The organism is Acinetobacter sp. R933-2, from assembly GCF_030325485.1.
Taxonomy (GTDB): domain Bacteria; phylum Pseudomonadota; class Gammaproteobacteria; order Pseudomonadales; family Moraxellaceae; genus Acinetobacter; species Acinetobacter sichuanensis.
Map to the genome: position 1 here is coordinate 176627 of NZ_JACAIJ010000006.1, position 83634 is coordinate 260260.

At 36.6% G+C, this 83634-nt stretch carries 75 protein-coding genes and 1 pseudogene; 41 read left to right on the forward strand and 35 right to left on the reverse strand.

Annotated features, from left to right (window positions below; translation table 11 throughout):
* Positions 1–185 precede the first annotated feature (185 nt).
* The 4 genes from HX005_RS09165 to ahpF form a co-directional block, all read right to left on the reverse strand.
* The gene (locus HX005_RS09165; protein WP_286377170.1) at positions 186–1229 is read right to left on the reverse strand and encodes an NAD(P)H-dependent flavin oxidoreductase; all 1044 of its coding nucleotides are present in this window, start codon (positions 1227–1229) and stop codon (positions 186–188) included.
* Positions 1230–1536: 307 nt separating this feature from the next.
* A complete protein-coding gene (locus HX005_RS09170) occupies positions 1537–2748 on the reverse strand; it encodes a YeeE/YedE family protein (protein WP_286377112.1) in 1212 nt (403 codons plus the stop codon).
* A gap of 222 nt (positions 2749–2970) precedes the next feature.
* The gene (locus tag HX005_RS09175) at positions 2971–3315 is read right to left on the reverse strand and encodes a hypothetical protein (RefSeq protein WP_107009285.1); all 345 of its coding nucleotides are present in this window, start codon (positions 3313–3315) and stop codon (positions 2971–2973) included.
* A 175-nt stretch (positions 3316–3490) separates the two neighbouring features.
* Positions 3491–5056 carry an alkyl hydroperoxide reductase subunit F gene (gene ahpF / locus HX005_RS09180; protein ID WP_286377113.1) on the reverse strand — a complete coding sequence of 522 codons (1566 nt, stop codon included), beginning with the start codon at positions 5054–5056 and terminating at the stop codon, positions 3491–3493.
* Between the two features lie 405 nt (positions 5057–5461).
* Between ahpF and HX005_RS09185 the strand changes: the two genes are divergently transcribed.
* The 4 genes from HX005_RS09185 to HX005_RS09200 all read left to right on the forward strand — a co-directional run bounded on the left by HX005_RS09185 (position 5462) and on the right by HX005_RS09200 (position 7586).
* Complete coding sequence (locus tag HX005_RS09185; RefSeq protein ID WP_107009287.1) at positions 5462–5875, forward strand: roadblock/LC7 domain-containing protein; 414 nt, start codon at positions 5462–5464, stop codon at positions 5873–5875.
* 249 nt (positions 5876–6124) lie between these two features.
* Positions 6125–6481 (forward strand): roadblock/LC7 domain-containing protein, encoded by a 357-nt coding sequence (locus HX005_RS09190; protein ID WP_107009288.1) that lies wholly within the window; start codon positions 6125–6127, stop codon positions 6479–6481.
* Between the two features lie 109 nt (positions 6482–6590).
* A complete protein-coding gene (locus HX005_RS09195) occupies positions 6591–6806 on the forward strand; it encodes a DUF1653 domain-containing protein (RefSeq protein ID WP_286377114.1) in 216 nt (71 codons plus the stop codon).
* Positions 6807–6983: 177 nt separating this feature from the next.
* A complete protein-coding gene (locus HX005_RS09200; RefSeq protein ID WP_107009290.1) occupies positions 6984–7586 on the forward strand; it encodes an O-methyltransferase in 603 nt (200 codons plus the stop codon).
* 29 nt (positions 7587–7615) lie between these two features.
* On the opposite strand, the gene HX005_RS09205 is transcribed toward HX005_RS09200, so the two are convergent.
* Positions 7616–7822, reverse strand: a complete 207-nt coding sequence (locus HX005_RS09205) for a KTSC domain-containing protein (RefSeq protein ID WP_107009294.1) — start codon at positions 7820–7822, stop codon at positions 7616–7618.
* Between the two features lie 215 nt (positions 7823–8037).
* Positions 8038–9783: a hypothetical protein gene (locus HX005_RS09210; protein ID WP_286377115.1), complete on the reverse strand. Its 1746-nt coding sequence runs from the start codon at positions 9781–9783 to the stop codon at positions 8038–8040.
* A 303-nt stretch (positions 9784–10086) separates the two neighbouring features.
* Here HX005_RS09210 and HX005_RS09215 point away from each other — a divergent pair, with 303 nt between their 5' ends.
* The 4 genes from HX005_RS09215 (at position 10087) to HX005_RS09230 (ending at position 16217) form a co-directional block, all read left to right on the forward strand.
* Positions 10087–10440 carry a hypothetical protein gene (locus HX005_RS09215; protein ID WP_286377116.1) on the forward strand — a complete coding sequence of 118 codons (354 nt, stop codon included), beginning with the start codon at positions 10087–10089 and terminating at the stop codon, positions 10438–10440.
* Between the two features lie 146 nt (positions 10441–10586).
* The gene (gene mfd, locus HX005_RS09220; RefSeq protein ID WP_286377117.1) at positions 10587–14048 is read left to right on the forward strand and encodes a transcription-repair coupling factor; all 3462 of its coding nucleotides are present in this window, start codon (positions 10587–10589) and stop codon (positions 14046–14048) included.
* 236 nt (positions 14049–14284) lie between these two features.
* Positions 14285–14719 carry an HIT domain-containing protein gene (locus HX005_RS09225; RefSeq protein WP_004989091.1) on the forward strand — a complete coding sequence of 145 codons (435 nt, stop codon included), beginning with the start codon at positions 14285–14287 and terminating at the stop codon, positions 14717–14719.
* 52 nt (positions 14720–14771) lie between these two features.
* Entirely contained in the window at positions 14772–16217 is a 1446-nt protein-coding gene (locus tag HX005_RS09230) for an adenylate/guanylate cyclase domain-containing protein (RefSeq protein ID WP_286377118.1), read from the forward strand.
* Positions 16218–16294: 77 nt separating this feature from the next.
* Here HX005_RS09230 and fdx read toward each other — a convergent pair whose 3' ends face one another.
* From fdx to HX005_RS09270, 8 genes are all read right to left on the reverse strand, one after another.
* Positions 16295–16633, reverse strand: coding sequence for an ISC system 2Fe-2S type ferredoxin (fdx, locus tag HX005_RS09235; protein ID WP_107008768.1), 339 nt, complete (start codon positions 16631–16633; stop codon positions 16295–16297).
* A 16-nt stretch (positions 16634–16649) separates the two neighbouring features.
* Positions 16650–18509: a Fe-S protein assembly chaperone HscA gene (gene hscA, locus HX005_RS09240; protein WP_286377119.1), complete on the reverse strand. Its 1860-nt coding sequence runs from the start codon at positions 18507–18509 to the stop codon at positions 16650–16652.
* Positions 18510–18563: 54 nt separating this feature from the next.
* On the reverse strand, positions 18564–19079 hold the full coding sequence (hscB, locus tag HX005_RS09245) for a Fe-S protein assembly co-chaperone HscB (RefSeq protein WP_286377120.1): 516 nt from the start codon (positions 19077–19079) through the stop codon (positions 18564–18566).
* Between the two features lie 114 nt (positions 19080–19193).
* On the reverse strand, positions 19194–19514 hold the full coding sequence (iscA, locus tag HX005_RS09250; protein WP_107008765.1) for an iron-sulfur cluster assembly protein IscA: 321 nt from the start codon (positions 19512–19514) through the stop codon (positions 19194–19196).
* A gap of 44 nt (positions 19515–19558) precedes the next feature.
* Positions 19559–19945: a Fe-S cluster assembly scaffold IscU gene (iscU, locus tag HX005_RS09255; protein ID WP_107008764.1), complete on the reverse strand. Its 387-nt coding sequence runs from the start codon at positions 19943–19945 to the stop codon at positions 19559–19561.
* Positions 19946–20049: 104 nt separating this feature from the next.
* Positions 20050–21267, reverse strand: a complete 1218-nt coding sequence (locus tag HX005_RS09260; protein WP_107008763.1) for an IscS subfamily cysteine desulfurase — start codon at positions 21265–21267, stop codon at positions 20050–20052.
* Position 21268: 1 nt separating this feature from the next.
* On the reverse strand, positions 21269–21742 hold the full coding sequence (locus tag HX005_RS09265) for an Rrf2 family transcriptional regulator (protein WP_107008762.1): 474 nt from the start codon (positions 21740–21742) through the stop codon (positions 21269–21271).
* A 138-nt stretch (positions 21743–21880) separates the two neighbouring features.
* Positions 21881–22537, reverse strand: coding sequence for a hypothetical protein (locus HX005_RS09270; RefSeq protein WP_286377121.1), 657 nt, complete (start codon positions 22535–22537; stop codon positions 21881–21883).
* 198 nt (positions 22538–22735) lie between these two features.
* Here HX005_RS09270 and HX005_RS09275 point away from each other — a divergent pair, with 198 nt between their 5' ends.
* From HX005_RS09275 to HX005_RS09285, 3 genes are all read left to right on the forward strand, one after another.
* On the forward strand, positions 22736–23227 hold the full coding sequence (locus HX005_RS09275; protein WP_286377122.1) for a phasin family protein: 492 nt from the start codon (positions 22736–22738) through the stop codon (positions 23225–23227).
* A 148-nt stretch (positions 23228–23375) separates the two neighbouring features.
* Complete coding sequence (gene hbs, locus HX005_RS09280; RefSeq protein WP_065993948.1) at positions 23376–23648, forward strand: non-specific DNA-binding protein Hbs; 273 nt, start codon at positions 23376–23378, stop codon at positions 23646–23648.
* Positions 23649–23778: 130 nt separating this feature from the next.
* Complete coding sequence (locus HX005_RS09285; protein WP_286377123.1) at positions 23779–25647, forward strand: SurA N-terminal domain-containing protein; 1869 nt, start codon at positions 23779–23781, stop codon at positions 25645–25647.
* Positions 25648–25891: 244 nt separating this feature from the next.
* Here HX005_RS09285 and HX005_RS19685 read toward each other — a convergent pair.
* Both HX005_RS19685 and ychF read right to left on the reverse strand, forming a co-directional pair.
* Positions 25892–26024, reverse strand: a pseudogene (locus HX005_RS19685) (hypothetical protein); the annotation flags it as partial.
* Positions 26025–26230: 206 nt separating this feature from the next.
* On the reverse strand, positions 26231–27322 hold the full coding sequence (gene ychF / locus HX005_RS09295; RefSeq protein WP_286377125.1) for a redox-regulated ATPase YchF: 1092 nt from the start codon (positions 27320–27322) through the stop codon (positions 26231–26233).
* 434 nt (positions 27323–27756) lie between these two features.
* On the opposite strand from ychF, the gene HX005_RS09300 reads away from it, so the two are divergent.
* The 3 genes from HX005_RS09300 (at position 27757) to HX005_RS09310 (ending at position 29583) form a co-directional block, all read left to right on the forward strand.
* Positions 27757–28521: a glutathione S-transferase family protein gene (locus HX005_RS09300; protein ID WP_107008756.1), complete on the forward strand. Its 765-nt coding sequence runs from the start codon at positions 27757–27759 to the stop codon at positions 28519–28521.
* A gap of 3 nt (positions 28522–28524) precedes the next feature.
* Positions 28525–28911, forward strand: a complete 387-nt coding sequence (locus HX005_RS09305) for a hypothetical protein (protein ID WP_286377126.1) — start codon at positions 28525–28527, stop codon at positions 28909–28911.
* A 201-nt stretch (positions 28912–29112) separates the two neighbouring features.
* Complete coding sequence (locus HX005_RS09310; protein ID WP_107008754.1) at positions 29113–29583, forward strand: Lrp/AsnC family transcriptional regulator; 471 nt, start codon at positions 29113–29115, stop codon at positions 29581–29583.
* Between the two features lie 124 nt (positions 29584–29707).
* Here HX005_RS09310 and HX005_RS09315 read toward each other — a convergent pair whose 3' ends face one another.
* From HX005_RS09315 to purT, 5 genes are all read right to left on the reverse strand, one after another.
* The gene (locus HX005_RS09315; protein WP_286377127.1) at positions 29708–32824 is read right to left on the reverse strand and encodes an efflux RND transporter permease subunit; all 3117 of its coding nucleotides are present in this window, start codon (positions 32822–32824) and stop codon (positions 29708–29710) included.
* Position 32825: 1 nt separating this feature from the next.
* Positions 32826–34016: an efflux RND transporter periplasmic adaptor subunit gene (locus tag HX005_RS09320; protein WP_286377128.1), complete on the reverse strand. Its 1191-nt coding sequence runs from the start codon at positions 34014–34016 to the stop codon at positions 32826–32828.
* 198 nt (positions 34017–34214) lie between these two features.
* Positions 34215–35384: a succinyldiaminopimelate transaminase gene (dapC, locus tag HX005_RS09325; RefSeq protein WP_286377129.1), complete on the reverse strand. Its 1170-nt coding sequence runs from the start codon at positions 35382–35384 to the stop codon at positions 34215–34217.
* Positions 35385–35426: 42 nt separating this feature from the next.
* A complete protein-coding gene (gene glnD / locus HX005_RS09330; RefSeq protein ID WP_286377130.1) occupies positions 35427–38093 on the reverse strand; it encodes a [protein-PII] uridylyltransferase in 2667 nt (888 codons plus the stop codon).
* A gap of 26 nt (positions 38094–38119) precedes the next feature.
* Positions 38120–39337: a formate-dependent phosphoribosylglycinamide formyltransferase gene (gene purT / locus HX005_RS09335; protein WP_286377131.1), complete on the reverse strand. Its 1218-nt coding sequence runs from the start codon at positions 39335–39337 to the stop codon at positions 38120–38122.
* A 226-nt stretch (positions 39338–39563) separates the two neighbouring features.
* Between purT and HX005_RS09340 the strand changes: the two genes are divergently transcribed.
* Genes HX005_RS09340 through HX005_RS09350 form a run of 3 tightly spaced genes read left to right on the forward strand, consistent with a single transcriptional unit; the run spans position 39564 to position 40755 of the window.
* Complete coding sequence (locus HX005_RS09340; RefSeq protein WP_286377132.1) at positions 39564–39899, forward strand: hypothetical protein; 336 nt, start codon at positions 39564–39566, stop codon at positions 39897–39899.
* Positions 39892–40422, forward strand: a complete 531-nt coding sequence (locus HX005_RS09345; RefSeq protein ID WP_286377133.1) for a GNAT family N-acetyltransferase — start codon at positions 39892–39894, stop codon at positions 40420–40422. The genes HX005_RS09340 and HX005_RS09345 overlap by 8 nt, the downstream gene beginning before the upstream one ends.
* Before the next feature lie 9 nt (positions 40423–40431).
* Positions 40432–40755, forward strand: a complete 324-nt coding sequence (locus tag HX005_RS09350; RefSeq protein WP_286377134.1) for a hypothetical protein — start codon at positions 40432–40434, stop codon at positions 40753–40755.
* A 125-nt stretch (positions 40756–40880) separates the two neighbouring features.
* On the opposite strand, the gene HX005_RS09355 is transcribed toward HX005_RS09350, so the two are convergent.
* The 8 genes from HX005_RS09355 to HX005_RS09390 all read right to left on the reverse strand — a co-directional run bounded on the left by HX005_RS09355 (position 40881) and on the right by HX005_RS09390 (position 46836).
* The gene (locus HX005_RS09355) at positions 40881–41177 is read right to left on the reverse strand and encodes a cyd operon YbgE family protein (RefSeq protein WP_107008745.1); all 297 of its coding nucleotides are present in this window, start codon (positions 41175–41177) and stop codon (positions 40881–40883) included.
* Between the two features lie 4 nt (positions 41178–41181).
* On the reverse strand, positions 41182–41283 hold the full coding sequence (cydX, locus tag HX005_RS09360; protein ID WP_002120988.1) for a cytochrome bd-I oxidase subunit CydX: 102 nt from the start codon (positions 41281–41283) through the stop codon (positions 41182–41184).
* 30 nt (positions 41284–41313) lie between these two features.
* The gene (cydB, locus tag HX005_RS09365) at positions 41314–42459 is read right to left on the reverse strand and encodes a cytochrome d ubiquinol oxidase subunit II (RefSeq protein ID WP_286377135.1); all 1146 of its coding nucleotides are present in this window, start codon (positions 42457–42459) and stop codon (positions 41314–41316) included.
* Positions 42456–44042 carry a cytochrome ubiquinol oxidase subunit I gene (locus tag HX005_RS09370; protein ID WP_286377136.1) on the reverse strand — a complete coding sequence of 529 codons (1587 nt, stop codon included), beginning with the start codon at positions 44040–44042 and terminating at the stop codon, positions 42456–42458. Before HX005_RS09370 ends, cydB begins: the two co-directional genes overlap by 4 nt.
* Positions 44042–44233, reverse strand: coding sequence for a cytochrome oxidase putative small subunit CydP (gene cydP / locus HX005_RS09375; protein WP_107008742.1), 192 nt, complete (start codon positions 44231–44233; stop codon positions 44042–44044). Before cydP ends, HX005_RS09370 begins: the two co-directional genes overlap by 1 nt.
* Before the next feature lie 639 nt (positions 44234–44872).
* Positions 44873–45481, reverse strand: a complete 609-nt coding sequence (locus HX005_RS09380) for an OB-fold-containig protein (RefSeq protein WP_107008741.1) — start codon at positions 45479–45481, stop codon at positions 44873–44875.
* A gap of 19 nt (positions 45482–45500) precedes the next feature.
* Positions 45501–45812 (reverse strand): Rieske (2Fe-2S) protein, encoded by a 312-nt coding sequence (locus tag HX005_RS09385; RefSeq protein ID WP_107008776.1) that lies wholly within the window; start codon positions 45810–45812, stop codon positions 45501–45503.
* 19 nt (positions 45813–45831) lie between these two features.
* A complete protein-coding gene (locus HX005_RS09390) occupies positions 45832–46836 on the reverse strand; it encodes an adenosine kinase (protein ID WP_107008740.1) in 1005 nt (334 codons plus the stop codon).
* A 160-nt stretch (positions 46837–46996) separates the two neighbouring features.
* Between HX005_RS09390 and HX005_RS09395 the strand changes: the two genes are divergently transcribed.
* From HX005_RS09395 to HX005_RS09410, 4 genes are all read left to right on the forward strand, one after another.
* Positions 46997–47467: a nucleotide triphosphate diphosphatase NUDT15 gene (locus HX005_RS09395; RefSeq protein ID WP_286377137.1), complete on the forward strand. Its 471-nt coding sequence runs from the start codon at positions 46997–46999 to the stop codon at positions 47465–47467.
* A 109-nt stretch (positions 47468–47576) separates the two neighbouring features.
* The gene (locus HX005_RS09400) at positions 47577–48341 is read left to right on the forward strand and encodes a COG4705 family protein (protein WP_286377138.1); all 765 of its coding nucleotides are present in this window, start codon (positions 47577–47579) and stop codon (positions 48339–48341) included.
* Positions 48342–49319: 978 nt separating this feature from the next.
* Complete coding sequence (locus tag HX005_RS09405; RefSeq protein ID WP_286377139.1) at positions 49320–52259, forward strand: insulinase family protein; 2940 nt, start codon at positions 49320–49322, stop codon at positions 52257–52259.
* A gap of 25 nt (positions 52260–52284) precedes the next feature.
* Positions 52285–53442, forward strand: coding sequence for a phospholipase A (locus HX005_RS09410; protein WP_107008736.1), 1158 nt, complete (start codon positions 52285–52287; stop codon positions 53440–53442).
* Between the two features lie 50 nt (positions 53443–53492).
* Here the strand turns inward: HX005_RS09410 and HX005_RS09415 are convergent, their stop codons facing one another.
* Together HX005_RS09415 and HX005_RS09420 are read right to left on the reverse strand one after the other, a co-directional pair.
* A complete protein-coding gene (locus tag HX005_RS09415; protein WP_286377140.1) occupies positions 53493–54845 on the reverse strand; it encodes a TrkH family potassium uptake protein in 1353 nt (450 codons plus the stop codon).
* A 1-nt stretch (position 54846) separates the two neighbouring features.
* Positions 54847–55500, reverse strand: a complete 654-nt coding sequence (locus HX005_RS09420) for a potassium channel family protein (protein ID WP_107008734.1) — start codon at positions 55498–55500, stop codon at positions 54847–54849.
* Positions 55501–55889: 389 nt separating this feature from the next.
* On the opposite strand from HX005_RS09420, the gene HX005_RS09425 reads away from it, so the two are divergent.
* From HX005_RS09425 to HX005_RS09505, 17 genes are all read left to right on the forward strand, one after another.
* Complete coding sequence (locus HX005_RS09425; RefSeq protein ID WP_286377141.1) at positions 55890–56429, forward strand: hypothetical protein; 540 nt, start codon at positions 55890–55892, stop codon at positions 56427–56429.
* A gap of 98 nt (positions 56430–56527) precedes the next feature.
* Entirely contained in the window at positions 56528–57028 is a 501-nt protein-coding gene (locus tag HX005_RS09430) for a hypothetical protein (protein ID WP_286377142.1), read from the forward strand.
* Positions 57029–57131: 103 nt separating this feature from the next.
* Positions 57132–57869 carry a UTRA domain-containing protein gene (locus tag HX005_RS09435; protein ID WP_502872729.1) on the forward strand — a complete coding sequence of 246 codons (738 nt, stop codon included), beginning with the start codon at positions 57132–57134 and terminating at the stop codon, positions 57867–57869.
* A gap of 151 nt (positions 57870–58020) precedes the next feature.
* The gene (locus tag HX005_RS09440; protein ID WP_502872730.1) at positions 58021–59016 is read left to right on the forward strand and encodes a putative 2-aminoethylphosphonate ABC transporter substrate-binding protein; all 996 of its coding nucleotides are present in this window, start codon (positions 58021–58023) and stop codon (positions 59014–59016) included.
* Positions 59017–59060: 44 nt separating this feature from the next.
* Positions 59061–60272 carry an ABC transporter ATP-binding protein gene (locus HX005_RS09445; RefSeq protein WP_286377145.1) on the forward strand — a complete coding sequence of 404 codons (1212 nt, stop codon included), beginning with the start codon at positions 59061–59063 and terminating at the stop codon, positions 60270–60272.
* The gene (locus HX005_RS09450; protein ID WP_286377146.1) at positions 60266–61978 is read left to right on the forward strand and encodes a putative 2-aminoethylphosphonate ABC transporter permease subunit; all 1713 of its coding nucleotides are present in this window, start codon (positions 60266–60268) and stop codon (positions 61976–61978) included. Before HX005_RS09445 ends, HX005_RS09450 begins: the two co-directional genes overlap by 7 nt.
* A 150-nt stretch (positions 61979–62128) precedes the next feature.
* Positions 62129–63283 carry a TIGR03364 family FAD-dependent oxidoreductase gene (locus HX005_RS09455; protein ID WP_286377147.1) on the forward strand — a complete coding sequence of 385 codons (1155 nt, stop codon included), beginning with the start codon at positions 62129–62131 and terminating at the stop codon, positions 63281–63283.
* A gap of 56 nt (positions 63284–63339) precedes the next feature.
* A complete protein-coding gene (phnW, locus tag HX005_RS09460; protein WP_286377148.1) occupies positions 63340–64452 on the forward strand; it encodes a 2-aminoethylphosphonate--pyruvate transaminase in 1113 nt (370 codons plus the stop codon).
* Between the two features lie 57 nt (positions 64453–64509).
* The gene (gene phnX / locus HX005_RS09465; RefSeq protein ID WP_286377149.1) at positions 64510–65325 is read left to right on the forward strand and encodes a phosphonoacetaldehyde hydrolase; all 816 of its coding nucleotides are present in this window, start codon (positions 64510–64512) and stop codon (positions 65323–65325) included.
* Between the two features lie 266 nt (positions 65326–65591).
* The gene (locus HX005_RS09470) at positions 65592–66632 is read left to right on the forward strand and encodes a DUF6396 domain-containing protein (RefSeq protein WP_286377150.1); all 1041 of its coding nucleotides are present in this window, start codon (positions 65592–65594) and stop codon (positions 66630–66632) included.
* Positions 66633–66810: 178 nt separating this feature from the next.
* Entirely contained in the window at positions 66811–67218 is a 408-nt protein-coding gene (locus tag HX005_RS09475; RefSeq protein ID WP_286377151.1) for a cation efflux protein, CzcI-like, read from the forward strand.
* Positions 67219–67267: 49 nt separating this feature from the next.
* Complete coding sequence (locus tag HX005_RS09480) at positions 67268–68626, forward strand: TolC family protein (protein ID WP_286377152.1); 1359 nt, start codon at positions 67268–67270, stop codon at positions 68624–68626.
* A gap of 1 nt (position 68627) precedes the next feature.
* Positions 68628–69914: an efflux RND transporter periplasmic adaptor subunit gene (locus tag HX005_RS09485; protein WP_286377153.1), complete on the forward strand. Its 1287-nt coding sequence runs from the start codon at positions 68628–68630 to the stop codon at positions 69912–69914.
* Positions 69904–73062 (forward strand): efflux RND transporter permease subunit, encoded by a 3159-nt coding sequence (locus tag HX005_RS09490; protein ID WP_286377154.1) that lies wholly within the window; start codon positions 69904–69906, stop codon positions 73060–73062. Before HX005_RS09485 ends, HX005_RS09490 begins: the two co-directional genes overlap by 11 nt.
* 194 nt (positions 73063–73256) lie before the next feature.
* On the forward strand, positions 73257–75035 hold the full coding sequence (locus tag HX005_RS09495; protein ID WP_286377155.1) for an amidohydrolase: 1779 nt from the start codon (positions 73257–73259) through the stop codon (positions 75033–75035).
* A gap of 67 nt (positions 75036–75102) precedes the next feature.
* Entirely contained in the window at positions 75103–75834 is a 732-nt protein-coding gene (locus HX005_RS09500) for a hypothetical protein (protein ID WP_286377156.1), read from the forward strand.
* 111 nt (positions 75835–75945) lie between these two features.
* Positions 75946–76059 carry a hypothetical protein gene (locus HX005_RS09505; RefSeq protein WP_107008717.1) on the forward strand — a complete coding sequence of 38 codons (114 nt, stop codon included), beginning with the start codon at positions 75946–75948 and terminating at the stop codon, positions 76057–76059.
* A 170-nt stretch (positions 76060–76229) separates the two neighbouring features.
* Here the strand turns inward: HX005_RS09505 and ilvA are convergent, their stop codons facing one another.
* On the reverse strand, positions 76230–77768 hold the full coding sequence (gene ilvA / locus HX005_RS09510) for a threonine ammonia-lyase, biosynthetic (RefSeq protein ID WP_286377157.1): 1539 nt from the start codon (positions 77766–77768) through the stop codon (positions 76230–76232).
* Positions 77769–77883: 115 nt separating this feature from the next.
* Here ilvA and rpiA point away from each other — a divergent pair, with 115 nt between their 5' ends.
* The 3 genes from rpiA to HX005_RS09525 all read left to right on the forward strand — a co-directional run bounded on the left by rpiA (position 77884) and on the right by HX005_RS09525 (position 80877).
* Positions 77884–78555: a ribose-5-phosphate isomerase RpiA gene (rpiA, locus tag HX005_RS09515; protein WP_107008774.1), complete on the forward strand. Its 672-nt coding sequence runs from the start codon at positions 77884–77886 to the stop codon at positions 78553–78555.
* A gap of 181 nt (positions 78556–78736) precedes the next feature.
* Positions 78737–79417 carry a YgjP family zinc-dependent metalloprotease gene (locus HX005_RS09520; RefSeq protein ID WP_286377158.1) on the forward strand — a complete coding sequence of 227 codons (681 nt, stop codon included), beginning with the start codon at positions 78737–78739 and terminating at the stop codon, positions 79415–79417.
* A gap of 209 nt (positions 79418–79626) precedes the next feature.
* A complete protein-coding gene (locus HX005_RS09525) occupies positions 79627–80877 on the forward strand; it encodes a tetratricopeptide repeat protein (RefSeq protein WP_286377159.1) in 1251 nt (416 codons plus the stop codon).
* A 125-nt stretch (positions 80878–81002) separates the two neighbouring features.
* On the opposite strand, the gene HX005_RS09530 is transcribed toward HX005_RS09525, so the two are convergent.
* The 3 genes from HX005_RS09530 to HX005_RS09540 form a co-directional block, all read right to left on the reverse strand.
* A complete protein-coding gene (locus tag HX005_RS09530; RefSeq protein WP_286377160.1) occupies positions 81003–81473 on the reverse strand; it encodes a hypothetical protein in 471 nt (156 codons plus the stop codon).
* Positions 81474–81623: 150 nt separating this feature from the next.
* The gene (gene argF / locus HX005_RS09535; protein WP_286377161.1) at positions 81624–82544 is read right to left on the reverse strand and encodes an ornithine carbamoyltransferase; all 921 of its coding nucleotides are present in this window, start codon (positions 82542–82544) and stop codon (positions 81624–81626) included.
* 127 nt (positions 82545–82671) lie between these two features.
* On the reverse strand, positions 82672–83328 hold the full coding sequence (locus HX005_RS09540; RefSeq protein WP_286377162.1) for a TetR/AcrR family transcriptional regulator: 657 nt from the start codon (positions 83326–83328) through the stop codon (positions 82672–82674).
* Between the last annotated feature and the right edge of the window lie 306 nt (positions 83329–83634).

Here is an 83634-nt window from a genome sequence, read left to right on the forward strand (position 1 = left end):
TTGATTATTTTGCTTTAAAAAAAAGAGGAGGGAATAATTTTACATTGTAAAAAATGAAAATAAATTCCCTCCTGTGTAATGCTCAGAAGCACAAATGATTCAGGTAATGGCAGCGACATAATGAATCATTTTGTGTCGATTGATCGTGACAGATTCATTTAATATGATTAATTTTAGCCTAAGCATTAAGCGTGATTGATTTCCACGACTAACTGATTAATTAAATCCTGAGCTTCCAATGCACGGATTTGCGCAACATTTGTACCCGCCCAAAATGCCCCGTAACCAAAGTCACCTTGTTTACTTGCCAGTGCATTGAGTTGTTTGGCAAGATCATAAGCATAAGGATAGGGTGCAAGATCAACCCGATCAGGAACATCAATTTGCTCATGCCAATGATTAATTAAACCACGGGCAGGACGTCCTGAAATGGTGGCTGTAATTTGAGTCAAAGGCTGATTAAACAAGGCTTGACGATAAGCTGCATTGGCATTGGATGATTTACACTGTACAAATGCTGTGCCAAGTTGTACTGCGTCCGCACCGAGCGCCAGCATGGCTTTGGCTTGTTGACCATTCATGATGCCACCTGCTGCAATGATCGGTAGGCTACAATGCTTTTTAATCAACTGCACCAGATCCGAAGTTTTAATGGCAGCATCAATGGATGGGTTGAAAATACCACGATGCCCACCAGCTTCTACACCCTGAGCAATAATCACATCGATCCCTGCCGCTTCGATGGCTTGAGCCTCAACCAGATTGGTGGCTGAAACCATGGTCACAATACCTGCATCCTTAAGCTTTTGAATCTGATGTGGATGTGGAATACCAAAATGAAAACTGACTGCTTTAGGTCTAGTCTCCAGACACAAATTCAGAAAATCATCATTGTCTTTAAAACTTGGATAAATGCATTGTAATTCTGTTGGCGGTGCAGCATTCAATTGTGCAAATTGAGGGCTTAAGTAATCAATCCAGGCTTGATTGGCTGCGCTGTCATTTTCAATACTGTCATGACAGAAAAAATTCACCTGAAATGATTTTGGAGTTAAAGCTTGTGTTTGCAAAATTTGCTGACGTGCTGTTTCAACCGTATTTGCACCAAGACCTAAGGAACCCAATGCATTCTGTTCCGAAACTTCAGCAGCGAGTTGAGGTGTGGAAACCCCTGCCATTGGAGCAAGTAAAATAGGATGCTGAATCCCCAATTGTTCCAATAATGTCATATCCATGTGCTCCGTATATTTTATTTTACTTTGCCCAAGCTGAAGAAAATTAGCAAATTATACTCAGTATTTTTTATGAAAATATATATTAAATACATCTTATAATATGTTGTTTTAGACCGCTGTAAAATGCATGACATTTTTGAGCTTTTCTTGACAGATATATCAAATGTATAAGCTGAAATAGATGAGCTGTACTGATTTAAGAATGGATATAAAAAAAAGCCCCTTGATGTAAATCAAGGGGACTTAAAGTCTGAAAATTTGGACTGAATATTTAAGTTTTTAACATCAGCCTATACAACAGTTAGCAACCTGTAAGTTTAGTTGCTTGAGGTTTTTCATTCGGAAAGAAAAATGGACGAATTTTTACCCCAATAGCATTGCCCAGAAAGGCAAAAACAAGCCATAACCAACCATGCAAACTGCCTGAAGCAATACCACTGAAGTAAGCACCGATGTTACATCCATACGCCAAACGTGCGCCATAACCCAACAATAAACCACCAACAACAGCAGCAATAATGGAGCGTTTCGGAATGTTTAAGTTCGGTGCAAATTTACCTGCAAGACTTGCTGCCAATAAAGCACCGAGCATGATGCCAAAATTCATCATTGAGGTAATATCAAACCACAAGGATTGAGAAAGTGCTTTGGCATTGGCAGGTATTTGCCAATATGCCCACGAAGCAACATCAACCCCAAGCAGACTTGCAGATTTTGCTGCCCAGACCGCCAAAGCAGAGGTCACGCCCCATGGACGACCTGCCAAAGCAAGTGTGGCAAAATTTAATAAAGTTAAGATGATGCCACCCCAAATCAAAGGCCATGGACCACGCAAAAAACGTGACCAACCCTGATGAGCATTTGCTTTTTCACCTTCAAGTGAGCCATGACGCTTTTTCTCAAAGTAAACGGTCAGACATGCGATCACTGCGAAAATTACGAAATTGAGCAGTAATGCAGGCACAACACCTAAACTTTTCACCAATGAAATAGGTGCGAAATGCGGTAAATCAAACCACCATTGTAAATGTGTTGTCGCAATCAATGAACCCAGACAAAAGAAGATCAGGGTGATCACCATTCGGGCACTACCACCACCAACAGTGTATAAGGTACCCGAAGCACAACCTCCACCGAGTTGCATGCCAATCCCAAAGATAAAAGCACCAATCATGACAGACATGGAGACAGGGCTGACATTACCTTGCACAGATTGACCAAATAATTCACCAGCGCCTAATGCAGGAAAAAACAGCAACACTGCAAGCGCCAACATGATCATTTGAGCACGGAGTCCACGACCACGACGCTCATTTAAAAACACACGCCAACTTGAGGTAAACCCAAAAGAAGCGTGATAGAGCGTCATACCCAAAGCACCGCCAATAAGAAATAATAAGGCTTGATTCAGCCCAACCACGGAATAAGCACCGAAAGTACCTAGAATTAAAAGAACAAGAGCGACCCAAACCGAGGCATTCGATCGGTCAGATTTTGCAGCAACAATAGACATAGGAGAAGTATAAAAAGCTGAGTAAGTGAGAGAATTTAAGCGACTAATTACGAGATCATAGATTTATAATACATATATTATTGAGCAATATATTGAGAATAATTGATGAGTTAAATCAGTAATTTTGATTAAATTATTTTTTATAATAAATGAGATGAATGTGATAGCTGTACAAATATTATAAAAAACTCCCGTGGGAGTTTTTTATATAGTATGAAAATATTAGTTTTTAGCAGCATCTTTTACATTAGCAGCGCCTTGTTCAACAGCACCAGCAGTTGCAGCAGTGGCATCTTTAGCAGCATCTACAGTCGCATCAGCAGCATGTGCAGTTGCGTTAGCAGCATCATGAGCAGCATCTACAGTTGCACTTGCAGCGTTATCTACAGCAGTTGCAGTTGCATTAGCTGCATTTTCAGTTGCATTTGCAACATCATGTCCAGCTTGCTCAGCAGCATTTTCTAAATGTTCACCAGTAGAGGCACCAGTTTCAGGAGCTTTGTCTTTATTACAACCCACAAGTGCAACGGTAGCAGCAAGACCTAAAGCAACAAGTAATTTATTCATTTGTTTTACCTTCTTAACCTATTATTTTTTAAATCCATAACAATGGATATTGGCAATATAAACAAAATCATGAGAAAAAAATATTTAAAATTGTTAATGAAAAAATGATCATTAAAAAAGCCTCTTATCAGTAAAGATAAAAGGCTTTTTTAATAGAGAATTTAAATGAAATATCTTATTGTCCAGAACGAATAATATAATCAAAGGCAGATAACGAGGCTTTAGCACCTTCACCCGCAGCAATGATGATTTGCTTATACGGCACAGTCGTACAGTCACCTGCGGCAAATACACCTTTGACATTGGTTTCGTTGCGGTCATTGACAACGATTTCGTTGCGGTTAGAAAGTTCTACAGCTGTTTCTTTTAGGAAATCTGTATTTGGCAATAAACCAATTTGTACAAAGATTCCTGCAAGTTCAACAATATGCTCTTCATTGGTCGCACGATCTTTATATTTCAAAGCAGTCACTTGTGAACCATCACCGATCACTTCAGTTGAAAGTGCATTCATGATCACTGTGGTATTCGGCAAGCTGTTTAACTTGTCCTGTAAAACTTGGTCAGCACGAAGTTTAGTATCAAACTCAACCACGGTTACATGCTCTACAATACCTGCAAGATCAATCGCCGCTTCGATTCCTGAGTTACCCCCACCAATCACGGCAACACGCTTACCTTTGAACAATGGACCATCACAGTGCGGACAGTATGCAACACCACGTGTTTTATACTCTTTCTCACCCGGTACATTCATTTCTCTCCAACGTGCACCTGTAGACAGGATTACGGTTTTCGATTCAAGTTTTGCACCATTTTCAAGTTCAATTTCAACTAAACCATTGCTTGTTTGGTCAGCACCCACAATGTTTTTAACTTTTTGTAAGTTCATGATGTCCACGCCGTACTCACGTACATGCGCTTCCATATCTGCACCGAACTTAGGACCTTGAGTTTTTTGCACTGAAATAAAGTTTTCGATGTCCATAGTATCCATGACCTGACCACCAAAGCGTTCAGAAACGATCCCTGTACGGATGCCTTTACGTGCAGCATAAACCGCAGAAGTTGCGCCAGCAGGTCCACCACCAATCACCAATACATCAAAAGCATCTTTGGCATTGAGTTTTTCAGCATCTTTAGCTGCCGATCCTGTATCTAGTTTGGCAACAATTTCTTCCAAAGTCATACGACCTTGACCGATATGCTCACCATTTTGGAATACCATAGGTACAGCTAAGATTTTGCGTTCTTCAACTTCATCTTGGAAGAATGCGCCATCAATCATGGTTGCAGTGGTATTTGGATTATTAATCGCAATCAGGTTTAATGCTTGAACCACATCTGGACAGTTGTGACAGCTTAAAGAGACAAATACATCAAAGTTTGCAGTCAAATTTAAACTTTTAATTTGTGCCAAAACTTCATCAGAAACTTTTGGTGCATAACCAGAGACTTGTAAAAGTGCAAGAATCAATGAAGTGAACTCATGCCCCATAGGTAAGCCAGCGAAGAAGACACGCGGTTGCTCACCAACTTTTGCGATCCCAAAGCTTGGTTTACGGTCATTTTGACCATCAAAACGAGCAGTCACTTGATCTGAAAGAGCAGCAACTTCAGTCACAAGTTCTTTGATTTTGTCAGATTTATCAGAATCATTTAAAGAAGCGACAATTTCAATCGGGCTTTCAAGGCGTTCTAAAAGTGTTTTTAATTGAGCAGAAGTATTTGTATCTAACATGCTAACAATCTCCAAGGGAGTAAATTTATTCATTGAGCTTATAGTAAGATAATTTTAAACATAGGTAAAACAGTTTGTTTTTATTTTAATGATCTGTTTTTTCGATTTTATTAAATAATCACTTTGTACATATATTAAAGCATAAATCAAGATGATTTTAATTTAGCTCATCTTAAGTATAATTTTATTTAAGTTGAAAAGTTAATTAAATAAACGTTTTAGGAGTGCAGAAAAGGCAAAAAATAATCTGAAAATAACAAAAAATATTGCGTTGTATGTATATTAAACTTAAAAATGTGTGATATATTTCACTATAATTTGGGGCGAATATAAAATTAATAACTTTTTAATTAGAGTCATATCTATGAAAAGTAAATTAATTTAAATCTATTTATAGGTGGGGTTATGTTAGATGTGAATCTATCAAGAAAAATTCCAGATGAGTTTGTAGCATATGGCGAACTAAAAATTAGAAATTTGCTCAACAGCGTTTCTGGTATTGATTTTGTGATGTTATGTTCTTCAGATGGTTTTGAAATTGCATTAGCAAATAAAAAGAATGTCAATAATTCAGGAAAAATTGCGGCTGTAAGTAGCTCAATTCTTGCAATGGTGACAGCCTTTATTTCAGAAATTAACTTAGTGGGATGCCAAACCATTACCCTTGATGCGGAAAATGGTAAGGCATTATTAACGGCAGTGCCTCATCCTCAGTATCCAATGGTTTTAGTGGCTTTAACATCTAAAGATATTTTAATTGGACAAATGCTTTACGAAACGAAGTCAACGGTTGAAAATTTATCTAAATATTCAACTTAATGAAAGACGTACAAAAAAATAAAAATATTTCAAAATAAACTGTATACATACCGTTATATATTGATATATTAGTGCAAAGTTAGGTAGAGATAAAAAGTCGAATATGGGAGTAAATACTTTGAAATTACTTCATATTGATTTTTGAAAAGAACTCGATTTAAACCATCGAGGGGAATATTGTTTTAGTTGTAGTTCATAATATAACTAGAACAGAATAACACGTTAAACAAGAAAACAATGGGGAATCCTATGGCTCGTATTACTTTAGAACCTTTATCAGATATTGATGGTTTTGTTTGTGCTGCATTAGTAGATAGCGAAAGTGGTTTATCACTTGCTACTGCTGGTACAGGTATTGATTTAGAATTAGCTGCTGCTGGTAATACAGAAGTTGTTCGTGCTAAACGTAAAGTTGCAAAAGCATTAAAACTAGATGACCAAATTGAAGATATTCTAATTACTTTAGGTAAACAGTATCATTTAATTCGTCCTTTAGAATCAAATGAAAACTTGTTCCTTTATTTAGTATTAGATCGTGCTAAATCAAACTTAGCAATGGCTCGTCATGAGTTAAAAGGCTTTGAAAAAGAATTAGATTTTTCTTAATTGAAAATATAAAAAAATCCGCTCTTGAAGCGGATTTTTTTATATTTAAATATTTGTATAAGAGAAAATTTAATTTTATACTCAATTTTTAATTTAAAAGTTTAAATGAATGAAACAAGGTATCTATCGACATTATAAAGGAAAGTTATATCAAGTTTTACATGTGGCACAGCATAGCGAAACCCAAGAAAAACTTGTTGTTTATCAGTGTCTATATGGTGATTTTTCTATATGGGTGAGACCATTTGACATGTTTAATGAATCTATAGAGTTGGAAAATGGCACAGTTCAACCACGATTTGAGTTTATTAATGAATTAAGTTAATTTTAATTGTGCTATATCGTTATTTTATAATGAATTCGAATCGATTTTATAAATACAATAGTGATATAGTCGTACTTGTTCAAAGGGAATAGAATAGATTGTAATTTATTTTAAATGTCATGTGTTTGACGTAAATAAGTGCAATATTAAAACTAAATAGAAAAATGGATTATTGTGATGAGTATGAGTTTAAACTTTGTTGAAAAAATAAATCATTTATACCAATCTTTTATTAAATATGATGCCACTCAATGTGATCGAATAAAGCGTTATAGAAATATTGAACCTGATTCTGCTCAATATTTAGCAATGCAAATCCGTATTCAACAATCTAAAAAAGTATTAGAAATAGGTACTTCGACGGGTTATTCTACATTGTGGCTTGCTGATGCAGTACAGGTTACAGAAGGCAGGATTACCACATTAGAAATTGATGAAGAGCGTACGATTAAAGCAAAAGCTTATGCTCAAGATTTTAAGTTGGATCATTTAGTTGATTTTTGGGTAGGTGATGCTTTTGATTTTTTAGCGCAAACACAAGAAAAATATGACTTTATTTTACTTGATGCTGAACGTGATCAATATCTTAAATATTGGCCTTATTTAAGTGAAATAATGAATAAGCAAGGTGGTGTATTATTTGTAGATAATGTCATTTCCCATACTGCTGAAGTAAAAACTTTTCTACAAGCAGTTAAAAATGATCAAAGGTTTTTAACTACGACATTATCTTTAGGTGCAGGTTTATTTATGATTACGTTTAAAGATTATATACGATAAAAAATCAGGACTAGCCTGATTTTTTTGATTTAAAGTATAGTAAGCCGAGTAAAATGTAGATCATACTCTAAATATTTTTGTACAAAAGCTGTTTTATCATTACACCGCAATAAGTTATTATAAATAAACTCAGGTACAGGATAATAAAGTTCACCACTGCCATTATTATAAAATATTTTTAAGTATTTTGAAGTTGTATTGTATTTCCATGAGGTTACAATAATTGTTTTTAACATAAGTAAATACCCCCATAACATTAAAATTAGTGAATAGAAGTAGGATGTTCCTTATTTGAAGTTAAGATAAATATTAAAATAAAAGTATTGTAGAATTGTAATATAAATGATTTATGTTAAATAAGTTTATCTTTAAAAATACTTTACATTTCTTATGAAGAATAAATGTAAAGTATTTTAATAAAATAGAAAATTTTAATTTAATTTCAAGATCATTAGGCACTCATAGCAGCAGTCCATTTTTGATTCATTTTACTCAAATCAAACTCCATCGTACGATACAATTCTTGTAAGTTAAATAGACTACGGTCTTCAGGTAGTTGCACGAGTATAGGTAAACGAGTTAACCAGTTTTTGCCTGTTGGGAAAGCATAATGGCGTTCTTTGTCATTAATGGAAATAAGAGACTCAAATTCTAAATATACAGTCAAAGTAGGATATTTTTTAGGAATACGAACGATTTCTAGATAAGCATTCTGTTTTAAATCAGTTGATTGTTGCTTTAACTCAATCAATTGAGATTGTAGCTTTTCTTGTTTGTTGAGTAGTTTGCTAAAAAACGAGTTTTCTTTTTCTTTCATATCTCTTTGTTTTTCTTTCATTTCTAAATTTAAAACTTTGGATTTATCCAAAGCATCTTTACAAATCACTTTAAGTTCAGTAATTGGTTCAGAAATGAGTTCTAGTGCTTTTAGCCAATCTTCATTTGAAGATACAGTAAAAATATCATATTTACGCTTAGCGATTAGTGTTAAATATGCTGTAAGACGAGCCGCAAAATTATCGGCTTGTTGGTCAAACATAATAGCAGGTTGGCTCTGAAAATCTTTATAATAGCTAATAATGTCAGCAAGTAATTGACGCATACTAATGAATAGATATTCTGCTTCATCATTGTTTTGTAACATGTTTCTGAGTGCATCTTCTAAAGGTTCTAAAATATGAATACTTAACAACTGTTCAAAGTCCCATAGACGTTGTTGTACAACTTTTTCAGCAGATAAGCCAGATGAGTCTAGTGATTGAAATAGTAAAGGAAGTAAATTATTAACACTATATAATTCAAAGCGATCAATGAGGTCTGTAATTTGTTGGCTAATTAATTTTTCAACCGTGATAATACGACTAATATGTTCTGCAAATGCTGTTACAACAGTTTCTTGATTCATCGTTGTGAGATCTAAAGCAGCACCATTAAGATATACATTACTTGAAAAAGTAATTTTTTCTTCAAGTAAAAATCGACGAATAGAAAATGGGTTAATATCTAGATCTCTACTTGGAGCAAGTGCAAAAATATATTTAGATGTTTTTATGACTTCTAGCTGTCTAATTTTTTGTTGTTTTAATAAAAAATCATTAAATAATGCTTGGGATTGACCTTTTAAATGGCGTGGTCGTAAGGTTTTAAACCAAAAACCAAGCAATTGTTGTTTTAAATAAACTTCTAAAATAAAACATTTTACACAGTCTAATGTAAAATTTCGGAAGTTATTGGCAATATTTAAATCATTTTTATGTTTAATAATGGTTGCTGCTGCATAAATAAACTCTTTACGAATAGTTAATTTTAAACGTTGTAATTCAATATTATCTTCAACATCAATTTTATCAATTTGATTTAAAATACTCTCTAAATAATCTGCGACTTCAGTCACATTTTTATATTCTTTTAATTGATTAAGCGACATGACAATTTTTTGAGCAAGTGTTTTCATACCTGCGTGTGGAATTTGTTCAACAATTGAGTTGATATCATCTCTTAAATGATGGGTAAAACGTTGTTGTTCACGATCCCAGCGAATATTTTTAGGTTGTAAAATTTGTTGATAAATATTTTCTTGGTCGGTCAGATTGATTTTAGCAAAGATATTTCTAAGATTATCTTCCCAATACATATCAAGTAGTGGGTCAATTTGAGTAACAAGTGTGCGTAATTGGAAGGGAATATAATTTTGCATTTTAAACCAACTTTTTTATAAAAATCTATTTGCTTGAAAGGATTATTTAATTAATACCAAGTATTTTAGTCAATTATAAATTATACAGTTTGAAAATAGATAGAGGGTTTTTATATAAAAAATAAAAATTTATAATAATAGGTGAATAAATAATCAAAATTAAATTTATCTACATTATTGTTTAATTTTTATTACCATGCTTAATGAGCATTTTTTTAAGCAGTAGTATGCTTTAATTAATTTTTACTGTTCAATAGAACGATGTTTGTTAATATAGAAGCTCCAAAATTTGGGTTGTTTATCATGTTTCGTAAAATTTCAGAATTTTTTCAGGGAAATAAAAACACAGTAGAACAGGCGTTTTTAACAGAACAGAATATTCAAATTGATGAAGAACAAGGGTTTATTGTGGATGGCATTGTTGTGAATGAATTATCTGAGCGATTAGTTTATTTTTCTAATCGTAAACTGCAAAATTTTGATGATTTAAAAAGTTTGTTTTATACAGCAATCCTTATTAATGAAAAGATTGATTTAGAAATTGCTTCTGGACGATATGTCGTTAGATTGGGAAATAATGAGGAAAATTTGAAACAATTGAAGCAAGTGATATATAAATTAAATGCTTATTATAAAGAGTTTAAAAGAGAAAAATGAACACGAGTATTCAACATTTTCAATACTATTGTTCTTAAGGTAAATGGTATTCGGCGACCTTGATCACAATAAGAAAAACAAAATCACTCAACTGAATAAAGTCATCATGTTAAACTACCGCTATGTCTTTTTGACCTTATGCAATTATGTTTAAACAAGAAATCTCTGAATTAAATTTAAAACAACTCAAAGCAGGTGAAAAACGTTGGATTGGTTCAATGTTGGGTTCATCTGCTGCATTATTGTTTAAGGAAATAGCAGAGCAGTCCGAGCAATTATTCGTTTTAGTTGCTCGAAATAATCAGCATCTAGGTCAACTTGAAAGTGAACTTGAATTTTATGGAATAAAACCAACGATATTTCCAGACTGGGAAATATTACCCTATGATCGACTTTCGCCTCATCAAGATATTGTTTCTGAACGCTTATCGATTTTATCCAATATGCCGAAGAAAGGGATTTTATTGGTTTCCGCGACAACATTGGCACAGCGGGTTGCACCAACTTCATGGGTATTAGGCGAACACTTTGATATTAAAGTGGGGCAGAAATTTGATTTAGAACAACAAAAAATACGTTTGATTCAAGCAGGTTATCATTTGGTTGATACTGTATATGATCATGGTGAGTTTGCGGTACGCGGTAGTATTATGGATATCTACGCATCTGGGCAAAATGCACCGATTCGTATAGACCTATTTGATGATGAAATCGACAGTTTAAAATTTTTTGATCCAGAAACACAAAGAACCACAACCAAGTTGGAAAATTTTACTGTTTTACCAGCAAAAGAGTTTCCATTAAAAGAGGCTCGATCAACCTTTCGTGACCGTTATGCCGAAAGTTTTCCTACCGCAAATCCTAAGAAAAACCCAATTTATCAAGATGTTTTAGAGGGAATAGCCTCACCAGGTTTAGATTTTTATTTTCCTCTATTTTTTTCGCAAGCGGCGATGCAAACACAAAGCAGTTTGACCTCTTACTTACCACATAATGCGATTGTCATTACAGATAAAGATATTGATGAAGGTCTAACTCATTTCTGGAAAGATGTGATGCGTCGTTATGAAGACCGACGTCATAATGTTGATCAACCTTTACTGCCGCCAGAAGAAATTTTTATTCAGCCTAATCAGTTATTTGAATATTTAAATCAATTCCCAAGAATTATTGCATCTGTAGAAGCTGTTGATACATTGAAATCAGGTGCGATTAATTTAACGGCTGAACCACCTGCAAAACTACCTGTAGATCCAAAGCTAGAACAACCCTTTAAGATTGTTAAAAAGTATATTGATGAAGCAAATCATCCCGTTTTATTGGTCGCTGAAAGTGCAGGACGTCGAGAAACACTCAAAGATGCTTTACGTCCGAGTCTAGGTGAAATTCCTGTTGTTGATAATTTTGCTAATTTTCAACAATCTAATTTTTCTGTGGCAATTACTCATGCGCCGCTTGATCGGGGTTTAGTGGTTACAGATCATTTATCGGTGATTTCTGAAAATCAGCTTTATGAACATCGTGTCGTACAACGTCGAAAAAAACGACAGCAAGAAGTTTCTGAAGAATTTCTGATTCGTAGCTTAACTGAGCTAAGTATTGGTGCACCTGTGGTTCATATTGATTATGGCGTGGGGCGTTATGCAGGCTTAGTCACATTAAATATTGATGAACAAGATTATGAGTTTTTACAACTGAACTATGCTGATGATGCCAAAGTTTATGTGCCTGTGACGAATTTACATCTCATTAGCCGTTTTAGTGGTGGAGATCCAGATTTAGCACCCTTACATAAATTAGGTACTGATGCTTGGAATAAGGCTAAGCGCAAAGCTTTAGAGCAAATCCATGATGTTGCAGCCGAACTGTTACACATTCAGGCACGCCGTCAATCTAAACCGGGGATCAGCTTTGAGCTAGAACAAAGTGCTTATATGCAGTTTTCTAGTGGGTTTGCTTATGAGGAAACACTCGATCAAGCAAATGCCATTGAAGCGACTTTGTATGATATGCAGCAAGCTAAACCGATGGATCGTTTGGTTTGTGGTGATGTCGGTTTTGGTAAAACAGAAGTGGCGATGCGTGCTGCTTTTGTTGCGGTACAAAATAATAAACAAGTCGCTGTTTTAGTGCCAACGACATTATTAGCCCAACAACATTATGAGTCTTTTAAAGATCGTTTTGCAGATTGGCCAATTCGGATCGAAGTATTATCACGTTTTGGTACAAGTAAAGCACATACCAAAACCATTGAAGATTTAGCTGATGGCAAAGTTGATATTGTGATCGGAACGCATAAAATTCTGCAAGAAAATGTGCAATTTAAAAACTTAGGTTTAATGATTGTAGATGAAGAACATCGTTTCGGTGTACGTGACAAAGAAAGGATCAAAGCGATGCGTGCAGATGTTGATATGTTGACACTGACTGCGACGCCAATTCCACGAACTTTAAATATGGCATTTAGTGGAATGCGTGATTTATCAATTATTGCGACACCGCCTGCACGCCGTTTGGCAGTCAAAACCTTTGTCAATGAACAAACTGATGAAACCATGAAAGAGGCAATTTTACGTGAATTGCTCCGTGGTGGTCAGGTATACATTCTACATAATGAAGTAGATACGATTGAGCGTGCGGCGGAAAATATTCGCAATTTAGTTCCAGAAGCACGTGTTGCTGTGGCGCATGGACAAATGCGAGAACGTGAACTCGAGCAAGTCATGCAGCAGTTCTATCACAAAGAATATAATGTCTTGGTGTGTTCAACGATTATTGAAACTGGAATTGATGTACCTAATGCCAATACTATTATTATTGAACGTGCAGATAAACTCGGTTTAGCACAATTACATCAATTACGTGGTCGAGTTGGTCGTTCGCATCATCAGGCTTATGCCTATTTGATGGTACCTTCCATCAAGGGTTTAAAAGGTGATGCTGAGAAGCGTCTGGATGCCATTTCAAGAGCATCAAACCTAGGTGCGGGATTTATGCTTGCTACTGAAGACTTAGAAATTCGTGGTGCAGGTGAGTTATTGGGTGAACAGCAGAGTGGTTCAATGCAGGCAATTGGGTATAGCTTGTATATGGAAATGCTTGAAAAAGCCACCAAAGCGATTCAACAAGGTAAAACCCCGAATTTTGATGCTCCATTATCATTGACCTCAGAAATTACTTTACACATGCCTGCCTTGATTCCAGATGATTATTTGGGCGATGTACATCAGCGATTATTGTTCTATAAACGCATTAGTAACACAGATACACAGGAAAAATTAGATAACATCAGAATGGAATTGATTGATCGTTTTGGTATACCTCCACAACCCGTCAAGCAATTATTTCATGTTCATCAGATTCGCATTAAAGCTGAACAACTGGGTATTACTAAAATAGATATTGGTGCAAATGGTGGTGCAATTGAATTCTCACCAGATACACCAGTGCAAGCGATGAGCATTATTCAAATGATGCAAAAGCACCCAACATGGTTTCGTATGGAAGGTGGGCAACGCTTGAAAGTGATGGTGATGTTGGAAGAGTATGAAAAACGTATTCAATTTATTCAAGATTTACTCAACCAATTACTTTTAGAGCTGAGATAAAAGACTTTAAAAAAGCTAAAAATTGAAGTGATAAATCATCAAGAAAAGAAATTGAATGCTGTAAAAAATTCAATTTCTCCTCTTGTAAAAAATCTACGACAGTTTAAAGTATAAGTGTGATCAGGTTCAAAGCAATTTTCATTAATTTGTACCGAAACACAAGATAAGCAATATTCACATGAAAACCGATGTGTTAGTATTAAGCATCCTTTTAATTTTGCGTCATTTATAAAGATATGTTTAGTTTGCATCCACAACTTGCTCAAGATACTTTTTTTGTCGGCGATTTCCCGCTTTCAACATGTCGTTTAATGAATGATATGCAATTTCCGTGGTTAATCTTAATTCCACGTGTGCCTGGTATTACTGAGCTTTATGAATTAAGTCAGGCAGATCAAGAACAGTTTTTACGTGAATCAAGTTGGTTATCAAGTCAGCTTGCGCGTGTTTTTCGTGCTGATAAAATGAATGTTGCTGCACTTGGAAATATGGTGCCACAACTCCATTTTCATCATGTTGTACGTTATCAGAATGATGTCGCATGGCCGAAACCAGTATGGGGCACACCTGCTGTACCTTATAGTAATGATGTATTAGCACATATGCGTCAAACTTTAATGTTGGCATTACGTGGTCAAGGTGATATGCCATTTGATTGGCGTATGGACTAATTATTTACGACACACGGATGAGTGAATAATAAATGACATTCGAGGTAATAATTTGCCACTAGATCGTGTGTTGGATAAACAACCTAAGCAATTTGAAATATTTCAGCGTTTTATGGGATATTTAATGGTTGCATTATTGTTGATTATTTATTATTTCACTTCTCCTCATGCACATAATCAAATTTATGTGCCTTTTTTTATTTTATTTATTATTCTCATTAGCCCAAGATTATCTAGATGGCTTGAATATCAATACGGATCACAAGTCCGAAAAAATATTTATTTTTTAATAGATGTTGTTGTTATTTCAACAGTCTTAGCTGCATTACATTTAAGTTTAGTTATTACATTTATTTTATTATTTATTATTATTTATGTTGCAGTAAATAATAAAATCTCAATGATGCTCAGTTCGTTTGCTATACTGATCAGTATTATTGTTTTTTATTTTAATATTATTTTTATTTTTGGTTTTGATGATTACTTTCAACAGACTTCATCTGAATTAACAGTTTTAAGTTTTATTGGCTTAATTATTTTTATTAATATCTCTAATTATTATCAAATTCGACGCATCAAACGTGTAGATACGCAGCGTCAAAATTATTTTAATGAAATGAATCGTTATATTCAGCTTTCTAATCAACTTAGTCGTTATGCGCCATTACAGCTTTGGCAGTCTATTATGCGAGGGGAAACGGAGGCAAAGCTAGAATATAAGCGTAAAAAAATTACTGTGTTTTTTTCTGATATTCAAGGATTTACAGAGCTTTCAGAAACTCTAATTCCTGATGATTTGGCTTTTGTGCTCAACGATTATCTGAGTCATATGACTGAAATTGCAAAACAATATGGCGCGACCATTGATAAATTTATGGGTGATGCTATTTTAATTTTCTTTGGTGACCCTGACTCGCAAGGCGTTGAGCAAGACGCTAAAAATTGCTTAGATATGGCGATTGCAATGCGACAACAAATGAAGTTTTTACGGGCGCGTTGGGAAAAAATGGGTTATGCACCACTACACATTCGTATGGGAATTAGTACTGGATATTGTCACGTTGGAAATTATGGCGCTGTTCATCGTATGGCATACACAATTGTAGGTCGTGATGCAAACTTAGCTGCACGTTTACAAGGTGCTGCTGAAATTGATGAAATTCTTATTTCTGATGATACGTATAAATTAATTAAAAATAATTATTTGTGCGCACCTAAAGAGCCGATGGAATTAAAAGGGATTCAAGACTTAGTTAAAACTTGGCAGGTAATGGAAAAATATTCCAATATTAAAAATGAAAGTCAGCAGTGGTTTGACTATGAATATAAAGGTTTTCATTTAGTTTTAAATATGCAAGAAGTACAAAATTTTGAATATTCAGAATTGGTAGATGTTTTAGAAAAAATGATTGAGCGTATTAAATTACAACAAAAGTTAACCAACTCTTCAGGTGTTGTCAAGTTAAGAGTGGAAGATGAAATTACGAGCACATCTTAAAATATCACTGAGAATGAAATAAAGATCAGATAAAAAACCACTTCTATGAAAGTGGTTTTTTTCTGAAAAATTAACGATTAATGGTTTTCTGAAGCATGGTTGAGCGTGTATTTTGGAATCTCAATTTCCATATCTTCATCCACAATTTTGACTTGGCAAGACAAACGTGAGTCTGCTTCTAAGCCCCAAGCACGGTCAAGTAAGTCTGCTTCAATATCATCCATTTCATCTAAGTTATCAAAACCTTTGCGCACAACGACATGACAGGTTGTACATGCTTTTGACATATCGCAAGCATGTTCAATTTTAATACCATTATCAAGTAAACTTTGACAAAGATTAGTATTTGCTTCAACTTCAAACTCAGCACCATTTGGGCAAATTGTTGCATGAGGAAGTACTTTAATACGTGGCATAGTCTTGACCTATAAATTAGTTTGAGTTTGACCAGTCATCTAGTTTGGTGCCTTTGAGGGCGTGATCAATGTGTTGATTCATCCGTTCAGCAGCAAAAGCATCACTGTGAGTTTTTAATTGCTCAACAGCATATTCAATTGCTTTAATATCATCTGTTTCAAGTTGAGCTTTGAGATCAAGCGCAGCTTGATTCAATGCATTTAATTGTTCATCAGCTAGAAGTTTAGCATCTACTTTTAAGGCTTGTTCCAATGCTTCTAGTTCACGACGTGCTTCAACTTTAGTTTCATTGAGATGACGCAAGTCTTTATCAATTTCTGCAAATTTATAACCATCAAGTAACAAACGTTCAGTATCGGTTTCAGATAAACCATAAGAAGGTTTGATATCGATTTGAGCATGTACACCTGAAGTGGTTTCTTTAGCAGAGACAGTTAATAAGCCATCAGCATCCACTTGGAACGTCACTTCAATACGTGCTTGACCTGCTGTCATTGGTGGAATACCACGTAAGACAAAGCGACCCAAACTACGGCAATGTTCAACTAAATCGCGTTCACCTTGAACAACATGGATCAACATTGCTGTTTGACCATCTTGATAAGTGGTAAATTCTTGGCGACGTGCAACAGGAATAGCAGTATTGCGTGAAATTAGGCGTTCAACGAGTCCCCCCATGGTCTCTAAACCTAAAGAGAGTGGAGTAACATCAAGTAATAATGAACCATCTTTAGAGTTGCCAATCAGTTGATTCGCTGTAATTGCAGCACCAATTGCGACAACTTCATCAGGATTAATTGTGCAAAGAGGCTCTTGATTAAAGACTTCACGAACGGCTTTTTGTACGGCATATGAACGAGTAGAACCGCCCACTAAAACGACATTTTGAATGTCATTGAGTTCAAGTTTTGCATCGCGTAATACACGTTTACATACACTGATGGTTTTGTCTAAAGCGACTTTAATAATTTTTTCAAAATTTGCACGATCTAAGGTAAGTGTCTGATCTAAAAGTTTTAATTCTACAGATTCTTGCTCTGTTAAAGCTTCTTTGGCTTTACGAGCAGCAATAACAAAATGTGCGTACTCAATATCATCTAAGTTGTCGATATTGAGTTGTTTTTTTGCCCATTTTACAATTAAACGATCTAAATCATCACCACCTAAGGCAGTATGACCACCAGTGGCTAAAACTTCAAACACACCTTGGGCAAAGCGTAAAATTGAAACGTCAAAAGTACCGCCACCCAAGTCATAAATCACGTAATTACGATCTGTTGCAAGATTAGTCTCTTGATCTAAACCATAGGCAACAGCCGCAGCAGTCGGTTCATTGAGTAAACGTAAAACATTTAAACCTGCAAGTTGAGCAGCATCACGCGTTGCTTGGCGTTGTGCTTCATCAAAATAAGCAGGCACAGTAATGACAGCACCATTCACAGGATTTTTTAAACTTTGTTCGGCACGTTCTTTAAGTTGTTGTAAAATTTCTGCTGAGATTTCAACAGGTGTTTTGCGTCCTTGTGCTGTTTCAAAAGCAGGCATTTCATTGATTTCACCCACTAAAGTATAAGGATGTTGAAACTTAATATCTGCTTGTGAGCGTCCCATAAAACGTTTTACAGAAACAATCGTATTTTTAGGATCTTGAGTAATAAAAGGTTTAGCTGCATCACCATATTGGGTGGAATCTTGAGCGTAATGTACTATAGAAGGCAGTAAGACACGTCCTTGCTCATCATTTAATACTTTTGCCTGTCCAGAGAGAACAGTCGCAACTAAAGAATGTGTAGTGCCTAAGTCGATACCGATTGCAATGCGGTGTTCATGTGGCGCACTTGATTGACCAGGTTCAGCAATTTGCAAGAGTGCCATTGATTACATCCTTTCTAAAATACAAAATTAAATTCACAACTAAAAAACTAAAAATTAGAAATCATCATCTAGGTCAAAGTCTTCATCATCAAGAAGCTGATCTTCTGCTTTTTCGATATCATTCATGACTTTTTGAAAGAAGCGTAATTTACGTACAGTATCACGTGCTTCTGACCAATCAGCATCGACATAATCGATTTTAAACTCACGAACTAAACCATCAATCCATTGTTTTACTTCGGTTTTGAGGGAATTAAGTTGTTCGTTATTTGTTGCTTCGTCAAGTTGTTCACGAATCTCTAAAGCAGATTGTAAAAACTCAAAATCATTAATAGATTGATCGAGATGATGATCTTGCTTTTTGAGTGATAATAAATAAGCTGCACGACTATCAACATGAGATAAGACTTTATAGGCTTGATTAATGTCACTGGATTTAATCAAAGCTTGATCTTTATCTTCAGCTTTGTCTGGGTGATATTGTTGTTGCAACTTTAAAAATTGAGATTTTAAACTTGCTTGATCAATATCGAGTGCTTCTGGGAGATTAAACAGCTCAAAATGACTCATGGGAGATACTCGTCCACGATGTTTTGCAAGAAAACGATGTTGTTAATTTGATGAAGATAAATACGATTAAAACAGTGTAAAACACTGTTTTAATATGTAAAAGTTGAAAATGGCTTAAACTGTGAAAGATTCACCACAACCACATTCACCTTTTTTATTTGGATTATTAAACTCAAAGCCTTCATTTAGACCATTTTTTACATAGTCCATTTCCATGCCATCAAGATAAACCAAACTTTTTGGATCTACAAAAACTTTCACACCAAATTGTTCAAACATTTGGTCGTGTGTATCCATATCATCTACAAATTCAAGTACATAAGCTAAGCCTGAACAGCCTGAAGTTTTCACGCCAAGACGAATACCTTCACCCTTACCGCGATTGGTTAGATAATTGCGAATATGGGTTGCTGCATTTTCAGTTAAATTGATCATGAAAACTCCGTTATGAAATGATCTGTAAAATAAACCAACAGATATTAGGCTTTAGCTTTTTTGCTACGGTAATCTTCAACAGCAGCTTTAATTGCATCTTCTGCAAGTACAGAGCAGTGTACTTTTACAGGAGGAAGTGCAAGTTCAGTTGCAATATCAATATTTTTGATTGCTTGAGCTTCGTCTAAAGTTTTACCTTTGAGCCATTCAGTTACCAATGAACTTGAAGCAATTGCAGAACCACAACCATAAGTTTTAAAACGTGCTTCTTCAATTACACCATTGTCATCCACTTGGATTTGAAGGCGCATAACGTCACCACAAGCAGGTGCACCGACCATACCTGTACCAACATTTTCAGCATTTTTATCTAAAACACCTACATTACGAGGGTTTTCGTAATGATCAATTACTTTTTCACTATAAGCCATGATGCTTCTCCAAACCTCGGGGTCAGCGTTGATGAGATGTATTGCTACAGTTAATATGAGGGCATTTTATTGATTTTCAACAAAATGCCAAGTCTTTCATGAAATTAATGTTCAGCCCATTCAACTGAATTTAAATCAATTCCTTCTTTATACATGTCCCAAAGCGGAGAAAGTTCACGTAATTTCTCAACTGCTGCTTTGGTAATTGTAATAACATGGTCGATGTCTTCTTCAGTCGTATAATGACCAAAGCTGAAACGAATTGAGCTGTGAGCCAATTCATCAGACAGACCTAATGCACGAAGAACATAAGATGGTTCTAAAGTTGCAGATGTACACGCTGAACCTGAAGAAACAGCTGCATCTTTAAGTGCCATCATGAGTGATTCACCTTCAACAAAGTTGAAACTCACATTTAAATAGTTAGCAACATTGTAAACAGGATGACCATTTAAGAACACTTGTTCAAGGTCTTGTAAACCATTCCAAAGTTTGTCACGAAGTACACGTAAACGAGTTTGTTCTGCTTGTAAATTCTTACCAGCAAGTTCAAATGCTTCACCCATACCTACGATTTGGTGTGTTGCAAGTGTACCTGAACGCATACCACGCTCATGACCGCCACCATGCATTTGTGCTTTAATGCGAACACGTGGTTGACGACGTACATATAATGCACCAATGCCTTTAGGACCATAAATTTTATGACCAGAAAAGCTCATCAAATCAACTTTCATGGTTGAAAGGTCGATTTCAACTTTACCAGCAGCTTGTGCAGCATCAACATGAAAATAAGTTTTATTGGCACGTGTTAACTCACCAATCGCTGCAACATCAGTTACAGTACCAATTTCATTGTTGACCATCATGAGTGATACAAGAATAGTGTCAGGGCGTAATGCTGCTTGAACCATTTCAGGGGTAATTAAACCTGTTTGTGGTTCAGGTTCAAGATAAGTAATCTCGAAGCCTTCTTCTTCTAATTCACGACAAGTATCTAAAATTGCTTTATGTTCAATTTTACTTGTAATGATATGTTTGCCTTTCGAACCGTAGAACTGAGCAATACCTTTTAGTGCAAGGTTATCAGACTCAGTTGCACCTGATGTCCATACAATTTCACGTGGATCAGCTTTAATTAAATTTGCGACTTGTTCACGTGCATATTCAACTTTTTCTTCCGCTTGCCATCCATAAGCATGTGAACGAGATGCTGCATTACCAAAGATACCATCAAAGGTTAAGCATTCCATCATACGTTCAGCAACTTGAGGGTCGACAGGAGTAGTTGCTGCATAGTCAAGATAAATAGGACGTTTCATGTCAGATACCTGTAACCGATAAAAGGGCTGAATCAAAACTTGGTGTATTTTGGCGTAGAGCAACAGTTTGAACGTTGTCTCGTGCGACGAGATCAGCAAGCGTAATTTTAGCTAAATAATCGGCAATATGATGGGAGAGTTCCTGCCAAAGATCATGCGTTAAGCACATTGCACCATTTTGGCAATTGCCTTTGTGGTCACAACGTGTTGCATCGACAGTTTCGTTTACGGCTTCAATAATTTCTAATACTGTAATTTCATCAGCACTGCGCGCAAGATGATAACCACCGTTGGCTCCACGAACACTTGAAACTAGACCATGACGTTTAAGTTTAGCAAATAATTGCTCAAGATAAGCGACAGAAATAGTTTGGCGAGCTGCGATTTCAGCAAGCGTGATCGTTTGTTCAGTTGGCTGCAAAGCTAGATCAAGTAGAGCAGTCACTGCGTAGCGACCGCGAGTAGTAAGGCGCATGATTCGATACACATGTTATTAGACTAGATAACATGATTTTATGAATCCTGACTAAAATAGTCAAGTATTTTCGGCTGAATTCTGACTAATTTAGTCAAGTATTTTTTAATCACGTTATTGTTGTGAGTTAAATCCAATTTATTGGAAAAATATTTGCCAAGAATTATACACAATTAACGCAATAAAGAGAATCGAAATCACGCATAAAATCACCTTTATGGTCTTTTGTTGCTGCTGCATGCGGCGGATACGATTTTGGTATTGCTTGACTTCAACTTGTAATGTGTTGATTTTTGAGCGTTGTTGATCAATTTTTTCCAATAATGGTGCTATACGCTTTTTTGAGCCAAGTCCATCCTGATCATGTTCTGGATTAGTAAGCCATTGTTTCCAATCAGAAAGTAGTCTTGGGATAGTGAAGGGTAAAACCAAATCACGGAATTGATCTTTAAGTAAGTCTTCACCTTCGACTCTCATTTTTTTCATGCTACGACGGTTGCCAAACACAAAAATTTGAATTAAATCAAGTACAGTGCTACTGACGGTTAAATCAACAGGTTTTTCAGGTTCTTTTAGGTCAAATAAAATACCTTTGTCTGTGAATTGAATATAAAAGTCGACATAAGGAATGTAACTATTTATTTTTATAGTGATTTGCTTGGCAACAAAGTTTTTAGCTTGCAAGCGAACAACACGGTCGTGTTTTAATACAAATGAGTAAAATGTTTCCAAAATGATCATTAGAGTATTGAGCAACAAACGACTTTGACCCTGCTTTTGTTGCGATTCGCTCATAAAAAAATTCCTATAGTTCACACAAAGAATCCGATCTCGTGTTATATGTATGGAGAACTGGTTCACATTTAAATAAAATAAATTACTTTGCTTTGTAGAACAGTTTTGCAAAAGGTTCAAGTGGTTTATTTGTTATTATAACGTTATTTCACATTTTAATGATAAAGTTGTATATAAAATATGCAGGAGAGAGTACAGATGGATCAAGATTACCCAGTATCTAAGGATGGTATAATAGAACAAGCAAAAAAAGACATACCGAATGCTAAAGCAAAGTTTTCACGTAAATCTTCTCTTGATTTTAGAAAGTATACAAAGCAAATTTGGTTGGCTGGTTTAGGCGCATTTTCACGTGCAGAAGAAGAGGGTAATAAATTATTTGATTCTCTGGTGAAAGTGGGCGAAGAGCTAGAGTCTAAAAGTGTCGAAGATGTAGATGTTGAACAAACAACGAAAACAGTAACTGAAAAAACGAAAGAAACTGCAATCGAAACCAAAGAGAAATTAGAGAAAACGCTAGATCAACATGTTAACCACTCACTTAATCGAATTGGTTTAGTGACAGTAAAAGATGTGCAACATTTAGAGACTTTGATCTTGCAATTACATCAGAAGGTAGACAGCTTGGTAGAAGAGAATAAGAATCTCGCTATTCAACTACAAAAAATAAGCAGTCAAGATGTCGAATAAACTTATTTTTTGTTTTTTGCAGGTTATTTTTGTGAAAAGCATTATTGTAGTCTTGCGTTTTCCCCCAAAGCATTGCTATAAAGTCAGCATGGCCTTTCAAACCACAGCCTTGGATCTTAAACGAACGATATAAGAGGACGTAATCTTCATGAATAAATCAGAATTAATTGACGCAATTGCAGAAAAAGGGGGATTGTCTAAGACTGATGCTGGTAAAGCATTGGATGCGACTATTGCTTCAATTGGTGAAGCGTTAAAGGGTGGTGATACTGTAACTTTAGTTGGTTTTGGTACATTTAGCGTTAAAGAGCGTGCTGCACGCACTGGTCGTAACCCTAAAACTGGTGAAGAGCTTCAAATTAAAGCAAGTAAAGTACCTAGCTTTAAAGCAGGTAAAGGACTTAAAGATTCTGTTGCTTAATCTTTAACAGTCAAAAACGCGCCTGTAGGGCGCGTTTTTTTATGGAAATAACGAATAAATCACGCTTAGCGCATTCATTCATATATGAATATCAGTTAAACTCCCTAGCAAATAAAATATTGGAAGATTTATGGAATCGTTTCGTAAAGTCATAAAAGGTTGGCTCGGAAAAGTCCTACTCGTTTTATTTTTGACTCCATTAGCATTGGTCGGTATTGAAGGTTATTTTAGTGGGGGAAATAAAGCGGATGTGGCGAAGACTGTAAATGGTCAAGACATTTCTAATAAAGATTTAGAAGCGCAAACAAAAGCATTTAAAGATCAGTATCTATCTATGGTAAATGGTGATGAATCATTATTAAATCATTCATTTATTCAAAATGCTGCTTTAGATGGTTTAGTGGCTCGTGCCTTGTTAATCCAACATGCAGAGAAACTAGGGATTTCTTTAAGTGATGCTCAGATTGAACAGATGTTGGCACAACAGCCTAGTTTTCAAGAAAATGGTAAATTTTCTCAACAATTATATGAAAACTATTTACGTTCAGTTGGTATGACAAGTGCTGCTTTGATTGCGAATGTACGTCAAGATCATGCTTTAAAAACATTAATGAGTACCTTTACGGATAATGCTTTAGTAAGTAAGCAAGATTTACAACAAATTGCAAACTTACAAACGGAACAGCGTACACTTCAGTTAGCAAGCGTAAATCTAGATGAATATAAACAAAATGTAAAAGTAAGCAGCCAAGAAATTGCGGATTATTACAATAAACATCAAAACAAATTTAAGCAGGTTGCTTCTGTCGATGTTGATTATGTGGTTTTAACACCAGCGATGTTGGCACAGCCAAATGCAGCAGTATCAGATGCAGAATTACAAAAAGCTTATACCGCTTTTGTAGATCAGCAGAAAAAAAATGCAACACGTGAAGTGAAACATATCTTAATTACAACAGACAATCGTACTGCAGAACAAGCAGAAAAATTGGCGAATGATGTCTATAGTAAAATCAAAGGTGGTGTAACATTTGCGCAAGCAGCTGCTCAGTATTCAGAAGATCCTTCTTCAAAAACGAAGGGCGGTTTAGTTGAGTCTTATACTGAAGGTGTATTTGATGAAAACTTTGATAATGCTGTAAAATCTGCAAAAAATGATGAAATTACACGACCAGTTAAAACACAATATGGATATCATATTATTGAGGTTCATACTGTTGCAGGCGATGTACCATCATTTGAAGCCAAAAAAGCAGATTTAACCGCAGAAGTATTAAAGGCGAAGTCAGCAAATTTATTTGCAGATACTGTAAATAGTTTAAATGAGCAAGTTGTCAGTAATGACGCTTTGGATATTGTTCCAAGTGAAGTAAAAACAGCAAAAATTGAGTCTGCTAAAGCTGTTACAGTTGCAACTCAAAATCCTGTTTTAGCAAACCCAAGTGTCAAAGCAAAACTATTTAGTGATGATGTTAAAAATGGCGACAAGAATGTATCAAGTAGCATTCAACTCGCAGATGGCAGTACAGTTTGGGTTAAAGTACGTGAATATCATGCCGCAGGTGTACAGCCACTTGCTCAGGCAACTGCACGTGTTAAGGCTCAATTAATTCAAGTTAAAGCAGCAACAGCAGCAAAAGCTAAAATTGAAAATATGTTGGCTGACTTTAAAAAGTTACCTGCACAAGAAGTTCTAGCAAAATATCCATTTCATTTTGAATCTGCGGGAACATTTACACGTTCACAAGGTTTAAAGCGTGAAATTGAGCGTGCAGCTTTTAGTTTGACAGAGCCTAAAGCAGGAATGTGGTCTGTAACAACAACAACTTTACCTAATGAAATGGTGGTCGTTGCTGTGTCAGAAGTGAAAAAAGCACCTGTTGATGGTTTAGATCCAACACAGGCACAAGAGTTGACGAGATTATATCAACAACTTCGTGGTCAGCAATTGTTAGAAGACTATACGCAATATTTAAAATCGAAAGCAAAAATTAAATAATTGCATATTTAAAGTTAAATAAAAAAACCTCAGTTGCGACTGGGGTTTTTTATTTGAATAAGGTTAAAAGCTAGAGATTTTCTGAGGGGGAAATATTATGGTATTCAGTTGAGGTATTAAGTCGATGCATGCGTATTTTTTGTTTGCGTTGGTATCGTGTTTTCTACTTTATGTGTAGATGGTTGATTTGTAGTTATTTTATGGGTTGTTTGTTGCTTGCTTAGATTGTGATTATTTTGAATGAGAATGCATTTTCCTCCTTTATGTTTGGGACCTGTGCCCCCAGAGAGAGTGGTTCCTTTAGGGCAGGCAAACGCAGTGGCACTGAGTAAAATAGAAAGGATACTGACGGAAAAAAATTGTGTGAATTTTTTCATGATTAGACCTGCATGAAATAAGGTGAAAGTACCTTAAAGTAAATATAAGAGAAATTATTGTAGTGTGTTAGGTGTAAAGTGTTGTTTGATTATATTAAAAATATTATAGATTACAGTTATTTAAGCTTGTATTAAGATTTTAAAAAATTAAAGCATCCCAATAAGGATGCTTTAATCGCAACAATCATTAAAAGTTTAAAAATGGCTTATACATTAAAACGGAAATGTAAAACATCACCATCTTGAACAACGTAAGTTTTACCTTCTAAACGCCATTTACCTGCTTCTTTGGCACCATTTTCACCGTTGTATTGTACAAAGTCATTGTAAGCAACACATTCAGCACGAATAAAGCCTTTTTCAAAGTCAGTGTGAATCACACCAGCAGCTTGTGGTGCTGTAGCACCAATTTTAACAGTCCAAGCACGTACTTCTTGAACACCTGCTGTAAAGTAAGTTTGTAAGCCAAGAAGACCATAACCTGCACGAATCACTACATTTAAACCAGGCTCTTCCATTCCTAAAGCTTCTAAGAATTCAGCACGGTCTTCATCTTCAAGTAATGAAATTTCAGCTTCGATTTGGTTGCAAAGTGGAACAACAATCGCATTTTCTTCAGCAGCTAACTTTTTAACAGCTTCTAAATGTGGGTTATTTTCAAAACCATCTTCTGCAACGTTCGCGATATACATGGTTGGTTTTAAAGTCATTAAACCAAAACCACGAACAAGTTTACGCTCATCATCATCTAAATCTGCTGCACGTGCAGGTTTGCCTTCGTCAAGGAGAGGTAAAATTTTGTCTAATACCGCTTTAGTTGCAACAGCTTCTTTGTCACCACCTTTTGCAGATTTTGCTAAACGTGTGACTGCTTTCGTGACTGTGTCTAAATCAGCAAGTGCAAGTTCGGTATTAATCGTTGCAATGTCGTCTAGAGGATCAATTTTACCATTTACATGAATGACATTTTCATCTTCAAAACAACGAACGACATGTGCAATAGCATCAGTTTCGCGGATATTTGCAAGGAATTGGTTGCCTAAGCCTTCACCTTTTGATGCACCTGCAACTAAACCTGCGATATCTACAAATTCCATTGTTGTTGGAATGACACGTTGTGGTTTAACAATCGCGGTTAATTTGTCTAAACGTGGGTCTGGAACTGGAACGATACCTGTATTTGGTTCGATGGTACAGAATGGAAAGTTTTCCGCAGCAATAGCAGCTTTTGTCAATGCATTGAAAAGTGTAGATTTACCAACGTTCGGCAAGCCGACAATACCGCAATTAAAACCCATGAAATGACTCACAAAGTGTTATATAAAAATTGCCGATGATTTTACATGAAAGCCATAGTAAAGTCAGGTCTCAGATGTAAGATTTCAAAACAATTCAAAATACCTTTAAGGGACTTCTGGAACAAATCAATTTTTTTGTGAATCCACAATATTTTTAGCTTTCTTGTTGAGTGGACTATCATTTGGTTTAGGTTGTTATCTTATTTATTCTGCTTATAAAAATAAAGATGACTGAATTAAAAGTGATTAACTTAATCATGTTATTTATCAAATAAAATACAAGTAGGCTTCAATAATAAATGAGACAGAATTGACTATTTACCAAAATTTTTGAACAAAAAGTACATTGTAATTTTTAAAGTGAAAAGTTAAAGTAGATGTAATCACTTGGATTTATCCTAAAGCTTTGATTAGAAAAATAATTTGGAGATTATATGCGCATTCTTTACCAATTTCCTTTATCGCATTATTGTGAAAAAGCACGTTGGTTACTTGATCATAAAGAACTAGATTTTGTAGCGCAAAATTTAATCCCTGGCGTACATCGTGCTTTTGCTCAACTGAAAACAGGGCAAAATAAGCTGCCTATTCTTAAGGATAGTGAACGTTGGATCGCCGATTCAACTGAGATCGCTTTATATTTGGATGATACTTATCCTGAACATGCTTTATTGCGTTTAGATCCACATTTGCGTCAACAAGCTTTGGAAATTAATACACTTTCTAATGAGCTAGGTGCACATGTGCGCCGTTGGGGGTTGGCACAAGCATTGTCAACCAGTGACGAGCCTTTAGAGATTATGTTGGGTGAAAAAGGTTATTTACGCCAATTTGAAAAAATATCTAAACCAATTTTAAAAACTTTAGTTTCAAAGAGTTATCAGTTAGATATTGAGAAAGTTTCTGAATCTAAGTCTAAAATGGATGAAATGATTCAACAGTTGAATGCAAAATTGATCGAAAATCATTGTCGATATTTGGTTGGAGATCGTTTGGGTTTAGCGGATATCGCCGTCTGTTCAATGCTCGCACCTTTATTGTATTTAAATGGGACGCCGTGGGAAGTGGAAAGTGAGTTACATGTTTCTGATGAGGTAAAACAGTACAAACAAAGTTTGTTAAATTTACCGATTGGACAGTATGTACAGCGTATTTATAATTCTGAGCGTAATGCTCGTGTTGACTGGCGTGGTATATAAGGTATGTCTGTAAGTTACCAATGTGCATTCTATTGTGAAACTCATCTTGTGCAATTGGTGGGGTATTTAAATGAAATTTTGACGCTAAATTTAAAGGAAAACGAAAATAAAAACGCTTACTTTGGTATTTTAAATTTAAAAGAATTTGATTATGACTTTTTTTTAACTTATCAAGATCATCTAGAAAATGATCGTGATTTAGATTTTGAAAACTATAATGTCCTATTGAATATCACTTTGCTCAATAAATATGATTTGGAAAAACAAAAAGTATTAATGGTCGAGTTTTTTATGGAACTGCTTGAGCATTTAGTACAAAAAGATCAAACTTTAACACGCGCAATGACCGTTTATGATGTACAAGCAGTTTTGTTTAAATGGCATCGATAAAACGATTCGTTTTGGAAAAATTTACCAAAAAAATAAAATAATAAGAAAAAATTTCTCAAATATACTACGCTATACTTAACGAGAAAGAAGTCTTTCAATCCTTATTAAAACGCTTATTGTATTATAAGCAAAAGAGTTGATCTATTTAGGTCAAGTTATGGATTTTATTATAAATATTGAATAGTTGTAGAGGAGCTGATAATGGAGCTTGACCGTTATGACAAACAAATTCTTGAAATTTTGACACATGAAGATATTAATCTTAATGAATTGTCAGAACGGATCAATTTATCAGTGAGTTCGGTGCATCGTCGTATTAAGCATCTTATTGAAACTAATATCATGACGAATTTAAAACGTGATATTAATTACGAAAAATTGGGCTTTAAACTGCATGTTATTTTACAGGTTTCTCTCAGTAAACATGATACGGATACTTTTGCAAAATTTTTAGAAGAATTGGAAAATATTCCCGAAGTGATCAATGCTTTTTTGGTGACAGGTCAGTCTGCTGACTTTTTAGTTGAAGTTGTGGCTAAAGATATGGAAAATTATAGTGAAATTTTACTCAAACGTATTGGTAAAATAGAGTTTGTCGTGGCTTTACATTCAAGCTTTGTGATTAAAGAATATAATGTTTTTAATTGTAGTGGTTTATTGAGTCGAGTTTAGTTTTTGAAAATAAAACAAAGTTAAAAAATGCAATCTGTAAGAAAAAAAGAGAAGCGAACTTCTCTTTAAGGCGATGATGAGTGATCTTATAAACATGATTTTTAATGTTTATTACAGATAGTTTTTATCTTTTTAGACCTCGAATTTTACGATTGATATCGTCAATAAAGGTATAAACAACAGGAACTACCAGTAAAGATAAGAATGTACTGGTAATTAATCCCCCAATGACCGAAATCGCCATAGGTGCTCTAAAGCTTGGATCCGTGCCGATACCCAAAGCAATGGGCAACATACCTGCACCCATTGCTAAGGTTGTCATGATGATTGGACGTGCGCGTTTATGACAAGCATCCAAAAGGGCATTGGTTCTTGAATAGGACTTTTCATCTTTGGCAATAATGGCATAGTCCACCAACAAGATAGAGTTTTTACTGGCGATTCCCATCAGCATAATTAAGCCAATTAAACTTGGCATAGAAAAACTGCTGTTGGCTAAAAGAAGTAGTACAAATGCGCCACCTAAAGCTAGAGGAAGTGCAACCAAAATGGTAATCGGTTGTAAAAAGTCTTTAAATAACAATACTAAAACTACATAGATACACAAGATACCAGTCAGCATCGCTAAACCAAAGCTTGCAAAAAGTTCCTGCATGACTTCTGCATCACCAATATTAGTACGTTTCACTGTAGGCGGTAGATTTTTCATCGTAGGGAGTTGGTCAACTGCTGCTGCAATATCCCCCAAGGGTTGATTGTTCAACTCAATGTTGAAGTTGATATTACGCAAGCGGTTGAAACGATCAATTTGTGATGGACCACTTTCAATATTGACATCGGCGATATTGCCTAACATGACAGGACCTTTGCTGCCTGTGATCATTAAGCGTTTAATCAAGTCTTGGTCTTGACGTGCAGAAAGTGGTAGCTGAATGACAATCGGAATTTGACGTTGTGATAAATTGAGTTTTGCCAAGTTTTGATCAAAATCACCTGCTGTTGCAATGCGAACAGTTTCAGCAATATTTTGTGTGGTAATGCCTAAGTCTGCGGCTTTGGCAAAGTCAGGACGAATCACCAATTCAGGACGTACCAGTGCTGCACTGGATGTAATACTGCCAATATTTGGAATGGTACGAATTTCACGTTCGAGTTGACGTGCTGTACTGACTAAAGTCTCAGGGTCATCACCTGATAGTGCAATTTGATATTGGCTATTATTACCCGCAATACCAACCTGAACGCGCGCTCCCGGTAAAGGTTCTAGGCGTTTACGTATATCGAGTTCAATGTCTTGTAGGCGTGTATCACGATCAGCACGTGCTGTCGTTTGAATGGTTAAAGTTGCTTTACGAGGTTCAGAGGCTGAACCTGCAAAAGGATCACTTCCTGCTGCACCGCCACCAATCGTAGTATAGACACTTTTAATATCAGGATTGTCTTTGATTAACTGGCGTGCGTATTCGGCTGTTTTTAAAGTTTCAATAAATTGTGAACCAGGTGCAAGTTCTAAACGTACTTGTGTTTGCCCAGTATCAGGGGGAGGTACAAAACCTGTAGGAAGTAAGGGAATGAGCATCAGAGAGCAAATGAAAAAGACAATAGCGCTCGAAATAGTCATCCAACGATGATTTAAACACCAAGTGACCATACGCATATAAAGCTGCATGACACGTCCATCTTGGGCACGGTCTTGTGCTAATGCCTGATAACCACCATCTTGTTGTGGTGTATCTGCAAGATGTGCATGGGTTTCAATTTTGCCAACCCAAGGTTTGAGTATATAAGCAGACATCATTGGTGTGAGTAATCGTGCGACCAAAAGTGATGCAAAAATAGCAAGCGCTGCTGTCCAACCAAATTGTACGAAAAATTTTCCAGCAATACCGCTCATAAACGCAGTGGGAAGAAAAACTGCAATCAGCGTAAAGGTTGTGGCGATTACTGCTAAACCAATTTCATCGGCTGCTTCCATCGCAGCTTCATACGGCGTTTTCCCCATCCTTAGATGCCGTATGATATTTTCAATCTCGACAATTGCATCATCGACTAAAATCCCGACCACTAAAGAGAGTGCAAGTAGGGTGACCATATTCAGGGTGAAACCCAGATAATACATGCCGATTAAAGCAGGTAAGATCGATAAAGGCAGTGCAGTCGCCGCAATCAGCGTTGCTCGCCAGTCGCGTAAGAATAACCAGACCACTAAAATAGCTAAAATGGCACCTTCATACAGCAAAGACATTGAACCTTTATAGTTTTCTTCTACAGGTTTAACAAAGTTAAATGCTTCAGTAATTTTGATATCAGGATGATTGGCTTTGAGTTTATCTAAAGCTTGAATGACACCTTTTTCTACATCAACTTCACTGGCACCTTTGCTACGGGTAATTTCAAAACCAATTACCGATTGTCCATTCAATAAAGCGGCTGAACGTCGCTCAGCGATTCCATCATGAATCGTAGCAACTTGATCGAGACGAATATGACGACCATCACTCAGTGCGATATCCATCGCTGCAATTTCAGCAGCTGTTTGTACTGTTGCAATGGTGCGAATAGATTGTTCACTGCCTCCAATTTTGGTTTGACCACCAGATGCTTCTTGTTGGGTCAAACGCAGTTGACGAGTAATATCTGTAGCAGTTGCATTGAGTGCCAAGAGCTTTTCAGGGTCGAGTTCCACATCAATTTGGCGTGTTACACCGCCGACACGTGAAACAGCACCGACGCCTTTGACCTGTAACATGGCACGGCTAATGTCATAGTCAACAAACCATGACAATGCCTCTTCATCCATTTTTGGAGATTGAATGGTATAAGTCAGAATAGGAGAACCAGAGAGATTGATCTTGCTGACAATCGGATCACGTAAGTCTGCAGGCAGATCTGAACGAATCTGTGAAACTGCATTACGTACATCATCGACGGCTTCTTGTAGCGGTTTTTCTAGTTGAAACTCTGCGGTAACCGTGACGACACCATCACGGATACTTGCATATTGATTTTTTAAGCCTTGAATATTGGCAATCGAGTTTTCAATTTTGCGTGCAACTTCTGTTTCAAGCTGAGGTGGAGCAGCTCCTGGGAGAGATGCTGTCACAGTTACCATAGGTAGTTCAATATCAGGAAATTGTTGAACTTTCATCCAGTGAAAACAGAGAAACCCAGCTAAACCCAACATGATAAATAATAAAATACTGGGAATTGGATTGCGGATTGACCATGCGGAGAAATTCATCTTATTTCTCCTGATTTGGCATGAGTTGTTGTGTAAGTGGTGTCTCAGGAATTGCTTGTCCAATTTTGACTAAATCACCATCGGCTAAGAAACTCGTTCCTGAAGCAACCAATTTGACATTATCAGCCAAATCTAATACTTCAATCCGATCATTCAAACGACGTGCTGTGGTGATTTTTTTCTGAGTGACACGATTGTTTTGGTCAACAATAAAGACATAAGCAAAACCATCACGGAGTAACACAGCAGACTGAGGCACAGTGAGTGCAAGTTTTTCACCTAAATCAAATTCACCTTTAACAAACATGCCCATACGAACAGCATCTGTATTTGGTAAATCAACATAAACTAAGCCGTAACGTGTTTGTGGGTCGATCACAGGTGCAATCATACGCACTGTTCCAACAATCTTCGCCTGGCTAGGATCGGGTGAGGTAATTTGTGCGGTCATACCTTGTTTAAGTTTATATAAGTCGGTGGCTGTGATTTCGGCACGCCACTCTAAACGATCATCACGAATCATACGAAACAGTTCTTGTCCTGTTTGTGCGAGAGAACCGACAGTTGCAGTACGTGCTGAAATCACCCCATGATCAGGTGCGACCACATGCGTTTGTGTTAGTCGTAATTGATTACTTTCAATCTGGGCTTTTGCTGCATCTAAACGTGCTTGTGCAGTATTTTGTGAAGTTTGGTATTGCATCACCTCACGCGCAGAGATTGCACCCGTGTCTTTCAGTTGTTGGAAACGTTTGTTATTACTGCTTGCCTCAGCCAGTGTGGCTTGTGCTTCAGCATAATTGGCTTGGGCAGAAGCCAAATCTGCGCGAATACTCTCATTGTTAATTTCAGCCAGTACTTGCCCGCGTTTTACGCTGTCACCGACATTGACATAGACTTTGCTGATCCGTTGTCCTGAAAGTTCACTACCGATAACAACTTCTTGCCATGCTGCGATATTTCCATTTGCTGTAAGTGTTTGCTTCCAATTTTGTCGTTCAGGTTGGATCACACTCACGGTAAGAGCAGCTTTTGTTTCAGTTGTCGTGGTTTTTTCTTGTGTAACTTTTTCTTTTTTTGCTACAGTCTTAAACAATAAAAAAGCGACAACCAAAATTATTAATATGGCAGCAATGATAAACCAGTATTTTGAAATGAAGCTTTTACGCTGCAAAGGGTCATGCGATTTCATTTTTATTTATAAATTCCTTGAGATGATTCAGTATGTCTAAGCCAACAATCATTGGCAAGATAGAAAATACATTCCCAAGTTATTTTCCATAAAATAAAGCCCATACAGTCAGCATGGGCTTTTTATTGGATTCAATATATTGCGATAGTTATTGCAGGTTATTTTGAAGAAAAATAACGGAATTAACTGCGTTACAATTTAGAGAATCGCTTTTAAGCGTTGAATTGCTTGTTCACATTGTGAAATATCTGCAACCAATGCCATACGAACATGTCCTGCACCGGGATTACCTTGCGCAGTATCACGAGATAAATATCGTCCTGGTAGTACTTTAATGTGTGCTTTTTCCATTAACATTTTAGCAAAGTTTTCATCATGATCTACCTTTAACCAGTAATAGAACCCCGCATCTGGTTTTTGTAAAGGGAGAAGATGACCTAATTCACTTTGAAATAATTCAAATTTGGCACGATATAATTTACGATTTTCTTCAACGTGACTTTCGTCATTCCAAGCGGTGATTGAAGCAATTTGGTGTTGCACAGGCATTGCAGCGCCATGATAAGTACGGAATTTTAAATACGGTTTTAGTAGATTTGCATCACCCGCGACAAAGCCAGAACGCATACCCGGTAAGTTTGAACGCTTTGAAAGAGAATGGAATACGACACAATTTTTGTAATCATCACGTCCCATTTCGGCACAAACTTCGAGTAATCCGACAGGTGCTTCATCGAACCAAAGTTCTGAATAACACTCGTCTGAGGCGATGACGAAATCATATTGATCCGAAAGGGCGATCAGTTTTTTAAATTGCGCTTTAGATAAAACCGTACCTGTAGGGTTGCCTGGTGTACAGACAAAAAGTAATGCCGTTTTTTCCCAGACTTCAGCAGGAACTGCATCAAAATCACCAAGATAGCCATTTTCTTCAGTGCAATTGATAAAGTAAGGTTTTGCGCCTGCCAGTAATGTTGCACCCTCATAAATTTGATAAAAAGGGTTTGGCATGACGACATAAGGTGCATCATCACGATTAATCAAGGCTTGAACAAAAGAGAAAATACCTTCACGTGTGCCAGTCACAGGTAAAACTTGTTCTTCTGCGCTGATGGTGTTAAGTTGAAAGCGTTGTGTTAACCAATTTGCGATACTTTGGCGCAGTTCAGGCAGACCTTTACTGTTTGGATAAGTTGATAAGTGTTGAAAATTATCAATGATCGCTTGTTTCACAAACTCTGGTGCAGGATGCTTGGGTTCCCCAATGGATAGTGGAATTAAAGGGAAATCAGCAGGTTTTACATCCTTAAAAAGTTGAGCTAACTTCTCAAACGGATATGGATGTAATAAAGACAAACTAGAGTTCATGAAACAATTACCATGATATAAAAATTAAGTTAAAACAAAGTATTAATGCTGGATAGAAATTTGATTTGAAGCTTCATCCAAAGCAGCTTTGAGTTGTGCGACAAAAATTTCTGATTCTGCATCATTTAAAGGCGTACCATCTTTTTTGGTCACAAAGAAAATATCTTCTGCTTTTTCACCTAATGTAGCGATACGTGCAGAATGAATATCTAAGCCTTGCATCATAAATAGACCACCCACACGTGCCAATAAACCGGGTTGATCGAGTGTAGAAATCTCAACCATGTTTTGCTGTAAAGCTTCATTCAAAGTGATATCTACAGTATTTTCAATATCAAAATGACGCAGTTGACGAGGAATGCGACGTTGCATTAAGCCCGGATATTTATCTGAATTACTGAGTGCGTTGATCAATGCCTGTTTTACAGTTTCTTCACGTTCAGGATCTGTAAGCAGTGTACCGAAACGGTCAAGAACAACGTAAGTATCCAAACTAAATGCTTTGGTTGCAGTAATAATACGAGCATCTTGAACATCTAAATTCATACGATCCAAAATAGCGACTGTCGTTGCAAATAAGTTCGGCTTATCTTGGGTATAAATAAAGATTTGCACAGCATCTTGTGCTGCTTTACGGTGCGCACGCATGAGCACTAATGGTGCAGGGTTGTCACCATGCTGCAAAATGGCGCGCGTGTGCCATGCAATTTCATCGGCGGATTCTTTTAAGAAGTATTCATCTCCAAGTTCTTGCCAGACTTGTTCAACTTGATCGAGTGGAAATTCATCAACCAGTACTTCACTGGCTGAAAACTTTGTGTCCTCAATCAGCATTTGATAGTCAACGGGTCTTCCTAAACCAGAACGAATCACATCACGTGCATGCGTATACAATTGACGCATCAAAGACGCGCGCCAAGTATTCCAAAGTTTAGGATTGGTTGCATTAATATCAGCGACAGTGAGTGTGTAGAGATAATCTAAATGCTCCATGTCGCCCAGTTTTTCAGCAAACTCTTTCACCACATCAGGGTCGGAAATATCTTTTTTCTGAGCTGTAATCGACATCAACAAATGATTTTGAATCAGCCAAGCAACTAAATTACATTCACGTTCCGTAAAACCATGTGCGCGACAGAATACAATCGCATCTTCAGCACCTAATTCACTGTGATCACCGCCACGACCTTTCGCGATGTCATGGAACAAAGCAGCAAGGAAAACAATATCTCGGCGTACTAAACGCTGAAATACAGAACTGACCACAGGATAGTCTTTTGCAAACTCTGGCGCTTTAAAACGATTTAAATTGCGGATCAGTAAAAGCGTATGTGCATCAACGGTATAGATGTGAAATAAGTCATATTGCATCAAGCCCATGATTTGACCAAATGCAGGAATGTAATTACCCAATACACCATAACGTTTCATTGCCACCATGGTGTCATAAAGACGATGTGGCGAACGAATAATTGCCATAAATAAGGCTTGGTGTGCAGGGTTATCACGGAAATTTTGATTAATACGTTTTGCTGCTAAAGTCAGTAAGCGTAAGGTACGGGCACGTATGCCTTCGATTTCAGGACGATTTGCCAATAAATAGAAAATTTCTAAAATTGCACTTGGTTTCTCTGCAAAAATTTTATGGTGTTGTACAGCAAGTTTGCCATCCACCAGTTTAAAATTCTCATTAATATTTTCAATTTTACGTTCGTAGTTTGGTAAGCGTGGGGTAATGACTGACTCATTAAAATACGACAACAACATTTCATTCAGTGTAGACACTTGTTGAGCTGTACGATAATAACGTTTCATAAATTGTTCAATCGGGTAATTGATGTGTTTACCTTCTTGTTTTTTATAACCAAAAATGTTGGCTATTTCACGTTGATAGTCAAATAATAAGCGGTTTTCATCTCGTTTGGTTAAACGATGTAAATGATGGCGAATTTCCCAAAGAAAATTTTCTGCATTTTCTAAAACAGCGAGTTCAAACTCAGAAATAAAGCCCAAATGTACTAGGTCATAAATACGATTGACTCGAAAATGTCGTTTAGCAATCCAACCGATTTGGTTAATGTCTCGGATGCCTCCAGGTGCATTTTTAATGTCTGGCTCTAGGTTGCTTTCAGTATGATTATGTTGTGCATAACGGCGAGCTTGTTCGTCCATTTTTGCATCAAAAAAGGTTTTATCTGTCCATGTTTGTGAGACCACGCGGCGTGGCCATTTGGTCAATTGGGTATTGCCTGTAATCAAGCGAGCTTCAATCAAGGCTGTAGCTACAGTTAAGTCATTGGTTGCTTGTTCAAAACAACTTTGAATCGTACGAACACTGACGCCCGGTTTGAAATTACCAACATCCCAAAGTGAAGAAATAAAACTTGAAACCATCTGTTCTTGTTCTGTATTCAATTCAGACTCAGACAAGATCATAATGTCAACATCAGAATAAGGCAGCATTTCACGGCGACCATAACCGCCAACGGCAAATAAACTGAGATCAGTTTGATGCAGCCCAACATGTTCCCAAAGGAAAATGAGGGCTTCATCAATAAAGTTTGAACGACAATGAATAATATCTCGGATCGGCTGACCCTGATCAAATGCCTCTTGTAGCTGTTGTTCGACATCAGTACGCCATTGATTAATTGCTTTAATATCGTGGAGACTACTGACGTAGTTCAACAGAGGAGAGGTGTTGATCATAAAATTATTGTCCGCAAGTTTTAAAACTATTTATTCAATTGAACAGTGACTTTTGACGCTGCTTCATATGCTAATGTACGTGCTTGGTCTGTTGTTTCTGCACGTGCAGTTGCCACACCCATACGACGACGTTTAAATCCTTCAGGTTTGCCAAAAATTCGTAAATCTGTAGCAGGATTTTGTAATGCAAGATTTAAGCCAGAAAATGATAAATTTGTGGCATCTACGCCTGCGTAAATCACGGCACTGGCTGCAGTACTATGACGTTCGGTATTTACAGGTAAACCTAAAATCGCACGTGCATGTAACTCAAACTCACTTTGAAATTGTGAGGCAAGCGTGACTAAACCTGTGTCGTGTGGACGAGGAGAAACTTCACTAAACCACACTTTATCACCTTTGACAAATAGTTCTACTCCGAAAATACCACAACCGCCTAAAGCCACAGTCACTTTATTGGCAATTCGTTGTGCTTCTGCTAAAGCTGCATTTGTCATGGCTTGTGGTTGCCAACTTTCAACATAGTCACCCGCATCTTGACGGTGTCCAATCGCATCACAGAAATGCGTTTCAACTTCGCCTGTTTCTGGGTTTTTAGCACGTACAGTCAGTAGGGTAATTTCAAAGTCAAAATCAATCTGTGATTCAACAATGACAGTACCTTGGTTAACACGACCACCTGTTTGCGCATATTCCCAAGCCGCATCAACTTCAGCAAACTCTTTAACACGTGATTGACCTTTACCTGATGAAGACATGACAGGTTTAACGAAGTTTGGATAACCAATATCGTCACATGCTGCACGGAAGCTTTCTAAACTATTTGCAAAACGATAAGCAGACGTTGGTAAACCGAGTTCTTCAGCAGCTAAACGACGGATTCCTTCGCGGTTCATGGTCAAATTTACTGCTTTTGCAGAAGGAATAACCGTTGCAATATTTTGTTCTTCAATCTCAACTAAAACTTGCGTTGCAATGGCTTCAATTTCAGGCACAATTAAATTGGGTTTGACTTGTTCAATCAATGCTTTTAATTGTTCAGGGTCTGCCATATTTAAGGCATAAGAAAAATGAGCAACTTGCATTGCAGGTGCATTTTCATAACGATCTGCGGCATGTACTTCAACACCTAAACGTTGTAAGGAAATAACAACTTCTTTACCCAGTTCACCAGAGCCTAAAAGTAGAACTTTAAAAGCAGAAGATTGGAGAGGAGTACCAATAGTTACGCTCATGCGATTCATCCGTGCTTAGTCAATATATGAGCTTAAGCATAGCAGAACTGAGGCTTGTGTTAAGTCTTGATTGTAATAAATAAGCGAGTTTTTGTTAGACAAATTGGTCAAAATAAACCAGATCAAAATAGTTAAATTGAAAACAAAATACGGGGTTATAAACATGACATCTTGATCAAAGCATTATTTTGTCAAAATTTCATCAAAATTACGCTCTATATTTAAGAGATGGATCATGAAAGTAGATTTTGTTTTAATTTTGATATTCAGTTTAGCATTTTGTGGGCTGTGGGGATTTGCTTTAGCTCAAATCCGTACTTATCAGTGTATCAAAATGCTGAAAGGTGCTCATCCTGTGTGGGCGAAGGTCATTTTTATCATTTTAACCAGTGTGTATGTATGGTTGTGGGGCAGTACTTATTTTCATATCGTTTTTAAGTGTTTTACGGGAGAACGTTGCCATGCAACACAAAATGGAGAACTGATTTATTTAGCAATTTTAGGTTGTTACGTTGTGTTGTATGAAATATTATTTTGGTTTATACATAAAGTTTTAAAAAAAAATGAATGATTTAAATAAATTGAGTTTTTATCGTGCTGATCTCACGAATATTTCGTCTTTGGTTGATTTGATTAATGCAGCTTATCGTCAGAAAAATGCAAACACATGGACAACTGAAGCTGACTTAGTTTTAGGCGCACGTATTTCATCTTCTCAGCTTTTACAACAATTGCAAAATAGTCATTTTCATTTACTTGTTGCTGAGCAAAACAATCAAGTTGTGGCGTGTATTGGGTTAACTTTTGACGCGTTATCAGTGGAAATAGGTACTTTTGCGATTTCACCTGATTGGCAAAATCAGGGTTTGGGAAAATTAGTTTTAGACTATGCTGAAAAATATGCGACAGATGTTCAGTCTGATTTGAAAACATATGTGATGTGGGTACTCAATGTGCGTACAGAATTAATCGCATTTTATGCAAGACGAGGGTATGTTCAAACAGGTGTGATGGAGGATTATCCATTGGAGGCGGATGTTGGAATTCCACAGGTCAATTTATGTTTGATTGAAATGCGAAAAGCGGCTTCATGAGGCTTGAAAATGTATTCAATTTATAGTGGTACAGATCCATTTGAAAAATATGATCTTGTATTACAATTTGAATTAGAACAAGAAATGTATGAGCAACTATTTATTCATAATGTTCTTCTGAAAGATAATCGTTTTATTCAAGTAGAATTTTATGTAGATGAAGAGGAATCAACATTGACTTTTTTCAATGCTGAGATTCCATTGGTTTTAGAAAAATTAGCAGAATTACAGCATAAGATGATAGATCAAAACCAGAATAGTCTTTTAGCGCGATTTATTGAGATATTAAATGAGATATATCAACAAAATAAAAATTTCTATTTAGTCGTTTAGAGCCTTAGTTTTTAAGGTATTAGAGGGTAAAAGATGTATTGGCGAGTTGACTGCATCGCTATATCACGAGATTAAACATATAAGTTAAAAAACCCTGATTGATTCAGGGTTTTCTTTTTAAGTTATTAGGTTAAGAACCAAGTGTAATAACCCCAAAGCATGAGAGGACATGCCACATAGGGACTAAATAACCATTTCCATAACCAAAACCGTGGTAGAAATCCTACGCCATAAATAAATCCACCTGAGATCCCGATCATGACCAACATTAAAACCGTATGATTATAGTGACCATTGGCATCAAGCATCATTGCAGGATGGAGCAGTAAAACCGTAGCCAAAGGCAATGCCATTAAAAATGAAATTGCCATAGCAAATTTGTTAGGCTTCCGTTCTTCAGTTGTCATTGCGATTTCTGTCATGGTCTTATTCCTCATCTAAATCTTGATGATGTTCGATATATAAGGCACTCAGTACACCTGCAAAACATGCCATTAAAATGCCTAAAATCCAAGCAAAATACCACATTACGTTATTCCTCGTGTCAATGACACAGCCTTAGTATAGGCTGTGTGAATTTTCTTGAATGTGCTTGCTCGTGATCACACCCCACATTTTGTAATAACACCAAGTGGTGTAACACAAAATAATAGGTACAAAGATACATGCAGCAATCGTCATTACAGTGAGTGTGTTTTTACTTGAAACGGCATCCCACATGGTCAAACTTGCAACGGGGTTAATGCTTGAAGGCATAAGGAATGGGAACAATGCAAAACCTGCGGTTAAGATTGCGCCTACAATCATCATTGAGGTTCCTAGAAAGCTCAAACCTGCCTTCGCCTTAGCCGCAGAAGCAATCACGATTAAGCTACCTAAAATTGCCATAATTGGTGCAATCATTGTGATTGGATAATTTGAATAATTATTCATCCAACCATGATTGTTATTGGTAATCACTTCTTTTGCTAAGGGATTGGCAACGCCATTGGTGTCAAAGGGTTGCGCCAGTGTATAGCCTTCGATGCTACCAAAATATAACCATGCACCTGCACCTAAAAAGCACACCAGAAATATGATTGCCATGAATTGTGTTGCTTTTGCAGAACGTTGGCGCAAAGCACCATCTGTACGTAACATGAGCCAAGCCCCACCGTGTGCATTGAGCATAGAAAGGCTGACCAAACCACAAATTAAAGCAAATGGACTAAGAAGTGCAAAAAAGCTTCCTGTATAGGTTGAACGTACAGTTTCATCTAAACTAAAAGGCACACCCAAAAACATATTGCCAAAAGCCACACCAAACACCAACGCAGGTACAGCCCCACCGATTGCTAAACCCCAATCCCATGATGTACGCCATTGCGTATTTTCAAGTTTAGAGCGGTAGTCAAAACCGACAGGTCGTAAAAACAGGGCAAAGAGAACAAGAAGTAACGCCCAATACATCCCTGAAAATGCTGTAGCATAAACCATTGGCCATGCCGCAAATAATGCACCACCTGCGGTAATAAACCAGACTTGATTTCCGTCCCAATGTGGTGCAATGGTGTTGATTGCTGCACGACGCTCATCATCTGTTTTACCTACAAAAGGCATGATTGCCATTGCGCCCATATCGAAGCCATCGGTGAGAGCAAAGCCAATCAGTAAAACACCGACAAGTACCCACCAAATGATTTTTAAAAGTTCATATTCAATCATGATTGAACCTCACTCACTTGTGCTTCTTTAGCAGCAAGTTTTTCGAAATGATATTTGCCTGTATGTAATGAACTTGGTCCTAAACGAGAGAATTTAATCATGAGATACATCTCGATAATCAACAAGACTGTATAAAATGCAGCCAAGGCAATGATAGAACCCCAAACATCTGCTGTACTTAAACTCGATGCCGATAAATGTGTAGGTAAAACTTCACCAATCGTCCACGGTTGGCGACCACCTTCAGCGACATACCAACCTGTTTGTGTTGCAATCCAAGGTAAAGGTAAGCCAAATAAAGCAAATTTTAAGAGCCACGGCTTATTTTCAGCATTACGTTTTGCGACAGCATAAGTTGCTAAAATAAACAATAAGAGCATTAAGAAACCAGATGCCACCATTGCACGGAATGAAAAGAACAACGCTGTGACATTGGGAATCGTATCTTTTGTTGCCGCTTGAATATGAGCTTCAGAGGCATCTACAACATGAGGTGTGTATTTTTTAAGAAGTAAGCCATAGCCTAAGTCTTTTTGATTTTCTTTAAATGATGAGATTAATTCAGGAGAACGATCACCTGAACGAAGTTTTTCAAGTTCACTATAAGCGACCATACCATTACGAATACGTGCTTCATGTTGCACCATCAGGTCTTTGATCCCCGTAACTTCTTTATCTAAGGAACGCGTAGCAATAATTCCCATAACATAAGGAATACGAACAGCATAATCGGTACGTTGTTCTTCCTGATTTGGGATGCCAAATAAAGTAAATGGTGCAGGTGCAGGGTGAGTTTCCCATTCTGCTTCAATGGCTGCGAGTTTAGTTTTTTGAACATCACCTAATTCATAACCTGACTCATCGCCCAGTAAAATGACTGACAATGTTGACGCTAGACCAAAAATAGCAGCAATAGCAAATGAGCGACGTGCAAAAGGTAAATCACGTTTTTTCAACATGTAATAGCTTGAAATGGCTAAAACAAAAATTGCACCTGTGACATAGCCAGAAGACACTGTATGCACAAATTTAACCTGAGCAACTGGGTTGAAAATGAGCGCGCCAAAATCGACAAGCTCCATACGCATTGTTTCAAAGTTGAATTCTGCACCGACAGGGTTTTGCATCCAGCCGTTGGCAACCAAAATCCATAATGCCGACATGTTTGAACCCAGTGCAACCAACCATGTGACGCCTAAATGCTGTACTTTTGAAAGGCGATCCCAGCCAAAAAAGAATAAACCAATAAAAGTTGATTCTAGAAAGAATGCCATTAATCCTTCAATAGCAAGTGGTGCACCGAAAATATCACCAACATAATGTGAGTAATACGCCCAGTTTGTACCAAATTGGAACTCCATGGTTAAGCCAGTTGTGACACCTAAGGCAAAGTTAATACCAAAGAGTTTTCCCCAGAATTTAGTCATATCCTTATAAATTTCTTTACCAGAAATCACATAGGTGGTTTCCATAATGGCAAGAATAAAAGCTAAACCGAGTGTTAAAGGCACAAAAATAAAGTGATACAACGCGGTCATTGCAAATTGGAACCGCGAAAGATCGACCACGCTTTCAGAAATCATCAACGTGTCTCCTGAGTTTGGGAAGGACTGCCAGCAATACGCTCAGCAACTTGGTTATCAAAATTTTTAGGAATTGTTGGTGCATCAAACCAGATATTCTTAATAATTAATAAAAGAATAATTTTCACGATTAAGATAATGGTGATTTCTCTAACTAATTTTCGGTTTATATCTTTAGGTTTTGAGCTCATTACATATGCCTATTTGAAAACTCTTTTTATATTATTAACCAAAAATAAACATAAAATAAATAGATAAAACAATTAAAATAAAAATATATTGTTTTTTAAATATAAAACAAATACTTATAATTAATTTAATTAAAAAATATACTAAAATTTATCGTTATTTAAAGTTGATTAAAATACTTTGATTTAATAAAATAAATCTGACTAAAACACTTGTATATAATATTTTAAAGTCGAGTAAAATGCTTTGAATTATATTTTTAAAACCAACTAAAATACTTTGGATTGTATTTTTTAATTTGTAAATAATCTAAATAATTCTTAAATTGATTTTTAATTTAAATAAAAATTAAGTAGAGAAAAGATAAAAATTGACAGCGAGTTTTTTATTAAACAGTGTGAGTGCATCGCTAAATGACGATGCATTTTTTAGATGAAAAAATTTTTAAATTTGCCAAATTATGTCTTTTATCTCGAAAATTTTTAAAGACCTACGCTATTTCTTTTGACTTAAACAATATTCTTATTTTTTAGTTATAGACAGCACACATTGGAGATTTGAGCAGATCTAAAGATCAGGTGTTTTTTGTATTTTGAGCAATGAAAAATGATATTTTCAGTCATATCGGCTTCAAAAAAGACTTACTCTGAACTGAATAAATCATTAGACACTGAGATTTTTTTGGCAATGTAATGTGACTTACGAAAGCGGATCAAAATAATTTGTGCTTGGAACTCGAGTTCACCAAATTCAGGCTCGACTTGTACATAGTGTAGTTGACCAAATTCATCACGAACACGTGCTTGTGCTGAAAATCCTGGGCGTGCGTTACCACTAGAAACAGTCGCTAAACGTCCTAATAAATTTACAGTTGTTGGGGTAAATTTAGGTTTAATGACTTGGTCTAAGCAATGAATCATAAATACAGTAAAAAAAATCGCGATGACTGACGCAGGTAAAATGACATAATACCAAGGGAAAAATTGTTGCTGACTTGCAAAAATACACAGTTGTAAAAAATAGCCTGCAAAACTGAAATTAATCAGCAAAAATACAAAAATAAGAACTTTAGCAAATTTAACTTGTAGTAATGGGGCATTGGTTAGCCAGTCAGGAGAAATTCTTTTAAGAAAAGTACTGGGTCTTAACCCAAAATAATAACCAATGGTTTCAGCCATGCTTAATAAAATTAGCGCTAGAACACTTAAATGAAAAGGCATTAAGTCATATTCTAAAAAAAACGCAAGCATGGCTGTCCCTAGTCGTAAATTATGCTTCTACGATGTAAATACCACCGTCAGAATGTACTTTGATATTGACCTTTTCAAGTGTATCACCTAAGCAAGGTCCAGAAATACATTCACCTGTTTCAACATCAAACAAAGCACCATGTGTTGAACATTCAATGTATTCACCATCGCGATCTAAAAACTGATTTTCTAAAAACTCAAGCTCAGTTTGTAGGTGAGGGCATACATTTTGATAGGCGTAAAATGCACCATCACGTTGAGTGATAAAAATAGTATGACCTGTCATGGTATCAAATGCACGTGCTTCACGTTCTGGAATTTCTTCCGTCATAGCAATTTTTTCTGACATTTTATGCACATTCCTTTTTGAAATTTTCTAACAAGAGCGTGTAATCTGCAAGGTCTAAACGTGGTCCAAAACGTGATACCACTTCACTTGAAATCAAAATTGCCAATTGCGCTGCATTTTGTAGTGATTCTCCAGCATTTAAAGCATACAAAAATGCACCTGCAAAAGCATCACCAGCACCGTTGGCATCGACAGCAACAACTTTACGACCTTGAACATGGAGTTGTTGTTCTTGATTAGCAACCAATGCACCTTTAGCACTCAATGTAATGACAACGTCATGACTCAGTAATTTCAATTTTGCCATAGCTGCATCAACAGAATCAGTTTCTGTATACATCATTGCTTCTTGTTCATTACAGAAAATGAGGTCTACACCATCATCAATTAATTCGTTTAAGCCTGTACGTGCATATTGCACCATAGCTGGGTCAGATAATGTGAGTGCGATTTTAACACCATTTTCACGGGCAATTTGTCGAGCAATTTTGACTGCTGCACGTGCAGAGTCACTTGTTGATAAATAACCTTCAATATACAACCATTTTGCTGTTTTTAAGGGTTCAAAATCCATTTGCACATCTGATAATTCAGCCGTGATGCCTAAATAGGTATGCATGGTACGTTCAGAGTCTTCGCTCACTAAAACCATGCAGGTTCCTGTTACACCTTCGCTGATAGACTTTTCTGAGGTTTGAATATCTGCTTCATTTAAACCATTTAAGTAAATCGCACCGAGTTCATCATTTCCAACACGGCATGCATAAAATGCAGAAGCACCTAAGGCACTAAATGCCACAGTTGTATTGGCAGCAGAACCACCTGAAGCTTGACCTTTATAAACTTGACTGGCTTTTAAATTATTATAAAGTTGAGTTTGGGTTTCACCATCGGTGAGTTGCATGGTGCCTTTTTGCAAATTTTGTTCAGCTAAAAATGTATCAGATACTGTAAATTCTTGGTCAATGAGTGCATTACCAATTGCAAAAAGATCAACTGTAGCCATGTTATTCATCACATCTAGGGTTTTAAAAAGCTAAAGTTTACACGAATGCTCAGTTTTACCATAGTTTGTTGAAGAAAATTCAGCTTAAAGGTCAGATTTCATTAACTTTACAAGGTTTTATGATAAAACCAATATACGTTCATAAAGTAGGTAGAGAAATATGCCAAAAATGCAACAAGCTCTGATTGGTGTGGGCGTCATGCTTATAGATGATGCACAGCAAGTTTTATTAGGTAAAAGAGTTAAACAAGATGAATCAGTCACATGGTGTTTTCCCGGTGGAAAAGTCGATGAACATGAGTGTTTTGAAAAAGCCGCTGTCAGAGAGTTATTTGAAGAAACTCAATTGAAACTTACTGCCGAACAGGTACAAGTTTTTATGTTAATGAATGATGTGGAACGTGATTATTTAAACTTGACTGCTGGCGTGGTTTGTCAGCTTGACAGTTCGCAGCATGATTTAATACAGTCTATTCAAGTGACTGAACCTGAAATATTCGAGTGTTGGCAATGGTTTGCTTTGGATACTTTGCCTGAAAATCTATTTCCTGAAACACAAGTGATGGTGGATTATTGGTGCAAGAAACCCATTGATGCGAGATTTACTGTGTATAAACTTGCCAATGTTTAACTTGAGTGTATTACGCTAAAAATAAAAATGTTCATACTTTGCAACCATTAAGCTCAAATTAAGCTGCTCAGCGAATGATGAGACTTTCTTCGATATTTAGCATGCTGTCATGGAAAATCTCAAATCCGAACTTATTTCAAAAGTTCCTCAAGTCACTTTGCTGTTTTGGATCACTAAAATATTTGCTACAACATTTGGTGAAACGGCAGGTGATGCTGTGTCGATGTCCATGAATTTGGGCTACTTGGTCAGTACTTTTATTTTTGCATTTATTTTCATTGCTTTTGTATTTTTTCAAGTCAAGGCTAAAACTTATCAGCCATATTTGTATTGGTTTACCATTATTGCCAGTACGACAGTCGGAACGACTTTAGCGGACTTTGTTGACCGTTCATTGGGCATTGGTTATTTGGGAGGCAGTACTTTATTACTGAGTTTAGTGCTGATTTCATTATATAGTTGGTACAAAGTTGAAGGGACAATTTCTCCGCATTCGATTGATCATCCTCGTACAGAACTATTTTATTGGTTGACCATTACCTTTTCACAGACTTTAGGTACAGCTTTGGGCGATTGGTCATCAGATACAGCAGGATTAGGATATACAGGCGGTATTTTCTTATATGTGGGTTTATTGGCAGTGATCGTGGCTTTATATTTTTGGACGAAAGTATCACGGACTTTATTGTTTTGGGCAGCTTTTGTACTTACACGTCCTTTAGGCGCAGTTGTTGGCGATTTTTTAGATAAACCGTTAGATCATGGCGGTTTGGATTTAAGCCGTTTTGCTGCATCTGCGGTGCTGTTAGTTGCGATTTTATTCTGTATTTTCTTATCAAAAAAATTCAATCAGGCTCAAATACAGCATTCTTAATGTTGTGTTTAAAGTTTTGTTATGATCGAGCTTTCCAAAGTGAAAAGCTCGATATGTTAAAAATAATTCAAATTACTCAGCTACCTACTCAATTAGAAGAACTCATACTGTGCGCTCAAAAAGAAGGTTTTCGTTTTCTAGAACGCTTAAAGTCCGAATTTGGGTAGTGTTCTAAAATGTATGCTGATTTGATCCTTGAAGAAATCAGTAGAATAATATTATTTTGCATTGCCTCATTTATATTGCAAAATTCAAACTCATTTGCGTAGGCAATGTCTTACTTTTTAAGGATAAAAAGTAACAAAAATCCTTTGTTGGGTAAAGGGGATGTCCCTATCACCCTTACCCAACGGCGACATCCATGTCGCCTGCGATAGCATATTCCGTTAAGTTTGATTTTATAGGTTGAATTTAGTATTTAATATAAAATGCTATTAGCATACTTTTTGAAATACGACCTGAATTTGAAACGTGTGAAAATCACTTTGATCAGGTTGGTGAAGCATTGTTTGCAGTATTTAAAGACGAACAACTTATAGGGATAGGTGGTGTAAATCGACAAAGCTCCGCTTTTATAAATAGCCTAAGTAACCCTAAGTCTATGATTTTTTTGGATGAAATTGGGCGAATTCGAAGATTTTATATTCATCCTCATTATAGAAAAAAGGTATTGCAACAAAATTACTGCGAATAATCGAAGATACCGCAATACAGCATTTTAAAGTTTTGACTTTATATACCGATACTGAGCGAGCTTCTGAATTTTATTTGACTTGCGGATATCATAAAGATGATTTTCATTCTGATATTAGCCATTTTAAAATTCTTGTGAAAACTTGAAAGGTCAATAAAATTAAAATACCAAGTGAATAAGTCGGAATTTTTGCTATGGTATGTTGTTTATTAGATGAATTAGATTGAAATCTGCATGTATAATGTCATATTAGGTCTTATATTTCATATTATTTAGGAGATCACATGACTGTAGATGTCACTGAAACCTTAGCCCAAACTGTCCATCCTGCGTTTCAGTTGGTACGTCAACACCATGTTGAAGCTTTAGATATTTTCGTTTCAGAATATAAACATAAAGTGACAGGTGCTGTGCATTTTCACTTAGCAACTGAACATGATGAAAATGTATTTTTAGTTGCGTTTCGTACGCAACCGATGGATTCTAAAGGTGAGGCGCATATTTTAGAGCATACTGCATTATGTGGTTCTGAAAAATTCCCTGTACGTGATCCATTCTTTTTGATGATTCGCCGTTCACTAAACACTTTTATGAATGCGTTTACCGCAGCAGATTGGACTGCTTATCCATTTGCAACACAAAATAAAAAGGACTTCCAAAACCTTTTAGAAGTGTATATGGATGCTGCATTTGCAGCGAATTTGAATCCGTTAGATTTTGCACAAGAAGGCATTCGTATTGAGCTAGAAAATGGCGAACCTGTATATAAAGGTGTTGTTTTTAATGAAATGAAAGGAGCAATGAGTTCTCCTTCAGATCAGCTTTATCATCAGTTGGCACATCATTTATTTCCAAAAACGACTTATCACTACAACTCTGGTGGTGATCCAAAAGACATTCCAGATTTAACCTATGATGAATTGGTGACTTTCTATAAATCACATTATCATCCAAGTAATGCTGTATTTATGACCTTTGGTAATCATTCTGCTTATGAGTTACAAGAGCAGTTTGAAAAATTAGCCTTAGCAAAATTTAGCAAAGGTGAAACTTTATATTCAAAACCTGAGCAACGTTTAACAGCACCAATTACCGTGCAAGAAAGTTATGCTTTAGATGGTGATGATTTAAAAGATAAGACTTATCATGTACTTTCATGGTTATTACCTGAGGCGAGCAATATCAAAGTTCGTTTAGGTATGCGTTTAGTCGAAGGCGTCTTGTTAGAAAATTCAGCATCCCCTTTACGTCATTATTTGGAAACGTGTGGTTATGCACAGTCTACAGGTCCATTTATGGGGGTAGATGACTCAAATTTTGAAATGACTTTCTATTGTGCAGTACAAGGTTCAAATCCTGAACATACAGAAACATTTAAAAATGGCGTATTGAGTATTTTACAAGAAGCTGCGTCTAAACCTGCTGATCCTGAGATTGTTGAAGCAATTTTGCATCAAATCGAATTGCATCAGCGAGAAATTGGCGGAGATGGTACCCCTTATGGGTTGTCGTTGATTCTCAATGGTTTAGCAAGTGCAATACACCATAATGATCCAGTACATGTTTGGGATGTAGATACTGCAATTGCTGAAGTGAAAGAAGAACTCAAAGACCCAATGTGGTTATCAAACTTGATTCAAACTTATCTTTTGGATAATCCACACCGTGTACAACTGACTTTAGTGCCTGATGCACATAAATCTGTACAAGATGTTGAAGAAGAAAAAGCACGTTTAGCAAAAATCGGTGCGGCATTAACAGAGGCTGAAAAAGCAGAAATTATTGCACAAACAGAAGCATTAAAAATCCGTCAAGAAACCCCTGATGATTTAGATTTATTGCCAAAAGTAGGTTTAGAAGATGTACCCGCAGATTTGACGATTGTGCAAGGTCAACTTCGTGAAATTATTTGTAATCAAGTTGATACACCATTAAATTTATATCATGCAGGAACCAATGGTATTTATTATCAACAAGTGTTGATTCAAATTCCTGACCAAATTGTAAAATCACCCTATTTTAACTTGTTATCAGTTTTGATGGGTGAGGTTGGTGCGGGTCAATATGACTATTTAGAGCTGCAACAATTACAAACTGCGGTCAGTGGTGGTTTGGGAATGGGGGCTTCATTACGTTCTAAAGCCGATGATAAAGGCAAAATCACAGCATGGTTAACTTTAACAACCAAATCTTTAGCTCATAAATTAGATGCAATTCAATTACTCAAGTTGGCATTTGAAAAATTACGTTTTGATGAAAAAGATCGTATTTTAGAGTTATTACAACAGCGTAAAACACGTTGGGCAGCGCGTTTATCAGGTTCAGGTCATAGCTATGCAATGCAAATTGCATCACGAAATATGAGTGCTTTGGCAAAACGTGATTATGATAATACAGGACTAGGTGCATTAAACTGGTTGGTAGACTTAGTTACACGTATTGAAAAAGATGAAGCTGCATTTAATGACTTTATCGCAGAATTGAAAGCAATTCATCGTGGCTTAATGCTTGCACCAAAACAGTTTTTATTGGTATGTGAAGAGCAACAATCTGATCGCTTATTGGAAGAGATTCAAACGGTTTGGGATAAATTAGATGTAGATCGTTCAACGGTTTTATTAACAGAAGTTGAGCCGTCATCAAGTGACAATGATGAAGCATGGTTGATTCAAGCCAATGTACAATTTTGTGCCTCTGCATATCAAGCGGTGGAAGTTGCACATCCAGATGCTGCACCATTAATGGTGCTAGCAGGTTATTTACGTAATGGTTTCTTACATAGTGCCATTCGTGAGAAAGGTGGTGCATATGGTGGCGGTGCAAGTTATGATGGCAATGCCTGTGCTTTCCGTTTTTATAGTTACCGCGATCCACGTTTAGCAGAAACATTTGCAGACTTTGAAGCGAGTTTAGATTGGTTGATCAATACTGAACAGCAACCGCATCAACTTGAAGAAGCGATTTTAGGCTTAGTGTCGAGTATGGATAAACCAGGTTCACCAGCAGGTGAGGCAATTACAGCATGTTATGCCTTATTGCATGGTCGTACGCCTGCTTTTAGACGTCAAATGCGTGAACGTTTATTGCGTGTGACGTTGGATGATTTAAAACGTGTTGCACAAACTTACTTAATCGGTCAAAAGCCAACAAAAGCAGTGGTTGCGCCATTCGCCAAAAAAGAGGCTTTAGAGCAATTAGGTTTTGAAATCAAAAAAGTGAATTAAAACCAATATTTTTTTGGAGAATTTTATGTCGTTCAAAAATTTTGAACGCACACCATTGAATCTGAGCATCTTTATGATGCTCAGTTTTGGTTGGGTGGCATCCGCTTGTGCCGATGATACGGCATCCATTAATCCTGCAAGTACTCAAGCTTGTGTCGCATTAGAATCAAATGCAGATCGTTTAGCTTGTTATGATGCAATTTTTAAGGTAGATACTGCTTCATCTGCACAGGCACCTGTAGTTGTATCTGAGCAGCGAGCAGCAAAAGAATTACAAGTTGTAAAAGAAGAACCACAGGGACTGAAAGCTAAAATTGAAGATAAGGTCGAAAACTTATTTTCAGTACATGGTGCAAAAATTGATCCTAACAGCTCATTATTAGATAAACGATGGGAACTATCGCCAGACAGTAAACTGGGTACATGGAATATTCGTGCGCATCAACCTGTATATTTACTGCCAGCCTATTGGTCAAGTAATAAAAATGAATTTCCACACAGCCCAAATCCACAAAATACTGTTGATGAAGCTCAAGACCTAAAGTCAACTGAGGCAAAATTTCAGATTTCTTTAAAAACCAAAGCGGTTGAAAACTTAATCGGTGATAATGGTGATGTGTGGTTAGGTTATACACAGTCTTCACGTTGGCAAGTGTATAACGAAGATGAGTCACGTCCTTTCCGTGAAACAAATTATGAACCAGAAGCCAGTTTAATTTTTAGAACCAATTACGATATTTTAGGTTTGCATGGACGTTTGCTTGGATTGACATTTAATCATCAATCTAATGGTCGTTCTGATCCATTATCTCGAAGTTGGAATCGTGTCATGTTAAATCTTGGCTTTGAAAAGGATAATTTTGCCCTAATGGTGCGTCCTTGGTATCGCTTAGATGAAGATGCAAAAGATGATAATAATCCTGATATCAAAGATTATGTTGGACGTGGCGATGTAACCGCATTTTATCGTTGGAAAGAGAATGAATTTTCTTTGATGTTACGACATTCTTTAAAAGGTGGTGATGACTCACATGGTGCAGCACAGTTTGATTGGGCATTTCCAATAAAAGGTAAACTGCGTGGGCATTTCCAACTCTTTGATGGTTATGGTGAAAGCTTGATCGATTATAATCATCGTGCAACCTATGTTGGTTTAGGTGTATCGCTCATGAATGCTTATTGATGATCAGCATGATAAAAAACCACTCAAAAGAGTGGTTTTTTATTGCCATTTTAGCCCACCTGAATTTCAGCGGTTGGATGGCTAACACGACTTTTCTTGGGTGTTGCGATTAAATAAGCAAGAGTTAAAGGTCCTAAACGACCTGCAAACATAAGACACATTAAAGCAATTTGGCTGCCTGCATGTAAATCTTCGGTAATACCACGTGATAATCCCACTGTACAGGCGGCAGATACTGCTTCAAATAATAAATCTAAAAAGCGTTTATTGGGTTCTAAAATAAGAAGTGTAAAAAAGCCAATTAAAATGAGCATCGAAGTAATGGCGATGACTGCTAAGGCTTTAAATGTCGCTTGATAGGACACAGAGTGTTTAAAAATTGTTAGTTCATCGGAGCGTCTTAGAAAGGTAATAACACTTAAAACCATAATGGCAAAAGTTCCAACTTTAATACCGCCAGCCGTACTTAGAGATCCTCCACCAATAAACATTAAGACCATTGTCACTAAGGCAGAAGCATTACTCATATTGCCAACTTCAAGGCTATTAAAGCCAGAGGAGCGCGGAACGGTAGCATGGAACCATGCATTTAATGCTTGATCACCAATCGACATTGAAGCGAGAGTGAGCGGATTACGTGCTTCTAATAACCAAATCACAATAAAAGCAAAAAGATTTAAAATTGCGATAGTCGAAAGAATTAACTTGCTATTAGGACTGAGTTTTTTCCAACGTTTTGCACGTTTAATATCCATTAAGACTAAAAAGCCTATTCCTCCAATAATATAAAGCATACTAATGGTAAAAGTGACCATATATTGGTTGGAAAAGCTCATTAAGCTATTGGGAAATAAGGAAAATCCACCATTGTTAAAGGCTGAAATACTATAAAAAACAGCATAAAATAATGCATGTTTAAACTCATATTGTCCTGTCCAAGCAATGGTTAAAATAATTGTGCCAATCAATTCAAAAAATAATGAATAGATCAGTACACCTTTTACAGTAAATGTTGCTTTTGCAAGACTGGTTTGCCCAATGGTTTCTTGTGCCATGATTTGCTGTTTCAGCCCAATTTTCGGTGAAAGACTCAGTGCTGCCAAAATCGCAAAAGTCATAAAGCCTAAGCCACCACATTGGATGAGCAGCATAACCACAATTTGCCCAAATAGAGTGAACGTATCTCCGATATTGACCACAGAAAGTCCTGTAATCGTGACGGCAGAAGTTGCTGTAAATAAAGCTTTAATCCACGGCAAATCACCATGATGCGCAAATGGTAATTTAAGTAAAAGTGTCCCAATCAAAATAAAACTTAAAAAACCAAGTGCAAGTAAACTTGGTGGGCTTAAGTTAATTTGATTGTGCTTTTTATTAATAAGTTCTTTTTTATAAAATTTCATTTTATAAGAAACGATTTGAAAGTTGTCTTAACTGTTCTACAGGACCTTCGACAATTAAAATGTCTTTTTCCTGTAAAATTGTCCCTGGTGCAATCTGATACAATACATGAGAACCACGTTGTAACAATAACGTATGAATTTCATTATTGCTATCATCCATCAACGTTTGAAATTGAGCACCTTGTAAATTTGAAGCAATTTCAATTTTGACAATGTAACGTTCATTATTGAGTGCCATATAACGACGAACCATAGGGTAGCTTAATGATTGCGCAATTCGTATCCCCATATCTTCTTCAGGATGAATGATTTGTTCAATTCCTAAATGAGATAAAATCATATGATGCGCTTTAGATTTAGCTTTCACTAAAATTTGCTTGATACCTAAGTTTTTCAGATGCAGTACACATAAAATACTGGCTTCAATATCATCACCAATGGCAACGACAACAGCATCACAATTTTTAATATTCAGTTCGGCAAGTACATGTTCATCAGTTGCATCAGCAATAACCGCATGACTAATTTGATCTGCAATATTTTCGACATTTTTTTTCAGTGTATCAATGCCAATCACATCATGATTTAACTGCGTAAGTTCGAGCGCAACTGTGCCACCAAAACTACCTAAACCAATGACCGCAAACAGTGCCATAATTTAACCTATCCTTACCATTGCAGATCAATTATTGAGAATAATGAATAAAATGGATTTTTAAAATATCGACAATTTTCTATTTTCACAGGCTATTTTATATTTAAAGCCAAGTTCAGCCAATGTATAGATCATGATAAAGCAGTGAACACCTAAATTTGATATTGATATTTAAATAAAAAATAGATAAATATCAATTGATTAAATTTATTTTTGTAATTTTATTTTTAAGTTTTTCTTATGGAATTAAGTCGTTTATACACAATCATTCTGCAATTTTAAAGCGTATTCGTGCTTCAGATCATTTAAATGTCATCAGATTTAAAACATTTTTTGTTAGTTTGGTTAGGCTAGAGAGCGCTAGAAAGTCAGAAGAAGAGTACATTAAAATGGATGATAAAAAAATTTATAAAATTTTACAGCATTGGTTTCCTTTACTTCGCAATGCAGAAGTTCCAAAGAAAAAAGATCGTCAAAGTTTTGAAACTTTTTTGCAGTGGATGGATGCTGCTGTTTTTGGAAATCAGTGTTATTTAATGAAAATGAAACCTGATCATTTTTTTGATAATGAACTTGAAAAATCGACTATTTTTCAAGATGAGCGAGTAGACATTGAGTGCTTAAAACAAAAAATTATCGCCAAAGCTCAGCCTATTTTAGAGCACTATGAGCAACATAAAAATGTGATTGGACGTTATTATAATGTTCATGATCAAGTATTAGATATTGTTTTAGAAGAAATTTTAGACTTGGCACAACAGTACAAATTTGAATTGCTGCTGATTTATGCTGAAGATTATTATTGGTTACTTGTCCCTGATGATGAAGCAAAAATAGAAAAATTTTGTAAAGCATTTAGCAAGCAATTTAAGCATCAAGAGATTAAAATTGAGCATTATGAAAAGTATCAATGTAGCCGCTCTACTTAAATTAAAGTTTTTACAAAAAGATGACTGTTTTCTTTCATGTAAGTTTGTTTAATTAAGACTTACTTTTTATTTATCTATTGATTTAAAAGAAAAAAATGATGACCCAAAATATTTATGAAATTTTTCAAGAGATTATTCCTGAATTAAAACAGCAAGATTTACCTGATGATTTAACAGAATTTACCGTTTTTAGAGATTGGTTGAATCAAACGCATTCTTTTATTCAATATGTTGAAATCAAAGAATATGATGCCAATGGTATTGATGAAAGTACGATATTTAAACAAAAACAACTGGATACAGAGGCATTAAATCAAGCGATTGAAAATGAGGTAGATCGCTTATTTGAGTCATTTGAATATGATGATGAAGATGACGCTGCAAATGATATCGTGTGCCAACAACAAAAAGTTGAAGAAATCTTATTTGATCAAATCAAGCTTTTTGCTGAGCAAAAACAATTGTCATTACTGGTTATTTTTCGAGAAAATCCGTATTGGTTGGTGGTGCCAACGCAAGATGAATTGCAACTACAACGGATTGTAGATGTATTTAATCAAAGTTTTAAAAACGATTATCTCACGATGGGAATGTATTAATTCTTGTATTCACTATAGCCTTAAAATCTAAAATAAATATTTTGAAAATTTCATCGCTTGGACATGATATTTGAGTATATTAGAAGAAATTTTCAAAAAATAAATGTTTATGTCTGTTCGTGAAAACACTGCTGCACGTATTCCTAAGTACATTGCCATTCGAGATGCGATTGCCCATGAAATTGAGTCTGGGCAATTAACTGCTAATACTAAACTCACTTCTGAGCGTGTGCTTTCTGAACAGTTTGTAACGACACGTGTTGCAGTTCGGGAAGCACTTTTAGCCTTAGAAATGGATGGTTTAATCTATCGTTTAGACCGCCGTGGTTGGTTTGTACGTGCGCCACGAATTATTTATCGTCCACAATCGACTAAAAGTTTTAACCAATATGTGACAGAGCAAGGCGGCATACCGAGCACTGAGTTGATTTCAGCAGAGTTACTACCAGCAACACAGTGGGATGCAACACATTTAAATATTGCAGTCGGTGATGAGATCTATTCCATTTGGCGTCGACGTAGTATCAACGGTCGTCCTGTTGTTGTTGAGCATTTGCGTGTAAATGCGCGTTTATTTCCTGATTTTTTAACACAATCATTAGAAGATTCAATTACCATCTTGATGGCTGAACATTATCAGCGTCAATTAACACGTGCGCATATTAACCTATATCCAACCGCATTTTCAGAGCAGCAAGCAAAAGCTTTGCATGTCAATGTCGGCAGTATGGGCTTATATATTTGCCGTACCAATTGTGATCAAAATGGTGTAATTACAGATGTCGATCAAGAATATTGGTTACATGATGTGCTTGATTTGCATTTTGAAGCATCAGAATAATGTATAAAAATAATTAATCTGGTTTAAACCAGATTAATTAAACTGTCACAAACTTTTGTTGAAATACGCTTTATCAAGAAGCAGCATTCGTTAGGAATGTCACATGATTCAGTATTTCAAACAGCATCAAAAAAAGTTTTTTAGCTTAACGATGAGTCTTACAGCAGCGTGTTTGTCGGTTGCTTGTACTACCTCATCAAGCTCAAATGAGGTTGAGCAAATTACCGTTTATACCGCAGTGGAAGCGGATCAGCTTAAGCGTTATCAATGGGAATTACGCAAAGCGCATCCCGAATTAAAAGTAAAATGGGTACGCGATTCTACAGGTGTTATTACGGCTAAATTATTAGCCGAGCAGAAAAATCCGCAAGCTGATGTGGTCATGGGTTTGGCATTGACCAGTTTATTGGTTATGGAAAAAAATGACTTATTACAGCCTTATCGTCCTAAAAATGTCGAACAATTAAAAACAGATTTTTATAGTCAAAAAGAGATTCCAACATGGACAGGAATGACCGCTTGGGAGTCGGCAGTATGTGTCAATACCGTTGAGCTTGCCAAGAAAAAATTACCAATTCCATATACATGGCAAGATTTAACCAAACCGATCTATAAAGGTTTAATCGTCATGCCAAATCCTGCATCAAGTGGGACAGGCTATTTAGATGTAACGGCATGGATGCAAATTTTCGGTGAAAAACAAGCGTGGCACTATATGCAAGCGCTCGATAAAAATATTTCCCAATACGTACATTCAGGCTCTAAGCCTTGCAAAATGGCTGCACAAGGTGAAGCAGTCATTGGAATTTCATTTGGTTATCCGGGCTTTAAGCTGAAATCACGCGGTGCACCTTTAGCAATTATTTATCCTACAGAAGGTTTAGGTTGGGAAATGGAAGCTTCAGCGATTGTGAAAGGGACGAAAAACCGCAGCAGCGCAGAAAAATTTATTGATTGGACAGTGAGCCAAGCAGCAAATGAAGCCTATGCACAAAATTTCTCCATGGTTGCGCATCAAAATGTGCAAAGTCAAAACCAAGATTTCCCTAAAAATCTTGCTCAGCAGTTGGTAAAAAATGATTTTTATTGGGCAGCCGAGCAACGTGAATCCATTCTAAAACAATGGTCAGCACAATTTGAAAAGTAATTGAACCATTGATACAAAATAAGGTCTTCAGTCTTAGGTGCAATATGCAAATCCCATCGCATTTACAAAAGAGTCAAACAGGGCATGTCATGCCAAACACAGCAGGACATCTGCTTGCAACGCTTAGAACATTTAAAATGACAGAATCAAAAACAGTGCTTGAAGCGGTTGATATTCAAAAATTTTTTGGGAAAACCAGAGTTTTAGAACATATTAATTTAGATTTAAAAGCAGGTGAGTTTGTTAGTTTTTTAGGACCTTCGGGCTGTGGCAAAACCACACTATTACGCATTATTGCGGGGCTAGAACAGCCTGATTATGGCAAAGTCATTAAGCAAGAGATTGATATTACTCATTTTAATACTGCAAAACGTAAATGTGGCATTGTTTTTCAAAATTATGCGTTATTTCCAAATTTAACAGTCGCGGAAAATATTGCATTTGGTTTGCATAAAAAACAATGGTCTAAACCGCAAATTCAGGCACGGATCACTGAGCTGCTCGATTTGATTGAGTTGCCAAACATCGCTGAGAAGTATCCCAATCAATTGTCAGGTGGGCAGCAACAGCGTGTTGCTTTAGCACGCGCGATTGCACCAAAACCTGATTTGTTATTGTTGGATGAGCCTTTGTCTGCTTTGGATGCCTTGGTACGTTTAAACTTACGTCAAAAAATTCGAAATATTCAACGACAGTTAAATTTGCCTGCCATTATGGTCACGCATGATCAAGAGGAGGCTTTAAGTATTTCTGACCGTGTTGCAGTGATGAATAAAGGTGTGATTGAACAACTGGATACGCCACATAATATTTATTACAAACCACAAACGCGTTTCGTGGCGCAGTTTATTGGCAGTATGAATTTTATGCAGGCAGTAGCAGTAGATGCACATTGTTTAAAAATTGCAGCGCAAGATGTACTGGAATTTCCACATTTAACATGTGTTCAAGGTGAACATTTTGAAATAGCATTTCGACCTGAAAATATAACGTTATTTACACAGCACGATCTGACTGATTTGCAGCAACAAGCGACAGGTTTAAAAATGCCCATTCGTATATTAAATATGGAATTTTTAGGGGCAAAGCGTCGTTTATTTTGTGAGTTAAAAAACCAAAATTTACAAGAAAAAGCGACTGTCATTCAGGTTGATATTGATCATCAGCACATGGCAGCGATCGCAGACGATATGTATTTATATGTGCCTATGCATGCTTTACATGTGTTTGATTCACGAGGGCATGCAAGATGTTAAATCAGTCTGCGGCAGATGCTTTGTTAAAAAGTCAAACAGCACAGCGTTCTCGTTATTCCTTGCGTTCAAGTCTGGTGCTGGCGGTTGCTGCTATTTTATTGACTTTAAGTTTAATTGCACCGTTATTCATGCTGATGCAAAGCGCATTTTTAAATGAACAACGACAATTTGTAGGCTTAGAAAATTTTATTCAATATTTTGCCAATCCTGCCTTAATGTCATCCATTTTTAATTCAATATGGGTGTCCTTGACGGCGATGTTGATCACAGTTAGCTTGGCAAGTGTTTATGCTTTTGCACTGACCAATTGTAATATTCGTGGCAAAGCTTTTTTTAAAACCGTGGCATTTTTACCAATTCTTGCACCCTCTATTTTGCCATCTTTGGCATTGGTGTACTTATTTGGGCAACAAGGTGTTTTGAAAGGTATTTTAGGCGATGTCGAAATTTATGGTCCGCTTGGTATTTTAATCAGCTATTGCTTTTGGTTATTTCCAGCCATGGTCATGTTAATGATGGGCGCATTTCGTAATATTGATCAGCGTTTAATTGAGGCATCGCATTCTTTAGGCAAAAATACGTGGCAAACGCATAGGGCAGTGACTTTACCTGCGATCCGTTATGGTTTGGTCAGTGCCTGTTTGGTGGCATTTACTTATGTCATTACCGATTTTGGTATTCCCAAAGTCATTGGTGGCTCATTTAATATGATGGCTTTGGATGTTTATAAACAGATCATTGGTCAACAAAATATGAATATGGGCGCAGTGATTTCAATTTTATTGTTATGTCCTGCGGTGTTAGCATTTATTTTTGATCGTTACCAAAGTCGCCGTCAAGAACGTTATCAAAATTTTCAAATCCAACCTTATCGTATGCACAGTCATCCTACACTTGAAAAAGCTTTAATGGTGTTCTGTAGTTTGATTTCTGGCGGCATTGTACTGATTATTGTGACCGCAGTTTTGGCATCTTTTATTCGCTATTGGCCATATGATTTGTCTTTAACATTCAGTCATTACCGTTTTGATTATGTTGATGGCGGTGGTTGGGCGAGTTATTTTAATTCGATTAAATTGGCATTGTTAAGCACTGTAGTCGGGACGATTTTAATCTTCATCATTGCTCTTTTTACGGAGCGTTTTAAAAGTCATCCGATGTTGAAAAATTATGTACAAATATTGGTGCTATTGCCTTTGGCTGTACCTGGTTTGGTACTCGGGATTGCCTATATCTTATTTTTTAATACACCTGAAAATCCATTGTCATGGCTATATGGCAGCATGATGCTATTGGTGATTTCAACCATTATTCATTATTACACTGTGCCACATTTGACTTTGAGTAATGCCATTAAACAAATCCCGACACAGCTTGATCATGCTGCACAAAGCTTGGGGACTTCACATTGGAAAATGTTTCATAAAGTGTATTTACCACTGACTTTTCCTGCTTTATGTGATGTATCGGTGTATTTATTTGTCAATGCCATGACCACTGTTTCCGCAGCAATTTTTCTGTACTCGCCTGATACCAATTTGGCTTCAGTGGCGGTGCTCAACATGGATGATGCAGGGGATACCGTAGCTGCAGTGGCAATGAGTATTTTGATTCTTGTAACCTCTTGTGTGGTTAAACTTTTACATTGGTTTTTTACACGCAAAATGATGCAGTCAAGTCAGCGTTGGCGTGAACATTCACATTAGAGCTTATATGAATATTAGATTTAAGTTGCTTATTTTAAACATCTTTTAAAGCGATTTTTTAAGCATTTTTCACAAAAAATTAATCACTTTCTTTCGAGGGTTTAGCCGACTTCACCCTGAAAAAAAGTAGATCAGTAGAGGAATACGTATATGCAAACAGCAAAAACAGATCTGATCATTGTTGGCGCAGGTATTTTGGGTTTATCAGCGGCAATCCAAGCAGCAGAGCAAGGACTAAAAGTACAAGTCTTTGAAAAAGATGCACAACCTGTTGGTGCAACTCGTCGTAACTTCGGCATGGTTGGCACATCAACACTGAGCCGCCCAGATGCAAAATGGCGTGAATATGCTTTAGCAACACGTGAGTTTTATCAACGGATTCAGGCACAAACGGATATTTCATTTCAACAACGCGATGGTTTATATGTGGCAAATACAGCACTTGAATGGCAAGTCTTAAATGAGTTTGCACAAGCTGCACCACATTATCAGATTCCAGTGACTTTATTATCAAAACAGCAACTCTTTGAACAATATCGCTATTTTAATCCTGAAACAGCAATTCGTGGTGCTTTGCTTTTTCATGAAGATTATTCAGTAGAGCCGCATTGGGTTGGATTACGCTTATTGCAATATGCAGAAAAACTGGGTGTAGAGATTTATTGTAATGCTTGTGTGCTACAGACCCAATCTTTACAAGGCACAGCACATATTCGTTTGGCAACAGGGCAAACATTCACAGCAAATAAAGTTTTAATCTGTCATGGTGAAGTGACTCAATTACTTTATCCCGATCTATTACAACAAAAAGGGTTGTTGCGTTGTACTTTGCAAATGGCGATGACAAAACCCTTACAAGTCACTTTGAATGCTTCAATTTATTCAGGTTTATCAATCTCTCGTTATCCTGCTTTTGAAATTTGCCCAAGTCATCAAGAGTTAAAAAATCAATCACAAACAGGCTTAGTCGAAAAATACGGTATTCATATCCTCATTAAGCAAAATCAATTTGGACAACTCATTTTGGGCGATAGTCATGAATATTACCCGATTGATGAAACGCCACAATTTAATCAACGAGAAGAAATTAACCAATTTATTTTGCAATATTGTAAAGAAAATCTTGGCTTAGAACTGCCTGAAATTGAGTCACGTTGGAATGGTTATTACCTGACGCATCCTACTGAATTGGCATGTGTGACAGAGGCTGAACCGAATATTTTCTTGGTGAGTGCGATTGCAGGTAAGGGCATGACCACAGGTGCAGGATTTATGAAAGAAATGTTAGAAAATTATGTTTTGTAATCTGGTTTAAACCAGATTGTATTATACTGTATTCAATTGAACAAAGGTTAAGCGAAATGAACGCACATATTGAGTTGGAAAATAAATATTTATTATTAACACCAGGACCATTGTCGACATCTGCAAGTGTCCGCCGTGTCATGCAGCGAGATTGGTGTACGTGGGACAAAGAATATAACGCATTGGTGCAAGATATTCGTCGCCGTTTGGTGACGTTGGCAACACAACATACTGAAAAATATAGCGCAGTATTGATGCAAGGCAGTGGCAGTTTTTCAGTTGAAGCGGTTTTAGGTTCAGCTATTCCACACAATGGCAAAATTTTAATTATCAATAACGGTGCTTATGGCGCACGTATGGTGCAAATGGCGCGTTGCTTAAAAATTGATGTGGTTGAATTGGCATATGCTGAAACACAAATTCCAAATTTAGCAGACATTGAAAAAGCACTAGAAGATGACAGCATCACGCATGTTTCATGTGTGCATTGTGAAACGACGACAGGTTTACTTAACCCGATTCAAGAGATTGGTAAAATTGTCAAAGCGAAAAATAAAGTGTGGATCGTAGATGCGATGAGTTCATTCGGTGGTGTGCCGATGGATATTGCAGATTTAGAGATCGACTTTTTAATTTCCAGTGCCAACAAGTGTATTCAAGGTGTACCAGGATTTGGTTTTATTATTGCAAAAAATGAACAATTACAATCATGTAAAGGCTTAGCACGTTCAGTCAGTTTAGACTTATATGATCAATGGAACACCATGCAACAGCATGATGGAAAATGGCGATTTACGTCACCTACACATGTGGTACGTGCATTTTATCAAGCACTTTTAGAACTTGAACAAGAAGGTGGTGTGGCTGCACGTTATCAACGTTACACAAATAATCAACAGCGCTTAGCCGCAGGAATGCAGGCATTGGGCTTTGAATTGGTCTTAGATTCAAACCAACCTCAATCACCGATTATCACCACATTTTTATATCCAAATGAAGCAGATTTTAGCTTTCAAGCCTTGTATGAAAATCTGAAACAAGCAGGTTTTGTGATCTATCCAGGTAAAGTCACCGATTTAAATTGTTTCCGTATTGGCAATATTGGTGAGGTTTATCTAGATGATATTGAAAGACTTTTAAACGCAGTTGAGCAATATCGTCAGGCTTAATTTTATTTTTTACTTATTTATTGATCAATTTAAGACATAAACTTTTAGGACAAACTTATGAACACTTCAAATTCAGTATTACAAGCCATCGTTTTTGATTGGGCAGGTACAACAGTAGATTTTGGATCACGCGCACCAATTTTGGCATTTATGGCGTTATTTGCAGAGAATAAAGTTGAAATTTCAATTGAAGAAGCACGTGCACCCATGGGTTTGGAAAAACGTGATCATATTGCTGCTGTGTTAAAAATGCCACGTGTTGCAGATGCATGGCAACAGGCACATGGCGCAGAAGTGACAGTGGCAGATATCGACCGTTTATATCAAGACTTTATTCCATACCAATTAAAAACCATTCCACAATGTTCACAATTGATTTCAGGTGCATTAGAAGCTTTTGCAGATATTCGTGCGCGTGGCGCAAAAATTGGCAGTAACACAGGTTATGCGTCGATGATGATTGGTCAGTTAGTTCAAGATGCTGCTGATCAAGGTTATGTACCTGATTGTATTATTACTGCAAGTGATGTGAAGCATGGTCGTCCATATCCTGAAATGCTTTGGAAAAACCTCATTGAACTTGATGTTTCTGACATTAAAACAGTGGTAAAAGTTGATGATACTGTGGTGGGGATTGAAGAAGGCTTAAATGCTGGCTGTTGGACAGTCGGCTTGGCAGTCAGTGGTAATGAAGTCGGTTTAAGTTTTGATGAGTGGTCAGCACTTTCTAGCGCTGAACAAGCAAACTTAAAAGAAAAAGCCTATGCGAAAATGAATGCTTCAGGTGCACACTATGTCATTGATAGTATTGCTGATCTGCCTGCGGTATTAGATGCAATTGAGCAGCGCCTAGCAAATGGTGAAAAGCCTTAATGCAGTTTTTGTATAAAAAAATACCAGTCTTGATGGCTGGTATTTTTGTAAATGAAGCTTTAGTCATTTTTATAATCACAGTATAGTTTTATTTTACTGATAAAAATAATTTTGTGATGCTAGATAAAATCATAGTGGGTATTTTGATCATCTTTGTTTGCTTGATCATGATTAAAGGTTGTGTATTGAACGCTTTAAAATGTGCACATATATCATTAGGAGATTCGATACCATCAACAGAATGTGATCCTGAAAGACAAAAACAAATGAAAATATCGAAGGAAATGAGCCATGTCTTTATGGAAAAACATTCATCATTTCAATGCCGTGCCGAAATCAAACCCAAGATACAAGCACAGATTGATCAAATTTATCAATATGCCTATTATCAAGAACTCAAAAATCAAGACAGTGAAGACCCTAAAGTTTGGAATGAAATTGCAAGATATTATCGTATCGCGGCAGAATATGGCGATTATCGTGCGAATGAGCGTTTACAGTCTTTAATTAAACTTGAAAAAATCTCAATAGATCAAATGTCCCAAGCAGAGGCATTAAAAACCTTAATTGATCGTTTAGCGCAAGATTTGCCTGCACGTGCAAAATATTTACATTATTTATCAAATACCGCACCAGATCCTAAATATCAACTGCTACCTGATGCAGCACTTTTAGGTGACGCCGATGCTCAGCAGTATTTTTCTGGAAACTTACTGGGCTTTCAGGAGGATGAAACCATAACGAAACGGATTAAATTATTTGATCAAGTACGTCTATGTGCTTCTAAAAATGGCAATTGGACGGCAACAAACGGTTTGGAAGATGAAACCAATAGTCAAATTTTGTATGCTGACAAAGAAAATCCTGCGTTGTTGGCACAATCTTTAGCTTATAAACAATTGGCACTTAAACAAGGGGATGCGGCAATGGCGATCACCTTAGCAGACGCTTTTAATTTAACTAAACCTGAAACTGAGCAGGATCAATTTGATTATAAAGAAAAATATTTAGGTGTGGAAAATGATCTAGAACGTAGCCAACGCTATATAAAAATAAATGAAATTTTAAATAATGCCCCTTATCAGGGTGAAGAAATCGTCCTTTCTGATTTAGATGAAATCGTTCCTTTACCGCCTAAAAAATTACCAAAATGGGATGGTAAACTCGCGATTCAACGTTGGTATGAAGGTCAAACGCATGAAAAACCAAGTGAAATATTGATCATGAAACTCGCCCAAGAAAAAGGTTTAGACCCCAAAACAGGAAAACCAATGGTCGTTTTGCAGTTGATGAAAAAGTCACAATAAGCAAATCTTTAATGGATTTTATGATGAAAAATATTTTAATCAGTCTTAGTCTTTTTAAGTGTTATTGTTTTATTAAGTATTATTCTGTATTGAAAAGTGAACTAATTTCACATTTGTAATTTTATAACAAGGCGAATTTCGCTATGCTATAGCGGTTTATGGGTGCATTGATCTAAAAATGTTGAAACGAAGTGGTTGGATTACATTGCTCTTTGCTTTGCTGACGTTCCAAAGTCTTTGGAATGTTGCGGCGGCATTTTGCGTGCATGAAGAAACTACATTCAGCCAGAGTTCAACGCAACATTTTGGTCATCATCAAATGACTCAGTCTTGTCAAAGTGAATTTAAAATCTCACATGCACCTAGTCATCTTTCCAGTGATTTTTCATTTTTAGAGGATGATCATCAAGATCATTTACCCTCATTTAATGCCATGATTTTGGTCGAAGAACAAGACCATTTTATATTTTCAAATCGTCAAATCATTGCATTAGTCAATGCATTACCTTGGTATAATTTTTATCAATCGCCTGATCTGACATTAAATAACCCGCCTCCAATTTTAGCCCCACTACAGGTGGGGTAGTCGCAAACAGCCCACCACTTTTCTTTATTTTTAAAAGTGGGGCATGTTCATGTCAAAAAAATATTTTCAACAACAATCACATGTTGTTGCACAACAATGCTTTAGGCTTAAACATATTGCTTGTAGTGTCGCTTTATTTACATTCGGCTCGTGGGTCAATGCTGCACCAATTTCATTGCAACAAGCACTTGAAAAGACACAGGCTTATCAAGCATCACAGCATATTTGGACTATACAAAGCAATATTGATACTGCCAATGTGAAGCAAAGTCAGTTATGGAAAAACCCTGAGCTGAGTATAGAACAAACAGGTTTTGATTCTAATCAAGAACAAGAGCTATCTATTGGTATTTCACAAGAACTGGATGTGTTTGGTGTCAGAAAAGCCAATCGTCAACTGGCGGTATTGGCACAAGATCAAAGTGCATTACAGCAGCAGATTTATCAGGCACAACTTGAACTCGCAGTAAAATATCTATGGTCACAATTGGCGGTTGCTGAGTTAGAAAAGCAGATTACACAAGCTCAATTGAGTGTCAGTGAGGCAAATGTCAATGCGATTCAAAAAAGGTTTCAAGCAGGCAGTGTTGCAGAAGTTGATTTAAAGCGTGCAAAACTCAGCCATAGTGAAAATATACGTTTATTTAAACAAGCAGATTTACAAGTTCAATTGGCACAGCAACAACTGTCCAGTGTGTGGGGCGAGTCAGATAAAACATTAAGTGTGACAATGCGTCCATCATTGTTGTGGCCGAGTGCAAGTCATGACAATGTTCAGCGTTATTTGACAGAAAATTATATTGAAAAATCTCGTCAATTACAGCTAAAAATCTCCAATGCACAAATAGAACAAAGTAAGGCAGTCAGCCGTCCAAATCCCACAGTCAGTTTTGGTGTGAATCGTAGTAAATCACCTGAAAATTCAAGTGAAAATCAAATGATGTTAGGGCTAAGTCTGCCACTTAATATTTTTGATCGTCAACAATATCGCGTGCAGGTTCAACAACAAAAACAAGAGGCACTCACTCAACAACAGTCTTTTTATACACAGCAAAATGCTTTACGCATTGGGACTTTATTGACCGAATTACAAGGTTTAGAAGTGCAGTTTAAAGAGATTGAACACACTCAACTTGTGCTTGCCACTGAAGTACAGCAAAAAACTCTACTTGGATTTAGTGCAGGAAAATTTGCTTTAACAGATGTACAGCAAGCGACTTTGCAGCTGCAAGAGATTCGTCAACGTAAAGTTGAATTGTTAAAACGCGCATGGCAAAACGCAATCACGGCTGAAAGTTTAAGCCTTGGTCTAGAACCCAGTGCTGTCATGTCAAATGATAGCTTAGCTGGAATTAATCAAAACCTTTGGGACAATATTCAGTCATTGCCAACAGTAGGGGGAAACTAAAATGATCAAACAAAAATTAGATTTAAATACACAATCAGGAAAAGTTTCTCAGCCTATTTTGATCCTCATTGCTGTCATCAGTACTGCAATTTTAGCTGCGGCATTGATGTGGTGGACGAAAGATCAAGCCAAAACAGATGAACATGGGCATGGTGCAGAAGAATCACATGCGGAGGAAAAAGAACATGCACATGAAGAAGGTGAGGAAGGGCATGTGCATGAAGAAGATGAACATGCAGAAGAAGGGCATACAGAAAGTATTGCTTTAACTGCACAACAGTTGGTTGAACAAGGGATTCAATTAGCTAAAGTTGAACAAGGCAGTGTAATGAAGTTGGCAACTTATCCTGCAAAATTGACGGTGAATACTGACCAGCAAGCCCATGTTTCACCTAATTTTAGTGGTCATGTCGAGGCAGTTTATGTGCAGTTGGGACAATCTGTTCAGAAAGGGCAAGTGTTGGCAACTTTACTTGTTCCCGATTTGGTTGACCAACAAGCTAACTTAAAATTAGAGCAAGCCAATTTACAACTAGCAAAACAAGATTATGAGCGTGAACGTCAACTTTGGCAGCAAGGTATTTCTGCTAAACAAGATTATCAACGTGCATATAACGCCTATCAACAAGCACAAATTCAAGTACAAGCAGCTCAATCTCGCTTAAGTGCTTTTGGTGCGGCAAGTTCCAGTCGTGGGCAATATCAGCTTAAAGCACCCATTTCAGGCGTGATCAGTAAAAAAGATTTGGTCGTGGGTGAAAATGTGCAACTTGCAGATCAGCTTTTTGTGATTGATCAGTTGAATCAATTATGGCTTGAATTTATTGTGCCGCATGCTGATGTACAACATTTTAGTCCAAACCGAAAAATTAACTTTAAATCATTACAGTCAGGCAATCATTTTCAAGCAGAAGTGCAAAGTTTAAATACTGAAGCAGATGCACAAACAGGACGTTTACAAGTCAGAGCTAAAGTCTTGTCACAGTCGGTAGAGTTGAAGCCCAATTTAATGGTCAATATTTTATTAGAACAAGGCACGACACAAGGTATTCGTATCCAAAAAAGTGCAATACAGCAAGTTGAAGGACAAAATGTTGTATTTGTTGCGAAAAATCATGATCAAAAAATAGAGTTTAGCGCCCAACCTGTACAATTAAATACTGAAGTTGATGATCCTGAATGGGTCAGTGTGATTTCTGGTGTCAGTGTTGGACAACAATATGCAGTGCAAGGGAGTTTCTTACTAAAATCAGAATTAGAAAAAGGAGAGGCGACCCATGAACACTAACTCGCCTCAAAACGGACATCATTTACCCAAGCCCGAAGGCTGGTTTGACCGTATTATTCAGTTTTCTATTCAAAATGCGATTTGGGTCATGCTCTTTGTGGTGGCGTGGATTGGTGTAGGAATTTATAGCTATCAAAAATTACCCATCGATGCTGTTCCTGATATTACCAATACGCAAGTGCAAATTAATACCCAAGCCAATGGTTTTACTGCTTTAGAAACGGAGCAACGCATTACCTATCCGATTGAAAATGCGATGTCAGGTTTGCCAAAACTCGAACAAACACGTTCGATTTCACGTTATGGTCTATCGCAAGTCACCATTATTTTTGAAGATGGAACCGATATTTACTGGGCACGGCAGTTGATTAATCAACGTTTACAAGAAGCTGCAAGTGAAATTCCAGTAGGTATTCAGCCCACGATGTCCCCGATTTCTACAGGCTTAGGTGAAATTTATCAATGGGTGATTAAAGCTGAGCCAAATGCAAAAAAACCAGATGGAACGCCCTATAGTGCAATGGATTTACGCGAAATCCAAGATTGGGTGGTACGTCCACAGTTACAGCGAGTTGCTGGCGTTGCTGAGGTCAATAGTATTGGTGGCTTTAATAAAACCTTTGTTGTAGCCCCTGATTTAACACGTTTGCAGCAATTACAAATTCCATTAAGTGATTTGCAAACAGCTTTAACTGAAAATAATGAAAACCGTGGCGCAGGTTATATTGAAAAAAATGGGCAACAACTCACTGTTCGTGTACCGGGAACACTTAATAGCCTAAGTGATATTGAGAATATCAGTATCGCCAATAAAAATGGTTACCCAATTCGTGTTGCAGATATTGCGACAGTTTCTGTTGGGTATGACTTACGTACTGGTGCAGCAACCTATAATGGCGAAGAAGCTGTACTCGGGATCGCCATGATGATGATGGGAGAAAATAGTCGAACCGTTGCCCAAGCGATTGATGCGAAAGTACAAAGTATTCAAAGCAGTTTACCCAAAGGTGTGATCATCGAAACCGTTTATGATCGTACTCATTTGGTTGATCGTGCCATTAAAACTGTACAAAAAAATTTGGTTGAAGGCGCAATTTTAGTCATCATTATTTTGTTCTTATTTTTGGGAAATATTCGTGCAGCGTTAATCACCGCATGTGTTATTCCTTTATCCATGTTGTTTACTTTGTCAGGCATGGCAGAACAAAAAATTAGTGCCAACTTAATGAGTTTAGGCGCATTGGACTTCGGGATTATTGTGGATGGTGCGGTGGTCATCGTCGAAAACTGTATTCGACGCCTTGCTGAAGCACAAAAACATCGAGGGCGTTTATTGACACGTTCCGAACGTTTTACTGAGGTTTTTTTAGCAGCGAAACAGGCACGACGTCCTTTAATTTTTGGTCAATTGATTATTCTTGTCGTGTATTTACCGATCTTTGCTTTGTCTGGGGTTGAGGCAAAACTCTTTCATCCGATGGCAATGACGGTGGTTTTAGCCTTACTTGGTGCAATGATTTTATCCGTCACTTTTGTTCCTGCGGCTGTGGCATTATTTGTTAATGGTGCTGTAAAAGAAACTGAAAGTCGTTGGATGCATGGTTTAAAAACACGCTATGAAAAAATGTTGGATTGGGCGTACGAATTTCGAGGTTTTGTTTTAACAGTTGCATTATGTATTTTAGTTTTAACGGGGGTTTTAGCCACAAAAATTGGAAGCGAGTTTGCACCACAACTGAGTGAGGGAGATTTTGCAGTACAACAAATGCGCTCACCGAGTACAGGGCTAGAGCAGTCCTTACGGATGCAAGAAAATACAGAAAAATTATTGTTAAAAAAATTCCCTGAAATAAAAGCAATTTTTGCCCGAACAGGAACAGCAGAAGTTGCAACGGATGTTATGCCACCCAATATTTCCGATGCTGTTCTATTATTAAAGCCATGTGATCAATGGTCAAATCCAAAAGAAAGTATTGATGAATTACGTCAACGTATGATTGCATTTTTGGACACTTTACCCGGAAATAACAGTGAGTTTTCACAGCCGATTGAGCTACGTTTTAATGAACTGATTTCAGGTGTACGTAGTGATGTCGGAATCAAAATTTTTGGTGATGATATGGAGGTTTTGAACCAAGAAGCCAATCGTATTGCACAAAAAGTTCGGGCTATTTCAGGGGCAACTGCCGTCAATGTTGAACAAACCAGTGGGCTGCCTTTATTAAATATTGATATCGATAATACCAAAGCTGCACAATATGGTTTATCTATAAAATCTATTCAAGACTTAGTGGCAATGAGTATGGGTGGACAAAGTGTGGGCATGATTTTAGAAGGAGACAAACGCTTTGATTTTGTAGTGCGTTTAGATGAAGCACAACGCACACCTGAGCAATTGGCACAACTTCCAATTCAACTACCCAATGGTGGTTTGATCCAACTACAAGATGTCGCAAAAGTTGAAAATATTTTAGGAATCAACCAAGTCAGTCGTGAAAATGCCAAACGTCGTGTGGTGGTGACTGCCAATGTAGAAGGGCGTGATTTAGGTTCCTTTGTCAAAGAACTACAGAGCACTTTAGCCAAAGACACTTTACCTAGTGGTTACTGGTTAGATTATGGCGGTCAATTTGAAAATCTGATGTCAGCAAAAGCACGTATGCAATTGGTTGTACCCTTGGCTTTGATCACGATTTTTATTTTATTAATGGCTGTATTCCACAGTATAAAAGAAAGTCTTTTAGTGTTTTCAGGTGTGCCATTTGCATTATGCGGTGGGCTTGTTGCACTTTGGCTCAGAGATATTCCATTATCAATGTCGGCAGGGATTGGTTTTATTGCTTTATCGGGTGTAGCTGTGTTAAATGGTTTGGTGATGTTGACGTTTATTAAAGAATTACGTCAACAATTTGATATTCATCATGCCACATGGCAAGGTGCAGTGATGCGTTTACGCCCTGTATTGATGACGGCTTGTGTCGCATCTTTAGGTTTTGTACCGATGGCATTGGCAACGGGTACAGGTGCTGAAGTACAACGTCCATTGGCAACTGTCGTGATTGGTGGAATATTATCATCTACAGCATTAACTTTAGTGCTTTTACCTGTGCTTTATCGTTGGATCAATGAAAGAAAAGTAATGAAATAAGTCTTTGAAATGTTTAAAAAGAGCATAAATGAAAGTTTGTGCTCTTTTTCTTTATACATTTAAATATATTGGTCAGGAAATAAATACAAAAAAAATCATTTGATAAATCAAGTTTATTTTCTACATGAAAAATAAAAAATATGTCTATAATCAATCAAGCGATAAAAAATGATAATGAAATGAGGATGAGACAAATGATACAAAATAAATTTTCTCTAGGTTTAAGTGCTTTATTATTTTCACATGTTGCATTGCTCAGTGCATGTAGTTCCACATCTTTTCAAACACAGCGAGATTTGCCACATACTTTATTAGACCAACCGCAAAATCATGACACAAGCTCGTTACTTGTCTATGGTGGTTCTATTTTAACCATGCAGGGTGATCAGCCGCAGTATGTAGAAGCCATGTTGATTGAAAATGGAATCATTCGTTTTACTGGAAAATTAGTCGATGCTGAAAAAATAGCAGCTCAAGCACAACGTTTAGATTTAAAAAATAAAACCGTGATCCCTGGCATTATTGATGCACATAGTCATTTAAACTCAGTGGGTATGCAACAAACTGTCGCAAACTTATATTCACCTCCTGATGGTAATGTGGTTAATATTACGACTTTAGTTCAGGCAATGAAAAACTGGGCAGCACAAAACCCTGATTTTATTCAAGCAACTTCAGGCTGGATCATTGGTAATGGTTATGATGATGCACAATTACAAGAAAATAAGCATCCTACAGCAAGCGATTTAGATCAAGTTTCAACCACACAGCCTGTTTTGATTTTACATCAATCAGGTCATCTTGCTTCTGTGAATCATAAAGCTTTAGCATTGCTCAATATTACTTCTGCGACGAAAAACCCAGATGGGGGTGTCATCCGTCGTGTAAATGGTACAAATGAACCGAATGGCGTATTGGAGGAAAGTATTGTCATTCAAGCGATGATGCAAGCATTTAAAACTGTGCCTCCACAAATGATGGAAAAAATGGCATTAAAAGCAGTCAACACCTATGTGGAAAATGGCTATACCACTGTACAAGAAGGACGTGCAGATCATGGAACCACTGAGTTATGGCGTAGTCTAGCCAATCGAAATCAATTACCAATTGATGTGGTGTCATATCCAGATATCAGTTCTGAACAAAGTTATATGTTACAACACGGTAGCAGTAAAAATTACCAAAATCATTTTCGCATAGGTGGGGTGAAAATCAGTTTAGATGGTTCACCACAGGGTAAAACAGCATGGTTGACGCAGCCTTATCGCGTACCACCTGAAGGAATGGATAAAAATTATCGGGGCTATCCTGCATTTGCACAACAACAAGATGTACAGAAAATGATTGATTTAGCATTTCAACATGATTGGCAAATTTTAGCACATGCCAATGGTGATGCAGCGATTGATCAATATCTCAGTGTGATTACAAATTCACAGAAACATTTTCCAACAGCACAACGCCGTGATGTGATTATTCATGCGCAAACGATGCGTGAAGACCAATTAGACCAAGCTAAAAAATTAAAGCTTATTCCTTCATTTTTTTCACTGCATACTTATTATTGGGGCGATTGGCATGTCGCACAAACCTTAGGTGAGCAACGTGCATCACGTATTTCGCCTACAGGTTCAGCACTGAAACGTGGCATGATCTTTACTCAACATCATGATGCACCTGTGATTCCGCCAAAAAGTATGATGGTGTTAGATGCAACGGTAAATCGCACGACACGGAGCGGTAAGGTGTTAGGTGCAGAGCAGCGAGTAAGTCCTTATATTGCCTTAAAAAGTGTGACAGATTGGGCGGCATATCAATATTTTGAGGAAAAGCAAAAAGGTACATTAGAACAAGGGAAATATGGTGATTTTGTGATTTTAAGTGATGATCCATTGAAAATAGATAGTCAAAAAATTAAAGACATTCAAATCTTGGCAACGTATAAAGAAGGTAAGCTGATTTATCAGCGCTAACTTTATATTGAACGAGTTAGAGTAGGTTATAAGATTTGCAGCGATATTGACTAAAATGGATGGCATGATGTCGGTTATTTTACCAAAAGATTTAATTGATTTTTTAGCTATGCCATTTGAAATGGAAATGATGTGTCTACCTTGTCATTATCCAGATATCGCTTCATTTTTGGACTTTCAAGAGGGTTATCGATTTTGTGGAAACTCAGCAACTGATTTAATTGGACATCAAGCAGGGGATTGGCATCCAGATGCTTATGTTATCGCAGTGAATTATTTTGCTGATCCCTTTGTGATTTATTTGACAGCTTCTGCGCAAGGTTTCCCTGTGTATTATGCTCAACATGGCGCAGGGCGTTGGGATTTTGAAAAAATTGCTGAAAATTTAGATCAGTTTCAGCAAGATTTAAAATATTTTCAAACTTTAGAACAAGATAAACTAAAATTTGCAGCATATATTCAACAACATAAAGATTTAAAAATAGAACTATGGAATGAGTTATATTGTTCATTGCAAAATACTCAAACTTCACAGTTAAATGAAAATACTGTTGTTGAAGAATATACACCTTTGATTTACGGAAAATTAATATTAACTGAAATAGGTCAGCATAAATTAAAAGTCGTGAGTTTTATCAAACAGTATTTGAAGCTAACAGGTGCCGAAGCTTTACATTGTATTCAGCAACTTCCTTTAGAGATCGAAACAGGCTCACAGCGACATTGTCAACGTATACAAATACAACTCGAAAATATCGGTGCGATGACTAAATTTTTAGCCAATGAAAATCAAGTTTAAATGGATATTCTTATATATGATAATGAAATATAACGTTTTTATTTTTAATATTGGCTTTTTTGAAAACAAATAGTTAGTATGTTTATGCTAAATTTAAATTTGGATTGTAGTATGAATTTTTTTAAAAAGAAAAATAAAGCCAGTTTTGTTTTTTTCATTATTACGCTTTATTCATTTCTTGGTTTTGCTTTGGGGTATATCATTTGGGAATTTGTCTTACAGTAAAATAATATTTGAAGTTTGAGTTTCTCTCCCGACCATCAAGCTAAATTAAAATGAGTGTATTTCAATATGCTCATTTTTTTATTTTATAAATTTAATGACAATACATAAAAGCAATCAATAAAAAAAGCCAGTCTATGAGCTATAAACTGGCTTTCATATTTAGACCAATATTACTTTAAGAAACGCTGATAACCTAAGTTATTGGTAATTTCCACATAAGGATAAGTAATCGTTTCCAATGTTTCGACTAAACCATCTGGGTTTTGCTGCGCATCTTCTGCTTCTAAGCCGACTAAAACACGTCCTTCTGCTGCACCGTGGTTACGATAGTGGAACAGGGTAATGTTATGGGTTGGACCCAGACGCTCTAAGAAAGTCAGCAACGCACCCGGACGTTCAGGGAATTCAACACGGAATAAACGTTCATTTGCAATGTCGGCATGACCACCGATCAAGTAACGGATATGCAGTTTTGCCACTTCATCATCAGATAAATCATCTACGTCATAATGAAGTTTTAAAGCTTCATAGATGTCGTGACGTTCTTTTTCACCTGATTTTAAGCTGATACCGACAAAAACTTGTGCTGCACTTGCATCACTTGCACGGTAGTTAAATTCAGTGATATTACGCCCTTGTAAGGCACGGCAGAAATTCAGGAACGCGCCTTTTTCTTCAGGAATAGTCACTGCAAAAATCGCTTCTTTACGCTCACCCAGTTCCGTACGCTCTGCGATGTAGCGTAGACGGTCAAAGTTCATGTTTGCACCGCAAACGATTGACACCATATTTTTGCCAACAAGTTCATGTTGTTCGACGTATTTTTTAATACCTGCTAAAGCCATTGCACCAGAAGGTTCAACGATACTACGACATTCATCATAAGTGTCTTTGATTGCCGCACAGATTTCATCAGTATTGACCAATACAACTTCACGTTCAACGATTGGACCTGAGTTATCTGATTTTTGTAATTGAATGACTTCAAAAGGTTTTTCGCCAATTTGAGCTACCGCCGTACCATCAGCAAATAAACCTACAGAAGGTAAAATCACACGTTCATTGGCTTCAAACGCTGCTTTTAAACATGCTGACTCATCATATTCCACAGGGATCACTTTAACATGTGGGGCAACATCACCCAAGTACGCTGCAACACCTGCGATGAGACCGCCACCGCCAACCGCAACAAAGACATAATCGACATCACGCCATTGACGTAAAATTTCATTGGCAATGGTGCCTTGACCTGCCATGACCAGTTCATCATCATACGGTGGAATAAATGTCATGCCTTCTTCAGTCGCACGTTGGATGGCATATTTATTGGCAACATCAAATGAGTCACCATGTAAAACCACTTCACCGCCTAAGCGTTTTACGGCTTGGACTTTAATGTCAGGTGTGGTTTTTGGCATCACAATAATGGCGCGAATACCCAACTTTTGTCCAGATAATGCCACGCCCTGAGCATGGTTACCCGCAGAAGCAGTAATAACGCCACGTTCCAACTGAGATTTCGGTAATTGACTGATACGGTTATAGGCACCGCGCAGTTTAAAGGAAAAGACAGGTTGCAAGTCTTCGCGTTTAAAGCGAATGTTGTTATTTAGTTTTTCACTAATTCGTGGCGCTGCTTCGAGTGGGGTTTCGATTGCAACGTCATAGACCGTTGCCTGTAATATTTGTCGAACCAAACGAGACAGCATGTTAATTTTCCATATAACAGTTTAAAATGAGCTTTGATTGTAACAAACCCCTGCACATTTGCGTTTTTAAATTATGCAAAATGTGCAGAAATTTGAAAATTTATTGAGAGAAGTCATGAGCCTTTATGCATCCCAAGATGAGAAAAAACAAGCAGCAGCCAAAGCAGCTTTAAAACACTTGCCAAAAGGGGGCATTTTAGGAGTCGGTACAGGCAGTACAGTTAATTTCTTAATTGAACTTTTACCTGAGCTGCAACTTGAAGCTGCGGTGGCGAGTTCAGAAGCAACGGCTCAACGTTTGAAAAAACTTGGCATTGAAGTTGTAGACATGAACCATGTTGGTGGTTTGGATGCCTATGTCGATGGTGCAGATGAAATTGATCGTCATATGCACATGATCAAAGGTGGTGGTGCTGCGCTTACGCGTGAAAAAATCGTGGCGTCTATTGCTAAGAAATTTGTGTGTATTGTCGATGATTCTAAATGGGTTGAGCAGTTAGGACGTGAATTTCCGCTGCCAATTGAAGTGATTCCAATGGCACGTTCTGCCGTGGCACGTAAAATTGTGTCTTTAGGTGGTGACCCTGTCTATCGTGAAGGCGTTGTGACTGATAATGGCAATGTGATTCTTGATGTTCACAACCTGAATATTTTGAATGCTTTAGAGCTTGAGAAAACTATCAATGATATTCCGGGTGTGGTGTGTAACGGTATTTTCGCCATTAACAAAGCAGATATTGCGGTTGTTGCAACGGACAATGGTATTGAAGAGCGTACAGCGGTTTAATTTGTTGATTTAATATGGTGCTTTATATAAGCCAAGTTGAACATTAATTAAATTTATATTGAAAGTTCCTTCTCCCTCAGGGATGAGTAGTGAAGCTACGCAAGAGGATGAAGGGATAAGCAAACCTCTCCCTAGCCCTCTCCTAAAAGGAGAGGGAACTCCAAATAAAATTATAGAATAAATGACCCCAAACCTCCCCGAAATTCAAATCACGCATCATGCACGAGCAACACGATTACGCTTGCGTGTCGAGCCAACGCAGATTCGTTTAACTGTGCCTCGTTTTTGTACCAAACGTCAGATTGCCGATTTTTTACAGCAGTCTGAGCAATGGATGATTGAAACATGGCAAAAACAACAGGAAAAAGCAGGGCAAGTTGATAAAGCATTACCGACTGAATTAAAGTTGTTTAATTTAGATCATTCTTTACAGGTTATTTACCAAGTTCAGAAAAATTCTTATGTTTTTGATGAACAAAATCATCAGCTTTTCATCAGTGATCGTGATTCTGCACGTTTTTTAAAAGCCTTTGTAATCGCTTATGCAAAGCATTATTTACCAATTTATTTGAAACAAGTTAGTGATGAAATTGGTTTAAAGTTTGCTGATTGCTCGATTCGTCAGCCCAAAACTCGTTGGGGCAGTTGTACAGCTCGGCATGATATTATGTTGAATAGTGCTTTAGTTTTAGTGGATCAACAGATTACACGTTATGTCTGTGTACATGAGTTGGCGCATACACGGCATTTTGATCATAGTTCTGCATTTTGGGCGGAAGTTGAAAAACATGATATGAATTATAAGAACCATCGTAAAATTTTAAAAAGTGGTGTGATGCCGTGGTGGTGGTTGGAAAAATAAAAAAGAGAATCGCATCATAGTATTGCTATTAACTTTATCAATGAGATGACCATAAAATCGCTTTAAAGCTGGATGTATAATGATGAGCAGGTTCATTACATTGAACAATTAACATTATTAAGTCATGATATTGTTTATAAATTTTCGTTATTCTAAATCTATTTTAAAAATATGAATGTTTGAATTATTCAACAGAAATGGAGTGAAAGTTGGAACAGATTCAGAGTACTCTTGCCGATTTAAATCAACAAAGTGAATCAGCATTTGCTGTTAGAAACTATCAAAAAGCCCTTGAAATTAATCAACAAGCTTTACTTATCAATCCACAAATGATAAATGCGCTTTCTAACATCGCATTTTGTGAATTAAGACTAGGCTTATATCAACAAGCATATACACATTATAATGAAATGTTGATTTTAAGTCAGGATCAAATGAGTCTTAATTTTTATGATGGTATGGCTGAAGTATGTTATTTCTTAGATAAAAAAGATGAACAACTTAAATATGGAAAATTAGCAATCGCGAAAAGAATAGAAAGTATTCATCATGAATTTTATACGCCACATAATTTTAGTGAAAGACCATGTTTTAGACCTGAAAATAAAACAGAAAATATTATTAGTTATTCTTTATTTGGTGAGCAGCCTCGTTATTGTGAAACAGCATTTTTAAATACATTACTCGCAAAGGAGATTTTTCCTGAGTGGACGATTCGTTTCTATGTGGATGAGACCGTTCCACAGCATGTCATTACACGTTTGAGTCAGTTGGGCGCTCAAATCATATATGTTTCTGAAGAACAGCGTAAAATTTCAGGGCTATTTTGGCGATTTTTTGTGGTTGATGATCCAAATGTAAAATATTTTTTAATCAGAGATGCCGATTCATTTTTATCATATCGTGAAAAAGTAGCAGTCGATGAATGGTTAAAATCATCAAAATGGTTCCATATAATGCATGATTTTTCTTCACATACTGAGTTGATGTTGGCTGGAATGTGGGGCGGTTGTCATGGAGTATTGAAAAATATATTCAATACGATTTTAAATTTTCAGCATTCAGGGTTAATGACGAATGCGAGAATTTCAGATCAAATTTTTTTAAGGCATTGTGTTTGGTCTGTGATAGAAAAAAGCTGTTTAAATCATGATAGCCAAGGTTATTTTGAGCATGCCAGTAATTTCCCTTTAGCTTTGAAAAAAGCGAATCATGAACATCGAGAAGATTTTCATGTTGGTGTAAACGAAGCAAATTTATATTATCAAATTGAATTATATGATAAAAATATAGAAAAAATTCAGTGGTCATTATTTGATGAAAATGAGAAAGAAGTGTGTCATTACTCAGTAAATCGAAAAAAAGATGAAAAGTTTTTTGAAGTTTTTTTACCTTATGAATATGCTGAAAAAATAAGATTAAATTTGTGGAAATTTATTTATCAGGGCGTGGAATCATGATACTCAGTTTAAGTCAGATATGAGTAAATATTTACCTATAAATCTGCATTTTAAATGCAGATTTTTCATGTGAATTTTTTTTGATATAACGATAAAATTTAGTCAGCTAATCGCACTGTTTAAGCTTAAAACTGACATTGTGAATTTTTTAATTCAACAGAATATTGCTTTTCATTTGTAGAAAGTTTCATACGTACCTCATAAGGATTAAGACGTTGAAATTGATGTTCAAAAAGTTGATCACAGTTTTTAATTAAATTATCAGTAAATAACTTTTTGATGTCTTGTGTATTTAGACTCTGAGCAAATTGTTTAAAATCAGGTGAGGTAATAATGCCTTCAATTTCAATGTAGTTTGAATGTAAACGTAACTTTTCAATCAGCGTATTTTGATCAATTTGTAAAGGTAATGTCCGTGAGTCCTCATCACTGAGATAGGTCAAAACTTCAGTCAATTTTTTATTGTTTTTAATTTTATAATCTGCACTTATTATTTTTTGTTGAATGAGATAATCATCCAGTTCAGTGGCTTGAGTTATTGCACACATTGAACTGAGTAAAAGGCTAGAGCTGAGTAAAAGTTTTATTAATTTCATGATTAAGTCTTATAAAAAGTATGGTTTTATTATATGCAATATAGATATGAATACTAGTGTGAAAAGTTAACTTTCAAGTATTGTTATTTTCTGAGGGATGATAATAAAAAAGGCTTTGATTCACAAAGCCTTTTTAAACATTTCAAATACTTATGCTTTCTTTAAATTTTCATTAATTAAAAATTCAACTAAAGCTTTTTGTGCATGTAAACGATTTTCTGCTTCGTCCCAAACCACAGCATTTTTGTGATCAAGCATATTCTCAGAAATTTCTTCACCGCGATGTGCAGGGAGGCAATGCATGAATAAGCAATCAGGATGAGCCAAATCCATTAATTTTTCATTGACTTGATAGTCTGCAAATGCTTTTTCACGGATTTTCTGTTCTTCTTCTTGTCCCATACTTGCCCAAACATCAGTGACAATCAGGTCAGCATTTACAGCAGCATCTTCAGCAGAATCAACAAGTTCAACACAATGCCCAAATTCAGATAAAAATTCAGATTTAGGTTCATAACCTTTTGGTGATGCAATTTTTAATTTAAAACCCCACATATGTGCAGCTTCCATATAAGAATTACACATATTATTGCCATCACCGATCCAAGCAACAGTTTTGCCTTGAATAGAACCACGATGTTCTACAAAAGTTTGTACATCTGCTAATAATTGACAAGGATGATGGTCATCAGTCAATGCATTAATCACAGGCACTGTTGAGTATTCTGCAAAGCGCTCCACAATATCATGACCAAATGTACGGATCATAATGATATCAAGCATACTTGAAATAACACGAGCTGAATCTTCAATCGGCTCACCGCGACCTAATTGTGTATCACGTGAAGAAAGAAAAATAGCACTACCACCAAATTGGCTCATACCTGCTTCAAAAGAAACACGTGTTCGCGTACTCGACTTTTCAAAAATCATGCCCATGACTTTACCAACAAAAGGCTGGAAAGTTTCATTGTTATGTTGTTTTCGCTTCAATTCTTGCGCACGCTCAATAATGCGGTTCAGTTCAGCAGTTGATAGGTCACGTAGTGTTAGAAAATGTCGTAGAGCCATGGTTACTCCACAATAATTGTATAGTCAAAACCAATAAGGGGATTGACCAACAATTCATTGTTGGTTGATTAAAAAACGAAAAAAAGAATCTTCTAATATACTATAACAGTATTGAAATGCAAAAAAACTAGACTTTTTGATGACCTTTTAGAAAATGATCGACACAATATTCAATATATTTGATGACTTCTTGTTCAGGTTGATCAATTTCCAGTCCCATAATAATGCGCCATTCATAATCTCTGAGTATTCCAAAATACATCATGGCAGAGCCTAAAGGGTTTTGACAATCGACCAAGCCTTGCAAATGTGCGCATTCTAAAGCTTTAGCGATGGTAATTTGAATAAAATGAGCACCTTTTTCATGAATATATAAAGCCAAATCAGGATTTTTTTGTGCCTGTTCAATAATTAGGCGGATAAAAGCTACATTTTCAGGTTTTTTAAGATGGAGGTAAAAATTGATTAAAGTTTGCACTAAATAGCTATGTAAATGATCTTTTTCTGAGTTATAGCAAGAACAAATATCTTTAAAAAACAACTCACGACGATAATCACAAATGGCTGTGAATAATCCTTCTTTATTGCCAAAATACTTATAAATAGAGGCTTTTGAGCCACCAGCATGATTTACGATATCATCGAGTGAAACAGCTTCATAGCCACGTTCTAAAAACAAATCATTTGCACTCAACAAAAGCGCCAAACGCCGTTCTTGCCCACGGCGAGTTTGTGGTTGCTCACCACAACCTAAAGCTTCAATTTCTGCGAAATGTTTTTGCATAAAGTAATAATTTCAATTCCTGTGTCTTTGTAATGATTATAGCAAAGATGTCAAGAAATTTCTGTTGAGAAATGACTGTATTATTTTGAAAGAAAATACTATTATTAAAATAGTGAATGGAAATTCATTATTTGTTTGACTAAAGTTTTAGAGCTTTTTACCTAAAAAGCCATAGCGTAGAAACTTTTTATAGCTATACTCAAATCTCGAAAAATATATAGACCACTGTGGAAAGGAATATGACACAAGAAACGTCTGCAGGCTTAAGATTTAGACAAGCACTGGAAGTGGAAAAACCATTACAAA

Coding starts and splice junctions, on each gene's coding strand:
- HX005_RS09165 (WP_286377170.1), bottom strand. CDS start 1,229: ATGACATTATTGGAACAATTGGGGATTCAGCATCCTATTTTACTTGCT.
- HX005_RS09170 (WP_286377112.1), bottom strand. CDS start 2,748: ATGTCTATTGTTGCTGCAAAATCTGACCGATCGAATGCCTCGGTTTGG.
- HX005_RS09175 (WP_107009285.1), bottom strand. CDS start 3,315: ATGAATAAATTACTTGTTGCTTTAGGTCTTGCTGCTACCGTTGCACTT.
- ahpF (WP_286377113.1), bottom strand. CDS start 5,056: ATGTTAGATACAAATACTTCTGCTCAATTAAAAACACTTTTAGAACGC.
- HX005_RS09185 (WP_107009287.1), top strand. CDS start 5,462: ATGTTAGATGTGAATCTATCAAGAAAAATTCCAGATGAGTTTGTAGCA.
- HX005_RS09190 (WP_107009288.1), top strand. CDS start 6,125: ATGGCTCGTATTACTTTAGAACCTTTATCAGATATTGATGGTTTTGTT.
- HX005_RS09195 (WP_286377114.1), top strand. CDS start 6,591: ATGAAACAAGGTATCTATCGACATTATAAAGGAAAGTTATATCAAGTT.
- HX005_RS09200 (WP_107009290.1), top strand. CDS start 6,984: ATGAGTATGAGTTTAAACTTTGTTGAAAAAATAAATCATTTATACCAA.
- HX005_RS09205 (WP_107009294.1), bottom strand. CDS start 7,822: ATGTTAAAAACAATTATTGTAACCTCATGGAAATACAATACAACTTCA.
- HX005_RS09210 (WP_286377115.1), bottom strand. CDS start 9,783: ATGCAAAATTATATTCCCTTCCAATTACGCACACTTGTTACTCAAATT.
- HX005_RS09215 (WP_286377116.1), top strand. CDS start 10,087: ATGTTTCGTAAAATTTCAGAATTTTTTCAGGGAAATAAAAACACAGTA.
- mfd (WP_286377117.1), top strand. CDS start 10,587: ATGTTTAAACAAGAAATCTCTGAATTAAATTTAAAACAACTCAAAGCA.
- HX005_RS09225 (WP_004989091.1), top strand. CDS start 14,285: ATGTTTAGTTTGCATCCACAACTTGCTCAAGATACTTTTTTTGTCGGC.
- fdx (WP_107008768.1), bottom strand. CDS start 16,633: ATGCCACGTATTAAAGTACTTCCTCATGCAACAATTTGCCCAAATGGT.
- hscA (WP_286377119.1), bottom strand. CDS start 18,509: ATGGCACTCTTGCAAATTGCTGAACCTGGTCAATCAAGTGCGCCACAT.
- hscB (WP_286377120.1), bottom strand. CDS start 19,079: ATGAGTCATTTTGAGCTGTTTAATCTCCCAGAAGCACTCGATATTGAT.
- iscA (WP_107008765.1), bottom strand. CDS start 19,514: ATGATCAATTTAACTGAAAATGCAGCAACCCATATTCGCAATTATCTA.
- iscU (WP_107008764.1), bottom strand. CDS start 19,945: ATGGCTTATAGTGAAAAAGTAATTGATCATTACGAAAACCCTCGTAAT.
- HX005_RS09260 (WP_107008763.1), bottom strand. CDS start 21,267: ATGAAACGTCCTATTTATCTTGACTATGCAGCAACTACTCCTGTCGAC.
- HX005_RS09265 (WP_107008762.1), bottom strand. CDS start 21,742: ATGCGCCTTACTACTCGCGGTCGCTACGCAGTGACTGCTCTACTTGAT.
- HX005_RS09270 (WP_286377121.1), bottom strand. CDS start 22,537: ATGAGCGAATCGCAACAAAAGCAGGGTCAAAGTCGTTTGTTGCTCAAT.
- HX005_RS09275 (WP_286377122.1), top strand. CDS start 22,736: ATGGATCAAGATTACCCAGTATCTAAGGATGGTATAATAGAACAAGCA.
- hbs (WP_065993948.1), top strand. CDS start 23,376: ATGAATAAATCAGAATTAATTGACGCAATTGCAGAAAAAGGGGGATTG.
- HX005_RS09285 (WP_286377123.1), top strand. CDS start 23,779: ATGGAATCGTTTCGTAAAGTCATAAAAGGTTGGCTCGGAAAAGTCCTA.
- ychF (WP_286377125.1), bottom strand. CDS start 27,322: ATGGGTTTTAATTGCGGTATTGTCGGCTTGCCGAACGTTGGTAAATCT.
- HX005_RS09300 (WP_107008756.1), top strand. CDS start 27,757: ATGCGCATTCTTTACCAATTTCCTTTATCGCATTATTGTGAAAAAGCA.
- HX005_RS09305 (WP_286377126.1), top strand. CDS start 28,525: ATGTCTGTAAGTTACCAATGTGCATTCTATTGTGAAACTCATCTTGTG.
- HX005_RS09310 (WP_107008754.1), top strand. CDS start 29,113: ATGGAGCTTGACCGTTATGACAAACAAATTCTTGAAATTTTGACACAT.
- HX005_RS09315 (WP_286377127.1), bottom strand. CDS start 32,824: ATGAATTTCTCCGCATGGTCAATCCGCAATCCAATTCCCAGTATTTTA.
- HX005_RS09320 (WP_286377128.1), bottom strand. CDS start 34,016: ATGAAATCGCATGACCCTTTGCAGCGTAAAAGCTTCATTTCAAAATAC.
- dapC (WP_286377129.1), bottom strand. CDS start 35,384: ATGAACTCTAGTTTGTCTTTATTACATCCATATCCGTTTGAGAAGTTA.
- glnD (WP_286377130.1), bottom strand. CDS start 38,093: ATGATCAACACCTCTCCTCTGTTGAACTACGTCAGTAGTCTCCACGAT.
- purT (WP_286377131.1), bottom strand. CDS start 39,337: ATGAATCGCATGAGCGTAACTATTGGTACTCCTCTCCAATCTTCTGCT.
- HX005_RS09340 (WP_286377132.1), top strand. CDS start 39,564: ATGAAAGTAGATTTTGTTTTAATTTTGATATTCAGTTTAGCATTTTGT.
- HX005_RS09345 (WP_286377133.1), top strand. CDS start 39,892: ATGAATGATTTAAATAAATTGAGTTTTTATCGTGCTGATCTCACGAAT.
- HX005_RS09350 (WP_286377134.1), top strand. CDS start 40,432: ATGTATTCAATTTATAGTGGTACAGATCCATTTGAAAAATATGATCTT.
- HX005_RS09355 (WP_107008745.1), bottom strand. CDS start 41,177: ATGACAGAAATCGCAATGACAACTGAAGAACGGAAGCCTAACAAATTT.
- cydX (WP_002120988.1), bottom strand. CDS start 41,283: ATGTGGTATTTTGCTTGGATTTTAGGCATTTTAATGGCATGTTTTGCA.
- cydB (WP_286377135.1), bottom strand. CDS start 42,459: ATGATTGAATATGAACTTTTAAAAATCATTTGGTGGGTACTTGTCGGT.
- HX005_RS09370 (WP_286377136.1), bottom strand. CDS start 44,042: ATGATTTCTGAAAGCGTGGTCGATCTTTCGCGGTTCCAATTTGCAATG.
- cydP (WP_107008742.1), bottom strand. CDS start 44,233: ATGAGCTCAAAACCTAAAGATATAAACCGAAAATTAGTTAGAGAAATC.
- HX005_RS09380 (WP_107008741.1), bottom strand. CDS start 45,481: ATGCTTGCGTTTTTTTTAGAATATGACTTAATGCCTTTTCATTTAAGT.
- HX005_RS09385 (WP_107008776.1), bottom strand. CDS start 45,812: ATGACGGAAGAAATTCCAGAACGTGAAGCACGTGCATTTGATACCATG.
- HX005_RS09390 (WP_107008740.1), bottom strand. CDS start 46,836: ATGGCTACAGTTGATCTTTTTGCAATTGGTAATGCACTCATTGACCAA.
- HX005_RS09395 (WP_286377137.1), top strand. CDS start 46,997: ATGCCAAAAATGCAACAAGCTCTGATTGGTGTGGGCGTCATGCTTATA.
- HX005_RS09400 (WP_286377138.1), top strand. CDS start 47,577: ATGGAAAATCTCAAATCCGAACTTATTTCAAAAGTTCCTCAAGTCACT.
- HX005_RS09405 (WP_286377139.1), top strand. CDS start 49,320: ATGACTGTAGATGTCACTGAAACCTTAGCCCAAACTGTCCATCCTGCG.
- HX005_RS09410 (WP_107008736.1), top strand. CDS start 52,285: ATGTCGTTCAAAAATTTTGAACGCACACCATTGAATCTGAGCATCTTT.
- HX005_RS09415 (WP_286377140.1), bottom strand. CDS start 54,845: ATGAAATTTTATAAAAAAGAACTTATTAATAAAAAGCACAATCAAATT.
- HX005_RS09420 (WP_107008734.1), bottom strand. CDS start 55,500: ATGGCACTGTTTGCGGTCATTGGTTTAGGTAGTTTTGGTGGCACAGTT.
- HX005_RS09425 (WP_286377141.1), top strand. CDS start 55,890: ATGGATGATAAAAAAATTTATAAAATTTTACAGCATTGGTTTCCTTTA.
- HX005_RS09430 (WP_286377142.1), top strand. CDS start 56,528: ATGACCCAAAATATTTATGAAATTTTTCAAGAGATTATTCCTGAATTA.
- HX005_RS09435 (WP_502872729.1), top strand. CDS start 57,132: ATGTTTATGTCTGTTCGTGAAAACACTGCTGCACGTATTCCTAAGTAC.
- HX005_RS09440 (WP_502872730.1), top strand. CDS start 58,021: ATGAGTCTTACAGCAGCGTGTTTGTCGGTTGCTTGTACTACCTCATCA.
- HX005_RS09445 (WP_286377145.1), top strand. CDS start 59,061: ATGCAAATCCCATCGCATTTACAAAAGAGTCAAACAGGGCATGTCATG.
- HX005_RS09450 (WP_286377146.1), top strand. CDS start 60,266: ATGTTAAATCAGTCTGCGGCAGATGCTTTGTTAAAAAGTCAAACAGCA.
- HX005_RS09455 (WP_286377147.1), top strand. CDS start 62,129: ATGCAAACAGCAAAAACAGATCTGATCATTGTTGGCGCAGGTATTTTG.
- phnW (WP_286377148.1), top strand. CDS start 63,340: ATGAACGCACATATTGAGTTGGAAAATAAATATTTATTATTAACACCA.
- phnX (WP_286377149.1), top strand. CDS start 64,510: ATGAACACTTCAAATTCAGTATTACAAGCCATCGTTTTTGATTGGGCA.
- HX005_RS09470 (WP_286377150.1), top strand. CDS start 65,592: ATGAAAATATCGAAGGAAATGAGCCATGTCTTTATGGAAAAACATTCA.
- HX005_RS09475 (WP_286377151.1), top strand. CDS start 66,811: ATGTTGAAACGAAGTGGTTGGATTACATTGCTCTTTGCTTTGCTGACG.
- HX005_RS09480 (WP_286377152.1), top strand. CDS start 67,268: ATGTCAAAAAAATATTTTCAACAACAATCACATGTTGTTGCACAACAA.
- HX005_RS09485 (WP_286377153.1), top strand. CDS start 68,628: ATGATCAAACAAAAATTAGATTTAAATACACAATCAGGAAAAGTTTCT.
- HX005_RS09490 (WP_286377154.1), top strand. CDS start 69,904: ATGAACACTAACTCGCCTCAAAACGGACATCATTTACCCAAGCCCGAA.
- HX005_RS09495 (WP_286377155.1), top strand. CDS start 73,257: ATGATACAAAATAAATTTTCTCTAGGTTTAAGTGCTTTATTATTTTCA.
- HX005_RS09500 (WP_286377156.1), top strand. CDS start 75,103: ATGTCGGTTATTTTACCAAAAGATTTAATTGATTTTTTAGCTATGCCA.
- HX005_RS09505 (WP_107008717.1), top strand. CDS start 75,946: ATGAATTTTTTTAAAAAGAAAAATAAAGCCAGTTTTGTTTTTTTCATT.
- ilvA (WP_286377157.1), bottom strand. CDS start 77,768: ATGCTGTCTCGTTTGGTTCGACAAATATTACAGGCAACGGTCTATGAC.
- rpiA (WP_107008774.1), top strand. CDS start 77,884: ATGAGCCTTTATGCATCCCAAGATGAGAAAAAACAAGCAGCAGCCAAA.
- HX005_RS09520 (WP_286377158.1), top strand. CDS start 78,737: ATGACCCCAAACCTCCCCGAAATTCAAATCACGCATCATGCACGAGCA.
- HX005_RS09530 (WP_286377160.1), bottom strand. CDS start 81,473: ATGAAATTAATAAAACTTTTACTCAGCTCTAGCCTTTTACTCAGTTCA.
- argF (WP_286377161.1), bottom strand. CDS start 82,544: ATGGCTCTACGACATTTTCTAACACTACGTGACCTATCAACTGCTGAA.
- HX005_RS09540 (WP_286377162.1), bottom strand. CDS start 83,328: ATGCAAAAACATTTCGCAGAAATTGAAGCTTTAGGTTGTGGTGAGCAA.